Here is a 111,735-nt window from a genome sequence, read left to right on the forward strand (position 1 = left end):
AACAGCCCTCGCCGATCTCTCCACCACCCAGATCGGCCAGCTCACCGCGACACAGGTCAAGGGCCTCACAACCACACAGCTCAACGCCATCGGCGCCGCCTTCCTCGACGCCATCGACGCCGCCGCTCTGTCCACCACGCAGATCGCCGGACTCGACGCCACTGCCGTCGGCAATCTCACCACGACGCAGGTCGCCGCCCTCTCCGCCGCCCAGCTCGGAGCCCTCTCCACCGCCGGCTTCGACGCCCTGACATCCACAGACGTCCAGAGCCTCTCCACCACCCAGCTCGCTGGCCTCACCGCCACGCAGATCGGCAAGCTCACCACAACAGCCCTCGCCGATCTCTCCACCACCCAGATCGGCCAGCTCACCGCGACACAGATACGCGGCCTCACCACCGCTCAGCTCAACGCGCTCGATGTGGCTCTGTTCGGCGCCATCGACGCCGCGAGCCTCTCCACGAGCCAGGTCGCCGGCCTCAATGCGACCGCCGTCGGCAATCTCACCACGACGCAGATCGCCGCCCTCTCCGCCGCCCAGCTCGGAGCCCTCTCCACCGCCGGCTTCGACGCCCTGACATCCACAGACGTCCAGAGCCTCTCCACCACCCAGCTCGCCGGCCTCACCGCCACGCAGATCGGCAAGCTCACCACAACAGCCCTCGCCGATCTCTCCACCACCCAGATCGGCCAGCTCACCGCGACACAGATACGCGGCCTCACCACCGCTCAGCTCAACGCGCTCGATGTGGCTCTGTTCGGCGCCATCGACGCCGCGAGCCTCTCCACGAGCCAGGTCGCCGGCCTCAATGCGACCGCCGTCGGCAATCTCACCACGACGCAGATCGCCGCCCTCTCCGCCGCCCAGCTCGGAGCCCTCTCCACCGCCGGCTTCGACGCCCTGACATCCACAGACGTCCAGAGCCTCTCCACCACCCAGCTCGCCGGCCTCACCGCCACGCAGATCGGCAAGCTCACCACAACAGCCCTCGCCGATCTCTCCACCACCCAGATCGGCCAGCTCACCGCGACACAGATACGCGGCCTCACCACCGCTCAGCTCAACGCGCTCGATGTGGCTCTGTTCGGCGCCATCGACGCCGCGAGCCTCTCCACGAGCCAGGTCGCCGGCCTCAATGCGACCGCCGTCGGCAATCTCACCACGACGCAGATCGCCGCCCTCTCCGCCGCCCAGCTCGGAGCCCTCTCCACCGCCGGCTTCGACGCCCTGACATCCACAGACGTCCAGAGCCTCTCCACCACCCAGCTCGCCGGCCTCACCGCCACGCAGATCGGCAAGCTCACCACAACAGCCCTCGCCGATCTCTCCACCACCCAGATCGGCCAGCTCACCGCGACACAGGTCAAGGGCCTCACAACCACACAGCTCAACGCCATCGGCGCCGCCTTCCTCGACGCCATCGACGCCGCCGCTCTGTCCACCACGCAGGTCGCCGGCCTCGACGCCACCGCCGTCGGCAATCTCACCACGACGCAGATCGCCGCCCTCTCCGCCGCCCAGCTCGGAGCCCTCTCCACCGCCGGCTTCGACGCCCTGACATCCACAGACGTCCAGAGCCTCTCCACCACCCAGCTCGCCGGCCTCACCGCCACGCAGATCGGCAAGCTCACCACAACAGCCCTCGCCGATCTCTCCACCACCCAGATCGGCCAGCTCACCGCGACACAGGTCAAGGGCCTCACAACCACACAGCTCAACGCCATCGGCGCCGCCTTCCTCGACGCCATCGACGCCGCCGCTCTGTCCACCACGCAGGTCGCCGGCCTCGACGCCACCGCCGTCGGCAATCTCACCACGACGCAGATCGCCGCCCTCTCCGCCGCCCAGCTCGGAGCCCTCTCCACCGCCGGCTTCGACGCCCTGACATCCACAGACGTCCAGAGCCTCTCCACCACCCAGCTCGCCGGCCTCACCGCCACGCAGATCGGCAAGCTCACAACCACAGCCCTCGCCGATCTCTCCACCACCCAGATCGGCCAGCTCACCGCGACACAGGTCAAGGGCCTCACAACCACACAGCTCAACGCCATCGGCGCCGCCTTCCTCGACGCCATCGACGCCGCCGCTCTGTCCACCACGCAGATCGCCGGCCTCGACGCCACCGCCGTCGGCAATCTCACCACGACGCAGGTCGCCGCCCTCTCCGCCGCCCAGCTCGGAGCCCTCTCCACCGCCGGCTTCGACGCCCTGACATCCACAGACGTCCAGAGCCTCTCCACCACTCAGCTCGCCGGCCTCACCGCCACGCAGATCGGCAAGCTCACCACAACAGCCCTCGCCGATCTCTCCACCACCCAGATCGGCCAGCTCACCGCGACACAGATACGCGGCCTCACCACCGCTCAGCTCAACGCGCTCGATGTGGCTCTGTTCGGCGCCATCGACGCCGCGAGCCTCTCCACGAGCCAGGTCGCCGGCCTCAATGCGACCGCCGTCGGCAATCTCACCACGACGCAGATCGCCGCCCTCTCCGCCGCCCAGCTCGGAGCCCTCTCCACCGCCGGCTTCGACGCCCTGACATCCACAGACGTCCAGAGCCTCTCCACCACTCAGCTCGCCGGCCTCACCGCCACGCAGATCGGCAAGCTCACAACCGCAGCCCTCGCCGATCTCTCCACCACCCAGATCGGCCAGCTCACCGCGACACAGGTCAAGGGCCTCACAACCACACAGCTCAACGCCATCGGCGCCGCCTTCCTCGACGCCATCGACGCCGCCGCTCTGTCCACCACGCAGATCGCCGGACTCGACGCCACTGCCGTCGGCAATCTCACCACGACGCAGGTCGCCGCCCTCTCCGCCGCCCAGCTCGGAGCCCTCTCCACCGCCGGCTTCGACGCCCTGACATCCACAGACGTCCAGAGCCTCTCCACCACCCAGCTCGCTGGCCTCACCGCCACGCAGATCGGCAAGCTCACCACAACAGCCCTCGCCGATCTCTCCACCACCCAGATCGGCCAGCTCACCGCGACACAGGTCAAGGGCCTCACAACCACACAGCTCAACGCCATCGGCGCCGCCTTCCTCGACGCCATCGACGCCGCCGCTCTGTCCACCACGCAGGTCGCCGGCCTCGACGCCACCGCCGTCGGCAATCTCACCACGACGCAGATCGCCGCCCTCTCCGCCGCCCAGCTCGGAGCCCTCTCCACCGCCGGCTTCGACGCCCTGACATCCACAGACGTCCAGAGCCTCTCCACCACCCAGCTCGCCGGCCTCACCGCCACGCAGATCGGCAAGCTCACCACAACAGCCCTCGCCGATCTCTCCACCACCCAGATCGGCCAGCTCACCGCGACACAGATACGCGGCCTCACCACCGCTCAGCTCAACGCGCTCGATGTGGCTCTGTTCGGCGCCATCGACGCCGCGAGCCTCTCCACGAGCCAGGTCGCCGGCCTCAATGCGACCGCCGTCGGCAATCTCACCACGACGCAGATCGCCGCCCTCTCCGCCGCCCAGCTCGGAGCCCTCTCCACCGCCGGCTTCGACGCCCTGACATCCACAGACGTCCAGAGCCTCTCCACCACTCAGCTCGCCGGCCTCACCGCCACGCAGATCGGCAAGCTCACAACCGCAGCCCTCGCCGATCTCTCCACCACCCAGATCGGCCAGCTCACCGCGACACAGGTCAAGGGCCTCACAACCACACAGCTCAACGCCATCGGCGCCGCCTTCCTCGACGCCATCGACGCCGCCGCTCTGTCCACCACGCAGATCGCCGGACTCGACGCCACTGCCGTCGGCAATCTCACCACGACGCAGGTCGCCGCCCTCTCCGCCGCCCAGCTCGGAGCCCTCTCCACCGCCGGCTTCGACGCCCTGACATCCACAGACGTCCAGAGCCTCTCCACCACCCAGCTCGCTGGCCTCACCGCCACGCAGATCGGCAAGCTCACCACAACAGCCCTCGCCGATCTCTCCACCACCCAGATCGGCCAGCTCACCGCGACACAGATACGCGGCCTCACCACCGCTCAGCTCAACGCGCTCGATGTGGCTCTGTTCGGCGCCATCGACGCCGCGAGCCTCTCCACGAGCCAGGTCGCCGGCCTCAATGCGACCGCCGTCGGCAATCTCACCACGACGCAGATCGCCGCCCTCTCCGCCGCCCAGCTCGGAGCCCTCTCCACCGCCGGCTTCGACGCCCTGACATCCACAGACGTCCAGAGCCTCTCCACCACCCAGCTCGCCGGCCTCACCGCCACGCAGATCGGCAAGCTCACCACAACAGCCCTCGCCGATCTCTCCACCACCCAGATCGGCCAGCTCACCGCGACACAGGTCAAGGGCCTCACAACCACACAGCTCAACGCCATCGGCGCCGCCTTCCTCGACGCCATCGACGCCGCCGCTCTGTCCACCACGCAGGTCGCCGGCCTCGACGCCACCGCCGTCGGCAATCTCACCACGACGCAGGTCGCCGCCCTCTCCGCCGCCCAGCTCGGAGCCCTCTCCACCGCCGGCTTCGACGCCCTGACATCCACAGACGTCCAGAGCCTCTCCACCACCCAGCTCGCCGGCCTCACCGCCACGCAGATCGGCAAGCTCACCACAACAGCCCTCGCCGATCTCTCCACCACCCAGATCGGCCAGCTCACCGCGACACAGGTCAAGGGCCTCACAACCACACAGCTCAACGCCATCGGCGCCGCCTTCCTCGACGCCATCGACGCCACCGCTCTGTCCACCACCCAGATCGCCGGCCTCGACGCCACCGCCGTGGGCGATCTAACGTCCACTCAGATCGCGGCTCTCTCGGCCGCGCAGATCGCCGCGATCGCTTCGAGCTCCATCAATTCGCTGACGACCACCGAGTTCGGCGCGCTCACCTCGACGCAGGCGGCCGCTCTGACGAGCGCACAGATCGCCGGGCTGACGACGACGAACTTCTCGTCGCTGTCGACCGGCAGCCTCTCCGCGCTCACCACCACGGCGATCGCCGGCCTGACGACGGCCGACATCGAAGCGCTGACCACCACCCAGGGCTCCGCATTCACGACAGCCCAGATTCAGGCAATGTCCGTGGCGCAAGTTGTGGCGCTCGTCACTCTCCTCGGCTGATGACGGAAGAGCGGCGAGCCGCGTGGCGACACGCGTTTCGAAAGATCGGCGTCGCGGCCCAGCGCGGCCGCACGCCGTCAGCCTCGCCGAATGGACGTCGACATGCCCAATCAGCAGAACGAATCGGAGCCCGCGCTCGCACTGTTCAAAGCGTCTCTGGAGAAGGCCGCCTCGCAGACGCTGCCGCTCGTGGAGCTGTTCGAGGCGGCCGCCCGGCTGAAGGCGGCCCGCCAGGACCGTCCTGTCGTCGAGCTCTACAAGACCTGGATCGCCTATAATTCCGACAGCCCCCTGATCTACGCCGCCTATTTCAACTATGCCTCGGCGCTCGCCGACACCGGCGACCGCCCCGGCGCGATCAATGCGCTGCGCGAGGCGCTGCGCGTGAAGCCCGACTTCCATCCGGCCCACATCAATCTCGGCCGCCTGCTCGAGGACAGCGGCCTCGCCGGCAAAGGCGTCGCGCAATGGATGACGCTCGTCGAGCAGCTCGCATCCGTCACCGGCGATTCCGTCGCCCACAAGCTCAGCGCGCTGCAGCAGATCGGCCGCGTGCTCGAGGGCCACGAGAAGGACGAATCGGCGGAGGACGCGCTCCGCCAGAGCCTCGAGATCGATCCGCGCCAGACGGAAGTCGTGCAGCACTGGATCGCGTTGCGCCAGCGCCAATGCGAATGGCCCGTCCTCACGACCTCGGAGCGCGTCTCCCGCGCACATCTCCTCGACGGCATCTCGTCGCTGTCGCTCGCCAATCTCTCCGACGATCCGATGTTCCAGCTGGCCAAGGCCTATCGCTACAACAAGCGCGCCATCGGCCGCATCCCGCCTTTGCCGCGCGAGGAGACGCCGCGCCGACGTCCTGGCGAGCGGCTCAGAATCGGCTATGTCTCATCGGATCTCCGCGAGCATGCGGTCGGCTTCGCGATGACCGACGTCATGGAGACGCATGACCGCGCCCATTTCGAGATCTACGCCTATTACTGCGGCGTCGCCCGCAATGATCCGACGCGCGAGCGCATCACGGCGGCGGTCGACCGCTGGACCGAAATCAACGGCATGAGCGATGAAGCAGCCGCGCGGAGAATCGCCGAGGACGGCGTGCATATTCTCGTCGATCTCAACGGCTACACCAAGGACGCGCGCACCAAGGTGTTCGCCATGCGGCCGGCACCGGTCGTCGTGAACTGGTTCGGCTTTCCCGGAACCATGGGCACGCCCTATCACCATTATGTGATCGCCGATTCCGTGATCGTCCCGAAGGAAGCGGAGATTTATTATTCCGAAAAGGTCCTGCGCCTGCCCTGCTATCAGCCCAACGACCGCAAGCGCGTCGTGGCGTCGGAGCGGCCCTCGCGCAAAGACGCAGGACTTCCCGAGGACGCATTCGTCTTCTGCTCGCTGAACGGCATGCAGAAGCTCACGGCGCTCACTTTCGATCGGTGGATGACGATCCTCTCCGGCGTTCCCGACAGCGTGCTCTGGCTGCTCACCGGGGCGGAGGCGACGAACGAACGCTTGCGCCGCGCCGCAGCGGAGCGCGGCGTCGCGCCGGAGCGCATCGTCTTCGCGCAGAAGATGCCCAATCCGCGCCATCTCGCGCGCTATCCGCTGGCCGATCTCTTCCTGGACAATTTCCCCTATGGCGCTCACACGACGGCCGCCGACTCGCTCTGGATGGGCGTGCCGATCCTCACCTTCGCCGGCCGCAGCTTCGCCTCGCGCGTGTGCGCGAGCCTCGTGCAGGCGGCGGGCGTCGGCGACCTCGTGTGCGCGAACGCCGACGACTATGTCGCACACGCCATCGAGCTCGGCCGGGACCGGCGGCGGCTCACGGCCATTCGCGACAAGCTCGTCGGCGGGCGCGAGCGCTCGGCGCTGTTCGACACGCCGTCGCTGGTCGGCCATCTCGAAGATCTCTATCGGGAGATGTGGCGCGACTATGAGGCCGGCGACCTGCCGCAGCCCGACCTGCGCAATCTCGACGTCTATCACGAGATCGGACTCGAGCTCGATCACGAGCGGCTCGAGCTGCTCGACGACGACGCCTATCGCGCGCTTTATCGCGACAAGCTCGCGCAATGGGACAGGGCCGAGCCGATCCTGCAAGACGATCGCTTCTGGCGGGAACGCTGAATCGCCCTCGAGCCGCCGGCCGATTCCCGCTTCGCGCCGCGAGCGGGAGAAGGGAAACGTGAGCTTTCTGAGGATACCGCGAGACGGATGCGCGCATCCCTTCTCCCACTCGGGGGAGAAAATGGCCCCGCGAAGCGGAGGACGGGGCTGTCGCCGTCCCGTCCCTGCAATCTCAGTGATTCACGCGCGTTTGCCCATCGCTGCGATTCGCCTTCGTATCGAGCGCGGCGTCGGCCTCATTCGACCCGGCTTCGCCGGGCCGCCATCTCCCGCAGAGCGGGAGATGGGGAACGCGGACTGATCCGAGGGCGCGTGGAAAGTTCTATGACTCCGCCACGCTCACTCCGCGAGAATGCGCTTCAGCAGCTCGATGACCTCGGCGAGGTTCTTGTCCTTGGCGGCGAGTTCCTCGACCTTGCGCACGGCGTGCAGCACCGTCGTGTGGTCGCGTCCGCCGAAGCGGCGCCCGATCTCGGGCAGGGAGCGCAGCGTCAGCACTTTCGACAGATACATGGCGATCTGCCGCGGGCGCACGACATTGGCGGTGCGGCGCGAGGAGAGAATATCGGCGCGCGAGATGTTGTAATGGCTGGCGACGAGCTTTTGAATGTCGTCGATCTTCACGCGCTTCGGCTCGTGGCTGCGCACGAGATCGCGAATGGCGGTCTCCGCCGTCTCGACGCAGAGCGGCGCGCCGTTCAGCGTCGAATGGGCGAGCAGGCGGTTCACCGCGCCTTCGAGATCGCGGCCATTGGTCACGATCGTCTTCGCGACATAGGAGATCACCGCCGGCGGCACGTGGAAGTTCGGCTGCGCCTCCTGCGCCGCCGAGATGCGCGCCTCGAGAATTTTGACGCGCAGCTCCTCGTCGAGCGGGCCGATGTCGACGCACAGCCCGCCCTTGAAACGCGACAGCACGCGCTCGTCCAAGGTCTCGAGATCGGACGGCGGACGATCAGCCGCCACGACGACCTGCTTGCCGTCGTCGATCAGCGCATTCAGCGTGTGGCAGAACTCCTGCTGGATCGACTTGCCTTGCAGGAACTGAACATCGTCGATGATCAGCACGTCGATATTGCGCAGCTTCTCCTTGAACGCCATGGAGGTCTGCGCATTCAGCGCCGATACGAAACCGCTCATGAACTTTTCGGCGGTGAGATAGATGACGCGGCGCTTGTTGTCATTGGCGGCGCGCGCCACCGCCTGCAGCAGATGCGTCTTGCCGAGGCCGACGGCGGCATGCGTGTAGAGCGGATTGAACAGCGGATGATCGCCGGCGCGCGCGTCCGCCACGCGGCAAGCCGCGGCGTAAGCGAGCTGATTGGAAGGCCCGACCAGGAAGGTCGAGAAGGACAGGCGCCTGTCGAGCGGCGAACCGTTGAAACTGTCGATGTCGACACGCGGCGCCGCACGCCCCGCGGTCCTCACATGCGGCTCGGCCTTCTCGACGGTCGGCGACGCCACGAGAGGCTCCGCGGGCGCCTTCTCGGCCGGCTGAGGGACGGCGGACTCCACGTCGCGCGGGCGCGCCCGGCGCGAGGGCGAACGCACGTCGATGACGACGCGGTCCGTTCCCGCGAATTCGGCGCAGAGCCGCGCCTTGATGCGGTCGGCGTAATGCGACTGTATCCAGCTCTTCAGAAATTTGGTCGGCACGGTGAGGAGGATCGCGCCGTCCGCCGCCGTCTCGAGCTCGAGCCGCGCGAACCACGAATTATAGACGGCGTCGCCGAGCTCGGCGCGCAGCCGGCCACGCACCCGCTCCCACTTCTGTCGATCGGCGCTCGACAATTCGTGGGAAGCCGGTTGATGATCGCTTTGTTCGGGCATGATTCTCTTTCGCGCAGAAGACGAGCCGAGCAACGAGGGCGCCGCAGCGGCGCCCAAGCGGAGGGCCGGACAGACCGAATGGATTTGATCGCTACGCCGTCACGATACGCGGGGCGACGGCCGCGGCGCCGATCACTGGCTGAAGTCGTATGGTCGCGCGCGTGCTGCGGGTCGACTTCGTGACGCCGTCGCGCTGCGCCTCACATTATCGTTCAGCATCGTGTCGGCCCGCCGCCCCAAAGCCATCACATCACCCCCGAGTCCACGAAAAGCCGAGCCCTTCGCGGTCCTGACAGTCTTCCAATTACTGATACGCAGACAGAAAATGCACCGAGCGGTGTTTCAGCCGATGCATTCGCGGCATGGTGGACGCGGTTGCGGAGCGCTGCTCGATCCTGTCGTCGAGTCTGGGGTCTTCACCCAGTCGCCCGCATGAGCTCTCTGTCGTTCACATTCGCAAGGCCTGTCGCAATTCCATCCCACAGTCTTGAAACTACACGCCTCCATTTCGCAGCGCAATCATCCTCGAGCCACAGTGCGCGCGCTTCTCGGCGCACAGGCGCCTCCCTTTCCGACAACGCCCAACCTTCGCCCGGATAAAGGCATGATTCGCCGCCGAGAAAAAACAGGCGCCCGGCGCCGATCGCAGCGGCGGCATTCGGTCGGGGACCCGCTGCCGAATGGTCGACACGAATGTCAAGCGGGCAGAGGCCGGCGCAAGGTCCCGGCCTTGATCGCACTATATTGATTTTGAATAGTCTTCTCTGCGCGCAAGAAAAACGTGTGATAAATTTCTGGCGCTACGCGGGATGGCGCCGCGGCGCCCTACGCGCCGGTACGCGAAAAAGCGAAAGCCCGGCGGAGCCGGGCTTTCGACTTGACGACGACGGCGATGTCGGGGTGTTTCGTCAGGCGGAGAGCGCCTTCACGCGCGCCGTCAAGCGCGACACTTTGCGCGACGCCGTGTTCTTGTGAATGACGCCCTTCTGGACCGCGCGCATCACGATCGGCGCGACGCTCTGCAAAACCGCGGCGGCGGCCGCGGCGTCGCCGCTGGCGATCGCCTCCTCGACCTTGCGAACCTGCGTGCGCAGCTGGCTGCGGCGCGAACGATTGACCGCCGTGCGACGGGCGATCTTGCGAACGGCCTTCTTGGCCGAGCTGGTGTTGGCCATCTGTCTTCCCTCGAGGACGATGCGGAGCGGCGGCGCCGCCAAAGAAAAGCGGCCGCGAAGCCGCGGCCGATGTCCGCGCCTTATAAGCGCGCGGGCGCTCCCGCGTCAATGCCGCTCATTTGTGCGCGAAGCGCGGCGGGCGCTTCTCGATGAAGGCGCTCATGCCCTCCTTCTGATCCTCCGTAGCGAACAGGGAATAGAACAGGCGCCGCTCGAAGCGCACGCCTTCTGACAGAGACGTCTCGAAAGAGCGCTCGACGGCCTCCTTGGCCATCAGCACGGCGGGCAGAGACATGGAGGCGATCGTCTGCGCCGCCTTCAGCGCCTCCTCGAGCAGGCGGTCGGCGGGGACGACGCGCGCCGCGAGCCCGCAGCGCTCGGCCTCCTCCGCGCCCATCATGCGGCCTGTCAGCACCATTTCCATGGCCTTGGACTTGCCGACCGCGCGCACCAGCCGTTGCGTGCCGCCCGAGCCCGGAATGACGCCGAGCTTGATCTCGGGCTGGCCGAATTTGGCGGTATCGGCGGCGAGAATGAAGTCGCACATCATGGCGAGCTCGCAGCCGCCGCCGAGCGCAAAGCCCGCGACAGCGGCCACGATCGGCTTGCGAGCGCGAGCCAGGCCGTCCCAGCGGGAAAGGAAATCGTCGAGATAGGCGCCGGCGGCGGTCTTGTCGCGCAGCTCCTTCACATCGGCGCCAGCCGCGAAGACCTCCGCCGAGCCGGTCAGCACCATGCAGCCGATCCCCGCATCCGCCTCGAAATGCGCCAGCGCCTCGGCGAGTTCGCCGATGAGACGCGCGTTCAGCGCATTGAGGGCGCGCGGGCGGTTCAATCGCAGCAGCGCGACCCGGCCATGCGTCTCCGTCTCGATCGTCTCGTAATTCACGGCCGGCCCTCCATTGCTTCAGATGTCGAAATCGCCTTCGGCGGCCTCCGCTTCGCCGAAGCCTTCGCCGAGCGCCGCCGCGTGTAATTCGTCGAGTGTGATCTCGTCGAGCCGCGCCAGAGCGAGACGTTCCGCCTCCGCGAAAATCGGATCCACCACGCGCGAGAGGAGAAGCGGGTTGTCGCCCCCGTTCGCCTCCTCCTCCGCACGCAGGGCGACGCGCACGATCTCGCCGACATAGAGTCGGCGCCTTTCCTTGGCCAGCTCGTAGCCGCCGGACGGCCCGCGCACGCTCTTCAAGATCCCGGCCCGCACCATGGTCTGCAACATGCCCTCGAGATGACGCGGCGGCAGATCGTGTCGCGCCGCCAACGCCCGCGACGACACCGGCCGCACGCGCGAATGCAGCGCGACGTCGAGCGCCGCCATCAAGGCGAGGCGCGCGGACCGCGGCAGCAGGCTCATTGCGCCTCGCTCCGCCCCGTCCCCGTCGAGCCGAAGCCTCCGGAGCCGCGCTCCGTCTCGTCGAGGGCGGCGGCCTCGACGAGCTCGACGCGCGCGCATGCCGCGATCACCATCTGAGCGATTCGCATGCCACGAACGATCTCGAACGGATGCGTTCCCAGATTGACCAGAAGCGCCTTCACCTCGCCGCGGTAGTCCGCGTCGATCGTGCCCGGCGCGTTCAGAACAGTGACGCCGTAGTCGAGGGCGAGGCCGGAGCGCGGCCGCACCTGCGCCTCGAAGCCCTCGGGCAGCATGAGCGCGATGCCGGTCGGCACCAGATCGCGGGCGCCGGGCTCGAGCACGAGCTTTTGTCCCGGCGCGAGCGCGGCGAGGAGATCGAGCCCGGCCGCGCCGGCGCTGGCGTAGGCCGGGGCCGGCAGGCCTTCGCCATGAGGAAGCCGGCGCAATGCGATCTTCATCGGGCGGGCTCCCTTGCGCGGAGACGCGCGGCGAGGCGCGCGACGAGCCGCGCCGCCACTTCCGATTTGTCGAGGCGCGGCCAGGACTCGACTCCCTCCGGTCCGACGAGATGCACCTCGTTGGCGTCGCCTCCGAAGACGGCGGCGGCAGCGCTCACGTCATTGGCGACGACGAGGTCGCAGCCCTTGCGGGCGAGCTTTTCCTCGGCGTTGGCGATGACGTCGCGCGTCTCCGCCGCAAAGCCCACGACGAGGGCGGGACGACCGCTTTCACGACGCGCGACGCGCGCCAATATGTCCGGATTCTCTTGGAGAACGAGCGTCGGCGGCGCGCCGCCCGGCTGCTTTTTGATTTTGTCCGGCGCCGACTCGACTCGCCAGTCGGCGACGGCGGCCGCGCCGATGAAGAGATCGGCGGGCAGCGCGCTCTCGACGGCGGCGAGCATGTCTCGCGCGGTCTCCACATGGCGCGTCTCGACGCCCGGCGGATCGTCGATCTCGACCGGGCCGCTGACGAGGGTCACCCGCGCGCCGGCGCGCGCCGCCGCTGCGGCGATGGCATGGCCCTGCTTGCCCGAAGAGCGGTTGGAAATGTAGCGCGCCGGATCGATCGGCTCGCGCGTGGGCCCGGAAGTGACGACGACATGCCGGCCGGCGAGAGGCAGGCTCGCGCCGCTCTGCAGCGCCGTCTCGATCGCCGCGAGAATCGCGAGCGGTTCGCTCATGCGGCCCGGACCGTATTCGCCGCAGGCCATCTCGCCCTCGTCCGGCCCGATGAAGAGGACGCCGTCGGCGCCGAGCCGCGCGACATTGCGCCGCGTCGCAGGATGCCGCCACATGCGGACATTCATCGCGGGCGCCACGAGAACGCGCTTGTCGGTCGCGAGCAGGAGCGTCGTCGCGAGATCGTCGGCGAGGCCCTGCGCCATGCGCCCGAGAAGATGCGCCGTCGCCGGCGCGACGACCACGAGATCGGCCTCGCGCGAGAGGCGGATGTGACCCATCTCCTGCTCGTCCGTCAGTGAGAACAGGTCCTCGAAGACCCTCTCGCCGGAGAGGGTCGCGAAGGAGAGCGGCGTGACGAAGCGCGCCGCCGCCGCAGTCAGAGCGACTCGGACGCGCGCCCCCCGCTCGCGCAGCCGGCGCAGGAGCTCGAGCGACTTGTACGCGGCGACGCCGCCGCCGACGACGAGCAGCACGGTCCGTCCGGCGAGGCTCTGCTCTTGTACGAAAAGGGTCACCGACGGCTCCGCTCGCATGGGCGTTCCGAAGAATACTCTTTTTCCGCCTCGCGCGAAAAGACCGCCCGCCGGATCAGCCGGCCTGAGCGGCCCGCTTCAGCATCGCCTCGACCTTGGTCTCCAATTCGTCGAGCGTGAAGGGCTTGCGCAGGATCTCGACATTGGGCTCGGCCTGCAAGCCGTCCAGCGATTTGCTGGCGTAGCCCGTGATGAGCAGGATAGGCATGCCGCGCCTTCCGGCGCACGCCGCCTCGGCCAGCCGGCGGCCGCTCACGCCGGGCAGGCCGACATCGGTGATGAGCAGGTCGAACGGCTCGTCCGACTGTACGATCTTCAGTCCCTCCGAGCCGTCCTCGGCCTGGACGACCGCGCAGCCGATGCCCTCGAGGGTCGAGGCGATCTGCATGCGCACCTCGATCTGGTCCTCGACCAGCAACGCCTTTCGCCCTCGCCCGCACGCGTGTTGGGCCGCCGCGGGGCGCGAGTCCTCCTCCGGCGCGAGCAGCGGCCGTTCCTCGCCCGGCAGGTAGAGGCGGACGCTGGTTCCTTCGCCGGGAGAGCTGTCGATGCGCACGAAGCCGCCCGACTGCCGCGCGAAACCGTAGATCTGCGAAAGCCCGAGCCCTGTTCCCTTGCCGGTCGGCTTGGTGGTGAAAAAAGGCTCGAAGGCGTGGCGCAGAACCTCCGGCTCCATGCCGACGCCCGTGTCGGTCACCTCGATCTCGACATAGTCCGCAGGCCCCCTGCCCGGGTCGGCCGAGTCCAGCATCTCCCTGCGGTCCGCCGTGGCGATGCGCAGCGAGCCGCCTTTCGGCATCGCGTCCCGCGCATTGACCGCGAGATTGAGCAGCGCGCTCTCGAGCTGAGACGGATCGCAGACGACGCTCCAGCAACCATGGCCCGGCTGCAGATCGAGCCTTATGTCCGGCCCGAGCGTCCGTCGCAGCATCTCCTCGAGGCCGAGGATCAGCCTGTCGGGCTCGATGACCTTCGGCGCCAGCGCCTGCCGCCTCGAGAAAGCGAGCATTCGGTTGATGAGGCGCGAGGCCGTCGCCGAGGCCTTGCGTATGGCTGCGATCGAAGGCGCGATGTCATTGCCGCGCCCGCGCGCCACCTGCCGCTCGATCACGCCGAGCGAGCCGGTGACGACCTGCAGCACATTGTTGAAATCGTGGGCGATGCCGCCGGTCAGCCGCCCGATCGCCTCGAGCTTCTGCGCATGGGCGAGGCGCTCCTCGCTCTCGAGCAGGGCGGCGTTGGCCTCGCGCAGCTGTCGAGCCGAAGGCAGGGACAGAAAATTCGGCAAGGTCCACCACATGGCGACCGCCGTGGCGAGAGAGGCGAGCGCCGTCGCCGCCTTGACGCCGCCTTGCAGGCCATAAATCGGAGACCATAGGGTCACGACGTCGAGCCAATGGGTGGCGCCGCAGAGCAGAATAAAAGCGGCGAACAGCCAGAGCATGGGCCGGAAGACGAGATCGCCGCGCCGCCGCCCGATGACGGCGAGCGCCAGCGGGATCGAGAAATAGGCGAGGCCGATCGCGGCGTCGGAGACCGCATAGAGCCAGACGAGCCCGGGCTCCCACAGCAGGCAATAACCGTGCGGCGCGAGATCGGACGCGCCGAAGAGCCACTCGCTGAGCTTGGCGAACATGTCGAGGTGTCCTCCTCCTCGGAAAAATTGCGGGCCGGCATCGAAAGGCAACGCCCTGCCATCGATTCGCCGGACAGCGGCCGCGGCCGCGCCTCCCGAGCGCCGTCTCGCGATTTGGCGCCGCATGACACGGACGATCTCGCGCTTCGATCGGACGAAACGCCGCTGCGGCGCCTCGCCGCGGGCGCTTTCCTTGTTGTCAGCCGCGCGGGAGCGGCTAATGTGCGCGCCCATGACCGAGAAGAGAGAAGCCGTGATCGGCGTCGTCACCGCCTCCGACCGCGCCAGCGCCGGCGTTTACCGAGACGAGAGCGGCCCCGCCATCGCCGCCTATCTGCAGAAAGTCCTGACGAGCCCCTTCCGCATCGAGCGGCGCATCATCCCGGACGGCTTCGAAAGCGTGCGCGACACGCTGATCGACCTCGCCGACAATGTCGGCTGCGACCTCGTCGTCACCACCGGCGGCACCGGGCCCGCGCCGCGCGATCTGACGCCCGAGGCGACGCTCGCCGCCGCGCCGCGCGAGTTGCCCGGCTTCGGCGAGCTGATGCGCAAGGTCTCGCTGGCGCAGACGCCGACCGCCATCCTGTCGCGCCAGACAGCCGCCCATCGGGGCAAGTGTCTCGTCATCAACCTGCCCGGCAAGCCGGCGGCGATCGAGCTGTGCCTCGACGCGGTGATGCCCGCCGTCCCCTATTGCCTCGACCTGATCGGAGCAGCCTATATAGAAACCAATCCGGCGCTCGTCGCGGCGTTCCGTCCCAAGGGCAAGTGACCGCGGTCCAGCTCGGAGCAGAGTTCGAAGCGAAAGCGGGTCGGGCGCGGCTTCGCCCCGCCGATCGCATCCGAGTCGAAGGCTATCGCATCCGAGTCGAAGGCTCGAGCAGTCCATTCGGGCCGGCTTCTCTTCGGCCCGCAGGGACTGTATAGAACGCTGCCGAGCCGCCCTTAGGGGCGGCGCCGGCCCAATTCGTCCGATTGTCTCGGGGAGCAGGATCATGAGCGAGATGCGGCTGGTCGTCGCCGGCGCCGCCGGCCGCATGGGCCGAATGCTGATCGCGGCCATCGGCGATTCGCTCGGCGTGACGCTCACCGGCGCGCTCGAATATCCCGGCTCTCCCCACATCGGCGACGACGCCGGCGTGCTGATCGGGCGCCCGGCCAGCGGGGTGGCTCTCTCCGCCGACCCCTCCTCCGTTCTGTCGCAGGCAGATGCGCTCATCGATTTCTCGAGCCCCGCGGCGACGGTCGCGCTCGCGGCGCAGGCCGCGCAGAGTGGCGTCGCCCATGTCATCGGCACCACGGGCCTCTCGCGCGAGGATCTCGCCGCCATCGCGGCGGCGGCCGAAAGAACCGTAGTCGTGCGCTCCGGCAATATGAGCCTCGGCGTCAATCTGCTCGCCGTCCTCGTCGAACGCGCCGCCGAAGCGCTCGGCCCGGCCTGGGACGCCGAGATCGTCGAGATGCACCACAAGATGAAGGTCGACGCGCCATCGGGCACGGCTCTGCTGCTCGGCGAGGCCGCCGCGCGGGGACGGGGCGTCGAGCTTTCCGAGCACAGCGCGCGGACCCGCGACGGCGTCACGGGTCCGCGGCGGGCCGGCGACATCGGCTTCGCCTCGCTGCGCGGCGGCACCGTCGTCGGCGACCATATGGTGATCTTCGCCGGCGGCGGCGAACGCCTCGAGCTGGCGCATCGCGCCGAGGATCGCGGCATTTTCGCGCGCGGCGCCGTCGCCGCCGCGCTCTGGACCCGGGGCCGCGCCGCCGGCCTCTATTCGATGGCCGATGTGCTCGGCCTCGGCGACGCTCGCGTCTGACGCGCCGCGGACGCAAGCCTCGAGGGACAACGCCCCCATGGATCGCATTCTCGTCCTCCTTCGCCATGGCGAAAGCGAATGGAACGCGAAAAACCTGTTCACCGGCTGGAAGAATCCGGACCTGACCGCCAAAGGCGTCGAAGAGGCGCGCCGCGCCGGCTACGAGCTCAAGCGGCTCGACCTGCGCTTCAACATCGGCTTCACCTCGCTGCTGCTGCGCGCCCAGCGCACGCTCGATTTCGTGTTCCAGGAACTCGGCCAGAAGGATGTGCCGATCATCCGCAGCCGCGCCCTGAACGAGCGCCATTACGGCGACCTCTCCGGCCTCAACAAAGACGAGGCGCGCCAGCAATGGGGCGATGAGCAGGTGAGGCTGTGGCGGCGCTCCTATGACGTGGCGCCGCCCGGCGGCGAAAGCCTCAAGGACACGGTCGCGCGCGTGCTGCCGTTTTATTGTCAGGAGATCCTGCCGCGCGCGATGCGCGGCGAGCGCGTGCTCGTCGCGGCGCACGGCAACTCGCTACGCGCGCTCGCCATGGTGCTCGACCGGCTCACGCCCGATTCTGTGCCCGCGCTCGAGATCGCGACCGGCGTGCCGATCGTCTACCGGCTCAACTCCGACTCGACCGTCGCGATCAAAGACGTGCTGAACCGGTGAGCCCGCCGCCGCGGGAAAGGCGCGCATGGAAATCGAGCCGGGAGTCCATCTCCATCGATCCTATCTCGACGAGGCGGCGCAGACCGCCCTGCTGCGCGAGATCGAGCATGCGATCGCGCGGGCGCCGCTGTTCACGCCGACGATGCCGCGCAACGGCAAGCCTTTCTCCGTCCGGATGACCAATTGCGGACCGCTCGGCTGGGTGAGCGACAAGACGGGCGGCTATCGCTACGAGCCACGCCATCCTGTGACCCGTGAGCCATGGCCGCCGATTCCGGAGGCGCTGCTCGCGGCTTGGCGCGCGCTCGCCGGCTATGCGCATCCGCCGCAAGCGTGCCTCGTCAATTTCTACGATCCTTCGGCGCGCATGGGCCTGCATCAGGATCGCGACGAAGCCGATCTTTCGGCGCCGATCCTGTCGGTCTCGCTCGGCGCCGACTGCCGCTTTCGCCTCGGCGGGCCGAAGCGCGGCGATCCCTCGCGCGCCTTCGCGCTCTCCTCCGGCGACGCGATGACGCTCGGCGGCGAGGGACGGCTGCGCTTCCACGGCGTCGACAGAATCCTGCCCGAGATCGCGCCGCGCTTCGACTCGCCGCTCTTGGCCGGCGGCGGGCGCATCAATCTGACATTGCGCCGCGTCGACTGACATGTTTTCAGCGCCTGTTCAGACTGCGGAGCATATTGTCTGAAAAAGCGCTCCGATATAGGTTCCCCGCCGCGGGATGAACGATCGGCGCATGGCGGAACCATCGCCGGGCGAACCAAGACAGTCGGTCCGGAGGGGACGACGCTTCGAGGAAAGGGACGAGGATGAAATCGATTTCCATGCTGACGCTCGCTGCGGGCGTCGCTTTCGCCATGACGGCCGGCCCGGCTCTCGCCGCCGGCGATCCCGCGGCGGGCGAGAAGGTGTTCAACAAGTGCAAGGCCTGCCATCAGGTCGGCGAGACCGCCAAGAACGCCGTCGCGCCCGAGCTCAACGGCATCGACGGCCGCAAGTCCGCTTCCGTCGAGGGCTACAACTACTCGGAGCCGTTCAAGGCGCTCGGCATCACCTGGGACGAGGCGCAGTTCAAGGAGTTCATCGCGAACCCGAAGGCAAAGATCCCCGGCACCAAGATGATCTTCCCCGGCCTGAAGTCGGAAACGGAGCAGGAAAACGTGTGGGCCTATCTCAGCCAGTTCGGCGCGGACGGCAAGAAGAAGTAAGGCGGATTTCGATCGATCGGACGGAAGCGGCCCTCCGCGGGCCGCTTTTTCTTTGGCCTTTGCGCCCGCGCGGTTCGGGACTAAATGGCGCGAGGCGCTTTGCCGAAGAGACGAAAGTGACGCGAAAGCCAGACGAGGTTCCCGCCGAGCTGATGCGCGATCTCGCGACGCTGCCGGTGTTCTATGCGCTCGAGGGACGCCGCGTCGTCGTCGTGGGCGGCTCCGAGGCGGCGGCATGGAAGGCCGATCTCGCGGCGGCGGCGGGCGCTCGGGCGCATGTCTTCGCGCCATCCCCTTCGCCGCGGCTGAAAGCCGTCGCCGCCGCGCGCTCGCATTTGACTCTCTTCGAGCGAGCCTGGCGCGCGGACGATCTCGACGGCGCGACGCTGGCGCTCGGCGCGATCGAGGACGACGCCGAGGCCGAGCGCTTCCGTGACGCGGCGAAGGCGCGCGGCGTGCCGCTCAATCTCGTCGACCGGCCCACGCTGAGCGATTTCTCGATCGGCGCCATCGTCAATCGCTCGCCGCTCGTCGTCGGCGTGTCGACCGGCGGCGCCGCGCCGGCCTTCGCGCAAGCGCTGCGCGCACGTCTCGAGACGCTGATCCCGGCGAGCTTCGCCGCCTGGGCGAGGGCCGCACGCGACTGGCGCCCGCATGTGCTCGCCTCCGGGCTCGACTTTCTCGCGCGTCGCGACTTCTGGCGACGCTTCACGCGCGAAGCCTTCGCGCGCATCGAGCAGGCGCCGAGCGTTTCCGATCGGGAGACGCTGCTCGACGAGGCGCGCCGCTCCGCCGCCATGCCGACGCGCGGCCGCGTGACGCTGGTCGGCGCGGGGCCGGGCGACCCGGAGCTCTTGACGCTCAAGGGACTGCGCGCGCTCGCGAGCGCGGATGTCGTGCTGTTCGACGATCTCGTGCCCGCGGCCCTGCTCGATCTCGCGCGCCGCGAGGCGACGCGCATCAATGTCGGCAAGCGCGGCTATGCGCCCTCCGTCGCGCAGGACGAGATCAGCGCCCTGCTCGTCGCGCTCGGCAAGGAAGGCAAGAATGTCGTGCGTCTCAAGGGCGGCGATCCGATGATCTTCGGCCGCGCCAATGAAGAAATCCGCGCGATCCGCGCGGCCGGACTCGACGTCGACGTCATTCCCGGCGTCACGGCGGCGCTAGCAGCCGCCGCCGCGCTCGAAGTGTCGCTCACCAGCCGCGACACGGCGCGCCGCGTGCAATTCGTGACGGCGCATACGAGCGACGGCAAGTTTCCCGAGGACATCGATTGGCGCGCGCTCGCGGACAAGCGCGCAACGACGGCCGTCTATATGGGCAATCGCACGCTGCCGGAACTTTCGCAGCGCCTCGTCGCCGAAGGCATGGATCCGGCGACGCCGGCCTTTCTCGTCGAACGTGCGAGCACGCCGCAGCAACGCGTCATCGCGGCGACGATCGCCGATCTTCCCGAAAAGACGGCGCAGGAGACTCTCGTCGGTCCGTGCCTCGTGCTGATCGGCGCGACGCTCGCCGGCGGATGAGAACATGCGTCATCGCGAGCGAAGCGATCCAGAGCCGTGGGGCGGCTCCTGAATTGCTTCGTCGCTGCGCTCCTCGCAACGACGCCGGAGTCCGTCGGCTCGGCGTCAATATTTGCAGGAGAGCGTCGCCGAGATCGATCGCGGCTCGCCGCGGTAGAACAAGCCGCCGGAGGTGAAATTCGGCCGATCGGTCAGATTGGAGGCGCTCACGTCGAGGCTCCAATGATCGTCGAAACGATAGCCGAGCGACGCGCCGAGGGTTTGCTGAGGCGAGAGCGTGAAGCCGCGAACATTGGGCAGAGTCGCCTCGGTGCGGCTCGCGTAATAATAGCTCGCGCCGAGCGAGAGCCCGCGCAGATCGCCCGCCTCGAACGTATAGCTCAGATCGAAATTATAGACGCGGCGCGGCGCGCCGAGCAGATCGCTGCCGGCCTGCGACGGCGTGTTCGAATCCAACGTCACCTGGGCGTGGAGAAAAGTGGCGGCGGCCGAGGCCTTCAATCCGGGCAGCGGCTCGACCGAGACACCGGCCTCGACGCCGTGGCTGTGCTGCCGGCCCGTGACGAGAGCATAGAATCCGCCGGGATTGGCCGGATCGGTGATCGCGACATGATCGCGCGTCACATCGAACAGGGCGACCTCGAAACTCGCTTTCAACTCCGCAAACTCGCGCCCGAAGCCGATCTCGTATTGCGTATCCTGCTGCGGCGGCGGCGCGTCTCCGCTCTTCATCCGAACCGATATGTTGGGAATGAGCGAGCGCCCGAAGGCGGCGAAGACACGCGTGTCGTCGGAGGGACGAAACAACAGGCCCGCGCGGGGACTGAAATAGCCGGCGATTCCCTTGCTGAGGCTCGTGGTCGGCTGGCCCGCCATCACGCCGAAGGGATCGAGCATGGTCTCGCGCTGCGCGAGCAGATCATAGCGTCCGCCGAGGAGAATGCGCCATTGCGGCGAGAGATCGATCAGGTCCTGCGCATAGACCGATTGGCTCCAGGCGCGCGCCGCGCCATTGGTCCAGAAGGCGTTGCGGAAATCCACGCCGAGCGGATAGACCGGCGCGCCGATATCGATCGGCGGCAGGGGATCGCGCGCGACCGTCTCATTGTGGCCGACGAAATAATCCCAGTGCTCCAACCCGAGGAACACGGAATGCTCGAGCGGACCGGTCGTGAACCGCCCCTCGAGGCGCAGCTGCGCGTCGAAATTTCGCGAGGCGAAATGCGAGCGCGCCGGCTGCCCGAGCGTCACCGCGCGCCGACCGTCGTAGCCCCAGTTCAAGAACCAGCCGTAATCGTTCCCGGAGAGCATATAGTCGACGAGCGTCGTCAGCTTCCAATCCCTGTCGAACGCATGCTCATAGGTCAGCGCGATTTCGGCGATGTGAGGCGTCTCGTGCTCGTTGACCGGCGCGCCGGCATAGAACTCGCGCGGAACCCGCAGAAAAATCGGCGCCGCCGGCACGCCGTCGCGATAGACGAGGTTCGTCGCCTGATATTCGGAACGAAGCGTCAGCCTGTCGCCATTGTCGAGCAGGAGCGTCGCGGCGGGCGCGACGTCGAAGCCGCGCGAACGCACGAAGTGGACGAAGCTCTCGCGCGTCTGTGCGAAGCCGGTGACGCGGAACAGCAGATTTTCGGCGAAATCCGACGGCGCGTCGAGATCGAAGGTCAGGCGGCGCACGCCGAAGGAGCCGAGCGTCGCCGACGCATGCGCGAAGCCCTTGCCCATCGGCTTCTTGCGGATGTAGTTCGCCGCGCCGCCATAGCCGCCGAGCGCCTTGCCGAACAGCATGGCGCTCGGCCCCTTGTAGAATTCGACATGGTCGACGGTGGTGAGATTGACGTCACTCGACATGAAGCCGTGCGCGGCGCCGTCGAAGAGCGTGAGGCCGCTCGGAAATCCGCGCATCACGAAGCCGGGCGAATAGCCGGAATCGCTGGTCGACGAATTCACGAACACGCCCGACTGATCCTTGCCGAGAGTCTGCGCGCGCGGCGCTCTGTCATTGTCCTTCGACTCGCGGCGTTCGCCGTCTCGTTCGAGGCCCGGCCCGATCTCTTCCATCGACGCGGCCTCCTCGGACAGCGCCGGCGTCGCCAGCGCGAGCGCCGACAGAAGGACGATGTGTCTATTCGGACGAAGGCGCCCACGATCGAGCGATGCGCCCTGGATGAGATCGGAGCGCGAGCCGGCGGCTCTGCGACGAAGACGCCTGGAAAAAATCACGACGCTCACCAACGACAACACATAAGGACAAATGTCACGCGAACCTCGCAAGAGCGCGGCGCGGATGACGACGCCGAACATTGCGATCGGCTGTGGCTTCTTAACACTCGCGTCGCGCCCGCCGCAATCGGCCGTGTTCGAGTTGCGCCAACCCTGTCGTCAATCTATCACGAAGATCACACGAAACCGACGTGACGTCGACGCGCCGCATCGTCATCGCCGATCATGCGCCGCAGGCGCCCCATGTAGCCGTGAGACTCACATCGGCGCATGCCGAAGCGGGAACCCTCGACTGTCCCTCCTCTCGCGTCGGAACGGCCTCGGAGAGCGGCGTTCGAGAAAACGAGTCTGCTCAGCGCAGCGCTTCGTGCAGCGCTTCGAGAAAGGCTTCGCCGTAATGCGACAGCTTGTGATCGCCGACGCCTTGCACGGCGCGCATCTCGGCGAGAGTCGCGGGCCGGCGCGACGCCATTTCGATGAGCGTCCGATCGGGAAAAATCATATAGGCGGGCAGGCCCAGTCCCCGAGCGAGCTCGAGGCGCTTGCGCTTCAACGCCGCGAGCACGCGATCGTCCGGCGCGTCGAGCGTCTCGCCGCGCGAGGCGTCGCTGCGCCGCCCGCGCGCCGCCAGCGCGTCGCGGCGCAGCGCGATCTGCGCGTGGCCGAACAATATGTCCTCGCCCTTGGGCGTCAGCGCGAAGCCGCCGTGCTCGGTGCTCACGAGCGCGCGCGCGGCGAATAATTGGCGAATGATCGCGTTCCACTCGTGCTTCGAGCGATCCTTGCCGACGCCGAAGGTCTTGATGCGCTCGTGGCCATTGCGTCGCACGGCCTCGCTCGCCGCGCCGGTCAGAACGTCTGCGAGATAATTGGCGCCGAAACGCTGTCCCGTGCGCGCCGCCGCCGACAGCGCCTTCTGCGCGTCGATCGTTCCGTCATAGATCTGCACGCGTCCGAGGCAGATGTCGCAGCGTCCGCAAGGCGCGCTCTCCTCGTCGAAATAGGCGAGCAGCGTCTGGCGCCGGCAGACCGGCGTCTCGCACAGCATGGCGAGCGCGGAGAAGCGGTCGTGCTCGATGCGCTTGCGTTCGTCGCTCACCTCCTTCTGATCGATCTGCCGGCGCCGGAAGGCCATGTCGTCGAGGCCATAGAGCGTGAGCGTGTCGGCGGGCAGTCCGTCGCGCCCGGCGCGGCCGATCTCCTGATAATAGGATTCGACGCTCGACGGCATGTCGGCATGGGCGACGAAGCGCACGTCGGGCTTGTTGACGCCCATGCCGAAGGCGATCGTCGCGACGGCGACGATTCCGTCCTCCTGCAGGAAGCGGTCCTGATTGCGGTTGCGCACCGCCTGATCGAGCCGGGCGTGATAGCAGATCGTCTCGTGCCCCTGCTCGGCGAAAAAGGCCGCGAGCTTCTCGGTCGCGTCGCGCGAGGAGCAATAGACGATGCCGCTCTCGCCGCGATGCGTGTCGAGAAAGCGCTGCAGCTGGCGTCGCGGCTGATCCTTGGCGGCGAATTCGAGCGCGAGATTGGGCCGGTCGAAACTATGCAGGAAGACCCGCGGACTCGTCTTGAACAAACGCCTGGCGATATCGTCGCGCGTCGCTCTGTCGGCGGTGGCGGTGAGGCCGACGACCTGGGCGCCGAGCGTCTCGGCGGCGGCGCCCAGCTCGCGATATTCGGGACGGAAGTCGTGGCCCCATTCGGAGACGCAATGAGCTTCGTCTATGGCGAGGCGAGTCGCGCCCGCGCGCGCGAGCTCGGCGAGAACGCCCGGCGCGAGCAGCCGCTCCGGCGAGACGAACAAGAGACGCAATGCGCCGGCGCGCAGCGTGCGGCGCGCCTCCTCGTTCTCCTGCGCGTCGTTCATCGAATTGAGCGTCGCGGCGGCGACGCCGAAGGCGCGCATCTGCCGCACCTGGTCGCGCATCAAGGCGATGAGCGGCGAGACCACGACGGTGAGCCGCTCGTCGACGAGGGCGGGCAGCTGATAGCACATGGATTTGCCGCTGCCGGTCGGCATGATGGCGAGCACGCCCTCGCCGGCCAGTACGGCGGCGATGATCTCCGCCTGTCCGGGCCGAAAATCCTCATAGCCGAAAACGGATTTGAGCAGCGCGCGCGCTTTTTGCGGAAGCTGTGGCATGCGAGCGGAGTAGCACGCGGTCGCGCCGCGCGCGAGCGAGGCCGAGACGCCGCCCGTCGGCTCGGGCTCCCTTTGGGTCGGCTCGAGCGATCGAGCCCCGGCGTCACTCCCGCCGCAGAGGAGCTATTCGCTCGAGCGCCGTGATGGAGAGGAAGCCGCCGAGCCAGGAGCCGATCGCGGCGAACAGCACATAGGCCCAATTCGACGTGTAGCTGATCACGGCGAATGCGGAGAGCAGGTACCAGACGCTGCTCCAATTGGCCGCCGCGACGCGCTTTCGCGCCGAGACCGACGCATTGAACATCACATAGGCCGCGTCGGTGACCGCCGTCGACAGAATGACGCCCGCGGCGATCAGCGGATCGATCGAGGGAAGGTCCATGGCTTCTCCAGACGGCGAGCGAATATAGCGTTCGAGGGAACTGCGGCGTCGCCTCTCACGCCGTCTCGCTGGACCACCGCCGCGAGCGGAACGCGGCGGCGATCGCCTCGGCGCGCGCCTCGGAGGTCGAGGATGCGCCGAGCGGCGCACACGCCTCCAGCGCCGCGGCGAGCAGCGCCGCCTTGGGATAGATCTTGTCCCTTTCCCCATGCCCGCGGAAATCGCAGGCGCAGACCATCATCAGCCGGTCGAAGCGCTCGCGCGCGTCAAAGGCGCCGAGCCGCTCCAGCATCAGGGCGACGGGACCCGCGCGCACCTCGGAGACGCGATGCACGCGCTCGCATTCGGCGAGCGCCAGCAGCGCCAGCTCACGGCAATCCGCCGGCGCGCCGAAGCGCGCCGCGATCCCCTCCACGCGCGGCGCGCCGCGCTCGATGTGCTTGTAATGCACGGGCAGATGCTCGGGCGGCGAATCCGACTTGCCGACGTTCATGGTCAACAGAGCGAAACGCACGGAGAGCGGCGCGCCGATCGCGGCGGCTTCGTCCAGCGCGGCGAGAAGATGCTCGCCGAGATCGACCTCCCCCTGCCCTTCCGAAATCTGCGGCACGCCGAACAGCGCGTCGACCTCCGGCAGGATCCGCTCCAGCGCGCCGCAGCCGCGCAGAATTCTCAGCATTCCGGCCGGCGTGCGGCCCATGAGCCCCGGCTCCAGCTCCGCCCAGACGTCCGCCTCGGCGACGCCTTCGAGGCTGCCCCCCTCGATCTGCTGCGCCATGAGGCTCGGCACGTCGTCGCCGGCGGCGTCCGCCGCATCGGCGAGCAGGACGGCCATGCGCAAAACGGCGAGGCCGGGATGGGTCTGCCCGAAATCGGGCGTCGGAAACGAAGCGTCTGACATTGCGAGACCGAAGTTGTCATGTTTTTCCGCACAGAGCAAACGGCGGGCCGCGCGGGTGATGGGCCCCCGAGCGGACATTCGGGGGAAGCCCGGAGTCTGGGAAGAAAACGAAGCGCGGGTTTCGCACAGATCTTTTGTAATACCCAACCCATTGAAAATATGGGTATCGAGCAACCGTGCAAAAGTCTCGACTTATGCACGCTCCGGCGTCGCCAGCATGTCGAGCACGGGACATGACGGGGCAGGGTCGTCCGAACAACGGGCGATCGTCTCGGCGAGAATATGCTCGAGTTTGGTGAGGTCGGCGAGTTTCGCCCGCACCTCGTCGAGGTGCGTCCGTGCAATCTCTCTCACTTCGGCGCAAGAAACGCGGGACGGTTCGGCGAGAGCGAGCAGGGCGCGGATGTCCTCGATGCCGAATCCGAGCTCGCGGGCGCGGCGGATGAAGGCGAGCCTTCGGATATGCGCCGCTTCATAAGCGCGACGTCCGCTCGCCGTCCGTGGGGGCGGCAGCATGAGGCCGATGCGCTCGTAATAGCGCACGGTCTCCAGATTGACCCCAGCTGCCGACGCGAGCCGTCCAATCGTCAAAGGCTGCATGGTTTTTTCTCTTGCACCCGTAGTCGCTACAGGGCGCAGGATAGCGCGACCATCGACGAAAGGCGAGCCATGACCATCAATGCCGCGCGAGAGACGACGCCAATCGTCGCATCTCCTTCCGCCAACCCCTCCGCTCCAAAATGGTTTGCCGCCTCGGGACTCGTCGCCGGTCTCGGCGCGGTCGTCGCTTCCTCGTGCTGCGTCATTCCCCTCGGTCTCGCCGCGCTGGGCGCAGGCGCGAGTGTTCTCGGCGGCCTCGAGAGGATCGCCGAATGGCGCGTCCCGTTTCTGGCGGTTGGCGCCTCGACGATTGTCGCGGGATGGGGCGCATGGTGGTGGAAACGTCCGGCTCCTTGCGCCTCCGCTTCGGCCTGTGCGTCGCCGCGGCGTTCACGCGCAACGCTCGGGCTGCTCCTGTGCGCCTCGCTCACTATGGCGCTGGCGGCGAGCTGGGGCTACATCGACCCCATGCTGCTGAAACTCCTGACGGGGCGGTGAATGCAAATCATCTCGACGATAACCTGCCCCTCTTGCGGCTATCGAGCGGCTGAGACCATGCCCACGGATGCCTGCCAGTTCTTCTATGAGTGCGGAGGCTGCGGGGCTTTGCTCAAACCAAAGGCGGGGGACTGTTGCGTTTTCTGCTCCTATGGCGACACGCCATGCCCGCCGATTCAGGAAGCAGAAGAAGAAGGCCGCGCCGCCGGATGCTGCTCCGGCCGTTGAGGTCTGCGCGTTCGCTAAGCGGCGAATATGGAACGTCGTGGGAATGGGCCGCTCATGGCGCATAGTGGAAATTCGAACTGAGCCGCGCGGCGATCCGGCTCAGCGCGCCAAGCCGCGGATGCGGGAGGCGAGCTCGTCCTGATCATAGGGCTTGGCGAGGAAGGGCGCGTCGGCGAGCGGGCCTGGCAATTGTCCCTGCAGATAGCCCGACAGAACGAAGAACGGCACATGACGCGCGCGCAACGCGTCGGCGACGCCGACGCTGCTGACGCCGCGCAGATTGGCGTCGAGGATCACCCCGTCGATCCGCGCGTCTTCGATCAGCGACATCGCCTCGTCGACCGAGCTCGCCATGCCGCCGATCTCATAGCCGACCTCCTCGACGACCCAGCACAGATCGGCCGCGATCGCCGGCTCGTCCTCGATCACCAGAATGCGGATCGACTCGTCTTCGTTCATCTCGAGGCTTCTCCCTGGGGCGGCTCGATCACATTTTCAGGCGGCGCGCGCACCGTCCATGCGATCCCGGCCGGCGCATAGTCGAGGGTCACCTGCCCGCCGAGCGAATGCTTGACCATCTGCAGAATGACCATATGGCCGAAGCCATGGCGCCTCGGCGGAACGACGGCCGGCCCGCCGCTCTCGCGCCAGCTCATCTCGAAGCGCGGCCCGCCGCCCTCGTCGGCGGCGACCCCGAAGGCGATGCGCACCTCGCCGACATCCGTCGACAGCGCGCCATATTTGCCGGCGTTGGTCGCGAGCTCGTGCAGCGCCATGCCGATCGTCTGGCCGGCGGACGGCTTGACGATCGTCCGCGGCCCTTCGATGCGGATGCGCGAGCCGAACAGATCGCGGAAATGGGCGAGCTGCGATCTCGCCAACGCCTCGAGGTCGACGCCGCGCCACTCGTTCTGCACCAGCAGATCGTGGCTCGCGCCGAGCGCGGCGATGCGGTGGTCGAAGCGCTGGGCGAAGGCCGCGGGCGAATCCCGGCGCGCGGTCTGGCGCGCGACGGCGCGCACCACGGTGAGCAGGTTCTTGGCGCGATGGGTCACCTCGCGCATCAAGAGCTCGACGCGCTCCTCGGCCTTCTTGCGCTCGGTGATGTCCTGGATGGTGCTGCGCAGGCCGACGATCTCGCCGCTCTCCTCGCGCACCGCTTCGCCGCGGATGGTGACGAAGATGCCGGCCCCGTCCACGCGACGCGCCGGCAGGTCCAGCTCGAAACCCTCGCCGGAACGCAGAGTGCGGCGCGCCGCCGCCTCGAGCCGTTCCCAGTCGGCGGGCGCGTAGAGCAGGCCCTTCTGTTCGGCGAAGCTCGGCGGCGGCCGTTTCGGATCGAGCCCGAAGATCTGGGCGAGATAGGGCGAGGCGCGGCCGCTGTCGCGGCGCCGGCCGCTCCAGCGCCAGCTGCCGATGCGGCCGAGACGCTGCGCCTCGCGCAGCTCCGCCTCGGTGCGCCGCAACGCCTCCTCGCGCGAGCGAGTGGCCTCGGCGCGGGCGCGCTCGTCCGCATAGGCGCGGGCGTCGACCATCGCCGAGCCGATCTTGGCTGCGACGCGGTCGAGGAAATAGGCGTAGGCGGCGTCGAGCCGCTTGCAGGCGCTGACGCCGGCGATCAAGGCCGCGGCGGCGCGATTTTGTCCCGGCAGGACGACGGGGAACAGCACCGCCTCGTCGGGCGCGGAAGCGCAGGCGCCGCGCGGCAGCACGCCATAGCGCGCGTCCAGCGTGCGCATGGCGACGCGCCCCGGCCGCAAGCCCGCGACGTCGGCGAGGCCCCAGATGTCGCCGCGAAACGGATCGGGATCGCCGAGCCTCAGCCGCGCGGGGAAGGCGCGCGCGCCGGGCGGCGCGCCGGTGGAGGCCATCAGCGTCGCCTCGCCCGGCGGCTCGTCGAGCCGGTAGATCGCGGAAAAGGGAATGTCGGCGTCATTGACGGCGAGCACGCTCGCCGCGACGCGGCATGCCTGCGTCTCGTCCACCGCCCTGCTCACGGCGACGAGATCGCGCAACGTCCGCAGCCGCCGCTCGCCGATCACCCGTTCGGTGGTCTCGACGACCGGGCAGAAGACGCCGCCGACCGAGCCGTCGTCGTCGAAGATGGGTCCGTAGGAAAAACTGAAATAGGCCTCGTCGCGGCGACCGTTGCGTATCGGATCGAGCTGCAGATCCTCCGAACGGGTCGGCCGCCCGTCCGCCAGCACGCCCTGCAGCATGGGGCCGATCACGTCCCAGATTTCCGGCCACACCTCGCGCGCGGGCCGGCCGAGCGCGCGCGGATGTTTGTCGGCGAGAAAGACGTGATAAGCGTCATTATAGAAAAGGCGCAGCTCCTCGCCCCAGAAGATAGCGATCGGAAATGCGCTGTTGAGGCACACTTCGAGCATCACGCGCAACCGCTTCGACCAGCGGCGGGAGTCGCCGAGCGGCGTCGCGGACCAATCCGTTGCGGCGATCAGTGCGGCCGTTTCGCCCTCGCCGAGGAAGGACCGTTCGGACGGCCTCGCGGCGGCCTCGATCTCGGTTGCTGTCACCAGTGTTCGATTCCGAATACGCCCCCTCGCCGCCTATATCGAAATCGGCGGCGGCCGATTCAAGCACTCGCGCCTGCGACGCCCCGCTGGCCCTTCGTCGCGGGCTGGTGTAGGCAGTCGCTGCGATCGAGGGAGACCATGAGCGAAGCCGAGGAGAAAAAGGGCTTGTTCGCGCGCCTGTTCGGGAGCGGCGCGGGCGCCCCGACGACGGGGGCGCCCGAGGAGCCCGGACGCAAGCGCTCCTGGTGGGAGCGGCTGACCGGGGGGCTCGCGCGATCGTCGCAGGCGATCGTCCAGGGCATTTCCGACCTCTTCGGCAAGCGCAAACTGGACGCTCTGACCCTCGAGGAGCTCGAGGACGTGCTGGTGCGCGCCGACCTCGGCCTCGCGGCCGCCCAGCGCATATCCGCGACGGTCGGCAAGGCGCGCTACGAAAAATCGATCGGGCCGGACGAGGTGCGGGCGATCCTCGCCGAGGAGGTCGAGCGCGTGCTGACGCCGGTCGCGCGCCCCTTCGCGCTCGACGAGAGCAAGAAGCCGTTCATCGTCCTGGTCGTCGGCGTCAACGGCTCCGGCAAGACGACGACCATCGCCAAGCTAGCCGCGAAATGGACAGCCGAAGGGCGCAAGGTGATGCTCGCCGCCGGCGACACTTTCCGCGCCGCCGCAGTAGAGCAACTCCGCTTCTGGGGCGAACGGCTCGATGTGGCGGTGTGCTATGCGCCCGAAGGGGCGGACGCAGCCGGCCTCGCCTTCGACGCGATCAAATCGGCGCGCGAGCGCGGCTCCGACATTCTGCTGATGGACACCGCCGGCCGCCTGCAGAACCGCGCCGAGCTCATGGCCGAGCTCGCCAAGATCGTGCGCGTGATGAAGAAGGCCGAGCCTGAGGCGCCGCATGCCGTGCTTCTCGTGCTCGACGCGACGGTCGGGCAGAACGCCGTCGCCCAGGTCGACGTCTTCGGCAAGACCGCCGGCGTCACCGGCCTCGTGATGACCAAGCTCGACGGAACGGCGCGCGGCGGCATTCTCGTCGCCATCGCGGAAAAATACGGCCTGCCGATCCACTTCATCGGCGTCGGCGAAGGAGCGGAGGACCTCGAGCCCTTCACCGCGCGCGATTTCGCCCGCGCCATCGCCGGGCTCGAGCCGGACGGCGGCGAAGAGAAAACGGAAACCACCCCATGATCGACGAAACGAGCGCCGGCCTCGCGCCGCGCAAGAAGCGCCTCGCGCCGGGATTGAAGCTGGCGCTGGAGATGGGGCCGCTCGTCCTGTTCTTCCTCGCCAATCAGAAGTTCGGCATTTTCTACGCGACCGCCGCGCTGATGGCCGCGGTGGTCGTCTCGCTCGCCGTCTCTTATTCGATCACGCGGCATCTGCCGGCGATGCCGGTGGTGACGGCGATCTTCGTGCTGATCTTCGGTTCGCTGACCTTCTTCCTGCAGGACGAGAGCTTCATCAAGCTGAAGGTCACCATTCTCTACGCCCTGTTCGGCTCCGCGCTGCTCGGCGCGCTCTGGTTCGACAAGCTGCTGCTGCCGGCCGTCTTCGATTCCGCCTTTCACCTCGACGACGCCGGCTGGCGCAAGCTCACTTGGCGCTGGAGCTTCTTCTTTTTCTTCCTCGCCGGTCTCAACGAGGTCGTTCGGCGCAGCGTCGGCACCGACGTGTGGGTGAATTTCAAAGTGTTCGGCATATTGCCGCTCACCCTGCTGTTCGCCTTCGCGCAAATTCCGCTGATGCTGCGGCACGAGTTGCGCGACGCGAACGCCGAGGATCCGGATAGCCACTTCTGACCGCCCGCGCCGTGCGACGATCGAGCGCCGACCCGCGTCCCTGAATTTTCAGCGAGCCGGCTCTCCCTTCGTTCGACTGTCACAATAAGGCCCTATCAAGTCGCGCCTGTCGAATATCTTGTATCGACTGGGGCTATTGGGGGCTTTAGAATGAAAAACAGCAGCTGGCTTTTGGCGGCGGTCGGCATCGCGTCGGCCCTGCCGGCTTTTGCGTCCGACCGTTTCAACAAGCAGAGCGGGACGGTCGGCGCGACGACGGCCGAGACCGTGGGATCTGGACCCCTGCGGCACATCTACCGTGTCGCGGGCGTGCGTGACGACGGCCAGGCGCAGAATCAGGGCGTGGCGACCTCGTTTCACTGTACAAGCCGGAGCGCCGTTCCGGAAAGCATCTCCTTCCGGATCTACAATCACGACGGCGCCACCGTCCGCATCGCGACCTATACGATCGGCGCCCTGCAGACCTTCACGGCCTCGACGCACGCGACCGCCCAGTTCTCCGAGGACGCGCTCCTTTCCCAAGGCGTGTATGTCGACCAAGGGTCGGCCGTGATCGCCGCGACGACCGCCAATGTGCATTGCTCGGCGATGATCGCGAGCGCTGCGAGCGCCGAGCCGGTCGGCATCGCGCTTCATCTGGTCCGGCTCAGCCTTCAGCCCGGAACCGTCGAATAGGACCGGGCGCAACCGAAAGCGTTCGCGGCGCATAGCCGCGGCGCATCAGAAAAGGCGATGGCGGTCGGAAGCGTCTTCGACCGCCGTCTCCGACTACACGCTCCCGGCCGATGGCTCGACCATCAGGATCGTGTAGGGGATGTCGAAATAATCGGGGACCGGGCAGCGAACCGCCGCCTCTCCGCCGAGCAGGACCGCCGGGATCCAGGCCGCGCCCAGTCCGGCCTTCACCTGAGCCAGCAGCGCCTCGGCCGAGGCGCTCTCGCAGACCGGCCGCTCCCGGATCCGAATTCGATGAGCGTCGAGCATGGCGGCGATCCGCGCGCCATATTGCGTGCCGGGCGTGTAGAGCATCAGCGGGCCGACGAGCCGGTCATCCGCCAGCGCCACCGGCGCCTTCGAGCCACGGCTCTGCGCCAGGATCAGACGATCTTCGCCGATCGCGCGCGTCGCGAGGCCGGCGAGCGCCTCGGTGTCGCCGAAATGCGGCGTGAGCGCCAGATCGGCGTGCCTGCGGCGGACCGCCTCGAGGCAGCCGGACACGGAGGCGACGATCAGTGAATAATTGCGCAGCCCGCACTCGATCAGCCAGGGCGACAGCACCGTCGCGGCGAGCGTATTGGTGGTGTAGACGCGCAGCGATTTCTCGAGATGGCTCGACACCGCGAGGACCGCGCGGCGGGCGTCGAATATGTCGTCGCGCAGCCGATGCGCGCGAGAGAGAAACTCCTCGCCGGCGGGCGTGAGCGCCACCGGCCGCCGCTCGCGATCGAACAGAGGCGCGCCGAGCCAGTCCTCCAGCCGCTGCATCCGCCGGCTATAGGCCGATTGCGTCGTGCAGCGGGCCTGCGCGGCCCGGGTGAAGTTGCGCGTCTCGCAGAGGGCGAGGAAATCGTCGATCCATTGCAGCTCCATGATGCGCAAATTGCATCGTGGAATCGGAAACGACAATTGGACTCCCCCGCATCCGGCGAGAAATATCCCGCCACGGGCGGAAAGTCGGAGAGCGCGATGAGCGAGCGGGCGATCTTGAAGAAGGCGGAGGGCGTCGGCTGCGCCGCCGAGCTCGGCCCGCTGCCCAGGAGCGTGCGCCTGCTCGGCGCGCCCCGCGCCGACAGCGACGGGCTCTGTGAGTTCGAGGTGGTGAGCGGCAACGCGGCCTATCGCGAGGGCGAGCGCTTTTATCTGACGCCGGCCAAGGCGCAGAAGGCCTATCCTGCCGCCTCGCTGTCCTGACTGTGCGCGACCGCACTGCGGAACGGATAGATCGGAGCGACGAGACGATGGTCGGCCGCCCGCGCCGGCGCAATCGCTCGCGCCGCGAGGCCGCCGCCCCTCTCACGCTCCGCCTACGCCATGTCGAAAATCTGCTTCCTCGGGAAAGTCGCCGCCGCGGCGACGCTGTATCTGCTGGCCATGCCGGCTCCGGCGGCCGCCGAACGCGCCGACGACGTCGCGGCGCCCGGCGTCGCCGTCGCCGCCCCGCCGCTGCTTCTCTCACGCACGGATCGCGGCGGCGGCGGGACGCGCGCCCTCTCCGTAGATCTCACCGGTGGAAAGGGGAGGCGCGCCGACAGAGATACGAAGAGAGGCGCGCCGCCCGCGCCGGCGGGACAGGCTCGCCAGTAACGTTCGAGCAACCTCCTTGCGCCATAGTTCGCTCGTCTCGCGGATGTTGCGACCGAGTTCGCAAGCGTCGAATGTATCGTGTGCCGGAGAGTGGAAATGAAATCGCGAGATGCCTTGATCCGCCTGAAGCGCTTTCAGGCGGAGGAGTGCCGCCGCCGGGTGGCGCAGCTACAGACGATGATCGCTGAATTTTCCCGCATGACCGGCGATCTCGATCGGGAGATCGCGCATGAGGAGCAGCGGGCGAACATCAGCGATCCCAATCATTTCGCCTATCCGACTTATGCCCGCGCCGCGCGCGCGCGGCGCGACAATCTCATGCGCTCGGTCGCCGACCTGCGCAGCCAGCTCGCCGAGGCGGAAGATCATCTGAAGGACGCATCCGAAGAGCTCGCCAAGGCGCAGAGCCAGGAGGCGCGGGACCGCATGCTGGACGTCGTGCCCGACCGACACGGCCAAGACCGGCGCGAAGCCGCTCGCCGCGTCTGAAGCGTCGCCACACGTCCGCGCGCATCACGGTTGCCGTCGTCGCCGCGCCACGCGAGCGCTCGCACGCCCATGCTCCCGTTGACGGGACTTGCGGTTGTGCCGGCGCCGTGCGACTGAGAGCCGCGTCCCCGCGGGGGGACGTCTCGCCTCTGAAAGCGTCAAAGCGTCGCCGCATGAAAAAAATCCTGGAATATGTCTGGCCCGTCGTCGGCCTGCTGGCCGTCGTCGGATCTTTCTACCTGCTCTACGGGGAGTTTCGCGGCGAGGCGGTCGGACAAGAGGTCTGGGCGGATCTGAAGGCGATCCCACCCACGCACTGGGCCGCAGCCGCGGGCTGCTCGCTTCTCGCCTATGCCGCGCTCGCCTGGTACGACCGCATCGCGCTGCTGCACCTCGGCGTGAAGCACATCTCCTGGCTGTTCATCTCCTTATGCTCCTTCACCACTTACGCGCTGTCGCACAATATCGGCGCCTCCGTCTTCTCGGGCGCGGTGGTGCGCTATCGCGCCTATTCGACGAAGGGCCTCACCGCCGGACAAGTGGCCGTTCTCGTCGTGCTCTGCTCCTACACGTTCGGGCTCGGCACCGTGCTGCTCGCCGGCCTGCTGCTCACCTTTCAGCCGAGCCTGCTGAGCCGCCTGTCCGGCATGCTGCCGGATGTGCTGACCCACGAGCACACGGCGCTGGTCGTCGGCCTCTCCGCCCTCGGCGCGGTCGCGCTCTATGTCGTCGGCTCGCTGATGCACTTCAAGCCGATCACCATCGGTAAGCTGCGCTTTCTCTATCCGCGGCCCGAGGTGATGATCCGCCAGATGTTCGCGGCGCCGATGGAGCTGATCGGCGCGGCCGGAATCATCTATTTCGCTCTGCCGGCCGGAAGCGACATGCCCTATCTCGTGGTGCTCGGCACTTTTCTCCTATCCTTCTCGGCCGCCCTCGTCTCGCACGCGCCGGGGGGGCTCGGCGTGTTCGAGCTGGTGTTCATCAAGGCGATGCCGGACGTGCCGCGGCTCAATGTGCTGTCGGCCCTGCTCGTGTTCCGTCTGCTCTATCTGATCGTGCCGCTGATGTGCGCCCTCGTCGTCGTGGTGCTGTTCGAGCGCAGACGCCTCGCCGAAGCGCTGCGCAACCGCGGCTGAGGGGACTGGAATACACGAAGAGCCGGCTCCGCCCCTTCTCGGCGGACCGGCTCTTTTCCGTATTCGTCGTCATCCCTTTCGCGTCAGACGCGATATTGCTGCAGGCGCGTCGTCCGCAATCCGGCGAGACCGTGCTGGTCGATCGACATCTGCCAGCTCAGGAACTCGTCGACCGTCAGCGTGTAGCGGCTGCACGCCTCCTCGAGGGAGAGCAGCCCGCCCCGCACCGCCGCGACGACTTCCGCCTTGCGGCGGATCACCCAGCGCTTGGTCGTTGGCGGCGGCAGATCGGCGATCGTCAGGGGGCTCCCGTCCGGCCCGATCACATATTTGACACGCGGACGATGCGTCTCGGTCATTTTGCTACTCGCATACTCTCGACCATACTCGACTAGCCGATCTATAGGCGCGCCGATTTAATATTTGCCTAAGCGAAACTCCTGTGTTTGCCGCCAATTATGCTTAGGATTTTACGGATATGGGCGCCGCCGCCCGGAACGCTTTCCGCTCGAACGCAATCGTTCGAGCGGACAGAATTCGCACTGAATGAAAAACTAGACAGTTGCCGACCCGGTGGGATCGGCGAACGTCTAGCGCTCCGACACTTTTTCGACCTTCACCCGGGCGAGGCCGGCCGAGCGAAAGCCGAGGCTCTCGGCCGCATGGACCGACACGTCGATGACTCGCCCGCGCACGAAGGGGCCGCGATCATTGATGGTGACGATCACCGATCGATCATTGGCGATATTGGTCACGCGCACCTTGGAGCCGAAAGGGAGCGTGCGATGCGCCGCCGTCATATGGCCCACGCGCGCCCCGCTCGCCGTGCGCCCGCCATAGCCGTAGTAGGACGCCTTGCCGGTAAAGGACTGCCCGAACGCTGCGCTCGTCGAACCGGAAACAACCGCCAAGCCGATGATGAAATGCTTCACTCACTCTCCTCCTCGCGCCCGTCGCAACGCCTCGAGCGTCGCCGTGGTCAGGTAGACCCGCGCTAAGGACAAGATGTGATCGAATAGTGGCGGCCGAGTCCGTCGATCAGACGATCGAATTTGCGCTGCAGCGCGACAAATGACGCCAACAAATATTTGCGGCTAATCTATACTATTGGCTCGAGTAGCGACGGACGCATTTTGCAATATTCAGACACCTCGATTACTTTATGTGATAAAAATGCAACATTCAGGGAGAATCGGCGCCTTCGCTGTGCGACAGGCGCCGTTTCGCTCATTTTTCGCCGCCGGCGGCGGCGCCCCGATCGAGCGCGAAGCGCCCGGGCCCCGCGGCGGCGAAATAGAGAAAGACGACCAGATAGAGGAACGCCAGCTCGCCCTGGTTGTGGATCGGCAGCGGCGCCTTGCCGGCATGGGCGACCCCATAGGCGACGGCCATCTCTATCGCGAGGATGAAGGCGACCGGACGCGTGAACAGCCCGACGAGCAGCAGCAGGCCGCCGACCAATTCTATGATCCCGGCCGCGCCGAGCAGCGAGAACAGCCGGAGCCCGTCGAACATGGCGACATGGGGAACGCCGAACAGCTTGGCGGTCCCGTGCTGCAGGAACAGGACGGCCGCAACGATGCGCAGCACGCCTCGGAAACTCGGCGCCAGCTCGGACGCCCGCCGGCTCCAGTCCATGAATAGCACTCCCTCAGAGGATGGAGGCGATCTCGTCGAAGGCGAAGCGCGGGCCGCGCGGATAGAGCTTGGCCGGATCGCCATAGCCTATATTGATCAGGAAATTGGATTTCACATTCCCCTCGGGGAAGAATTCCGCGTCGACCTTGGCGTTGTCGAAGCCGCTCATCGGCCCGACGTCGAGCCCGGCCGCGCGCAGGGCCAGGATGAGATAGCCGCCCTGCAGAGTGGCGTTGCGGAACGCCGTAATCTCGATCAGCGGCTGATTGCCGGCGAACCAGGAGCGCGCGTCGGTCGCCGGATAGAGGCGCGGCAAATGCTCGTAGAAGGCGAGGTCGTGGGCGACGATCGCGGTTGCGGGCGCGGCCATGGTCTTGGCGAGATTGCCCGGCGCGAGCGCCGGCGCGAGACGCTCCTTGGCCTCCTTCGATCGGACGAAGACGAAGCGCGCAGGCAGGCAATTGGCGCTGGTCGGCCCCCACAGCGCCAGCGTGACCGCCTGCCGCAGCAGCGCGTCGGGAACCTCCCGGTCGAGCCAGCCATTGTGCGTGCGCGCCTGCGTGAACAGCTGCGCCAGCGCGGTTTCGTCGAGACTATCGTGCGGCTCTCCCGTCATCCCTGCCTCCGTCGTTCACCGCGGGGAAAACGCTCGCCCGCGTCAAATGTCCCGGCCCGTCATCTCCTGCTCGAGACGCTGCTCGGCCCGGCGCCATTCCTCCCGGCGCGGATGGAGGGCGAGGGCGCGGCGATAGGCGTCGAGCGCGCGCGTCGGCTCTCCGGCGCGCTCACGCAGAACGCCAAGGGCGCCCAATGCGTCGAAGCGGCGCGGATCGAGCCGCACGGCGGCGTCGAGATCGCCCTCGGCGCCTTCGGCGTCGCCGAGGGAGAGCCGCATCTCGGCGCGGGCGACCAGCGCCTGCGGCCAGGCAGGCTCCAGCCTGACGATATGGTCGAGGAGATCGAGGGCCAATCGATTTTGGCCGGCGCGGGCCGCCAGGGCGGCGCGCCCGATCAACAGATCCGCGGTCGCCGAGCCGGAGCGCGCCCAGATGCGGCCGATCGCCTGCACGAGAGCTTCGGCCTCTTCCTCGCTGCGCGCTTCGGAGAGGCGAGCGAACAAGGAATCGATCCCGTTCGGGCGCGGCGCGGCTTCGCCGATTTCGGGAGACGGAGCCGCAAGCGGCGGCGCCGCATGCGAGGGGCCGAACACGGTCGCGCCCGGCGGCAACGGGATCGGAACCCGGCCGAGGCCGGGAATGTCGAGATAATGCTCGTGCGTCTCCGCCGCGAATGCGACCGGCGGAGCCGCGCAGACCAGACAGAGCGACAGCGAGATGGCAGGGATCGCCTTGCGCATGAACGCGAGTTTAGCCCACTCCCCGCTCATGAGAAAGGCCGCCCGTGGGCGGCCTTTCCATTTCGGTGCGGGATCAGAGCGCCTTCAGCCGATCCGCCGCGGATTTGCCGGTGCGGCGATCCTGGGTCAGCTCATAGTCGACCTTCTGCCCTTCGCGCAGATCGCGAAGTCCGGCGCGCTCCACCGCGCTGATATGGACGAACACGTCCTTGCCGTTGTCGTCGGGCTGGATGAAGCCATAGCCCTTTTGCGCGTTGAACCACTTCACGGTTCCAGTCGCCATTCACGTCTCTCCCATTGGAGAAGAGGCCCGCAAGCGTGCAGGCCGGGTCGATCGATATTTGGGAGAGGTCGTCAGCGGCTTCGTCTCCGAAGCGCGGCCAAGTCGTCAGGCCGAAAAATCGATGAGGCGAATATAGAAACGCGTCCGGCGCCTGGCAACGATGGACCCGCCCTCCGCGCGTACGCATTTTCCACAGGAGAAAGATTCTGCTTACCCTTTCGATCGAGTCGCCCCGCAATTCATGCGGCGTTCAGAACGAGGGCGGCAATCTTAACCTCGGATTCACGGACGATCGGTCGAATGATCGGCAAATCCTCGTGAACGGCGGATTTCGGCGACGCGACGCGCGCCGCCGGCGGACAGCAGGACCCAAGGGAATGATCGACCTCGTGCGGCAAATGATCGACGAACACGGAGGCCTGCCGGCGCCGGCGCGGACGCTGTCGGCGAATGCGGATCTCTATGAGATCGGCCTCACCTCCTTCGCCGCGGTCCAGATCATGCTGGCGCTCGAGGAGGCGCTCGGCCTGCAATTCCCCGAGCGCATGGTGCGTCGCCAGACCTTCGCGACGATCGACTCCATCGTGTCGAGCCTGCGCCAGCTCGAGCGCAAGGCCGCCTGAGTTCACAGCTGGGCGCCCGACGGGCAATAGCGCGCCGTCGGATCGGCGGCGGCGAGGAGACCGGCGGCCGGCCATTCCCGGTCGACGTGAAAGGCGAGCAGACCGGGAAGGACGGGCGGCGACGATTCCATCCAGCGCCGGACGGCGATCGCGCTGCGCCCCTCTTCCGGCCCGCCGCGCGCGACGATGCGGCCTTTGGCGTATTCCAGGCCGGAGACCGGGAGGAGATTGTCGAGGCCGCATTGCGCGAACAAGGGCTCTTCGCGCGACGGCGCGGCGGCGGCGCGCTGCACGGAGACGAAGATCGCGAACAGCGCAAAAGCGATCAAGCCGAGAAACAGCGCGCCGATTTGGCGCGCGCCGAATGCCGAACGCGACATGACGAACCTCCATGCGGCCGCCCTTCGCGACCTCGCCGGTCAGATGGCGCGATGCGCCCGCATCGCCAGCGACGGCGCGGCGAATTCCGACCATGGCTAATGTTTCGTGAGGCCGGCGTCATGAGCCGCGCAAGGCTGCGCCGTCTGTGCGCGGACGCACGCCGGCGCCGACCGGCGTGCGATCAGAGGTTCGGCTCGGAGCCCTTTCCTCGCATCGTTCGCGTATTGCGGCTCGATGGCGATGGGAGCGGCGATCGCCGGCGCGGCCGAACATGTGTCGTATCGAGTCGACCAGTTCTGATCCTCAGCCGGCGAGCTCCTTGAGCCCGCGCCGGATCAGCGCGCCGGCGTCGGCGCCCTCGCCGAGCGCCTTCAGGCTCGCAGCGACCGCCGCGGACGCCTGCGGCCGGCCGTAGCCGAGATTGACCAGCGCCGATATGGCGTCCCGCGCCGCCTGGGGCGCGCTCGCCTCGGCCTCGCCCGCGAGACGCGCGACCGCGGGATCGATGGCCGCGAAGGCCGGCGCCTTGTCCTTCAGTTCTGCGACGATGCGGGCGGCGAGCTTGGGACCGACGCCCGAGGCGCGCGCCACCATCGCCCTGTCCTGCCCGGCGATGGCCGCGGCGAGCTCGCCGGGACCGAGAATGGAGAGAATGGCGAGGGCGACCTTGGCGCCGACGCCCTGCACCGTTTGCAGCAGGCGGAACCAGTCGCGCTCGGCGTCGGCGGAGAAGCCGAACAGGCGGATCGAATCCTCGCGCACCTGCGTCTCGATGGCGAGCGCCGCGGCCTCTCCCGCCGGGGGCAGCTTCTGGAGCGTGCGCGTCGAGCAATGCACGACATAGCCGACGCCCTGCACGTCGAGGATCACGAAATCCTCGCCATAGGAATCGACGACGCCTCTGAGCTTGCCGATCATCGCGCCCGCTCCATTCGCGCGCGGTTCGAATGCGAGCCGGAAGGCTCGGGCGAAAGCTGTCAGATCTTGCGTCCGATCGACAGAAATTTCTCCGCCCGGGCGTCGACGATCTGCGCCCGCGACAGATTGCCGAGTCCCGCCAGCGCATGGTCGATCGCCTCGCCGACCGCGGTCACCGCGGCCTGCGGATCGCGATGCGCGCCGCCCGGCGGCTCGGCGACGATGACGTCGATGATGCCGAATTTGAGCAGGTCCTGGGCGGTGATCTTCATGCTGGTCGCCGCATCCTGCGCCTTGGTGGCGTCGCGCCACAGGATCGAGGCCGAGGCCTCGGGCGAGGCCACCGTATAGACGGCGTGCTCCAGCATCAGCACCTTGTTGCAGGTGGCGATGGCGACGGCGCCGCCCGAGCCGCCCTCGCCGACCACCACGGCGACGTTGGGGACGCCGAGCGACAACGAAACCTCCGTCGAGCGGGCGATCGCCTCCGCCTGGCCGCGCTCTTCGGCGTCTATGCCCGGAAAGGCGCCGGCGGTGTCGACGAGCGAGACGACCGGCAGGCCGAAGCGGTCGGCGAGCTCCATCAGCCGCGCCGCCTTGCGATAGCCCTCCGGCCGCGCCATGCCGAAATTATGCGCGAGCCGGCTCGTCGTGTCGGAGCCCTTCTCCTGTCCCATGACGCAGACCGGCTCGCCGCGAAAGCGCGCGAAACCGCCGACGACCGCCGCGTCCTCGCCGAAGGCGCGGTCGCCGGCGAGCGGGGTGAACTCCTCGAACAAGAGCCGCACGTAATCGGAGAAATGCGGCCGCTGCGGATGGCGCGCGACCTGAATCTTCTGCCAGGGGGTCAGAGTTGCGTAGAGATCGGCGAGCGCCTTGGCCGCCTTGCCCTCGAGCTTGGCGAGCTCCTCGCCGATCGACACCCCGTCGCCCTTGGAGGCCAGAGCGCGCAGCTCCTCGACCTTGGTCTCGAGCTCGGCGACGGGTTTTTCGAAGTCGAGATAGAAACGCATGAGGCGGGCGGACACGGAGATTGCGGCGAAGAGCCTGGCGGCGAGGCGCGGAAACTGGCCGCATCGGAGCCGGAAGTCAAGAACGCGGACGGCGCGGCCGAAACCCCGATTTTCTTCTTGCGCGATACCGGCCGTCGCGACCATGAGGGAACGGACGGAAGAGCGAGCTTCCGTGTCGCGCCGGATCGGGAAAGTTGCAGGACGTCTCCGCCACCGAACTGCTGCAAGCCGGAAAACCGAGCCGCACGGCGCTCTGGGTCGCCCGGCTTCGCGCCGTCCATCAGCTCATCGACGAGCCGATCGTTCTCGAGGACTCTTTCGCCCTGCCGATCCTCGGGCGCGAGGCCGAGGCCGAGCTGCGGCATGATCCGTTCCAGCTCGACGATCCGCTGTCGCGGAGCACCCGCGCCACCGTCGTTCTGCGGAGCAAATTTGCGGAAGAGGAAGTGGACCGCGCCGTCGCGGCGGGCGTCTCGCAATATGTCGTGCTCGGCGCCGGGCTCGACACATTCGCCCTGCGCAATCCCCATAGGGGTCTTCGCGTCTTCGAGGTCGACCATCCCGCGACGCAGAGCTGGAAACGGCGGCTCCTCGCCGAGGCGGGCCTCGCGCCGCCGGACGGACTCGCCTTCGCGCCGGTCGATTTCGAACGGCAGACCCTGGCGCAGGGGCTCGCCGACGCGGGATTCCGCGCCGATCTTCCGGCCTGCGTCTCTTGGCTCGGCGTCGCCGTCTATCTGACGGAAGAAGCGGTGATGGAAACGCTCGCCTTCGTCGCCTCCCTGCCGCGCGGCAGCGCGATCGTCTTCGATTTCCGTCCGCCGCCGACCCTCCTCGATCCGGTCGCGCAGGCGACCGCCGAGACGATGCGCCGCAACGCCGCCGACATGGGCGAACCCTGGCGTTCCGCCTTCGACCCTGCCGCGTTGCGCGAGCGGCTGCGCGCGCTCGGCTTCACGCAGGTCGAGACATTCGAGCCCGAAGAGCTGAACGCGCGATATTTCGGCCGCCGCGAGAACGGCCTCCACGCCTTCGTGCGGCTGGCGCGCGGGCGCGTCTAGCTCCGCCGCCGGCTCGGCTCGAGGTTGATCCTTAACCATCTGTCTGAGACAAAGCGGCAGACGCCGCGCCGGACGATTCGCGCCGAGCGGCCAAGGCCTCGCTCGGAGAAGGTCGCCTCGTTTTTCGGAGAAGGCTACATGGCCTCGGCTTGCACCGCCGGACTCGACACCGGCTTCATCGAGCTCGGCTACGCCAAGGTCGCGGCGCTCGGCGTCGTGCAGGGCATAACCGAGCTGCTGCCCATCTCCTCCACCGCGCATATGCGCATCGTGCCGGCGCTGCTCGGCTGGAAGGACCCGGGCTCGGCCTTCTCCGCGGCGATGCAGCTCGCCGCCCTCGCCGCCGTGGTGAGCTATTTCTGGGGCGACATCCGCAGCCTCGCCGTCGGTTCGACGCGCGCGCTGCTGCGGCGCGATTTTCGCGACTGGAGTTTTCGATTCGTGGTCTGGATCGCGCTGGCGACCGTCCCGATCGGTCTCGCCGGCATCGCGCTGTCCCACACGCTCAACACTTGCGGATCGCCTCTGCGCAGCCTGCCGGTGATCGGCATCTCCTGCCTGGTGATGGCGGCGCTCCTCGCCATCGCCGAGCTCTATTGCAACCACTCGCGCACCATCGACCATGTGAGCCTCAAGGACGCGCTGATCGTGGGCTTCGCCCAGGTGGGCGCGCTCATTCCGGGCGTTTCCCGCTCCGGCTCGACGCTCACGGCGGCCCTCTTCCTGGATCTGAAGCGCGAGCAGGCGGCGCAGTTCTCGTTCCTGCTCGGCCTGCCGGCGATCACCCTCGCGGGGCTGAAGGAGCTCTACGAACTGCACAAGGCCCATCTCGACGCGCATGGCTGGTCGGTGCTCGCCGTCGGCCTCGTCGTCGCCTCCATTTCCGCCTTCGCGGCGATCTGGGGGCTCCTGCGCGTGCTCGAGCGATTCTCTGCTTGGCCCTTCGTCGCTTACCGGGCCTTCATCGGAATCGTGCTGCTCGTCGGCGCGTCGACGGGCCTGCTCGCTTGAGCGGCCCGGCGGCGGCTCCGCTCCCGCCTGCGCCGAACGGCGCGCCCCGCGGTCATCTTTCATTTTTGTTCGCTTTGTCGGCGCCGGACACTTGCCGAACAGGGGCCTCGGGACCTAACATCGCCCCATGGTCAAGATCGCCTCCTCCATTCGTCATGCCGGCCCCGGCGACGCCGAGGCGATTACCTATGTGCATGATCTCTCATGGCGCGACGCCTATCGCGGCGTCATTCCCGGGGGCGAGCTCGAGCGCATGATCGCCCGCCGCGGCCCGCAATGGTGGGCGCGGGCCATCGTGCGCGGCAGCGGCATTCTGGTGCTGGAATTCGGCCGCTCGATCGTCGGCTATGTCACCTATGGGCGCAACCGCGTCCCATCCATGCCTTATTCCGGCGAGATTTTCGAAATCTACCTGTTGCCGGAATATCAAGGCCTCGGCTTCGGCCGCGAGCTGTTCGCCGCCGCCCGGCAGGAGCTCGCCGAGCACGGCTATCTTTCCACCGTCGTCTGGGCGCTGGCGGACAACGACAAGGCGCTCGGCTTCTATCGCCGGCTCGGCGGCCTGCCGATCCGGCAGGCGGAGGAGCGCTTCGGCGACGATATGCTGACGCGCGTCGCCTTCGGCTTCGTCTCCGCGCCCGTCCGCTGAATTCCCCTCACAGGAGCTTCCTGCATGCGTCTCGACGCCATACAAATCGGCGTGAATCCCCCTTTCGAAGTCAATGTGGTCATCGAGGTGCCGCTCGGCGGCGAGCCGATCAAATATGAGCTGGACAAGGCGTCGGGAACTCTGGTCGTCGACCGTTTCCTCTACACGTCCATGCGCTATCCGGGCAATTACGGCTTCATCCCGCACACCCTGTCGGAGGACGGAGACCCGTGCGACGTGCTGGTCGCCAATACGCGGCCGATCGCGCCGGGCGCCGTGATCGCCGTGCGGCCGATCGGCGTGCTCTATATGCGCGACGAAGCGGGCGGCGACGAAAAGATCATCGCCGTGCCGGCGCCCAAGCTCACCAAGCGCTACGAGAAGGTGGAAAACTACACCGACCTGCCGGAGATCACGACCCGGCAGATCGAGCATTTCTTCGCCCATTACAAGGATCTCGAGCCCGGCAAATGGGTCGAGTCGACCGGCTGGGGCGACGCCGACGCCGCGCGGAAGATCATCTCGGAGGCGATCGAACGAGGGAAAAAGGAGTGAGGGGCGAATAGCGAGTGGCGAGGAGAACTATTCGCTACTCGCTATTCGTTCATCTCGGCGCCGGCGGCGTGCGCGACACGCCGCCCCTGCGGAACGCCTCGGGCCGATCCTTCTTCGGCACGCGGCCATTTTCCGAGGCGGCGTAGAGATGAAGGGACTGGACGAGGTCATCGACATCTTTTTCGGCGTCGAAATCGCCGAGCACAATGGTCCATTTCCCCGGGGAGGCCATGGCCAGCGTGCAGGGCCTGGTGCAGACGCCGAGACATTCGACGGTCTCGACCGAGATGATCTCCCGATCCTGCGGCGTGAGCCGCGCCTCGAGCCGCTCGACGAGCTGCTGGCCGGGACGCACCTCGGGCTCGTCCTTCTGACGGCAGACGGTGCAAATATAGACGGTCATTTTGTTCGGCATGAATCCCACCTCGAACGGGCGGCTCGGCCGGCCCTGAGCATCGAGGCGGTCTTACACGCAGATCGAGAACGGCTCAACGCGACGCCGCGGAGCGAACCAGAGAGGCGACGCGCTCGGCCCAGACGGACGCCGGCTCGCCCGCCGTCACGCGCATGGCGTAGGCCTCCGGCGGCGCGAACAGGCGGTTGGTGTCGGGAAAGCGCCCTTCGCTGATCCGGTCGACCCAGACGACCGTCGCCGCGCCGAAGGCCGCGCGCGTCTGCGGCGTCGGACAGACGAAATCGGCGATGGCGATCCCGCCCGCCTCGACGACCTTGTCGCAGAGCCAGCCCATGCGGCGGGCGTGCTCGATGCGGTCCTCGAGCGAGAAGCCCAGATCCTTGTTGAGATTGGCGCGAACCTCGTCGGCGTTGAACAGCACCGCGCGCAGCAAAGGCGCGAGCGCGCGGGCGAGAGTGGTCTTTCCGGCGCCGGGAAGGCCCATGATCAAAATTTTCCGATGAGCGTGGCCGGTCATTCTCACAGGATCGCCGCGGGAGGAGGATCGAGAGCGGAGAGCATTAGGCCAAATCCCGGCCCGCGCCAAATCCGCCCCGGCGTTGCCCGCGCCGGAACCGCCTCCGCTCCCCTCCATCGTTTCACGCGTCGGTCGTCTGGAGCGCCGGCGCCGGCGCGTCCGACGCGCGCTTCACCCGCGCCTTGCGCTTTTTCCACCAGATGTAGACGCCGGTGCCCGACAGCGTGGCGATGACGACGCCGAGGACCGAGACGAAGATGCGGTAGGGCAGGCCGAAGACATTGGCCGTGTGCAGCGCGGCGAGCCAGCTGGTGATCGTATTGCCGAGGCGCCGCCCGCTCGGCAGCTCGACGCGGAGGAACGCGCCCGTATAGGCGTCGAAAACGACGCTCGTCGCTCCATGTCTATCGCCGATGTCGAGCGACGAGCGCACGCGATATTGGAAGACGCCTTTCTCGCGCATCAGATAGAAGGCCTCGAGAGCCTCCACGGTGAAATCATGCGCGCGGGCCTGCTCCTCCGTCAGCCGGGCGCCGATCGCCTGCGCCTCCTCCCAGGCGAGCGACTGCTTGCCCGGCGCAGACTCGATCTCGAGCTCCTCGGCCCAGGCCGACTGCTCGTAATCGAACAAGAGGCTCATGGCGCGCGTGTAGAAGCCGTTCAAGTTCCAATAGACGCTGGACCAGGCGAAGATCAGCAGCGCGATCCACATCCACAGGCCGCTGGCGCGATGCAGATCGAAATTGATGCGGTAGAACGAACCGCGCAGCTTGACGAGCCAAGCCGGCTTCCAGCGCGAGAGCCAGCCGCGGGCGTTCGCGCGGCTCGGCAGCGGCAGGGTGAGATAGAAGCCGACGAAGCAGTCGATCGTCCAGGCGAGCGCGATCAAGCCGAGCACCCACGCGCCGATCGTGCCGGCCGCCAGCTGGTAATGCAGGCGGTAGACGAAAGGCATGATGGCGGCCGATGTCGTCGGCAGGTCGCCCCATTTGGTGCGGCCGAGCTCCGCTCCGGTGACGCGGTCGAGAACCAGATCGTCATAGTCGAGCGCCGGACCGCCCGGCCGCGGCTCGACGCCGATATGGGCGACGCCTTCCTCGCCGAGATAGGCGGTGTCGATGAGCGCGTCGGGCGCCAGCGCCTCGGCGCGCCGCATGAGCGTCGCCGGATCGAGCTCCACGCCCGGATGGCGGCCCGGATGCAGCTCCGGAGCGAGCCAGTGCTCGAGCTCGGGCAGAAAGGCGAGCAGGCTGCCGGTCAGTCCGACGATGATGAGAAAGCCCGCCATGGTCAAACCGACCCAGCGATGCAGCGATACAAAAAATCCGCGTGTCATGAATGGCCTCCACTTCCGCATCCCAGGCGAGCGCGGGGCGCGCGCATATGCCTCGATCCGCCGCGCCGCGCGCCTTCCGGGCCGTCCGCTCGGCCCGCCGCCTGTGCGGCCAGCGTATGACGCCGGTCACGAAAAGCAAAGACCGGACGAGGCGGCGACCGACGCCGATGCTCGGCCGGTCCAGCCGAACGCCTATCCCGAATGCAAGTGTCGACGTACGCGGTCCTCTAGAAGCGATAGATCACCGAGCCGATGACCGTGCGGCGCGGCCCCAGAAACAGAAGGCGGTCTGGCAGCCGCGATATCGGATGTCGGCGAGATTGCGCCCATTCACCTGGAGCCGCAGGCCTTCGAGGGCCGGATCGATCCGGGAGAGGTCGTATTGGAGATTGGCGTCGATATAGGTCGTCGGGCCGGCCTTGAAGGCCAGCGTGTTCGCATCGTCGCCGAACGTTCTGCTCGCATGACGCACGCCGAAGCCGGCGCCGAAACCCGCCATTACATGGCCGGGCTGGAACGCATAGCCGATCCACGCCTTGACCGTTGCGCGCGGAACGCCCGAAACTCTGTTGCCGCGAATATCGGATTGCGCGCCCGCGAATCTCAGGTCGAGATCGGCGTAGGCGAAAGACAGGTCCCAGCCCGGCCCGACGCTCGCGACGCCCTCGATCTCGAAGCCGCGCGAGCGCACCGCGCCCGTCTGCTCCTGAAAATTCGGATTGAAAGAGGCAGGCTGCAGAATGCCCGATTCCCGAATGTCGAACCATGACGCCGTGATCAGAGCGTTCCAGCCGGGCGGCTGGAATTTGACGCCGAATTCCTTCTGCTCGCTGCTCTGGGGCCGGAAGGCCGACCCATCCGGCCCCGTCCCCAGCAACGGAACGAAACCCGTCGCATAATTGGCGAAGGGCGCGACGCCGAACGGCCCGAGATAGACGCCGCCCACGCGCCAGGTGGAGGCCTTGTCGCTCTGCTGCGTCTGCGAAGAGGCGACGGGCGAGGTGAAGTCGCCGGCGTCCGAAGTATCCGTCTTCGTATGCACCCCAGTCCTGGCGCCCGCCCGCCGTCAGCACGACGGGGCCGAGCTTCGCCTGTTCCTGCACATAGATGGCGAGCTGCTCCTGCCTCTGCGCCACATTGTAGGAATAGGCGGGCGAAACGATTCCCACCGCCCCGTAGGACGGCTCGGGGTAGAGAAGCAGGTCCGGCACGAAATCGAAGCGGTAGCTGTATTTGTCGTCGTTCTGCGCATAGGTCCATTCGAGACCGGCTGCCGCCGTGTGCTCGACGAAGCCGGTCGAGAATTTTGCCTCGATCCGATTGTCGAGGCCGACCGTGTTCAAATGATCGACGACGCGCCCCGCTAGGCGACTCATGACTCCCGCCGCGAAGTCGACATCGAGCGGATCCACCCAGCGTCCGTCGGCGACCAGATTGACGTAGCGCGCATTCTGCTTGAACGTGACGCGCTCGTCGAACCTGTGCACGAATTCATAGCCGATGCGGCGTTGATTCTAATCGTAATTGGCGAAGTTCGGATCGCTCGTGTAGAAGCGTGAGAGCACGCCGTCGACATAGTTCTGATAGAAGAACGGCGCCGCGTCGGTGCGGTTGAACAGATATTCGCCGAAGACGGTCAGAGAGGTGGAATCGTCCGGGCGCCAGGCGGAAGGCCGGCGCGATGGCGTAGCGTTGATCCAGGCCGCTCGGCAGCCAGTCCTAGCCGTCGCGGAACACGCCGGTCAGCCGATAGGAGAAGACGCCCCGCTCGTCGATCGGACCGCCGAGATCGATATTGCCCTGGTAGCGATTCCATTCGCCGATCTGCAGCTGAACCTCGCGCAACGGCGTCAGCGTCGGCCGCTTGCTCTGAAGGTCGATGATGCCGCCGGGAGAGCTTATTCCATAGAGCGCGCCGCTCGGCCCCTTGATGACGGCGACCGATTCGAGACCATAGGGCTCGTGCCGGAAAATGCCGAAAGGCGCAGCCGGCTGACGCAGGCCGTCACGATAAAGTCCCGTGTAGGTCATGTCGAAACCGCGCAGCTTGAACACCTCGAAGCGCGGCTGATAGCCGAAATCGTCCGCGATCACCCCCGACGTATATTCGAGCGCCTGGGTGACGCTCTGGACATTGCGGTCGTCGAGTTGCTTGCGCGTCACCATCGAGATCGACTGCGGAATTTCGATGATCGGCGTCGCGGTCTTCGTTCCGGCCGTCGTCGCGAGCGGGACATATCCGTCGACGACCGTCGCGGCGTCGCGATCCGCGGATTTCGTCTTGTCCGCACGCGTGTCATGTCCGATGTCGATCGTCGGCAGGGCTTCCTGCGCATGCGCGCCAGATGCCGCGAGAAGGCCGACCACGATCGCCGACGCCGCAGAACGACAAGTCATCCGAACACGAATACGAACCATGATGCGAGCCCTCCCAAGTCTTGCCCACATCGTCATCCGACTCGTTTAAGCTTGATCGGCATCACCTGCAATAATACAAACGCCTTGTTGCAATACATCCAATTCTAGACAGGCGAGATGACGCCGTCCTGCTCGCCATGACGAGGCGCAGATGAACCCCTGTACGATCAAATCCTTTGGATTTCGTGTCGGATCATGCTCGCCGGTGGCGCGGCGCGGCGTCGCGACCGTCGAAAATTCGGGTCGGTTCAAATCTTCATCCGCTCTGGCCCCGTCTTCGCATGTCGCACCTCGTCCGAACCCGACGGCGCGACAAGAGCGGTGCGAGCCCGAAGGCTCGCTTTCGCAGCGAGGATGAGAAATGACCGAGGGGCAGGGATTTCGTAGGATCGACGTCGCCGCCGCGCGCGGCGTCCTGAGCGGCGGCGACACGCTCGTCCTCGACGTGCGCGACCCTGCGTCTTTCGCGCGCGGGCACATAGCCGGCGCCGAGAATGCGACACAGGACGATCTCTCTTATTATCTCTTCGAGACTCCCAAAGAGACGCCGGTGCTCGTCTGCTGCTATCATGGCAATTCGAGCCAAGCCTACGCGAAAATTTTCGCCGATATGGGCTTTTCGCAGGTCTACAGCCTCGACGGCGGCTATGAGGCCTGGGCGGCGGCCGAGCGCGCCGCCGCGTCGGCGCCCGCGCTCGGCGCGGCGCTGACCGCCTTCCTGGTCGAGAACGGCTTTCCGCCGGACGATGTGAACGCCAAAGACAAAACCGGGGCGACGCCGCTGATGGCGGCCGCGCGCCTCGCGCCGCCGCAACTCGTGAAGGAGCTCCTCGCCGCCGGCGCCGATCTCCATGCGGTCAACGCCGACGGCAATCAGGCGCTCTGGCTCGCCTGCGTCGGCGAGAGTGTGGAGAACATCCGCATCCTGATCGAAGCGGGAATCGACATCGGCCATGTCAATCTCACCGGCGCGACGGCGCTGATGTTCTCGGCCTCCTCCGGCCGCGCGAAGGCCGTCGCCGCTCTGCTCGCCGCGGGCGCCGATCCGCAGCAGGACACCGATCTCGGCCTCACGGCGCTCGACATGGCCGCGACCAAGGAATGCCTGGACCTGATGCGCGAGGCCGCGCGGCGCCGGAAAGCGCAGAGCTGACGGCTCCGCCGCGGATACTTGCGCTCTGGTCCCCACATTGCCATAAGAGCCGCCGGCCTCAACCCAGTCGGCGCTTCGCTCATGACCAGCTTTCCCCAACGCGTCTTCTCCGGCGTGCAATCCACCGGCAATCTGCACCTCGGCAATTATCTCGGCGCGATCGTGAAATTCGTCGAGCTGCAGCAGAGCTTCGATTGCCTCTATTGCGTCGTCGATCTGCACGCCATCACCGTGCCGCAGGACCCGCTGAAGCTGAAGGCCAACACGCGCGAGATCGCCGCCGCCTTCATCGCCTGCGGCATCGATCCGAAGAAGAACATCGTGTTCAATCAGAGCCAGGTGGCCGAGCACGCCGAGCTCGCCTGGGTGCTCAACTGCGTCGCCCGCATCGGCTGGCTCAACCGCATGACGCAGTTCAAGGACAAGGCCGGCAAGGATCGCGAGAACGCCTCCATGGGCCTGCTCGACTATCCGGTGCTGATGGCCGCCGATATTCTCATTTATCGCGCCACCCATGTGCCGGTCGGCGACGATCAGAAGCAGCATCTCGAGCTCTCCCGCGACATCGCGCAGAAGTTCAACAACGACTTTTTCGAATCGATCGCGCGCAACGGCTTCGGCGAGGCCTTCTTCCCGCTGCCCGAGCCGCTGATCTCCGGCCCGGCCACGCGGGTGATGAGCCTGCGCGACGGCGCGAAGAAAATGTCGAAGTCGGACGCTTCGGATTATTCGCGCATAAATCTCGCCGACGACGCCGATCAGATCGCGCAGAAGATCAGGAAGGCCAAGACCGATCCCGACGCTCTGCCGTCGGAGGAGAAAGGCCTCGAGGGACGGCCCGAGGCGGATAATCTCGTCGGCATTTTCGCGGCGCTGTCGCAGCGCGCCAAGGCCGATGTGCTGGGCGAATTCGGCGGCGCCAATTTCTCGACCTTCAAGAACGCCCTCGTCGATCTCGCGGTCACGAAGCTCTCGCCGATCACCGCCGAGATGCGCCGCCTCTCGGCCGACGAGGCCTATGTCGACGGCGTGCTGCGCGACGGCGCCGACCGGGCGCGAGAATTGGCGCGCGCCAATATGGACGCCGTAAAGGATATCGTCGGCTTCCTGCGCTGAGACGCGACGATGGCGATCACGCCCGACAGCCCGGCTGGACAAGCGAACAAGAGTCCCGACGCGCGTCTCCTTCTCCGGCTCTGCGGGAGAAGGCGGCCCCGCGAAGCGGGGTCGGACGAGGGCGTCGCGACATCGTCGCATCGGATCGAACGTCGACGATATCTGGCGAGATCGCCACTCTCACGCGAACCCGACCACCCTCATCCGATCCGGCTTCGCCGGGCCGCCTTCTCCCGCTCCGCGGGAGCAGGACGCGCCCCTACGATCAACATGGGGCTCGCAGCAGCGATCCTGCTCGCGATCGGCGAGCCGTGCTCGGCCGGCTGCGAGGTCATCCTCGCCGAGACCGACATTGCAGGCGTGCGGCTCGACGACGAGGCGAGCGCCGAGCGCGTTCTCGGCGCGCTCGACAAGCTTCCCCTGGCCGGCGACGATATGCCGACCCTGCTGCTCTTCAACCGCGAGAAGAACGAGATGGCTGTGCTCACGCAATATCCCGGCGCGGTGCGCGGCGCGTTCGGCGTGATCGAGGTGCGCTCCGCGGTCGGCGCCTCGCGGCGCCCCGGCAAGACGCTCGACGCCGAACATCTCGCGAGCGAGCGCGGCGTGCGGCTCGGCGTCTCGCAGGAGTTCGTCATCGATCTGCTCGGACTCTGCTTCACGCAGAAGAAGACCAAAGGCGGACGCATGACCATCCGCTACGAGACCGACGACCCGAACCATCCCTTTTTGAAGCGTGTCGGCATGCCGAATTATTTTGCGGAATATACCTTTCGCCACGATCGGCTCGTCGCCTTCCGCTACGGCTCCGACTATCCCTGAAGCGCCGCCGGCCGCGGCCCGCCGCAGGCCCAATCGATGAGCTCGATCGTATGGAGGATCGGAAGGGAGGTCCCCTGCCCGATCTGGATCATGCAGCCGAGATTGCCGGCGGCGACCGCTTCCGGCGCGAGCCCTTCGATATTGGCGACCTTGCGCACGCGCAATTGCGTCGAGAGCTCCGCCTGCAGCAGATTATAGGTTCCCGCCGATCCACAGCAGATATGGCCTTCGGGCACGGGAACGACGTCGAAGCCGGCGCGGCGCAACAGCTCCATCGGCAGATCCGTGATCTTCTGCCCGTGTTGCAGCGAGCACGCCGAATGATAGGCGATCCGCAGCGCGCCGACGTCGATCGCAGGCGCAAAGCCGAGATCGGCGACGACTTCCGTGACGTCGCGCGCCAATGACGCGACGCGCGCCGCCGGTTCGGCGAGCGGATCGTCGCGGAACAAGTGGCCGTAATCCTTCACGCTCGTCCCGCAGCCGGATGTGTCGACGACGATATGATCGAGTCCGCCCGTTTCGATCTCGCGCGTCCAGGCTTCGATGTTGCGGCGCGCGAGCGCGTGCGATTCGTCGACATGGCCGAGATGATGCGGCAGCGCGCCGCAACATCCGGCGCCCTCCGCCACGACGACCTCTGCGCCGAGCCGCGTGAGCAGGCGCACGGCCGATTCATTGATGCGCGTGTCGAGCACGGTTTGCGCGCAGCCACTGAGCAGAGCGACGCGCATCCGCCGCGGCGCGCCGGCGGAAAACACCTGCGGCCGATCGACCGGCGACGGCGCCGGAACGCGCGCCGGCGCCATTTCGACGAGAGCGGAGAGACGCTTCGGCAGAAAGCGCGCGAAGGGACGCGCGAGCGCGGCGGCGCGCAGCGATGAGCGGAACATCGCCGGCCGCGTGAGCGTGAAAGCGAGCGCGGCGCGCAGGAGACGATCGAAGAGCGGACGTGTGTAGGTCTTCTCGATATGCGCCCGCGCATGATCGACGAGATGCATGTAATGCACGCTCGATGGACAGGTCGTCATGCAGGAGAGGCAGGAGAGGCAGCGATCGATGTGCCGCACCGTGCGCGCGTCGGCCGGACGGTCGTTCTCCAGCATCTCCTTGATGAGATAAATGCGTCCGCGCGGACTGTCGAGCTCGTCGCCGGTCACGAGATAGGTCGGGCAGGTCGCGGTACAGAAGCCGCAATGCACGCAGGCGCGCAGAATCTTCTCCGATTGCGCCATGTCGGAATCGGCGAGGAGCTCGGGTGAGAAATGCGTCTGCATCGTCGCCGTCTCAAAATTCCGCGCGCATGCGGCCGCGCTCCAGAATATGGCGCGGATCGAACGCTTCTTTCACACGCCGCGTGAGCGCGGCGAGCGGCGCCGGCTGCGGATGAAACACTTCGACCGCGGCGCGCGTCGCGGCGTCGGCGCGAATGAGCGTGGCATGGCCGCCGAGCCGATCGACGATCATGCGAATGGCGCCCGCATGCGCGTCGGGCCCAGCCTCGAGCCGCAGCCAGACGAGGCCGCCGGCCCAATCATAGACATGCGCGAGCAGCGGCGCGCCCGCGCGCCGCAACGCCGCGACGAAAGCGAAACCGTCGGTGGGCGCGAGCGAGACGCGCCAGACGACTCCCTCCCCTTCCGCAATGGGCTCCGCGTCGCGCAGGCGCCGCCAGAAGGCGCGGCTTTGCTCCTCTTCCAGCGTGTCGACCGTAGCGAGCAGAGCGACGAGATCGTCGCGCCGCTTCGCCACGGAAATCCACGGTCCCTCGAGGCGCAGCGCGGCGACATTTTCGCTCGGGTCGAAGGCGAGGCTCGATGCTTCATAGGGCGAGCCCGACGCCTCGCGCAGCGCTGCGAGTCCCTTCTCCTCGCCGAGGCCGGCGAGCAGCAGCGTCTCTTCCGTCTCGGCCCGCGGCAGAACCTTCAGCGTCACCTCGGTCAGCGCGGCGAGAGTCCCATAGGAGCCGGCGACGAGCTTGGAGAGGTCATAGCCGGTGACGTTCTTCATCACGCGGCCGCCGGACTTCACGATCTCGCCGCGGCCGGTGACGCAGCGAAAGCCGAGCAGATGATCGCGCGCCGCGCCCGCCTTGATGCGGCGCGGCCCGGAGGCGTTGACGGCGACGACGCCGCCGATGGTGGCGTCATCGCGGGCGCCGCCGAGCAGCGCCGCGTGATCCATCGGCTCGAAGGCCAATTGCTGACGATGTGAATCGATGAGAGCGACGATTTCGCGCAATGGCGTGCCGGCGCGTGCGGTGAGCACCAGCTCATCGGGCTCGTAGAGCGTCACGCCCGAGAGCGCGGCGAGCGAGAGAATGCGCTCGCGCGGCGCCGCTCGACCGAGCGCGGCCTTGGAGCCATGCCCTTCGATCGCGAGAGGCGCATCCGCCGCGAGCGCGTCGCGGATCGCGTCGACGACATCGGATTCGTCTCGGGGGCTCAGCCGCATTTGGAAGGCTCGCGCCCCTTCTCCCGCTCGCGGGAGAAGGTGGCCCCGCGAAGCGGGGTCGGATGAGGGCTCCTTCCGCGACAGCGATCGATGTCGATTTTTCCCCTTGGACAAGTCCCGAGCGCCGACGAACCGCAGCGGCCCTCGTCCGACCCGGCTCCGCCGGGCCACCTTCTCCCGCGAGGGGGAGAAGGAGTTGCGCACGACGGGGATTGGAAATGAACGATCACCTCAAAACCTCGGCAGATCGGGAAAGGGCAGCCGCCCGCCCTGCACATGCATCGCGCCCAGCTCGGCGCAGCGATGCAGCGTCGGAAACACCTTTCCGGGATTGAGCCGGTGCTGCGGATCGAAGGCGCATTTGACGCGCTGCTGCTGCGCGAGATCGGTCTCGTCGAACATCTCGCCCATCAGATCGCGCTTCTCGACGCCGACGCCATGCTCGCCGGTGAGCACGCCGCCGACCTCGACGCAGAGCCGCAATATGTCGGCGCCGAGCCGCTCGGCCCGCTCTATGTCGCCCTCTTTCGACGCGTCATAGAGAATGAGCGGATGGAGATTGCCGTCGCCGGCATGGAACACATTGGCGACGCGCAGGCCGCAGGCCTTCGCCAGCTCGTCCATGCGCGTCAGCACGTCGGGCAGGCGGCGGCGCGGAATCGTGCCGTCCATGCAGAGATAATCGGGACCGATACGGCTCACCGCCGGAAACGCGTTCTTGCGCCCGGCCCAGAAGCGCAGCCGCTCCGCCTCGCTCTGCGAGACGCGAATCTCCGTCGCTCCTTCCGCTTTCGCGATCGCCTCCACCTGCGCGACCAGATGATCGACCTCGGCGGGCGTTCCGTCGAGCTCGACGATCACGATGGCGCCGGCGTCCTGCGGATAGCCGCAGGGCTGGAAATCCTCGACCGCGCGAAGGGTCGCCTGGTCCATCATCTCGAGCCCGCCGGGAATGATCCCGCGCGCGATGATCGCGCCGACGCAGCGCGCGCCGGCCTCGACCGTCGGAAACGGCAGCAGCAGGCCGCGCGCGGCTTGCGGCTTCTGCAGCAGCCGCACGGTGACCTCGGTCACGACGCCGAGCAGTCCTTCGGAGCCGGTCATCAGCCCCAGGAGGTCATACATCTCGCTGTCGAGATGCTTGCCGCCGAGCCGCACGATCTCGCCGCCCATCAGCACGATCTCGAGGCCCAGGATGTTGTTCGTCGTGAGGCCGTATTTCAGGCAATGCACGCCGCCGGCGTTCTCGCCGACATTGCCGCCGATCGTGCAGGCGATCTGCGAGGAGGGATCGGGCGCGTAATAGAAGCCGGCGTGCTCCACGGCGCGGGTAATGGCGAGATTCTGCACGCCCGGCTGCACGCGGGCGCAACGGTTCTCGAAATCGATCTCGAGAATGCGATCGAATTTCGACATTCCGAGCAGAATGCCGTCTTCGAGCGGCAGCGCGCCGCCCGAGAGCGAGGTGCCGGCGCCGCGCGGCACGACCTTGACATTCATCTCGGCCGCGAGCGCCATGATGCGCGAAACCTGCTCGACCGTCTCGGGCAGAGCCACGACGAGCGGCAGCGTCCGATACATGGCCAGGGCGTCGCATTCATAGGCCCGCCGGGCCGTCTCGTCGGCGACGACGCTCGCCGGCGGCAGGATCGCGCGCAGCCGCGCGACGATCTCGTCGCGGCGCGAGAGGATCGCGGGCTCCGGCGGCGGCATTGTGAGTGGCATGGGGTCTCGCTCGAGGACGCGCTCGGCGCGGTGGCCGGCTTGCCGCGCCGGCCGTTTCATGGTCCTCCCTATGCGAGCCGGCGCGGGCGTGCAAGCCTCGCCGTGGAGCCCGATCCACACGGGCGAGGAGCGGACGCCATGCAGACCAAATTCACGCTCACTCTCGCCGACGCCAGGCGGATCGCCGACGCCGCCGAGGCGGAGGCCCGCAGGAACGGCTGGAACGTGGTCGTCGCCATCGTCGACGACGGCGGCCATCTCGTCCTTCTGCAACGTCTCGACGGGACGCAGGCCGCCTCGAGCGAGATCGCGACGGCCAAGGCGCGAACGGCCGCGCTGTTCAAACGGCCGACCAAGGCGCTCGAGGAGGTCGTCGCCTCCGGCCGCACGGCCATGCTGAGCCTTCCCGGGATCACGCCCGTCGAAGGCGGCGCGCCCATCCTCTATCGCGGAGAGGTGGTCGGCGCGATCGGCGTCTCCGGCGTGCAATCCTTCCAGGACGGCATTATCGCCGCCGCCGGCGCCGCCGTCGCGGAAGACGGCTGAAGGCGGTGGGGCCCGTCCTTCGAGCCGCCCGCCGCGCCGGAGGGGCCGGACATCGCACGGCCGCGGGACGGACTCCGAGCCGCCGTATCCGCGCCCTATTCGAAGCCGGTTCCGCCGAGCGCGACGCAAGCGGCGGCGACGCGCTGCGGATCGCAGTCTTCCGCGTCCGCGAAAGCGAGCAGCAGCGATTCGTCGGCGCAGACATGCTCGAGCAGCGCGCGCAGAAAGCCGTCGTCGCCCGCGAGCGCGCGAATCTCGCCCGGATCCGCGCCGGTGAGCGCCAGGAAGCGCTCCATGCGTTCCGCGTCCTGCGACAAAAAAATCAACGACTGCAAAGCCATGGATCGCGCATCGGCAATCGAGGGGCGCATCGCCCGCTTTTCGCCACCTCCGCGGTGTGTAGTCTTTCCGATTTTCATTTCATCAATCTTCCTCTGCTAACCAGAAGACGATCTCGTCTTCGAGCCGTTCCGCCCGCATATGCTGCGGCGGCGGGGGCCGAGGAAGACGCGTCCGAGGCGGCCTCGCGCCGGCGGAAGACGCGACATGAAGAAGAGCCGAGAGTCGAGCGCCCATGCAGAAGACCGTCCTCATCGTCGAGGATAACGAACTCAATATGAAGCTCTTCAACGATCTTCTCGAAGCGAATGGGCATGCGACCCTGCAGACGAAGAGCGGCGTGGAGGCGATCGCGCTCGCGCGCCGCCATTCTCCGGATCTGATCCTGATGGACATCCAGCTGCCGGAGGTGTCCGGCCTCGAGGTGACGCGCTGGCTCAAGGACGACGAGGAGCTGCGCTCCATTCCGATCATCGCCATCACCGCCTTCGCGATGAAGGGCGACGAGGAGAAGATTCGCCAGGGCGGCTGCGAGGCCTATCTCTCCAAACCCATTTCTGTGGCGCGTTTTCTCGAGACCGTGAACGCATTTCTCGCGGATAGATGAGAGGCCCTCGGCCATGACCGCACGCATTCTGATCGTCGACGACCTCGCCCCCAACATCAAATTGCTGGAGGCCCGTCTCACGGCCGAATATTTCGACGTGCTCTCCGCGACCAACGGGCCGGACGCGCTGCGATTGTGCCGCGAGGACCGGTGCGACATCGTGCTGCTCGACGTGATGATGCCGGGCATGGACGGCTTCGAGGTGTGCAGCCGGCTCAAGGCCGATCCGGCGACGGCGCATCTGCCGGTGATCATGGTGACGGCGCTCGACCAGCCGGCCGATCGCGTCCGCGGGCTCGAGGCCGGCGCCGACGACTTTCTGACCAAGCCCGTCGACGAGGTGGCCCTGCTCGCCCGCGTGCGCTCGCTCGCGCGCCTCAAGATGATGCTCGACGAATTGCGCGCCCGCGCCGTGACCTCCGCGAGCCTCGGCCTCGTCGAGTTGACCCGCTCGTCCTTCGACGCCGGCGAGAACGGCCGCATCCTGCTCATCGAGGATCGCGCCGGTTCGGCGGAGCGCATCGTCTCCGCTCTGCGCGGACTGCATGATGTGACCATCGAGGCCAATCCGCAGGAAGCCTTGTTCCGCGCGGCGGAAGGCGGCTTCGACATGGCGGCGATCAGCCTCGACCTCGCCGATTTCGACGCTCTGCGTCTCGCGAGCCAGATGCGCTCGCTCGAACGCACGCGCGCCCTGCCCATCCTGATCATCGCCGATCTGGACGATCGCACGCGCATTCTTCGCAGTCTCGATCTCGGCGTCAACGACTATATCGTCCGCCCGGTCGACCCCAATGAGCTGATCGCGCGCGTGCGCAGCCAGCTGCGCCGCAAGCGCTACGCCGACAGCCTGCGCTCCGACGTGCAGGCGGCGATCGAACTCGCCGCCGTCGATCCGCTCACCGGCCTCAACAACCGGCGCTATCTCGAGACGCATCTCGCCTCGCTCCTCGATCATGCCGCGCATCAGGGCCGGGCGCTGACGCTGATGATCCTCGACATCGATCATTTCAAGGCGGTCAACGACACTTACGGTCACGACGCGGGCGACGAGGTGCTGAAGAACTTCGCCCGTCGCATGCGCCGCGTGGTGCGCAGCGCCGATCTCATCTGCCGGCTCGGGGGCGAGGAATTCGTCATCGTGATGCCGGACACGCCGCTCGCCATCGCCACCCGCGTCGCCGAGCGCGTGCGCGCCACTATCCAGTCCGAGCCTTTTTCCATCGACGCCGCCGGCCGCGCCATTCCGGTGACCGCCTCCATCGGCATCGCCGAGCGCGGCCGGGAGGCCAATCCCGACGCGCTGCTGCGCCGCGCCGACAAGGCGCTCTACGAATCGAAGAGCGCCGGCCGCAATCGGGTGACCGCCGCGGCGGCGTGAAGGGAAGCAGCGAGTAGTGAGTAGAGTTCTACTGCGTCAAAAGAAGCCGCGACTACAGGGCGGCGTCATTGCGAGGAGCGAGCGGAGCGAAGCAATGACGAGTAGGCAGCCGTGAGTGGGGAACTCCTGTCGCCTACCGCCTAACGAAACGCCCGTCGCCTCCCCCTCCCCCAAACGTCCTAGACAAAAAAACCTGCCCGAGAGACGCTCGGGCAGGGAGAGTTGGGAGCCCCACTCGGAGGAGAGCATCCGAGTGAAGAGGAGACGCCGCGGCCCGGAGGCCGCCGCGGATGCCTGGAAAGCCGAGACGAGCTCTCGAGGAAGAGCGCCGGCGGGCGTGAGAGGGCAGGAAGGAGCCATCACCGGCGCGCCATCGAGGAGCGAAGCGCTCTGACGAGAAGCCTCGGATACATGACGCTCACCGCGTCATAGATCGCTTTGGTTCGGGGAAAGTCGCATGCGACCGGCCCGCGCTCGTCAAAGAAAGGTCAGACGAGATTCGCGGGAGGCGCGCGTGGCGATAAAGGCCGCAATTCCGGTGTGGCGCCGGCAACGTCTCTGCGGAATTCGGACCAGTGCGTCGTGACCGGACGCTCCCGCCGCAGCACGGTGACGGTGGCGGCGGCGCCGTCGATCTCGATCGCCGAGCTGCAGTGAATGACGCAGCAGGGACACACGTGCCGCCGCTCGACCGGAGAAGAGCCCGAGGGGCCGTCGCCGCCGTCCGACGTGACGCAGGCCACTCCGAGCGGCCCGTCGGCGACGCTCGCCATCGCCGAGCCGACGAAGCCGAGAGACAGCGTCTGCAGAACGAGGAGGAACGCCGCGACCACATTCACGGCCGCTCGTCCGATGCTCGTCTGTCTCTGGGCTGCTGCTCTCACGTCCGCACACTCTGAGCTACAGGGGCACGCTATGAGAGGGGGGCGGAAGGGTCAAGAGCCGCCGGGCGACGATCATGCGGCAAGTTGTCGCGCGATCTTATCGATATCCCTCTTCCGCCAGCACCTGCCGCACCGCCGGCCGCGTCTTCATCAGCTCGTAATGGGCGCGGCAATGAGCGGGCAGCTCCATGCCGATCTTGTCCGCCCAGAATTCGACATAGAACAGACCGGCGTCGGCGATCGAGAAGCTCCCGGCCACATAGGATTGTCCATCGAGCTCGCGATTCACCTTGTCGAAGGCCTCGGCGACGATCTCGCGCCCCTGCGCCTTGGTCGCCTCGATGGCGCCCGCCGCCGCGTAGCGCTCCGGCGTGAAGACGCGGCGGAAACCCTCGCCATGGATGTAGCGGGTCGCGAAGGCGAGCGCGTCCAGCGCACGGCTCTTGGCTTCCGGGTCCTCCGGCAGCAGCTTGCGGCGCGGATATGTCTCGGCGAGCCATGTCGCGATGGCGACAAAATCGGTGAGCGCGACGCCGTCGTCGCGCACCAGCGTCGGAATCGTGCCATGCGGATTGATGGCGAGATATTCCGGCTTCAGATGGTCGCCGCGCGGCAGATTGAGCACATAGGCCTCGAAGACGAGGCCGATCTCCTCGAGCAGGATGTGGATGCCCGTCGAGCAGGACCCCGGCGTCATATAGAATTTCATCGCGCGCCTCCCGGCGGCGCGAAGCAAGCCCTGCGCCAAGACAGGGCTCACGCCTTCGTGGTCTTCAGCCCATAGGTCAAAAAGCGCTCGATCTCGCGGGCGATCTCCTCCTCGGCCAGGATCGCCGGCTCGCCGGCGAGGCGCGCGAGATAATAGACCCGCGCCAGAGTCTCGAGCTCCACCGCGCGCCACATCGCGCGATCGAGGCTGTCGGCGGTGACGATCATCCCGTGATTGCCGAGCAGCACGCCATGCGCGCGGCCGATGCCCGCAACGGCGAGGTCGGAGAGCGCCTGCGTGCCGAAAGGGGCGTAATCCGTGCAGCGGATGCGCGAGGTCCCGAACACGCCGATCATATAATGCACGGCGGGAATGTCGCGCCGCAGCGCGGCGAGAACGGTCGCATAGGTCGAATGCGTGTGCACGACCGCATTCACATCCTCTCGCGCGCGCAGAATGTCGCGGTGCATGCGCCATTCGCTCGACGGCGCGATTTCGCCCTCATAGCGGCCGTCGTCGAGGAAAACCAGCGGGATCATGTCCGGCGTCAGCGCGTCATAGGGAACACCGCTCGGCGTGATCCGCATCGCCGCGCCTTCGCGAATCGACAGATTGCCCGAGGTTCCCTGATTGATGCCGAGCGCGTTCATCTCCCGCGCCGCGGCGATGAGCGCTGCGCGATCATCCGATCCGGCCACCCTCGCCTCCTCCTTTGCGCGCCTCTTGCCGAGGCGCTCGCGAGCCCCTACATCCGCAGGACTCTTTTCAGGCCGAGGCTCGGATGACTCTGGAACAAGATACGAAGCCGGCGGGCTGGCATGCGACCACCATCGTCCTGGTGAAAAAGGGCGGCAGAACGGTCATCGCCGGCGACGGACAAGTGAGCCTCGGACAAACGATCGTCAAGGCCAATGCGAAGAAGGTGCGCCGCCTCGGCAAGGGCGATGTGATCGCCGGTTTCGCGGGCGCCACGGCCGACGCCTTCACTCTGTTCGAGCGGCTCGAGGGCAAGCTCGAGCAATATCCGGGACAATTGACCAGGGCTTGCGTCGAGCTCGCCAAGGACTGGCGCATGGACCGCTATCTGCGCCGGCTCGAGGCGATGATGCTGGTCGCCGACCGCGAGGTGGGCCTGACCCTCACCGGCGCCGGCGACGTGCTGGAGCCGCAGGCGTTCGAGCACGGCGCCGTGGCGGCGATCGGCTCGGGCGGCAATTACGCGCTCGCCGCGGCGCGCGCGCTCATCGATACGCCGCTCGAGGCCGAGCCGATCGCGCGCCGCGCGATGGAGATCGCCGCGGAAATCTGCGTCTACACCAACACCAACATCGTGGTCGAAACGATCTGATCGCGCCCGCCGCCCGAGGACTTTGAACATGGCCGATTTTTCGCCGCGCGAGATCGTCTCCGAGCTCGACCGCTACATCGTCGGGCAGAAGGACGCCAAGCGCGCCGTCGCCATCGCTCTGCGCAACCGCTGGCGGCGCCTGCGGCTCGAAGGGCCGATGCGCGAGGAGGTTCTGCCGAAGAACATATTGATGATCGGTCCGACCGGCTGCGGCAAGACCGAGATCGCGCGCCGACTCGCCCGGCTCGCCAACGCTCCCTTTCTGAAGGTGGAGGCGACCAAATTCACCGAGGTCGGCTATGTCGGCCGCGACGTCGAGCAGATCGTGCGCGACCTCGTCGAGGTGGCGATCCTGCTGGTGAAGGACAAGCGCCGCAAGGGCGTCGAGGCCAAGGCGCAGCTCGCCGCCGAGGAGCGCGTGCTCGACGCCCTCGTCGGCCCCGCCGCTTCGCCCGCGACGCGCGATTCCTTCCGCAGGAAGCTGCGCGCCGGCGAGCTGGACGAGAAAGAGATCGAGATCGAGATCACGCAGTCGGGGCCGCAGGTTCCGATGTTCGAACTGCCGAACATGCCGGGCGCGAGCGTCTCGGCCTTTTCGATCGGCGACATTTTCGGCAAGGCGTTTCAGGGTCGCGCCAAGCGCCGCAAGATGCAGGTGAAGGACGCCCATGCGCCGCTGATGGCCGAGGAGAGCGAAAAGCTCATCGACCAGGAGGAGAGCGTGCGCGAGGCGATCGCCGAGGTCGAGAACAACGGCATCGTCTTCATCGACGAGATGGACAAGATCTGCGCGCGCGAAGGACGGGGCGGAGCGGATGTCTCGCGCGAGGGCGTGCAGCGCGATCTGCTGCCGCTGATCGAGGGCACGACGGTCGCGACCAAGCACGGACCGGTGAAAACGGACCATGTGCTGTTCATCGCCTCGGGCGCCTTTCATGTGGCCAAGCCCTCGGACCTGCTGCCGGAGCTGCAGGGCCGGCTGCCGATCCGGGTGGAGCTCGCCTCGCTCGACGAGGAGGACTTCCGCCGCATCCTCACCGAGACCGAGGCCTGCCTGACGAAGCAATATGTGGCGCTGATGGCGACCGAGGGGGTCATGCTCGAATTCTCGCCCTCGGCGGTGGACGCCATCGCCCGGGTCGCGGTGCAGGTGAACTCCTCGGTCGAAAACATCGGCGCGCGTCGCCTGCAGACGGTGATGGAGCGGGTGCTGGACGATGTGAGCTTCTCGGCGTCCGACCGCGCCGGCGAGACGGTGACGATCGACGGCGACTATGTGGAGAAGCACATCGGCGATCTGGCCAAGAACAGGGATTTGAGCCGTTTCATCCTGTGAGCCGAGATGAGGCCGACGACGGGCTTGCGGCGCGCGTCGGGCTGAACTATACAGCCGACGCGCCGGCGGCGACGAGTCGCCGGAACGCCCCGCCCTTTCCCGAGAGGGCGGCGAAAGAACAGTGGGGCCATAGCTCAGTTGGGAGAGCGCTTCAATGGCATTGAAGAGGTCGTCGGTTCGATTCCGTCTGGCTCCACCAAAGCAATCAAACGGTTAGATCTCGATTTTCGGACGAAGACGGCGACGAAAATCGCCGAGCCGGCGGATACTGGCGGCATGTCGGCTTTTCCGCCGAGCCGCCTACAGCGGAACATCGAGCGATCGTGCTCGAAACCAATTGGCGAGTGCGTCCTCCGTCACATTTCCCGACGCGAGTTTCTTCGAACATTCGAGCGTCGCCGGCCAGAACGCCGCCGTCTCCGAGACCGGCGACGGCTCACACGTCCAGATTCGCGACATTGAGCGCATTCTCCTGGATGAACTCGCGGCGCGGCTCCACCACATCGCCCATCAGCTTGACGAAAATATCCTCGGCCTCGGCGGCCTCCTTCACCTTCACCTGCAGGAGCGAACGCACCTCGCGGTCGAGCGTCGTCTCCCACAATTGCTCGGCGTTCATCTCGCCCAGGCCCTTGTAGCGCTGGATCGTGAGACCCTTGCGGCCGAGCGCGGCGGTCGCGTCATAGAGCGCGAGCGGACCGGAGAGCGGCGTCTCGTCGCCGCGCCGCACCAGGGCCGCGGCGCCGGCGAAGATGTCGCGCAGGCCCGCCGCGCGCTCGTGCAGCTTGCGCGCTTCGCTCGAGGCGAGCAGCGCGGCGTCGAGCGTGACCGCCTGCGCCACGCCGCGCAAGGTGCGGCGGAAGACATAGCCGCCCTCGCGCAATTCGCCGCTCCAGCCGCGCTCGGTCTCCTCGGCGATGACGTCGAGCCGCTTCGCCACCGTCTCTGCGAGCGCCTGCGCCTGCGCCTCGTCCGGCGGCGGCGGCGCCAGCGCGCCGGCGATCGCCGTCTGCTCCGCCACGCTGCGATCGTAGCGCGAATGCAGGCTGGTCATGATCTGGCGGAAGGCGCGCGCATCCTCGAGCGAGCCGCGCAAATCTTTGCCGGCGCGCTCCTCGCCATTGCCGCAGCGAAGCACGGCGCCGTCCAGCACCGAGTCGATCAGATAATCCTCGAGCGCGCGCTCGTCCTTCAAATATTGCGTCGATTTGCTCTTGGTCACCTTGTAGAGCGGCGCCTGAGCGATGAACACATGGCCGCGCTCGATCAGCTCCGGCATCTGCCGGTAGAAGAACGTCAGGATCAGCGTGCGGATATGGGCGCCGTCGACGTCGGCGTCCGTCATGATGATGATCTTGTGATAGCGCAGCTTGTCGGCGTTGAACTCGTCGCGGCCGATGCCGGTGCCGAGCGCGGTGATCAGCGTGCCGATCTGCTCGGACGACAGCATCTTGTCGAAGCGCGCGCGCTCGACGTTGAGAATCTTCCCGCGCAGCGGCAGGACGGCCTGGAACTCGCGATTGCGGCCCTGCTTGGCCGTGCCGCCGGCCGAATCGCCCTCGACGATGAACAGCTCCGATTTGGCGGGATCGCGCTCCTGGCAATCGGCGAGCTTGCCGGGAAGATTGGCGACGTCGAGCGCGCCCTTGCGGCGCGTCAGCTCGCGCGCCTTGCGCGCCGCCTCGCGCGCGACCGCCGCCTCCACCACTTTGGAGACGATGGTCTTGGCCTCCTGCGGATGCTCCTCGAGCCATTGGTCGAGCAGTTCGCCGACGACATTCTCGACCGCCGGACGCACTTCCGAGGAGACGAGCTTGTCCTTCGTCTGCGAGGAGAATTTGGGGTCCGGCACTTTCACCGAGACGACGCAAGTCAAGCCTTCGCGACAATCGTCGCCGGTCAGATCGACCTTCTCGCGCTTGGTGAGGCCGGAGCGCTCGGCATAGCCGGTGATCTGCCGCGTCAGCGCGGCGCGAAAGCCGGCGAGATGCGTGCCGCCGTCGCGCTGGGGAATGTTGTTGGTGAAGACCAGCACATTCTCGTGATAGGAGTCGTTCCACCACAGGGCGACGTCGACATGGATGTGCTCGCGCTGGCCGCGCACGAGGATCGGCTGGGCGATCAGCGGCGTCTTGGCGCGGTCGAGATAGCGCACGAAAGCCTCGAGCCCGCCTTCGTAATAGAGTTCCTCGCGCTTCTGCTCGGCGTGACGCGCGTCGGTGAGAACGATGCGCACGCCCGAGTTCAGGAAGGCGAGCTCACGCAGGCGATGCTCGATCGTCGCATAGTCGAACTCGACCATGGTGAAGGTCGCCGGCGAGGGCAGGAAGGTCACCTGCGTGCCGCGTTTCGACTTGCCCTCCTCGATCGGCGCATCGCCGACGACGGCGAGCGGCGCCACGGCGTCGCCATTGTGGAACTCCATGAAATGCTCGCGCCCGTCCTGCCAGATGCGCAGCTTCAGCCAGACGGACAGCGCATTGACGACCGAGACGCCGACGCCGTGCAGGCCGCCGGAGACCTTGTAGGAGTTCTGGTCGAATTTGCCGCCGGCGTGCAGTTGGGTCATGATGACCTCGGCGGCCGAGACTCCTTCCTCCTTGTGGATGCCGGTCGGAACGCCGCGGCCATTGTCGGTCACGGTGCAGGAGCCGTCGGCGTCGAGCGTCACCGTGACCAGGGTGGCATGGCCGGCGAGCGCCTCGTCGATGGCGTTGTCGACGACCTCATAGACCATGTGATGGAGGCCGGTTCCGTCGTCGGTGTCGCCGATATACATGCCGGGACGCTTGCGGACGGCGTCGAGGCCGCGCAGCACCTTGATCGAATCCGCGCCGTATTCGGCCGGAGTCGCAGCTTCTTCGGCGTCATTGCTCATATTTTTCGGGGGCTCCTGGGGCGGGGCGATTCTCGGGCGCTGATTTTACCGCGAAATCGGCGCAAGATGCACGAAAAACCGGCGCTGGAGCCCGGACGGACCGGAGCCGCGGGAGCGCCCGCCTCACCAATAACGCTCTGTTCAGGCGAAAGGCGGCCGTATATGAAAGACCGCCATGAAATCCGGCCCGCTGCCGGCCGAGAAGAGTTCCCCGAGGAGCCCGACGTTGACCGAACTGAAAGACCTCTACGACATCGGCGAAATTCCGCCTCTCGGCCACGTGCCCGCCAAGATGCACGCCTGGGTCGTCCGCAAGGAGCGGCACGGGCCGCCGGAGGAGGCGATGCAGCTCGAGGTCGTGCCGACGTGGGAGCTCGACAGCCATGACGTGCTGGTCCTGGTGATGGCCGCCGGGGTCAATTACAACGGCGTCTGGGCCGCGCTCGGCCAGCCGGTGTCGACGCTCGACGTCCACAAGCTCCCCTACCACATCGCCGGCTCCGACGCCTCCGGCATCGTCTGGGCGGTCGGCTCCAAGGTCAAGCGCTGGAAGGTCGGCGACGAAGTGGTCGTCCACTGCAATCAGGACGACGGGGACGACGAGGAATGCAATGGCGGCGATCCGATGTTCTCCTCTTCCCAGCGCATCTGGGGCTATGAGACGCCGGACGGCTCCTTCGCCCAATTCTGCCGCGTGCAGGACCGCCAGCTCATGGAGCGGCCCAAGCACCTCACCTGGGAGGAGTCGGCCTGCTACACGCTGACGCTCGCCACCGCCTATCGCATGCTGTTCGGCCATGAGCCGCATCGTCTGAAGCCGAGCGACAATGTGCTCATTTGGGGGGCCTCGGGCGGCCTCGGCGTGTTCGGCGTGCAGCTCTGCGCGGCGGCGGGCGCCAACGCCATCGGCGTCATCTCCGACGAGAGCAAGCGCGACTATGTGCTCTCGCTCGGCGCCAAGGGCGTCATCAACCGCAAGGATTTCAAGGGCTGCTGGGGCCAGCTGCCCAAGGTGAACTCGCCCGAGTTCAACGACTGGTCCAAGGCCGCGCGCAATTTCGGCAAGGCGATCTGGGACATCACCGGCAAGAAGGACGTCGACATCGTCTTCGAGCATCCGGGCGAGCAGACCTTTCCCCTCTCCTGCCTGGTCGTGAAGCGCGGCGGCATGGTGGTGTTCTGCGCCGGCACGACGGGCTTCAACCTGACTTTCGACGCGCGCTATGTCTGGATGCGCCAGAAGCGCATCCAGGGCTCGCATTTCGCGCATCTGAAGCAGGCGGCGGCGGCCAACCGCTTCGTCATCGACCGCCGCGTCGACCCGTGCATGTCGGAAGTCTTCCCGTGGGCGAAGATTCCACACGCGCACACCAAGATGTGGAAGAACGAGCACGCCCCCGGCAATATGGCGGTGCTGGTCAACGCCCCGGTCGCCGGCCTGCGCACGCTCGAGGATGTGATCGAGGCGGGACGGAAGTGAATCTCGCGCCGTAACGCATTCAGGCGTTCGCCGCGGAGCGGATCGGCAATCGCTCCAGGACCTTCTCCAGCATGGTCGGATCGTCCATGACGCGGGCGAGCAGCACGCCGCCTTCGAGGGCGGCGAGAATCGCCTCGGCCGCGCCGCCCTCCTCGCCCAGCGCGGCGCGCAGCCAGGAGAGCGTCTCGGCGAAGAAACGGCGCGCCTCGGCGCCGACCTCGGGCGGCAGCGCGCCGACTTCCGCCGCCATCATGCCGAACAAGCACATGCGCTTCTTCTCGGCCACTGTGCGGCGGAACATCGCGCCGAGCAGGCCGAGGGCCTCCGCCGGAGCGCGCGACGCCGGATCGCCGAGCTCGGCGAGGCAGAGATCGGCGTAGCGCCGCGCCACGGCGGCGGCGAGCGCGGCTTTGGTCGGGAAGAAATAATGGACGCTGGCGCTCTTGACGCCGACATCGGCGGCGATGTCGCGGAAACTCACGCCATTATAGCCATAGCGGCACAGACGCTCCTCCGCGCTGTCGAGAATCTTCTCGGCCGTCCCCTCCCCGCGTCGCGCCGTCGCCATTTCGTCTCGTCCCTCTCGCCGACGCGAATACAGCGCCATTGACAGGCTTCCCGTCAATGACGCATGGTCGACCTATCGTACGATAGGTCGACCATGCGTGAGGAGGAACGTCCATGTACGACATGAAAAATCTGAAGCGGCTTCGCGAGATCGGCGAAGCGGCTCCGGCCGCCTGGGAGGCCTATCGCAAATTCGACGAGGCGGCGCTGGCCGACGGCGCGATTCCGAAGAAATACAAGGAGCTGATCGCGCTGGCCGTGGCCATGACGACGCAATGCGCCTATTGCCTCGAGGTGCATCGCAAGCACGCGCTCGCCGCCGGCGCGACCGAGGCGGAGCTGGCCGAGGCGATCTTCGTCGCCGCAGCGCTGCGCGCCGGCGCGGCGGTCACGCATGGGACGCATGTCGTGACGGACTGACGCGAAGCGTCTCCCCCGACGACGCGTCATCGCGAGCGGCGCAAGGCGATCCGACGCTGCGAGACGGCCAGATGTCCGCGTGCTTCGAGACGGCTCCTGCGGAGCCCTCCTCGGCATGAGGAAACCGTCACCGATCGCCCGCGTATGGTTCAGCCCGCCGCCTTCAACGCCTGATCGAGGTCGGCGAGAATATCGTCGATATGCTCGATGCCGATCGCAAGACGCACATAGCCGGGCGTCACGCCGGTCGCGAGCTGCGCTTCGGGCGAGAGCTGCGAATGGGTGGTCGTCGCCGGGTGAATGGCGAGGCTGCGCGCGTCGCCGATATTGGCGACATGATAGAAGAGCTTCAGCGCGTCGATGAAGCGGCGGCCCGCCTCGAGCCCGCCGGCGAGCTCGAAGCCGACGAGCGCGCCATATTTGCCCTTCAGATATTTGTCCGCCCGCTCGCGTTCGGCCCCTCGCTGGCGCGAGGGATGGATCACCTTCACGACCTCGGAACGCTGCGCCAGGAAGTCGGCGACCGCCTGGGCGTTCGACACATGCCGCTCGATGCGCAGCGGAAGAGTCTCGATCCCCAGCAGCGTCAGGAAAGCGTTGAAGGGCGAAGGCGCGGAGCCGAGATCGCGCAGCAGGGTCGTGCGCGCCTTGATGATATAGGCGACGGGCCCGAGCGGCTTCACCGCCTCCACCCAGACCGCGCCGTGATAGCTCGGGTCCGGCGTGTTGAGCGCCGGCTGGCGATCCGGAAACTTCTCCCAGTCGAAATTGCCGCCGTCGACGATCGCGCCGCCGATCGAGGTCCCATGGCCGCCGATATATTTGGTCGTCGAATAGACGACGATCGCCGCGCCATGCTCGAAGGGTTTTACGAGCAGCGGCGCGGCGGTGTTGTCGGCGATGAGCGGAACGCCATATTCGCGGCCGATCGCCGCCACTTCCGCGATCGGGAAGACGACGAGCTTCGGGTTCGGCAGCGTCTCGGCGTAATAGGCGCGGGTGTGCGCGTCTGTCGCGCGTCGAAAATTCTCCGGATCGCCCGGATCGACGAAGCGGACGTCGAGCCCCTGCTCCTTCAGCGTATTGGCGAAGAGATTCCAGGTGCCGCCATAGAGATCGGTGGAGGCGACGACATTATCGCCGGCGCGCGCGATGTTCTGCAGCGCGAAGGCCGAGGCCGCCTGGCCGGAGGAGAGGGCGAGCGCCGCGACGCCGCCCTCGAGCGCGGCGAGGCGCTCCTCGAGGATCGCCGTCGTCGGATTGCCGATGCGCGTGTAGATATTGCCGAGCTCCTTCAGCGCGAAGAGATTTGCCGCGTGTTCCGAGTCCCGGAACTGATAGGAGGTCGTCTGATAGATCGGGGGCGCGACGGCGCCCGTGGTCGGGTCCGCACGCCAGCCGGCGTGGAGGGCCAGGGTCTCCGGATGCTTGCTGTCCAAGGGCATTTCATTCTCCCACTTCTCGCCGCTTCGCGCCGGCGTCGGATTAAAACGGATTATTATTCTACTGGCAATGTAGGGTTTCGCATTCGGCGGCGGCCGCGCCGTCCCCATGCGACCGACCGTCGCGCCTCCCGCGCAGCGCCGCCGATTGGAATTGAAACGATTCTTGCTTGTCCCGAGGTCGCAATGAAGCAAGGCGGCGCCTCTCCGCCGGCGCCGCGAGGGGATCGCATTCGGAGAGACTTCCATGGCCTACAAGATCATCGCGTCGCAATGCACCGTCTGCGGCGCCTGCGAGTTCGACTGCCCCACCGCCGCCATTCGCATGAAGGGCGACACCTATATCATCGACCCGAAGAAATGCACGGAATGCGACGGCGGCACGCCTCATTGCGCCGAGGTTTGTCCGGTTCCCGACACTTGCGTCCCGGCGTGAGGCGCGCCCTTTCTTTCGGGGGTTGAGGGAATCGCACGTCTCTCGCCCTGGCCCGGCCTCGTCCGATGGCGGGTGGGTCGGACGGCCATCGCCATAGCCCGGCGCTTGCGACGGCCGTTCTTTCACAACGCCCTCGGGCTCCGCCCGCTGAATGTCTCGATCTTGATCGAGGCTTCACCCGCGAGTTAAGCTCGGAATACGGTCGCCTCCGGCCCGCGGCGAAATTATGGGATCGGGCGCGCCGGCGCGCCGCTCTCCCGCGGCGGATCGTCGAGGAGGCCACAATGAACGTCATCATCCGCGACATTTTCGGAACGGACCGCGCAGTTCGTCGCGCGGCCGCCTATCGAATCGTCTGGCGCTGGCATTTCTATGCCGGCTTCTTCTGCCTGCCCTTCGTCTTCGTGCTGTCGATCACCGGCGCGATCTATCTGTTCAAGCCGCAGATCGACGCTCGGCTCGACCGTCCGTACGACCATCTGGCGCTGGCGAACGAACCGAAGCCCCTGGACGAGCAGGTCGCCGCCGCGCAAGCGGCGATGCCGGGCGCGCGCCTCACCGGGATCGAGCTGCGCGCCGATCCTCGAGACGCCGCCCGTGTCGCATTCTCGAAAAACGTCGCCGCCGCGCCCGCGGAAGAATTCGTGAACTTCCGCGTGATGGTGCGGCCCGACACGCTCGAGATCCTGGCGATCGAGGACGAAAGATTTCGCCCCTCCGCGATCGTCGGCGACATTCATGGCGACATGCTGCTCGGCGCGCCCGGGCACATAGCGATGGAGCTCGCCGGCGCCTGGGCGATCGTCATGATCGTCACCGGCCTCTACCTCTGGTGGCCGCGCGATTCGCAGAGCCTCGCCGGCGTCCTCTATCCCCGCCTTTCATCAGGCCGGCGCCTGTTCTGGCGCGATCTGCACGCCGTCACGGGCGTCTGGATCTCTTTCTTCGCCTTGTTTCTGCTGCTCACGGCCCTCCCCTGGACGACTGTCTGGGGCAAGAGCTTCCGCTATGTCCGCAGCATCGGCGAGCAGGCGTTCGTCAAGCAGGACTGGACCACCGGCCCGGACGAGAAGCAGGCGCAGCGCAAGGAAGGATTCCGGCAGGCGGCGCCGGCGCCGAGCGCCGATCCGCACGCCGGCCATCACGGACGCGGCGGCGCGTCGGCGCCCGCCGGCCACACGCCGCTCGGCTTCGACAAAGCGGCGGCCGCCGCTTCCGGTCTCGGCCTCGCCGAGCCGGCGACCATCGCGCCGCCCTCGCCGGGCAAGCCCAATTGGGTGGTGAAGTCGACGACGCAAAACCGCCCCCTGCGCCGAACCGTCGAGCTCGATCCGGCCAGCTTCGAAAAGCTGCGGGAGACCGGCTTCGCCGACGCTTCGCTCATCGACCGTGTGTTCGCGGTCGGCATCGCCGCCCATGAGGGCCAGCTGTTCGGCTGGGTCAACCAGCTGCTGGGGCTGCTGACGGCGATCGGCTATCTCGTGCTGGTCGCCTCCTCGGTCGTGATGTGGTGGCGTCGACGCCCGCAGGGCGCGCTGGGCGCCCCGCCGGCGCCGTCGTCCGAGCCGCGGCTCGCGCCGCTCGCGCTCGGCCTCGTCGTCGCGCTGGCTCTCTTCCTGCCGACGCTCGGCCTGTCGCTGCTGCTCGTTCTGGCGTTGGAGCAGATCATCCGCCGCTTCCTTCCCGGCGCGGGCGGATGGCTCGGGCTGCGCCCGATCTGACCGCAGGCCGCGACGACCCGGCAAATCCTAGCGCGAGACCCGGCTTTTCTCGCGCACGATCTTGCCCTGCAGTTGGAAGCGAGACAGGATGCGCCCGCGCCGGAGCTCGCCGCTCCGGCGCCCTCACACCGGAAGAAACGGCGCATCATGAAGTTCTTCGTTCCAATGTCCTTACCGGCGGCTCTCGCCGCCGCGACGGCCGCTTTCGCCGCCGGAAGCGACGGCTCGCTTCTCGCCGACGCCAGACAGGTCTTCCAGCCCCTGCCCGCGTCGCCGAGCGCGGCCAGCGAGCAGGCCGCGCTCGGCCGCCGGCTGTTCTTCGAAAATCGCGTGTCGGCCGACGGCAATGTGAGTTGCTCGCATTGCCATCTGCCGGGACTGCAGGGCGCCGATGGACTGCCGAAGTCCTTCGGCGTGTTCGGCAAGGCCAATCCCCGCAATGCGCCGACGATTTTCAATGCGGCGCTGCAATTCAAGGCGCATTGGCGCGGCGACCGCGAGACGATCGAGGAGCAGGCGGAAAAATCGCCGACCGGCGCGGCGACCTTCGGCAATCCCGATTTCGCGACGGTGATCGCCAAGCTGAAATCGATCCCGGGCTATGCGGAGCTCTTCGCCAAGGCCTTTCCGGGCGAGGCCGATCCCGTGACGCAGAAGAACTGGGGCAAGGCGATCGGCGTATTCGAGCGCACCCTGCCCCGGCCGACGCGCTTCGACGCTTTTCTGAAAGGAGACGAGAAGGCGCTGACGACGGCCGAGCAGGCGGGACTGCGCAAATTCATCGCCGTCGGCTGCGCCGGCTGTCACGACGGCGTCGGCCTCGGCGGAACGAGCTTCGCCAAATTCGGCGTCGTCACGGATTATTGGAAGGAGACCGGCGTCGAGACGCCGGACAAGGGCCGCGCCGACGTGACCAAGAACGACGCGGATCTCTATGTCTTCAAAGTCCCGAGCCTGCGCAATGTCGCCGAGACGGGGCCCTATTTCCACGACGGTTCGGTCGCGGAGCTGCCGCGCGCTGTGCGCGTCATGGGCAAGACGCAATTGGGCGTCGATCTCTCCGACGAGGAGATCGCCTCCATCGTCGCCTTCCTCGGCGCTCTGACGCAGCCCGCGCCGGCCGATTATTCGGCGCCCGAACCGCTGCCCGACGCCGCCGAGAAATGAAACGAGGGGGCGGCCCCCGGGCGGGGCCGCCGCCTCGATCGCATCAGCTCTCCTCGTCGGTGTCGATGTCCCCGTCGATGAGGCCCGAGACGTCGTCGTCCTCCTCCTCCTCGTTCTCGAGAAAGGTGTCGTCCTCCTCGACGGCGTCGTCGATCTCGACGTCCTCGTCCACATCGATCGCATCGGCCTTCGACTCGTTCGCCTCGACCTCGTCGAGCGACACGATCTCGGCGCCTTCCTTCTCTCCTTCCGTCGTTTCCTCCTCCGCCGAGGCGCGGCTCGCGATACGCGTCGACGCCACATGGAAAATCGCTCCGCACTTGGGGCAGACGACCGGATCCTTGTTCAGATCGAAGAATTTGACGCCACAAGACTGACATTGGCGCTTGGCGCCGAGTTCGGGTTTGGCCACGGTCCTTGCTTCCTCGATGTAGAGCGCCATGGGAACGCCCGGTGGAGACGGGCGCTCGGGTTAGTGTGCGCCTCTGCGGCTGTCAAATGAGAAATGCGCCTGCGGCGTGTCAAGCCGATCGCCGGCGCCGGCGGTGAAAAAGCCTTTGTCCACACGAGGAATCGCTCATCCGCCGGATCGGGAAAAGGACCGGCCGCGCACCGCTCCACTTCACCCATTGCCAAGCGCGGCGCGACTTGGCATATCGGACAGATCGCGGGTGTAGCTCAATGGTAGAGCAGCAGCCTTCCAAGCTGAATACGAGGGTTCGATTCCCTTCACCCGCTCCAGCTCACTGGATAATTTGTCCACGATTTCAATGACATTGTTGTCATTCCGGCTCCTGACGCGGCGCTGTTGAGCGAAAATTCCCGACATTTCGTCCAACACAGCTCGCGCTCCATGCCTGATCTCCTCACCTGCCGCGGCTCTGTTTGGCGCTTCGTCCGACGCGTTCCGGCCGAGTTCGCGGCCTTCGGCCGTCGCAGCTGCGAGCTCGGCTTCCCCCATGCGTCCAACGCCAACTGACCGCCTTGCCGATCGAACGCATCCTTGAGCGACTGGAAGAGCTGGTCACAAAGGGAAGCGGTTCAGGACACCGCCGCCCGCGCCGCGCCTCTCGGAGCCGAAAAACCGGCAGCCTTTCCCCTGTCACGGCTCTTCGAGGAATACGAAGCCGCTACGAGGGATGAAATCTACGATTTGTCCTCGGATCAACCGCGGATTTGGCGCAACGGCCCCATCCGTTCCGTCGGTCGATACCTCGGATTGCCGAGCGTCAGCCATGACGCTGTAATTCCGTAACAAGATTGTAGAATTCACGGTTGGCCGCCCGACAATCCGTCAGCGCGTCATCATATCGGACGGTCACGTCGACATAACGTTTCCAATCTTCATACCGGCAGATGACGGGAGCATGCTTCAAGCGGTAGAGTTTCGACATGTTGGGAACGGCAAGCACGCGCCGACCGAGAAGTGTCGCCCAATAGGCGCCGTGATATGAATTCGTGACGACGACGTGGGCCGATCCCAAGAAGGCGATTACAGCATCTATATCGTTGCCATTGTTGGACATTCGAGGAAATCCCTCGATCGGAATCGGGATTCGCTTGTGCTCGTAGATGCAAATCTCTCTGGTGATCTCGTAATCGCGATCGAAGTGAGGCAGCATGCAACTCGCACAAGGCGCCCAGCGATATTCCGCGCCGAAATCCCGCACACCGACCAAATCAAAAGCGCTCAAGTACGCTGGCAACGGACCGGCGTACGGCGTTACGAAACCGCCCGCTCGATCGACAATCTGGGATTCTCCCACTCCCCACGCTACTAGGCTCTTCAGCCTGCGTCGGCATGCCGTGAGCCGTTCCATGTGGCGATGAAACGTCGCGGCGAGCAGACCGCCTCCACCAACGACGACGTGGCGATGGAGTCGGTCCGGCGCAAAGTCCAGGATGTCGGCGTCTCGATCGTTTTCGAATTTGAAGTGCCGATGGGGCGGGCAATGCCAATCCCCGACATTGGTGATGTCGGCTCGGAAGATGTGGCCAATCGTCATGCGACAGGCGCCTCGCGCGAGAAATCGTACAGTCGCTCTTTCGCTCCGACAGGAACGATGGCGCGCAACGCGAGCCCAGCTTCACAAGCAAGCCCCACCAGATCCGCCGATCGGAGGTCGTTGAACCAGCCATGAGCACGCCGATCTCGCCCCGAGTCGAGATCGGCTGGATTGTAGCTGACGATCAGACGCGGCCATCGAGCGCCGAGAATGATCATCAATTTGCGGGGGTCGTGGACGTATTCGAGGACACCCAGCATTGTCGCGATGTCCGCGGCGACCTTTGGAAGCTCGCCCCTATTGAGGTCGCAAGGCAAGGTGCGCGCGTCGCGCATCACGATGTCGGCCGGCACATAACTGACGCCGGCGACGAGTTCAGCCTCGAGATCCATTCGCCCGCAGCCGAGATCGAGCACGCGAGCCGGAGCCTCGATCAATCGTGCGGCCAGGCGTGCGCGCGATGACCATTTCTGCTGCAGGTTTGCCGGGTCAGCCCATCGAACCAGGTCGGACGCGCCGTCGCGCATCATCGTGAGCGTCGATGTTCGGCGCTGCTCTGGCGGAATCGATCGATATGACTGAAGCGTGGCTTCGCCTGCGGGTGGATCGTTGATGCCGAGCATTGCTTCGATCTTCTCGACGCGGGAGCGTCGGCTTTCCAAGCGCAGGAAGCCCTTGCCCCTGATACGCCTTTCGGGCAACTCCCGGCTGGCCTGAAGATGCTCGATGATCGGTACGACGGGAGGATTGTATTTCTTGTCGAACACACAGCACAATTCGATCGGCAGATATTGGATTCTGGGTCCGGAGGCGGGGCTCGCGAGGCGCGCCATCACGACATTATGGAGACTATGCTGATCCCAAGCATTCGGGTCAAGGTCCTGTTCGGCGAGCCAAGCCTCCAGAAACCGAACGGCTCCCTCCGTATCGTTGAGGAGCAGGGTTCCGCTGATGACATTCGCGCCGTGATGCGCCGAAACGGCGACGTCGCCGTCATATCCCCGAAGGTAGGGCCACGGGTCGGCGTGCGCCACCGCGTCCACGTCGATATAGAGCAGAGGCCCTCGCAGGCGCTTACGCTCTTCGAGCAGAAAGGCGGGCTTCCGCCTCACGGCGGTGAGCCAGTCGGCTCCGTCCATATCGATCGCGGTCAGGCGCAACGGAATATTCAGGCGGGCGATCGATGCGGCCATCCGCTGAGCCTCGGCCTCGTAGCGGGTGCCTGCAGTGTAATAGCCGACGATCGTGCCGGGCTTGTCGTCGAATGCAGCTGGAACAGTTGCGGCGAGAGTGTCGAACCAATCGCGATCCGCCGCGTAGCCCCAGCGCGCGAGATCATCGAACAGCGCCGGCGCCAGCCGGAACTGTCTCACGACCCGTTCGGCATGCTCGGGGCGGCTCCAAGCTGGCGTCGAACCCCGGCGCAAATACGGGTAGAGCGCGGAGAGGCGATCAGAAAATCGCCCCGACATCGGCAGCTTCGTCGACTGGGCGAGCCGCGCTTGAATCGCGTCCGGATCGGCTATCAAATCCTCATAGCGCACGACATCGACTCGCTTGCCGTATTTGGCGGCGTGGCGGATCAGCGCGTTGACATGAAGGACGCCGGGACTGGTGTATGTCGGGAGCCCCTCATCGCCGATGTAGATCGACCGGTCGTAGCCATATGCATACTCGCCGGCCGCCGCTGCGGTCCGAACCGTCAGCAAATCTCGCGGGTCTCGCATCAATAGGATGCAATGTACGGTCCGCTGGTTCTCCTCCCGCGCCAGGATAGATTTCAGCGCAGAAACGTCGCTGTTCCAACTCGTGACGACGAAAGGCTCACCGCGTTCCATCAGCGTGAGACCCGAAACGCCTCTAGCGCAGATTATCGGCGTAGTCGCGGACGCCCAGATTAGATCGATGAGCGGGTCGCACTCGCTGTGAAAGTGCCCACAGATGACCACATGGGTCGAAACATCGGCTGCCGACATGCCCTGAATCCGCGCTCCTTTGCCGATGCCGGTCAGCCGGCACTGGAGCCATAATATTTACGCATCGACCTATCCTCAACCGTGAACAACTGCCCGGACAGTCGTGGAGCTATGGCCGAAAGCGCGTGATGACGGCGTGAAAAGAGCAGCCTTTCGCGCGCGAGGCGCTGGAACGCTCCGGCGCCGACGGCCTCACGATCGTGGTGACCAGAGCAAGGTCAACACGCTCGTCAGATGGTCATGGTCTCGTTGCGCGTCGGCGAGCGGGCGGCTGCGCTGCAAGCAGGGCCTGCTCGTCTTTCAGAACGGAGGCGAGACGACGTGGCGGCGGACCATGGTGTGCGCTGGCGCATAGAGGCGATGTTCTCTGATTACGAGAGCGCGGCTTCAATCTCGAGGCCAACCACATCGAGAGAACCGATCGTCTCGACGGGCTCGTGCTGGCGTCGAGCTTCGCGCTCTACTGGGCCGTTTCCGCCGCATGTGGGATGTCCGAAAAACACGAGCGTCGACGCACGCAGCCTGATCTCTTGGTTCAAGCGCGGCCTGTGAAATATTTCGGCTCAGCCGCGAGACGATGCAGTAAATTCGTACGGCTCATTACGATACATTCTCTTAACTGCGAATTTACGAAGGTCGCATCAGCCTGACCTCGTTCTCTCTCTTTTGGAGTAACCGCTCATGTTACGATTTCTTAACGCTTTATGCATCCTGTCCCTTGTGGCTTTCTTCGGACTGCAACGGGGACAAGCGGGATCTTTGCCCGCACGACCCCAATGCTGGTCGGAGGTCGACGGCATGGATCACCGCAAATTCGAGCTCGCCGCGCTCCGCTCCCCAGCGAGATCCGTCGCCGGCGCCCCGGTCGATCCCGAAAGATCGCGCTCGTCCATTCCGCCTCCCGCGAATTGGGCGCCTCCGGTCGAAATCGCGGCAAAGATTGCGGCCGGTCGAAGCCCCTCCGCAGGCGCCCTCGTTTGGCTGCCGCCGTCGGAAATCGCATCGGCGCCTTCGGCGCAGTGGGCCGTTCCGGCGGAAATCGCCGCCGAAGCTCCTGTCATCGAGCACCGATCCGCCGTCGGCGAAAGCGCCCTCACTTGGCGGCCGCCGGCGGAGATCGCATCCGCGGGAACGATCGTCGACGTCATGCCGGTCGGCCGCATCGATCGCCCGTCGCCCGCACCGGCTCCCGCCGCTTGGGCTCCTCCCGCGGAGATCGCGGCCAAGGTTTCGGCGCTGGAACGCGGGACCGCAGTCGGCGCCGGCCCGCTCATTTGGCAGCCGCCGATGGAGATCGCGTCCACGAGAATCGTCTCCAGCCGTCGGGCCGATCGAACAGGACAACGTGTTTGACGTCCTGCGCATCGATGGAGCCGCGTCGGCGTTGCCGACAGCCTGAATGACCACGCGAACACAGCGTCCCTGCGCCCTCGACCAATATAAAACATTCCTCGATCGGCCTTCTTCCGCGAGCTCACATCTCTTCCCTTTGCCGCAGCCGGGGAGAAAACGAGAGCGGAGAGGCCGATCGATCTCCAGTCCGGCTCTCGTCTTCGAACAAGGACGCGACGAAGCCGCGGCATCACGAAAGACGTCGTCGGCGTCGCGTCCGGGAGCGCCTTCCGAGCGGATGGACAGTGGGCCGTCACTTCTGGCATTCGCGGCAGAAGAAAGTGGATCGCCCGCTCTGGGCGATCCGCGCGACATGTCCCCGGCAGCCGGGCGTCGGGCACGGCGCGTCCTCGCGGTCGTAGACGCGGAAGGAGTGCTGGAAATAGCCGAGCGAGCCGTCCGTCTGGCGGTGGTCGCGCAGGCTCGACCCGCCCGCCTCGATCGCCTCGCGCAGCACCTCGCGAATGGCGCCGACGAGATCGGCTAATCTACGCTTGGGCCGCCCTCTGGCGTCGACCAGCCCGCCCGCCGCGCGCAGCGGCGAGAGATGCGCGCGGTGCAGCGCCTCGCAGACATAAATATTGCCGAGGCCGGCGATGATCCTCTGGTCGAGCAGCGTCGCCTTCAACGGCGCCTTGCGGCCGGCGAGCGCGCCGGCCAGCCGCTCGGGCGTCAGCTCCGGCCCCAGAGGCTCGACGCCGAGGCCCGCGAACAAGGAGTGCGCCGGCAGATCGACGTGCGGTTCGAGCAGCATGAAGCCGAAGCGGCGCGGATCATTATAGGTGACGCACGCCCCGCTCGCGAACCGGAGCACGACATGATCGTGCGCCTCTTTCGCGCCGCGCGCGCGATGAAACAGGCCCTCGGGATCGTCGGCGTCGATGCGGAAGGAGCCGCTCATGCCCAAATGCATGACGAGCCCCATCCCATCGTCCAGCTCGCCGACGAGATATTTGGCTCGCCGGCGCAGCGCCAGGACGCGCCGGTTCGCCAGCCGCGCCGCGAAGCCCTGCGGAAAGGGAAAGCGCAGATCGCCCCTTCGCAACTCGACCCGCTCGATCGCCGATCCGGTGAAGACGGGCTCGAGACCGCGCCGCACCGTCTCGACCTCTGGCAGTTCCGGCATGAGATGGCTCGAACGACTCGTGCTGAGAGATTGAGCGAAATCGCGAAACGATTGCATCGGACGAGCGGCGCGGATTGTCAATCCGACGTCTCCATTCGCCGTTCCCGGCGGCGATCGAACCAGCTTTGCAACCAAGCATTAAGGTGAATGCTTCTAATTCGGCCGAACTCTGGCTGGGCTTTGCGGCCCGGTCGTGGAGCGAGAGCCGCCGGCGAAATGGCGCGCCAGTCGTGGAGTTCAGTTCGATGAGAGTTATCCGTCTTTCCGCCTTGCTCGCATCCGCTCTCGCCTCCATGGCGAGCGCCGCCGACCTGCCGCGCCGCAGCGTCCCGATGGACGATTATTATTCGCCGCCGCCGGCCTTCGCCTGGCAGGGATTTTATCTCGGGATCAACGGCGGCTATGGCTTCGGCGCGTTCCAGAACGGAGGCGCCGCCGTGCTCGGCGAGCCCGACGGCTGGCTGGTCGGCGCGACCGGCGGCTTCAATTATACGTTCGGCCCGAACTTCCTCATCGGCCTCGAGGGCGATTTCGACTTCAGCGGCGGCAAGGGCGGCGGCTCGCCCATCGCCGGCGTCGCCGGCGGCAGCGGCGTCGACAATATCATGACGCTGCGCCCGCGCGCCGGCGTGACCTTCGACAGCGCGCTGCTGTTCCTCACCGGCGGCTTCGCCGGCGTCGTGACCACGGCGACGATCGGCAACATCTACAACGGCTTCTATGGCCAGCAGTCGAAATTCCTGCCGGGCTGGGCGCTCGGCGCCGGCATAGAATACGGCCTCGCGCCCAATCTCTCCGCCAAGGCGGAATATTTGTTCACCTCGGTCGGCGGCGAGCGCTACTTCGAGTTCACGCCGAACGCGGTGCGCTCGACGCTCGATACGTCGCTGATCCGCGGCGGGTTCAACTATCACTTCTGAGAACGTTCGCGCGCCGCGTCGGCTGCGGCGTGCGAGGAGCCTATTGCAGCGACGTGTTCCCGAATGTTCCGACGGCGCCGTTGCCGACGACGGCGCTGGTCGTGAATGACTGCACGACGCCGAGATTGGCCTGGCTGGCCGCCCGTCCCGTTCGCCGTCAGGTCCGAGCGCGTGAAGCGGAGCGCCGCGCCGGAGCCGGACGCCGAGACGCCCATGACGTTGTCGAAGGCCGCGCGGCGCCCTCGACGAGGACCACGGCCGCGGCGCCGTTCGAGACGGCGGCGACGCCGGTCGTCGCATTGGCGGAGACGACACTGTCGCGCACGAGCCCCTTCACGGAGCCCGTGGTCGCCGAGGCGTCGAAGAGAACGCCCTCCGCTCCGCCGCCGCTCACAGCCATGCCGCTGAGCATCACATTCGCGCTCGCGCCCCCCGCCGGCTCGACGCGAACGCCGACGCCCGGATTTTCGGCGATGATCGTATCGATCGCCTGCAGCCTCGTCGTCGCGCCGGGGACGCTCGGGACGACATTGATCCCCGCGACGTGAAAGCCGCGGATCGTGGATTTTCCGATCGCCACCGACCGCGCCTGCAGAACGCGGACGCCGCTGAAGCTCGTCGTCACTCCGCGGATGTGCAGACCGCTCGGCAGAATGTCGTCGGTCGCCGCGGCGCTGACCGTAATTGCGTCATTGTTGACGACGAGCACTTCCGCCCGCACATCGTCGCACACGATGGAGAGCGATTTCTGGATCGAGAAGAATGCGCCGAACGGACCCGAATCGACGCAATTGATCTCGCCTCCCGCCGCCGTCTTTCCGATCGCGGCCGCGAACGTCTTGCAGGGCGCGGGCGGCTGCAGGGCTTCGTGTCGTCGCCTGCGCCCGATACGAAGGTCCGCGTCGCCTGAGCCTGCGCGCCCTGCGGCGCGAAGGCGAGCAGCGCCGCGATCGCTATGCGGCCGGCAATGAAACTCGAATTATCATGACGATAAGTCCTCATCTTCGATCGCGCACCGCCTACTTCAGCAGCGTCGTGCCGAATGATCCGTTGCCGCCATTGCCGATGACGGGGTTGTTCGCGTAGCTCTGTGTGATTCCCGAATTCGTCTGCGCGGCGCCGACGCCATTGGCCGACAGATTCGTGCTGCCGAAGCTGACGATCGAACCGCTGCCATTGGTGGCGAGGCCGGTCGCATTGTCGAAGACGGAGCTGCGGTCGAGCAGAGCATGCGCGGCGGCGCCGGAGGCCACGGCGCTCACGCCGTTTGCGGCGTTGCCGGCGATCACGCTGTCGACGATCACGCTCTTCACGACCCCCGTCGTCCCCGTCGAATCGAGCTTGACGCCATCGACCCCGCTCCCGCTGACATTCACCCGGTCGAGCAGAAGGCGGCAGCTTGCGTTGGACGTCGGCTTGACGATGATTCCGGAGCCCGGATTGTCATAGAGCAGAGTGTCGACCACCTCGACCTTCACGAAGCTTCCCGCGGCGCTCGGCGCGACATTGACGCCGGCAGTGGAAAAGCCGCGCACCTTCGACTTGGCGATCCGCACGGATTTCGCCTGAAGAATATTCACGCCACTGACCGCTCCATTGAATCCGAGGAGGTCGAGGCCGCTCAGAAACACGGTGTCGGACGACGCGGCGTTGACGACGATTCCGTTGCTGTTCGAGGCAAGAACGCCCGCCTCCACGCCGTCGCAGACGATGGCGATCGATTTGGTGATCGTCACCGCTCCATAGGCGCCATTGTCGACGCAATTGATCTCGCCGCCGGCCGCGGTCTTTCCGATCGCGCCCGCGAAAGTCTTGCAGGGCGCGGTACGGCTGCAGGGGTTGACGTCGTCGCCGACGCCGGACACCCAGGTGCGCGACTGCGCCCGCGCATGGTTCGGAGCGACCAGGAACAAAGCTGCGGCCGCAGCCGCGACCAGCCAGAAAATGCGAATTGTCATAACGAAAATCCTCCGCTTGTGTTCATGCCTCGAAGACGGACGCATCAAACTACGGGACGAAGATCATACCTGTGCTCGGCCGCACGAGGCGGTCTTCGCCGAGGCCGGGCCCGAAGGCTGTCGCCGCATGGGCCGAACAACATGACGATCGTCCACGCGATCCAGTGGAGCGGCCGCTCACTTAGCTTATTCTATTGTATTCGCTATAGTCGAACCTCGGTCGACTCGCCTGCAGTCGACCAGAAAGAGAAGATTTCATATTCGATCGCAGGAGCAAAGCATTTCCGCCGTCAGGCCTGCGGCGCCGCGCGCATCGGCCACGGCTCGGGCCGCGCCGTCGCGGACGGCGGTTGCGGGCTCCCGCTCCTTGGGATAGTTCATCGCTGGTCTGGAGCGCTTTCCACTCGAACGGAATCGTTCGAGCGGCCAGATTTCGCTCGATACGCAAAGCTAGATCCGTTTCCGATCCCAACCGGTCGAAGCGGGTCTAAAGAAAAAACGCCCGAAAAGAGAGCCGCCATGCCGCCGTTCCGCTCCCGCACCACCACCCATGGACGCAATATGGCGGGCGCCCGCGGCCTCTGGCGCGCGACCGGCATGAAGGACGACGACTTCGGCAAGCCGATCATCGCCGTCGCCAATTCCTTCACCCAATTCGTGCCCGGCCATGTGCATTTGAAGGATCTCGGCCAGCTCGTCGCGCGCGAGATCGAGAAGGCCGGCGGCGTCGCCAAGGAGTTCGACACGATCGCCGTCGACGACGGCATCGCCATGGGCCATGACGGCATGCTCTATTCGCTGCCCTCGCGCGAGATCATCGCCGACAGCGTCGAATATATGTGCAACGCCCATTGCGCCGACGCGCTCGTCTGCATCTCCAATTGCGACAAGATCACCCCCGGCATGCTGATGGCCGCGCTGCGGCTGAATATTCCGAGCGTCTTCGTCTCCGGCGGGCCGATGGAGGCCGGCAAGGTCGTGCTCTCCGGCAAAGCCCATGCGCTCGATCTCGTCGACGCCATGGTCGCGGCCGGCGACGATCGCGTGAGCGATTCCGACGTCGCGACGATCGAGCGCTCGGCCTGCCCGACCTGCGGCTCCTGCTCCGGCATGTTCACCGCCAATTCGATGAACTGCCTCGCCGAGGCGCTGGGCTTCGCTCTGCCCGGCAATGGCACGACGCTGGCGACGCATGCCGATCGCGAGCGCCTGTTCGTCGAGGCCGGACATCTCGTCGTCGACCTCGCGCGCCGCTGGTACGAGCAGGACGACTTGAGCGTGCTGCCGCGCTCGATCGCGACATTCGAGTCCTTCGAGAACGCCATGACGCTCGACATCGCCATGGGCGGCTCGACCAACACCGTGCTGCATATTCTCGCCGCGGCCCATGAAGCGGAGGTTCCCTTCACCATGGCCGACATCGACCGCCTGTCGCGGCGCGTGCCGGTTCTGTGCAAGGTGGCGCCCTCCGTCGCGGACGTGCATCTCGAGGATGTGCATCGCGCCGGCGGCATCTACGCCATTCTGGGCGAGCTGGCGCGGGCCGGCCTGCTGCATACCGATCTGCCGACCGTGCACAGCCGCACGCTAGGCGAGGCGCTGGCGCGCTTCGACGTGCGCGTCTCCAACAGCGAGAGCGTTTCGACCTTCTTCCGCGCGGCGCCCGGCGGCGTGCCGACGCAGACCGCGTTCAGCCAGAACCGCCGCTTCGACGCGCTCGATCTCGATCGCGAGAAAGGCGTCGTGCGCGAGGCGGCGCACGCCTTCTCCAAGGACGGCGGCCTCGCCGTGCTGACCGGCAATCTGGCGCAGGACGGCTGCATCGTGAAGACGGCGGGCGTCGACGAGTCCATCTTGAAATTCGCCGGCCCGGCGCGCGTGTTCGAGAGCCAGGACGCCGCGGTCGGCGCGATCCTCGATAACAAGATCGTCGCGGGCGATGTGGTGGTGATCCGCTATGAGGGGCCGCGCGGCGGGCCGGGCATGCAGGAGATGCTCTATCCGACGAGCTATCTGAAATCGAAGGGCCTCGGCAAGGCTTGCGCGCTCATCACCGACGGCCGCTTCTCCGGCGGCACCTCCGGCCTTTCCATCGGCCATGTCTCGCCGGAAGCGGCCGAGGGCGGCCTCATCGGCCTGGTGAAGGAAGGCGACAGAATCGAGATCGACATTCCGGCGCGCGCCATCCGCCTCGCCGTCTCGGACGAGGAGATCGCGCTCCGCCGCGCGGCGGAGGAGGCGCGCGGCAAGGACGCCTGGAAGCCCGCCGCCCGCGCCCGCAAGGTCTCGAAAGCGCTGCGCGCCTATGCGGCGATGACGACGAGCGCCGCACGCGGCGCCGTGCGCGAGGTCCCCGAGGAGTGAAGAGGCCGCTCAGCAAGCGCACTGCTGTCGGGGAAAGCTCCAGCGACCGCAATTGGACGACGCCGCCACGGCGATCTCACAAGCACGGGCGTGAACCCTCTCCCAAAGGGAGAGGGTGGCCGCGGAGCGGCCGGGTGAGGGGCTTCCCAGACCTCGCTTCGCGAGGCCGCCTTCTCCCTTAGGGAGAAGGAGTCGCGCCCGATCGTGGCTGGTATCGGTTCGCTCGAGCGGGGCGGAGGCGACGCCCCACCTCGCTCAGCGCGGAAGCACGGCCCAATAATCGAGATCGAGCAGCACAGCCGGATGCGGCTTGCCGTCGGGGCCGGTGAGCGGGAAATCGGCGGGGGGATGGTCCTTCGTCGCGACGAGGCGCAGACGCAGCGCGCCGATGTCCGAACGGCCGGGAATCTCCGCCTTGTCCAGCACCTCCGACCATGCGAACACCGTGCCGCCGGCGAACAGCGGATTGACATGCCGCCCGCCGTTGACCGCCGCGATGTGGAAAGCGTTCTCGAGACCGTTGAAGGACAGCGCGCGGGCCAGCGAGATCACATGGCCGCCATAGATGATGCGCTTTCCGAACCGGCCCTGCGCCTCGTAATATTGGTTGAAATGCACCTTGGAATTGTTCTGGTAGAGGCGCGTCGCGATCTGGTGCTCGGCCTCCTCCACGGTCATTCCGTCGATATGGTCGATCTTCTCGCCGACTTCATAATCGCCCCAGAAATAGGGCGATCCGGCCAGATCCTTGTCATAGGCGGCGACGTCGATTCGCGGAACCGCCTTGCCGAGATCGGCCGGCGCGACGCTCTTCGGCAGACTCGGCGTGACCTCCGGGCCGGCCGGCGCATTCTTGTCCCGCTTCTTCACCATCACCCAGCGGGCGTAGTCGAGCACGGTCTCGCCATGCTGATTCTTGCCGGTCGAGCGCACATAGACGACCCCGGTCTCCTTGTTGGAGTTCTCCTTGAGGCCGATGACCTCGGAGGTCGCCGTCAGCGTGTCGCCGGGATAGACGGGCGCGAGGAATTTGAAGTCCGCATAGCCGAGATTGGCGATGGCGTTCAGCGAGACGTCCGGCACGGTTTTCCCGAGCACGAAATGGAAGACGAGAATGTCGTCGATCGGCGCCTCGCGATAGCCGATCCGCTGCGCAAAGGCCGAGGACGACTGCACGGCGAAGCGCGGCAGATAGAGCGCCGTATAGAGCGCGACGTCGCCCGTCGTCACCGTGCGCGGGGCGGCGTGGCGAATCACCTGCCCCAGCGAAAAATCCTCGAAGAAGTTTCCGACCTTCGACTTGCTCATGCCTCAACCATCGTTTGTCGCGCCGGATTTCTCCAGCGCCGCGACCAGGGAAGCGGGATCGCCCGCAATGAACAGCTTCTTGAGCCGCGCCGTATGGCCGGCGGCGATCTGCACCGATCGCCGTGGCGCTCCGAGCGCCTGCGCGATCAGTTCGACCAGCGCCTCGTTGGCGCGCCCGTCCTCCGGCGCCGCCCGCACCCGCGCCTTCAGCACGGCGCGGCCGTCGGCGAGCGTCTCGACGCCTGCGAGCGCGTCGCGCCCGCCCTTGGGCGTGAGGCGGACCCAGAGGGCCACGCCCTCCCCTTCGACGCTCCAGGCTTTCGGATCGTCCATATCACCCCGAGACGAGCGCGCCGGCGATCAGATTGCGCAGGAATTGCAGCGCGAGCAGCAGGATGATCGGCGAAATGTCCAATCCGCCGAGGCTCGGCAGCACATTGCGAATCGGCCGCAGCACCGGCTCGGTCAGCGCGTTGAGCGCGTTCCACAGCGAATAGACGACCTGGGAACGTGTGTTCACCACATCGAAGGCGATGAGCCAGGACATGATCGCCATGGCGATGACCACCCACCAATAGAGATCGAGGATCGTGAAGAGGAGATTGATTACGGCATATTGCATTTGACGTGTTCCACCGATCGAGCTGGCGAATGTCTAACCTTCCTGCTCCGCCGCCGCAATCCCCGGGATGGGCGAGGCCGGCCGGCCCTGCGCCGCCGGCTGGCGTTCGCCGGCAGCCTGTCCTAATCTTTCTGAAAACAGCGGAGCGGCCGGATGGAGCAGAACGCCGACATAACCGCCGCCGTGCTCGTCATCGGCGACGAAATCCTCTCTGGCCGCACCCAGGACCAGAACTCCCATTACATCGCACGCTATCTGGCCGAGATCGGCGTCGACCTGCGCGAGATCCGCGTCGTGCCGGATGTCGAGGAGGAGATCGTCGCCGCGCTGAACGCGCTGCGGCGCCGCCACACCTATGTCTTCACCACCGGCGGCATCGGCCCCACTCACGACGACATCACCGCCGACGCCGTCGCCAAGGCCTTCGGCGTCGAGATCGGCGAGGACGAGCGCGCCCTCGCCATGCTCCTCGAGCGCATCCCGCTCGAGCAGCTCAACCCCGCCCGGCGGCGCATGGCGCGCATTCCCGCCGGAGCGACGCTGATCGAGAACGCCATCTCCAAGGCCCCCGGCTTCATGATCGGCAATGTCGTCGTGATGGCGGGCGTGCCGGTCATCATGCAGGCCATGCTGGACGCGGCGGCCGGGCATATCGTCAAAGGCGCCAAGGTGCTGGTCGCGACGATCGACGCCCACGACATTCCGGAGGGACGCTACGCCGCCGAGCTCGAGGCGATCGCCAAGGCGCACGAGAAAGTAACCGTGGGGTCCTATCCCTCCTTCTCCAGCGCCGGCGTGCGCAATCAGATCGTGCTGCGCAGCCGCGACGCCGCCGAGCTCGAGAAGGCGACGCAGGAGGCGCGGTCGCTGATCGCGCGCCTTTCCGGCGAGCGGACATTGATCTGAGGGGGCAAGAGTTGACGCCGACAGACGAAAAGTCCTTCCCCGTCTCCTGGGACGCCTTTCACCGCGACGCGCGCGCGCTCGCCTGGCGCCTGTCCGCGATCGGCGGCTTTTCGGCGATCGTCGCCGTCACGCGCGGCGGGCTGGTCCCCGCGGGCGTCGTCGCCCGCGAGCTCGGTGTCCGCGTCATCGACACGATCTGCGTCGCGAGCTACCAGGAGGAGAACCAGCGCGGCGACGTCGTCGTGCTGAAACCCTTGTCGGAGACGATCCTCTCGCGCCCGAGCGAGGAGGTGCTGATCATCGACGATCTCGTCGACACCGGCGCGACCGCCAAGGTCGTGCGCGCGCTGCTGCCCAAGGCCCATTTCGCCACCGTCTACGCCAAGCCGCAGGGACGGCCGATGGTCGACACTTTCGTCACCGAGGTCTCTCAGGACACCTGGATCTTCTTTCCCTGGGACACCGGGCTCTCGTTTCAGGCGCCGATCTCGAAGCGAGGCTCCTGACCTTTTTTGCGAGATTTCATGCGCGACATACGATCTCCCGGCGCCGCCCTCCGCGTCGAGGCGCTTCCGACGGCGCTCGCCGGCCTCGTGGTTCTCGTTCAGGCCTATCTGATTTTCGTCCATGTCCCCTGGCGTGACGAAGCCCAGGCCTATCTTCTGGCGACGCAGCCGCGCCTGTCCGATCTCTTCGCTTCGCTGCATTACGAGGGCCATCCGGCCCTCTGGCATCTGCTGGCGCGCGGAGCCGCCTTCGTCGCGCCCTCGCTCTTCGCGCTGAAGCTCGTCCAGCTGCCGATCGCGCTCGGCTCCGCCTGGATCGTCTGGTTTCACGCGCCCTTCAGGCCCTGGCTTCGGCTCGCGCTGCTGACGAGCTATTTTCTCCTGTTCGAATATGGAGTGATCGCGCGCTCCTATGGGCTCGGGGCCCTTCTTCTGTTCGCCTTTCTGGCGCTACGCGCGAGCTTCTGGCGCTGGGCGATCCTCGCGCTGATGGCCAATGTCTCGGTGCATCTCCTGCTGCTGTCGGCGGTCCTCGTCGCGACGCCTTTCCTCGGCGAGCCGTGCAGCCGCTGGCCCAAGATCGACGCGCGTTTTTCGGTCGGCGTCGCCCTATGGACGGCGGGCTGCGTCGCGGCGCTCGCGACCATGTGGCCGGCGCCCGATGCGCGACCGGCGATGTCGCTGCTTCCGACCGTGCCGATGAATGTGATGATGGCGCTGCATTGGGCCTCGGCGTCGGTTCTGCCGGGCTTGCGTCAGTGGGGAATCGGCCTCTATGCCCCGGCGAGTCTGTGGCTCGGCGCGGCCGTCGCCGTCCTCGGCGTGGCGGCGCTCGCGGCGCGACCGCGCTCGGCGGCGATCTGGCTCGGATTTTATTGCCTCGTCATGTCCCTTTCGACGCTGGTCTATCCCGCCTATGGCCGGCATGTCGGCCTATGGACGCTGCTGCTCGTCGCGCTTCTCTGGATCGCCGCGGAAGACCATGGCGTGAAGCCCAACGTCCTCGCCCGCGCCTGGATCGGCGTTCTCTCCTTCGCCGGTCTGATCTTCTCGGCAGGAGCGCTCGCCCTGCCCTTCTCCTCCGGCGATATGGCGGCGCAATGGCTGAAATCCAACGGTCTCGATCGGCGGATGATCTGCGCCTATCCGGGATGGAACGGCATCGACCTCTCGGCGCGGCTCGGCGCGCCCTATTTCAATCTGCAGACCGGCCGCGCGACGCGCTTCGAGACCTGGAACTATCGCGCCGAGCCGCGCGAGGACGCGCGAGAGCTGGCGGCGCGGGCGCGCGAGGCGGCGAAGACGCTCGGCCCCGACCTCGTCGTCTATTCAGAAGCGGACAGCAATGTCCTGGCCGAGCTCGGCGCGACGCCTCTCGTCTCGTTCCCGCGAGCGCACGATGGCGAACGCAAGGCGATCTACAGGCTCACCATAGGAAGCGACGGCGCCTTCTAGCCGACGCCCTTCGTCAGGAATTTGCGGGCTCCCGCCTGCGCGTCCTTGTGCTCGAAGCGCCGTCCCTCGCCCGTTTTGCCTGCGCCCTTGGGCTGCCAGCCGGGCACCAGCTGATGCTTGCCGGGGCCGATCAGATCGGCGCGGCCCATCGCTTTCAGCGCCTCGCGCAGCAGCGGCCAGTTTTCCGGATCGTGATAGCGCAGGAAAGCCTTGTGCAGGCGGCGCTGGCGCAGCCCTTTCACCGCATCCACCCGCTCCGACGCGCCGCGCCGCACCGGCTTCAGCGGATCGAAGCCCGAATGATACATGGCCGTCGACAGCGCCATCGGCGACGGCAAAAAGGTCTGGACCTGATCGGCGCGATATTTGTTGCGTTTCAGCCACAGCGCGAGATTCATCATGTCTTCGTCGGTCGTGCCCGGATGCGCGGCGATGAAATAGGGGATGAGGTAATATTCCTTCTTCGCCGCCCGCGCCGCAGCGTCGAACAATTGCTTGAAGCGGTCGTAAGAGCCGATGCCCGGCTTCATCATCTTCGACAGCGGCCCGCTCTCGGTGTGCTCCGGCGCGATCTTCAGATAGCCGCCGACATGATGCTCCACCAGCTCACGAATATAGGCCGGGCTCTTCACCGCGAGATCATAGCGCACGCCCGAGGCCACCATCACCTTCTTGACGCCCGGAATCGCGCGCGCCTTGCGATAGAGCCGGATCAAGGCGTCATGGCTCGTGTCGAGATTCTTGCAGATGTCGGGATAGACGCAGGAGGGCCGCCGGCACAGCGCCTCCGTCTCTTTGTCGCGGCATGCCAGGCGATACATGTTCGCGGTCGGCCCGCCGATGTCGGAGATGATGCCGGTGAAGCCTTCCGTCTTGTCGCGGATGATCTCGATCTCGCGCAGGATCGACTCTTCTGAGCGCGATTGGATGATGCGGCCCTCGTGCTCGGTGATCGAGCAGAAGGAGCAGCCGCCGAAGCAGCCGCGCATGATCGTCACCGAATGGCGGATCATCTCCCAGGCCGGAATCTTCGCGCCTTGGTAAGACGGATGCGGCGCGCGCGCGAAGGGCAGGTCATAGACGCCGTCCATTTCCGTCGTGGTCAGCGGAATGGGCGGCGCGGTCAGCCATACGTCCTTGTCGCCATGGCGCTGCGTCAGCGGGCGCGCATTGCCGGGATTGCTCTCCTTGTGCAGCACGCGCGACGCGCGCGCATAGGCCTCCGGATCGCGCGCGACATGCTCGTGAGAGGGGAGACGGATGACGACATCGCGCAGCGCCCGCGAGCGGCCTTCGTCGGGACTGTCGAGATCCTCGGCCGAAGCTTCGCTCCAGCCTTCGGGCGTCGCATCGCGCAGCAGAGCGAGCCCGCGAATATCGGACAAGTCCTGATCGAGCCCGCGCTTGGCGATGCGATGCGCGACCTCGACCAGCGCGCGTTCGGCATTGCCGTAGAGCAGCAGATCGGCCTTTGCGTCGAGCAGGATCGAACGACGCACCTTGTCCGACCAATAATCATAATGCGCGATGCGTCGCAGCGAGGCCTCGATCCCGCCGAGCACGATCGGCGCGTCCGAAAACGCCTCGCGGCAGCGCTGCGCATAGACGATGACGGCGCGATCCGGCCGTCTGCCGCCCTCGCCGCCGGGCGTATAAGAATCATTGTGGCGCAGGCGACGGTCCGACGTATAGCGGTTGACCATCGAATCCATATTACCGCTGGTGACGCCGAAGAACAGATTGGGCTTGCCGAGCGCCCCGAATGCGGAGGCGTCGCGCCAATCGGGCTGCGCGATGATCCCCACGCGAAACCCTTGCGCCTCGAGCAGCCGGCCGACGATCGCCATGCCGAAGCTCGGATGATCGATATAAGCGTCGCCCGTCACCAGGACGATGTCGCAAGAATCCCAGCCGAGCGCCTCCATCTCCGCCCGCGACATGGGCAGAAAGGGCGCGACGCCGAACCGATGAGCCCAGTACTTCCGATAGGCGAACAGAGGCTTGGCGTCTTGCGGAGGAGCGATCGAGGAGGCCATGGGCGTACTACGCGGGTTTTCCGCGGGCCGTCAATCACAGAACGCGTTCGGAGCTGGAACGCTCCGAGGCGGCGGCGCGACGCTCAGCTCGTCATTTTCCGCAGGCGCACCGCCTCCGGCGCCGCCCGGGAGCGCGGGACCGGAAAAAGGTTTCGCCGCAGAAAGGCGTCGATCGACCTCGGAGCGCTGACCAGATAGCCCTGAATTTCGTCGCAGCCGAAGCGGCGCAGCATGCGCAGCTGCTCCTTCGTCTCGACGCCCTCCGCCGTCGTCTTGGCTCCGAGATCGCGGGCGAGAGCGACGATCGTCCGGACGATCGCCGCCGTCTCGGGCCGGTCCACGATTTCCTGCACGAAGGAACGGTCGATCTTGATGCGATCGATCGGAAAGACGCGCAGATGCGACAGAGCCGAGCAGCCCGTGCCGAAGTCGTCCAGGGCGATGGACACGCCCATTCTCCTGATGTCTTCGAGGCAGGCCAGAGTCGCGGCGTTCTCGATCAGAAGCGACGATTCGGTGATCTCGAGCTCCAGCCGCAGCGGCGACAATCCCGCCGACGCGATCGCCTTTGCGACATCGAGCGCGAAGCCCGGCTTCTCGAGCTGCGTTGGCGAGAGATTGACGCAGATGCGCGTGGCGGGCGGCAAGCATGTCGCGAGGGAGCAGGACTCCCGCAGCACCCAATCGCCGATCTCGTTCATCAGTCCCGCCTTTTCCGCGACGGGGAGGAATTGCACGGGCGAACGGAGCCCGTCACGCGGATGCCGCCAGCGAATGAGCGCTTCGAAGCCGCACACATGCCCCATGGCGAGATCGACGATCGGCTGGAAATGCAGATCGAACTCATGGCCGGCGATGGCCTGCTTCAACTCGAGCCTGATCAACCGATCGGCGGCGACGCGGGCCTCGATCTCGCCGTCGAAGAAACGCAAACGGCCGCGACCGTTCGCTTTGGCTTCGTACATGGCGATGTCCGCTTTCTTCATCAATGTCGCGAGGTCGAGGCCGTCGTCGGGCGCGAAGGCTATCCCGATGCTGGCGCCGATCGCCATCGCGGCATCCTCGAGCTCGAAGGGCTCGGCAATGGCGTCGGTCAGCCGCAGGGCGAACTCTCGAGCTTCGGCTCTCGACGCCACGTCGGCCTGCACGATCACGAATTCATCGCCTCCGACGCGCGCAAAAAAATCGTCGGACTTCAATCGCGCCGAGATGCGCTCGGCCGCCATCTTCAGCAGAAGATCTCCGGCGCGATGACCAAAGGCGTCGTTTATCTCTTTGAAGTAGTCGAGATCGATGCAATGGAGAGCGACGCTCGTCCCCTTCGAGACCGCCGCCGCTACGATTTGCTCCGCCTTTTGCTCGAAGCCGACGCGATTGGCCGCGCCCGTGAGCGAGTCGTAGAAGGCGAGCCGGTGGATGCGGGCGTTCCGCTCTTCCTTCTCCAGCGCGATGGCGCAGAGATGCACGCAAGCGTCGACGATCGTCCGCTCGAGCCCGCTCGCTCCCCGGCATGTCGGAAAATAGAAGGCGAATGTGCCGATCACTCGGCCGTCGGAGCCGTGGATCGGCGATGACCAGCAAGCACGCAGGCCGAGCGGCAGAACCAGCTCCGTGAACCCCATCCAGCGAGGATCCGCGGCGATGTCGGCGCTTTCGACCGGCTCGCCGAAATAGGCGCAGGAACCGCAGGAGCCGACGTCGGGACCGATCGCCAGACCGTCGATCGCGGCCGAATAATGGTGCGGAAGACTCGGAGCCGCGAGTGTGTGCAGCAAACCGTTCCGATCGACGGACAGAACGGAGCAGACGACCCCCGGAGCGAGGAGCTCCGCGTGACGGCACAGCTTGTCCATGGCCGCGCCGATCGGCTCTCCTCGCGCCAGACTCTCGAGCACGCTGTGCTGTAGACCATGCAGACACTCGGTCGCTTTCGAGCAGGCGCCAGAATCGAATTCGAGCATTCGTCCAAGTCCTCGACGACCCGTCAACGCTGCGCAGCGAGCTCGATCGACGCTTCGGCGTCGGTCGCGGCGAGGCGCATGGCGTCGCGCGACCCGATGTCGAGCTCGCAAGCAATCGGCTTTCCCGCGGAGCCGTTGCCAACAGCGTCGGCTCGACGAGCGCCGAGATAGACTCATATCTCATGTCTCATTATATTTTGATTAAAGTCGCTCAAAGCCCCCGCGCCCACGCCGGCCGCAACGGCGCGGATTCGGGGGAAGCGATGGCCGCGCGCAGCTCCTGCAGCAGCCGCGGCTTGTCCGCGCCGAGCGTCCCTTTGAGGATCAGCCAGTTCGACGCATGATCACTGCGAAAGACCGTGCGTTTCAGTTCGAGCGCGGAGAGGAACAGCTCCATCTCCTCCATGAGGCCGAGCACGCTCTGAGGTTCGAACTCGCCGAATTTTTCGCGAAAGCGCGTCTCGCCTCTCGGAAAACTCACCACCAGAGTGGCCAGAAACTCCGGCTGGGCGGCATTGATCAGCGCGGCGGAGTTCAGCGCATGTCGCCGCGACAGGATGCGGCCCCCGAGCCCGTTGAGGATCATCACCGAGCGCTTGATCCCCGCTTCGCCGAGCTTCTCCAAAGCCTCGCGCATCGTCTCGAAGGTCTCGCCCTTGTCGACGCGCGCGAGAACCTCGTCGTCGCCGGATTCGGCGCCGACATAGACGAGCGAGAGGCCGAGCGCCGCGAGTTCGCGCAATTCATCGACCGACTTCTTGCGCAGATTGCGCGGCAGACAATAGCTCGATACGCGCCGCACGCCCGGCAGATCGCGGCGGATCGCCGTGAGGATCGTCGCGAGGCGGCGCGTCGAGAGCGTCATGGCGTCGCCGTCGGCGAGGAAGACACGCTTCACGCTCTCGCCATAATGCGCGCCGCAGCGCCGCAGGCTCTCCATGACCTCGGCCTCGTCGCGCGGACGAAAGCGCTTCTGCGGATCTGTGTACATTTCGCAGAAGCCGCAGCGGTTCCAGGAGCAGCCGTCGGTCACCGGCAGGATGAGCGAATCCGCTTCGCTCGGCGGACGAAAGACCGGTTCGACATAGCGGATGGGAGGGAGGGTCATGGGCGCGCCTCTCGGCTCGGAACGGACGGTCCACTTAGCGCCGATCTCGACGCGCGTCTCCCCGCCGCAGTCATCGCGAAAACCAGCGCCCATCCCTCGAACCGCGGCGGCCCTCTTCGCGGGGCCGCCTTCCCGCTCGTGGGAGAAGGACGGGCGCAGCGAGATTCTAGATAATTTTCAATGGATTTTCAGAAATGGGCGCTCTGCGCGGCCGGGGAGAGGGAGGACGAAACGCGCCCCATATTCCGCTAGGCGGCGCGGCCTTCGGCTGATAAATATCGACCATGATCCTGCGCCGCAGCATTCGAATTATGGGCCCGGACCGCGCTAGAGCTCGAGGCTCGCGCGGCCGCCGGGGTTTTTAGCGCCACATCGCGCGTTTCCGCCTCCCCTTCCGCCATTCGCCGCGCCGACCCGCACGTCCGCGCTCCGCTCCCGGTTGCCGACGCCATGAACGATCAGAAAAACGATCAAGACAAAGGCCCCGACTATTCCAAGAGCCTCTATCTCCCGCGGACGGATTTTCCGATGCGCGCGGGCCTGCCCCAGCGCGAGCCGGAAATCCTCGCCCGCTGGGAAGAGATCGATCTCTACGGCAAGCTGCGCGAGGCGGCGAAGGGCCTGCCGAAATTCGTGCTGCACGACGGGCCGCCCTACGCCAACGGCAATATCCATATCGGCCATGCGCTGAACAAGATCCTCAAGGACCTCGTGACCCGCAGCCGCCAGATGGCCGGCAAGGATTCGAATTACGTGCCGGGCTGGGACTGCCACGGCCTGCCGATCGAATGGAAGATCGAGGAGGAGAATTATCGGGCCAAAGGCAAGAAGAAGCCGGACTTCGCCGATCCGGCCGCGATCGTCGCCTTCCGCCAGGAGTGCCGCGCCTACGCCGCGCATTGGCTCTCCGTGCAGCGCGAGGAGTTCAAGCGCCTCGGCGTCGCCGGCGACTGGGCCAATCCCTATGCGACGATGAATTTCCCGGCCGAGGCGCAGATCGCCCGCGAGCTGATGAAATTCGCCGCGAACGGCCTGCTCTATCGCGGCTCGAAGCCGGTGATGTGGAGCGTCGTCGAGAAGACCGCGCTCGCGGAAGCGGAGGTCGAATACGAGGACCATGTGAGCGACACGGTGCATGTCGCCTTCCCGGTGAAGGACGGTCCCGGCGCGGTCGTCGTCTGGACGACGACGCCCTGGACGCTGCCCGGCAATCGCGCGATCTCTTTTTCGCACAAGATCGCCTATGGCCTCTATCGCGTGACCGCGGCGCCGGACGACAATTGGGCGAAGGTCGGCGCGACTTATGTCCTCGCCGACAAGCTCGCCGCAGACGTGTTCAAATCCGCGAAGGTCGAAGGCTTCGAGCGTCTGCGCGACGCGCCCGCGGCGGAGCTCGCGGGCTTCGTCGCCACGCATCCGCTCGCCCGTCTCGGCTATGAGTTCGCTGTTCCGCTGCTCGACGGCGACCATGTCACCGACGACACGGGCACGGGCTTCGTCCATACGGCGCCGGGCCATGGCCGCGAAGACTTCGACATCTGGATGGCGAGCGGGCGCCTGCTCGCCGAGCGCGGAATCGATGCGCGCATCCCTTACACGGTCGACGCCGACGGCTTCTACACCGACGACGCGCCGGGCTTTCCCGGCAAGCGCGTGCTGACGGAGAAGGGCGAGAAGGGCGACGCCAATGACGCCGTCATTCAGGCGCTGATCGCGGCCGGCAATCTCGTCGCGCGCGGGCGGCTGAAGCATCAATATCCGCATTCGTGGCGCTCGAAGAAGCCGGTCATCTTCCGCAACACGCCGCAATGGTTCATCGCGCTCGACAAGAAGTTCTCGCAGTCGAACCCTGTGAGCGCCGTCTCGAAGGGCAAGGGTTCGCCCCGCGGCCCATCCTTCGAGACGCCGGCTGCGCCGGTTCCTCGGGATGAGGGCGTTGGAGCGAACGCGCCCACTTTGCGCTCGATCGCGCTCGATGAAATCTCCCGCACGCAATGGGTTCCGGCGGCGGGCGAGAATCGCATCCGCGGCATGATCGCCAATCGTCCGGATTGGGTCGTATCGCGTCAGCGCGCCTGGGGCGTGCCGATCGCCGTCTTCGTGAAGAAGGGCGGCCACGACATTCTCGTCGACGAGCGCGTGAACGCGCGCATCGTCGAAGCCTTCGAGACGGAAGGCGCAGACGCCTGGTACGAAGAAGGGGCGGCGAAGCGTTTCCTCGCGCCCGACTACGACCCGGCCGCTTACGAGAAGATCGACGACGTGCTCGACGTCTGGTTCGACTCGGGCTCGACGCACGCCTTCACGCTCGAGGACCCGGTGCATTTCCCCGGCCTCGCCGGCATTCGCCGCAAGCGCGACGGCGGCGAGGACGAGGTGCTCTATCTCGAGGGCTCGGACCAGCATCGCGGCTGGTTCCATTCATCGCTGCTCGAATCCTGCGGCACGCGCGGGCGCGCGCCTTACGACATCGTGCTCACCCATGGCTTCACGCTCGACGAGCAGGGCCACAAGATGTCGAAGTCGAAAGGCAATGTCGTCGCGCCGCAGAAGGTGATCGCAGACGCGGGCGCCGATATTCTGCGCCTGTGGGTGGCGAGCGTCGATTACAGCGACGATCAGCGCATCGGCCCGGAAATCCTGAAGAGCGTCACCGACAACTATCGCAAGCTGCGCAACACCATCCGTTGGATGCTCGGCACGCTCGCGCATTATCGCGCGGAGGAGAAAATCGCCCACGCCGACCTGCCGGAGCTCGAGCGGCTCGTGCTGCATCGCCTGTCGGAACTCGGCGAGGAGGTCGGCGACGCTTACGCCGCCTTCGACTACAAGAAAGTGGTCGCGCTGCTGACGCCGTTCCTGACGAGCGACCTGTCGGCTTTCTATTTCGACATTCGCAAGGATGCGCTCTATTGCGATCCGCCATCGAGCGCCAAGCGCAAGGCGGCGCTGACCGTGGTGGAGGAGCTGTTCCGCGCCGTGACCGCATGGCTCGCGCCGATCCTCGCCTTCACCGCGGAGGAGGCGTGGCTGTCGCGCTATGCAGACGCCGTCTCCGTGCATCTCGAGATCTTTCCCGAGCCGCCCGCCGCCTGGCGCGACGCCGCGCTCGCCGAAAAATGGGAGAAGCTGCGCGCGATCCGCTCGGTCGTCACCGGCGCGCTGGAGATCGAGCGCGCGCAAAAGCGCATCGGCTCCTCGCTCGAGGCGGCGCCGATCGTCCATGTGACGGACGCCGATCTGCGCGCGGCGCTCGCGGGCGTGGATTTCGCAGAGGTCTGCATCGTGTCGGATATCGCGCTTCGTTCGGACGAAGGCCCGGCCGACGCCTTCCGCCTGCCCGATGTCGCCGGCGTCGCCGTGGTCCCGCGCCGCGCCGAGGGCGTCAAATGCGCGCGTTCATGGAAATATTTCGATCCGGCGACGGCCGAGCCCGACTATCCCGGCGTCACGCCCCGCGACGCGCAGGCGCTGCGGGAGCTGGCGGCGGCGGGAAAATGGCCGGCGTGATCGGCTCGGCGCCCTTCCCGGCCCTCCCCCCTCCCGCGGGAGAGGAAGGGGATTCGGCGCTTCATCGAAGGTTCGCGCAACGCCCGCCGCCGGATTCAAGGGAGCCGGCGGAAGGGATTGCCCGAGGCGCCGGTGAGATAAGAGATCGCGGCGAGCGCCAGCACGACCGGAAGCAGCACCAGAAAGGCGCTGGTCAGAAAGATGAAGCCGAGCGCCAGAATCACCGCGAAGGCCAGGGCCAGCAGCAGGCTGCCGAAAGGCCCGACCTTGATGACTTTCACGCCCCGAGTCCCGCCGATCCAGATTCGCGAGCGTGTTCCCGAGCGTGGCGGGGGCGGCAGAATCTCGATCTCGGGCGTCGGCTCCTCGGCCGAGGGCGGCAGATGTTTCGACATGACGCGTCTCCGGGACGGGCGGGCCAGCCCCGAACATAAGCGCTCCCACGCCTTTTCGCCATGGCGCCGGCGCCGCAGAAGGGCGGCCCGCGGCGAGGCTTGCCTGCGCCTTGCGGGCGTGACCGCGAGCGGCGTCCGGTCGCGCGTTTACGTCTTTTTAAGCTCTGGACAAACCTCCCCGGCCAGATTCGAATGGCGTTGATTCGGAGTGGGATGCGCCGCGTTTTCTCTCCTCTTCGCCAAACTGCCGGGGACGACCGATGTCGCGCTCATACGCGGCCGATGCGACGACTCACGCCGAAACGCCGAGGCGGGCGCGCTTCCGCGGCGCCGGCGGCGCGCGCGCAGGCCGCTTGCCGCGGCCGCGCGCCGCCCTGGCGGCGGCCGGATTCTGCGTTCTCGCGCTCGGCGCGCTGCTCGCCGTTCTCGCGGAAGCCTCCTACGAGCAGGCGCTGACCGAAGCGGCCGCCGATCTCGCGATTTTCGCCCGCGCCACGGCCGGCGACGTCGAGGCGGAACTGCGCGCCGGCGCGGCGCCGACGCCGCCCGACTATGCGACCGCGCGCGGCCGGCGCGTCGCCGTCTCGGACGCGAGCGGCCGCGTCGTCGCGGCGACGGCGCCGCTGCCGACCGGCAGCGCCCTCGCCGATCTGCTCGGCCCTCATCCACTGCTGACCGAATTCGCCGAAAAGGCCGGCGTCATGCGGATCACGCTTTCCGACGGCGCCCGCGCTCTGGCGACGGTGCGCAATCTCGGCGGCGGCGGCCAGGTCGCCGTGATTCACCCCTTCGAGGCCGTCCTTGCCGATTGGCGCGGCTCGACGATCCGCTGCGCCGCGGTCGCGGCCTGCTCCGCCGCCGTCACCGCGGCGGCAGGGCTGGCGCTGCGCCGGCAGACGCGCCGCGCCGCCCTCGCCGAGCGCGCCCATGCCGCGATGCGCCGGCGCGTCGACGCCGCGCTCGGCAGCGGACGCTGCGGCCTCTGGGAGTTCGACCTCGCCCGCGGGCGCATCCATTGGTCCGACTCCATGTTCGAATTGCTCGGCCTTCCGGTCGAGCGCCGGCCCATGTCCCTCGGCGAGATCGCGCTTCGCCTGCATGCGCAGGACGGCGACCTCGCCGATATGGTCGAAGCGGCCGCCGCCTCGCACGGCGCCTTCGACCATCAGTTCCGTATCGCCGACGCCTCCGGCGAATGGATATGGCTGCGGATGCGCGCCGAGCTGATCGAAGAGGAGGGCGGCGCCGGCTCGCGTCTCGTCGGCATCGCCGTCGACGTCACCGAGCACCGCGCGCTCGCCGAGGGCGCCGCCGCCGCCGACATGCGGCTGCGCGACGCCATCGAGACCATTTCCGAAGCCTTCGTATTGTGGGATGCGCATAATCGCCTCGTCGTCTGCAATTCGAAATTCCTCGGTCTGCACGGCCTCGCCGCCGATGTCGCGACGCCCGGCGCGAGCTATGCGCGCATCATGTCGAGCGCCGCTCCGCTCGCACAGAGCGAGATCGTCGGCGATGCGGCGCCCTCGGCGAGCGAGCGCACCTATGAGGCGCGGCTCGCCGACGGCCGCTGGCTGCAGATCAACGAGCGCCGCACCAAGGACGGCGGCTACGTCTCGGTCGGCGCCGACATCACCGCGCTGAAGCGCAATCAGGAGAAGCTGATCGATTCCGAGCGCCGCCTCACCGCCAGCGTCGCCGATCTGATCCGCTCGCGGCAGACTCTGGAGACGCAGGCGCAGCAGCTCGCCACGCTCGCCGAGCAATATCATCTGCAGAAAGGCGAGGCGGAGGCGGCCAATCTCGCCAAGTCGCAATTCCTCGCCAATATGAGCCACGAGCTGCGCACGCCGCTCAACGCCATCATCGGCTTTTCGGAGATGATGCAGGCGCAGGTGTTCGGCGCGCTCGGCTCGCCGAAATATGTGGAGTATTGCAGCCATATCCATCAGAGCGGCCGCTATCTGCTCGACGTGCTGACGGATATTCTCGACATGTCGCGGCTCGAGGCCGGACGCGTGCGGCTCGAGGAGAGCGAGATCGATCTCTCCGGCGCCGCCCGGGCGACGGCGGAGAGATCCCGACGCGCCGCCGAAGCGAAGGGAATCGAGCTGATCGTCGACGCGGGCGAGGAGTTGCGCTGCTGCGGCGATCACGACGCGATCGTCAAGGCGATCGGCGTTCTGGTATCGAACAGCCTGAAATTCACCGGCGCGGGCGGATGCGTGCGACTGCGCGCGCGCCGCTCCTATCGCGCCATGCTGATTTTCGTCGAGGACACGGGCTGCGGCATCGACGCTGCGGCGATCCCGAAGCTCGGCCGCCCCTTCGAGCAGCCGACGGCGGTGATGGAGAACGGCATGAAGGGCTCGGGGCTCGGTCTCGCCATCGCGCGCTCGCTGCTGGCGCTGCACGGCGGCGCGCTGCGAATCCGCTCGCGCGTCGGCGTCGGCACCATCGCCATGCTGAGCATTCCGGCGAAGGCTCGCGCCATCCCGTCGCGCCCTCCTTTGCGCACGTCGCTGGAAAAGGCGGCCCCACGAAGCGGCGTCGGATGAAGGCCGCCGTGGTGCATGGCGGCGCATGAGAGCTCAGAATGGCGACGATCTCGTTGCTCTTCTTGTCGACCGCCTCTTGACCGAGCACGAGGCGCTGGCGCGAGGCCCAGGCGGAGACCAGATGCAGCGGCGAGCCGTCCTTGCCATGCGCGCGGCGCGAGGTCTTGCCGTCGATCGCCACAATGTCGGGCTCCTTCTCGCGCAGGCTCTCGACCCGATTGGTGAAGCATTCGGCAAAGAGCGAGGCCGGCAGGGCGTTCATCACGTCGTTGAGCGCGTCATGGGAGGGGACGCCCTTCGCGAAGGGCAGGAGACGCCGCAGAAAGTCGAGCTTTTGCCTGGCCCAGCGCTCGATCTCGCAGAAATCCTCGGCCCCGGCCATCGTCCCGCACAGGACGATCAGCAGGATTTCCGGCAACGGGTAGACGACCTTCCACGCTTGGCGCGGGTCCTCGAGGGCGGAAAAATGGTCGAGAAGACTGGTCTTGGACATCGAAGGCCTCAGTGAGTCGAGGCCCTCTATGAATCACGGCAATTCCCGCGCCGAAACTCCCCTCCAGTTCGAGCGATTGCCCTGCTGCGAGCGTTCGGCGTTTGCCGGTCCGGCCACGCTGCGCTATCAGAACCGTCGATGCGGACGTGGCGGAATTGGTAGACGCAAGGGACTTAAAATCTTCTCGTGTCTGCGAAAAAGCGCAGCGTTTTCATGCCCTTGTGGCCGCGTCAGCTCCCGGAGGCCCGAGATGGGCCCGACGCGCGCGGCTCGCATGAGTCGCGGGCATGGGCTATTGGGCTGGGGGATCGGATGGCCGCTTGCCGGAACCGGTAGACGGAAGGCACTTAAAATGCCTCGGGCATCGCCCGTGTGGGTTCGAGTCCCACAGCGGCCACCAGCTTTTCGCGAGGCTCGCAGCGCAGTTCTTCGACTATCAGGCCAACGGTCGCGGTAACACCACACCATCCTCCGTCGCGACTTCGCATCCCCAAACCACGAGCACTCGCCAGCCAAGGGCGCGAAGCGCCGCGTCCTTCTCCGCATCACGCCTTACGTTTTGAACCGCCCCGGGTTTGCCGGAGGCCGTTTTGTTTGAGCCACGCCGCCATGGCGTGCTCTTTGATCTGCGCATAGTAGCGCGCTTCGGCTTCGGCCGGGGGGATGTTTCCGATCGGCTCCAGCAGTCTCTTGTTGTTGAACCAGTCCACCCATTCGAGCGTGGCGAACTCGACCTGCTCGAGGCTGCGCCACGGTCCGCATCGCCAGATCACCTCGGCCTTGTAGAGCCCGTTGATCGTTTCGGCGAGCGCATTGTCGTAAGAGTCGCCGACGCTGCCGACGGCCGGCTCGACGCCAGCGTCGGCGAGGCGCTCCGTGTATTTTATAGAGACATATTGCACGCCTCGGTCCGAGTGATGCACGAGACCGCCGCGAACAGGCCGGCGATCATGCAGCGCCTGTTCGAGCGCGTCGAACACGAAGGGCGTCTTCGCCGAACGCGAGACACGCCAGCCGACGATCCGCCGAGCAAAGACATCGATGACGAAGGCCACATAGACAAAGCCCTGCCAGGTCGCGACATAGGTGAAGTCCGCCACCCACAGCCGGTTCGGCCGATCCGCCGCAAACTGCCGGTTCACCTTGTCTTGCGGGCAAAGCGTCTTCTTGTCGCTCACCGTCGTCTTGATCGCCTTGCCGCGCACGACGCCCTGCAAGCCCATGCGCCGCATCAGCCGCTCCACCGTGCAGCGCGCGACATCCTCGCCCTCGCGCCGCAATTGCCGCCACACCTTTCGGGCGCCGTAGACCGAAAAATTCTCCGCGAAAACGCGGCGGATCTTCTCGGTGAGCCCGGCGTCGCGCCGCGCCCGCACTGAGCGCTTCGAGGGATCACGCCGCTGCGCCGCATGCGCCCGATAGCTGGACGGGGCGATCGGCAAGACCTCGCAGATCGGCTCGACCCCGTAGCTGTCGCGGTTCTCGTCGATGAAGGCGATCATGGCTTCGACCGGCGGTCGAGCTCCGCCTGGGCAAAATAGGCCGACGCCTTGCGCAAAATCTCGTTGGCCTGCCGGAGTTCGCGGTTCTCCCGCTCCAGCGCCTTTAAGCGCGCCCCTTCGTCGGTCGTCAGACCGGCGCGCGATCCGGCGTCGCGCTCCCCTTGCCGGACCCACTGCGCAGCGTCTCCCCGGTGCAGCCGAACTTCGAGGCGATCGAGTTCAGCGCCGCTCATTCCGACGGATATTCGCCGCGATGCTCCTGAACCATCCGCACCGCCCGTTCGCGGACCTCAGATGAAAATTTGTTCGTCGTCTTCTTTGCTTCCATGACCCCAGTCTCTCAAGAGTTGGGGCCTCCGGCATACCCGGGGCGGTTCATTCGCACGCGGCATTCGTCGTCGCGGAAGACCATGTCCATGACCCAATGCAGGCTGTTCTCGATCGTCCAATGGTCGCGGATCATCGGGCCGACTACATCGGCGGGGAGCATCAGCGAGGTGATGTAGAATCTCGTTTCCTGCGTGTCTCGCCGTCGATCTCACGCCGGCTCTCGACCATGACCACGCCTTCGAGGACCACGCCTTCGAGCCCCGGCCAATCGTGTCTCTCTTTCAGCCAACCGATGTCGTGGAACGCCGTATAGCGACGCGTTTCGATGCGGCCGTGCTCGCCGTCGAGCGTTTCGTGACGGCTGACCGTGGCGTCCTCGAATCCATTGGCTTTCTGCTCGGCGGCGAACAGCTTCACGTCTTCGTGGAGCGTTCCCTGATTGCCTTTGAGCGCTATGATGTAATCGGCCTTCTTGTCCTTGATCTTCTTGGCGATGGCGCGCTGACAGCCCATGGCGTCGATGGTCACGACGGCGCCTTCGATGGCCATCATGTCCAAGAGCGCGGGAATGGCGACGATCTCGTTGGATTTTTCCGCCACGGCGACCTGCCCCATGACGAGACGTTGCCTGGCGGCGAAGGCGGAGACCATGTGGATCGGCTCCTTCGCACCCTTCTTCTGATAGGACCGGCGCGAGGTCTTGCCGTCGATGGCGATGACATCGGCGGGCGCCTTGGTCAGCGCGGCGGTCCAGGCGACAAAGCAGCGCTGGAACGCCTCGGCGTCGAGCGTGGCGAAGATGTCGCCGAGGTGATCATGCGCCGGCGTGCCGTTTTTGAAAGGCCGGAAGCGACGCAAAAGATCGAGCTTCTTCTCGCCGAACTGCGCGATGTCGGTGAAGGCCTCCGCCCCGGCCAGCACGGCGAGCAGGCACAAGAGCAAGATCTCGTCGAGCGGATACATCACCTTGCCGGGCTGCCGTTCGTCCGGCATGTCGTTGAAATAGTGCAGGAGCACCGTCGTCTCGGCCAAAGCCGCGCAATCCGACCCGCTCTCGTCCATCGACCTGACCTCCTGCCCGAACCACAGGAGGTCGACTGATTCAGCACGAAAGCGATCTGTCACCTACTTCTTCACCCGATCGCCCTGGGTCTGCGGCGGCCCGGCCTTGATCGCGCACGCGGACGCGTGCTATCTGGCGTAGCCCCGGCGAAGGCGCGCCTTCGCCAGCCTCCGGAGAGGTGGCTGAGTGGTTGAAAGCACCGCACTCGAAATGCGGCATACGGGCAACTGTATCGGGGGTTCGAATCCCTCCCTCTCCGCCAGACGATCAATAAAATCAACTATTTAGGCGTAATTTTTGGCCGAGACATAGCTGGCGCCATAACTCAGGCAGAGAACTGATTCCGCCCCCGCCGGCCATTCGTCCCGACCTTGGTCCTCTCCCGGTTCGCTTTGCAGTTGGCGAGGCGATGTTTACGCCGGCAGGCGGCGCAGAGCTTGGCAGAGGCCTTCTTCGCGCCCACAATCGGCGCCCGGCACTCGACGCAGATCAGCGCGGCGCGGTCCTCAGCGCGCCATCTCTTGTCCTCTTCCTGTTGTCCCGCATAGCAGCATTCCTTGCTGCAATAGATATTCATGATGCTGACAGGCTCAAAGCTCTTCTTACACCATGCGCACTTTTCTCCTGGCAAATCCTCCAGCTTCTCGGCCGCAGAGCGTCGAGCAATATTTTTGCCGGTGGAGTCTCGGCTTGAAGGCTTTTCCACAAAGCTGGCATTCCCGCGCCGGCTGCTTTTCAGTCCAGGCAGCCATGTAGATTTTGTGCTTTGCGTAGCGCTCATCCTTGTCCTGCCTCTGTTTTTGGTCGAGCTTCGCGGCCTTGGCGCAGATCGCGCCGCAATAGCGAAATTTGTTTTCTGGCAGCGGCTTGGCGCAGCGTGCGCAGCGCTCGCGCGTCTGTGGGACATGACCGTCTTGCGTGTATTCCGGCTGTCCCTGCTTCCAGTCCGGGCGCTTCGCCCCGCTGCGGGCCAGGGCTGCTTGAACGGCCTCGGCCGCCGCTGCGTCGGCTTGGCCCCAGGACCAGGATGCTTCACACAGCCGAACGCGGATCGCTGCCCGCGCCGGCCCCTCGAGGGCGAAGGCGGTCGGCTCGGCCTCGCGCATCATCCGTGAGAGCAAATCGATGATTGCCTCGCGCCGATGGCGCGGAAGCTTTTTCGCCGGCGCCAGGCGAATGGGCGCCAGCGTGACCGGGGCGCGTGGTTCGGATCGCAGCCGCAGCAGCGCGGCGGGCGTCACCATCAGCATATCGGCGCTCCTGCATCACGATTCCCAGTCGAGCCGGCGATAGGCCGCCGCCAGCGCCTCGGGCGGGAGTCCGGCCTCTTTGGCGTCCGTCATCGCCCGGACCAGCGTCGAGAGCGCGCGCGCCGCGCCGCCGGCGTCGAAGGCCTGCGTCGGGCGCAACACGTCGAGCTTGACCTCGCCCCCGAGCTTTGCGCTCGCTTCTTCCGCGATGAGCTCGGCGATCGGCTGCAGCGTCCAGGCGGCGAGGTGCCGTTGCGATTCGCGAACCATCGGCCCGGTGGTCTGGTGGTGGAAAAGGCCCGGCAACACGCCGAAGGCGCCGCAGATCGCGTTGCGCGCCGCGTCCAGCGTCTCGGTCGTCATGGCCTTGGAGATGTCGGGCGTCACGTCCTGCGGCTTCCAGTCGCTCGCCGGCGCCGGCCCGCCTGCGGCCTGGACGTTCACAGACTCACGTAGCAGCACACGCCCGCGCCGGCCGCGGAAGCCTCGCCCGAGGGTTTCGAGGTCGACATCTTGCGCCTCTGGGAAAGGGACAATCTGCGAGCCGAGCGGCGCGTTCTCATAGACATCGGACAATGCCGCCTCGATTGTCTGCAACAGGCCCGCCGTCAGCGCCGATCGCCGCAGCGGCGCCGATCCGAGCCACGGGGTCGACGTATCGGCCCCGGTGCGGATATGCAGCACTTCTGCGGCGAGCGCCGTCTCCGTTCGGCCGCCGCCGGCTTCGGATATGAAAACTCGGTAGGCGGTCGGGATTCCGTTGCGCGTCCGAAGATCCCAGTCGCGACAGGGAACGAGCCGGTCCCGGATCAGAAACACCGCCTCACCGCGCAAGGCGAGCGAGCGCCCGATCAGCGCCAGGGAACGGCGATCGATCAGCGGCGCGCCGGCGACATCGGCGAGACCGAGCCCTCCCTCCCACAAGCTCACACATGACTGCGCCGTCGCGGTCAATTCAGCGACGCCGCTGCGGCCCGAGATATAGGACTCGCGCGCCGCCATCACTTCCGCGGTGAAACCGCTCGACGCGCTGCGCTTCTCCGTCTTCTTCCAAGGCCAGCGCCATGCCATCAAGCGGCCCTCCGATAGGGGCGCAGAAGATCGCCGGCGCCGCTGCGCTCCATGGCGCGCGTAATGGCCGAGGCGTCGTAGCTCGCAGAATAGACGCCGTCGACGCTGCGCTCGCGCAAGCCAGGCTTCGCATTCGAGGTCGCCGCGGCGAGATATTCGGCGAGCCTCTTATAGGCTTCGGAGACGAGCGCGGGCGCGGCTGGCGTCGCCGGCCCGGCGGTTCCCGTGAACCGATAGGTCGCCACGCGCAGCATGTAGCCGCCCAGGGGCGAAGCGCAGAGGGTCGCATCTTCCACCCATGCGCCGGACTCCCATCGCTCGATCGAGTCGATCGTCGCGGGCGCGAGCGGCGGGAGCCAAACGCCGCCGCCTTCGGCGATCCATACGACGGCGCGTTGCGACCAGCGAAAGCCGCAATAGCCTTCCAGGCGGCCCCAGATCAGCGCCGGCGCCAGCGCCGCCGCCGCAGCGGACAGGCCGCTCGGCGAGGCGGCCGCTCGGCGAGGCGGCATAGCTCTCGGGCGCCGCCTCTGTCTGCTTGATCGTCGTCGCCAAGCTCATCTCCATCTATCGAATGCGTTCCATGCCGGAGCGCGTTTCGAGCGCGCCTCGACGCTCGTTTGCGAGTAAGCCGGCCAGCTCTGCACGATCGATATTTCGCGCAGCTCGACGGCGCGCAGCTCGCGACGATTGCCATTCCAATGCTCGCCTGTTGCCGTGAAGCCGAAAGACATGCCGCCGACATCGCCACGCTCGGCGAGCGCCAGCACGTCGCGCGCGGCCTGTGTGTCCGGCAGGTCGAGAGAAAATGCGAGACCGCGCGTATCTTCCGCCAGGCGCAGCGTTCCGCTTCGTGTCCGGCCGAGAACGCGCGTCGGATCGTGATCGACCAGGGCCAGCACATCGGCGCCGCTGGCAAGCGTCGCCTTGAACGCGCCGGCGCGAATCGTCTCGAAGAAGTCGCCGACGCGCGCCTCACTGTCGAAGGTCGCGGCGTAGCCCTCGAGGCGTCGGGGATTGCCCGACGCGCGAAGCTCGATTTGAAGCGCGCGCCGTTCCATCACTGAATCCCGGTCAGGATTTGCAGCTGTGCCGGCCGCGCAATGGTCACGTCCATCGTGGCGAGCGCCGTGAGACGCAAGCCGCCCGATGCGGCGTCGCTGTAGGGGTCGCGAATGAGATCGATCGCTCCCCATGCGCCGACGAAGATCGGCGCGACGCCGCCGGCGTTCGTCGTGAGAAGCGCTTTAGAAGCCGCCGGCGAGCCGGTCGGCGCCGCGAGCGCATTCGACGACATCACGATGTTGTTCACTGGAATCGACTTCAGCAGCCGGTCCATCTCCGACACCGCCGTCCCTTCGATCAGCGCGCCGTCCATCGCGTCCCACACCTCGGGACGGAGCAGCAGCCGCGCGTCCGCCGGTGAGCTTGCGGCATTGGCGATCAAGAACCGCTTGAGCGCGCCGCGAAACGCCGCCCATGACGCCGCCGCTGCGATCGACGTCGATGTGATGCTGTAGGAACCCACTAGCACGCCCGCCGGCTCGCCAGACGAACCGGCGCCGAGAAAGACGGCCTTGTCCATCGCCTCGCCGATGGCGCCGTTCATATCGCGCCGCACGGCCTGCTCGAGCGAGTCGCCCGTCTGCTTCATCGCCTTGCGCGTCAGCTTCATCGTGACGCCCAACGTGTTCGCGGGCGTCATCGGCCTGTCGGTCGTGGCATAGGCTGTCGGGCCACCGACGGCGCCCGTCTCGCTCGACGCCCACGCCGCCGCGACGCTCGAGGTGGTGACGGGATACTCGACATCGCCGGAGTCGATGGCGATCATGCTCGCGCCCATACGCGCGGCGGCGGATTGCGCGAACAAGCGATCGATGATCGGCGCGGTTCGCATCGGATTCGGCGTGCCGCTCGCGACCGTCTCGCCGCTGCGCTGCTCCAGCGCGGCCCACGGAATCGGAACGCCCCTATAGCCCCCGCGATTGCGCAGCTCGGACACGATCTCCGCGGTCGGACCATTGAGCATGCGGCCTTCATCCAGGTGCAGCGCGACCTGCCGAAGTTCGAAGCGCGACATGAGGTCGGCATATTCGCGCTCGCCGCGCGTCTCGAGATCGTCCTTCGCGTCGCGGCGCTCGGCATCCTCGGCGATCAGCGCGGCGCGGTAGCGCGTCTCATTGATACGATATTCCGCGTCGAGCGCAGCCATCTGTCGCGTCTCGTCTTCGCTCGGCGCGTCCTTGCCGACGACGGCCGCGAGCGCCTGTCGGATTTCCGACTGTCGGCGCGCAATCTTCACAGATTCGAGCATATCACCTTGTCCTTCTTTTCAGGCCGCGCGAGTTCAGCGACGGCTTGCTTCCACGCAGATCGCGCAGCATTAGGCGCGCGGCCCAATTCCTTGTCCGTCTCGGCTGCATGACATGCGCGGCAGAGCGTCTTCAGATTGCAGAGATCGAATGCGAGGTCGGGCCGATCGCGCACACGCTCGACGTGATGAACCTCGAGCCGATCGCGCGAGCCACATTCGACGCAGCGAAATCCGTCGCGGCGCTTCGCGAGAAATCGTGCGCGCTCCCAACGCTTGCTCGAATAGACGGCGCGGCCTGCTACACCCATGCCGCAGCCCTCGACTTCTTGGCCGCGCGCCCCGTGGCGCGAGCGCCCTCGGCGACGGCGAGCAATGTCGCCGCAGCGGCGTCGATGCGACCATTCGAGCGGCCCTTCGCCAGCTTGTGGTTGCCGGCCGGATCGACGAGCGTGATTGCGTCCGCGAAGGCCGAACGCAATAGCAAGGACTGGCGAGCTTTCACCCGTCCGTCGAAAACAGCGCGCCGGAAGCGCTCTATGTCTTCGCTGCCATCCTTCCAGCCGAAACCGCGCCACACCAGAGGCGCCCGGACGCCGGCGTGATTGATCGCCTCGGCGAGCTCGCTCTGCTTGAATCGATCCATGACGAGCGCGCCGATCGGCTGGCCTTCGATATGGCGCATCACATCCGACAGCCAGGCGGCGACTGGCACGGTCGCCTCGCCGAGCACGAACAGCTCGCCACGATTGTGCATCTCGACGTAGCGACCCGAAACGCCGTCTGTGTGGCCGCGGTCGATCAGCGAGGGCTTCGTCGGAAAATGCGCGATTGCTTCGAGCCGGCCGGTCGCCGGCCAGAAGAAAGCCGCCGCCGACATGGACGCGGAACCGCCGAGGTCGATCCCGACAATGACGGGACCTTCGCGAGGCGCGAAGAAAAGGTCATCACTTTCGCAGCTCAACCACTGGTCCGCGGTCAGCAAGACGGACCGATTTTCGTCGGCCACGCGCTGATTGAGATTGTAGAGGCGCCACGCGGTAAGCGCCGACCCGCCACGCGCGACCGCTCGGCGCGCCTGCGCCTCGAGCCATTCCAGCGATGCTCCGACGCCGAACTCCGCGCCGGGATTCGCAGCCCTGATCGCCTCGATGTCATCGGGCGCGCAGCCGTCCGGCGCACGATGCTCCTGGACGTAGGAACCGGGGAGAGGTTCATCGATCCAGCGCGAAAAAGCGTGCGCGTCGTCGCTGGCGCTTGTCGATACGAGGAACATCCGGCCACCGCGCTTGCCGACGCCAGACAATAGCGCGTGCTCGAGCGCGTCGCCTTTCTCCTTCTCCCAATGGCCGCGCTCATCGCAGATGCAGAGCGTCGGCGAAGTGCCGAGCGCCGTTCGGCCGTCCGCTGGCAGGACGCGCCCGATGTGCGGCCCCGTGTCGTCGTCGAACTCGATCTCGAGCCGTGGCGCGCGGCGGAACGTCAGGCGCTTTTGCGTCT

102 protein-coding genes, 4 tRNA genes, 3 pseudogenes and 1 other annotated feature (2 of these 110 running past the window's edge) are annotated in these 111,735 nt (G+C 66.7%); of the genes and pseudogenes, 46 read left to right on the top strand and 63 right to left on the bottom strand.

Annotated elements, in window-relative coordinates:
* On the top strand, positions 1-5,086 hold the 3' portion of the coding sequence (locus AC6IW9_RS19255; protein WP_497766279.1) for a hypothetical protein. The gene continues 4,313 nt to the left of window position 1, outside the view; only the last 5,086 of its 9,399 coding nucleotides appear in the window; its start codon lies beyond the left edge, outside the window; the stop codon is at positions 5,084-5,086.
* A gap of 102 nt (positions 5,087-5,188) precedes the next feature.
* Positions 5,189-7,219, top strand: coding sequence for an O-linked N-acetylglucosamine transferase, SPINDLY family protein (locus AC6IW9_RS19260; protein WP_497766281.1), 2,031 nt, complete (start codon positions 5,189-5,191; stop codon positions 7,217-7,219).
* A 339-nt stretch (positions 7,220-7,558) separates the two neighbouring features.
* Here AC6IW9_RS19260 and dnaA read toward each other — a convergent pair whose 3' ends face one another.
* From dnaA to AC6IW9_RS19295, 7 genes are all read right to left on the bottom strand, one after another.
* The gene (gene dnaA / locus AC6IW9_RS19265) at positions 7,559-9,049 is read right to left on the bottom strand and encodes a chromosomal replication initiator protein DnaA (RefSeq protein ID WP_497766284.1); all 1,491 of its coding nucleotides are present in this window, start codon (positions 9,047-9,049) and stop codon (positions 7,559-7,561) included.
* 908 nt (positions 9,050-9,957) lie between these two features.
* Entirely contained in the window at positions 9,958-10,224 is a 267-nt protein-coding gene (gene rpsT / locus AC6IW9_RS19270; RefSeq protein ID WP_497766287.1) for a 30S ribosomal protein S20, read from the bottom strand.
* A 115-nt stretch (positions 10,225-10,339) separates the two neighbouring features.
* Positions 10,340-11,113 (bottom strand): enoyl-CoA hydratase, encoded by a 774-nt coding sequence (locus AC6IW9_RS19275; RefSeq protein ID WP_497766289.1) that lies wholly within the window; start codon positions 11,111-11,113, stop codon positions 10,340-10,342.
* An 18-nt stretch (positions 11,114-11,131) separates the two neighbouring features.
* Positions 11,132-11,578 carry an RrF2 family transcriptional regulator gene (locus AC6IW9_RS19280; RefSeq protein WP_497766291.1) on the bottom strand — a complete coding sequence of 149 codons (447 nt, stop codon included), beginning with the start codon at positions 11,576-11,578 and terminating at the stop codon, positions 11,132-11,134.
* Complete coding sequence (dut, locus tag AC6IW9_RS19285; protein WP_497766293.1) at positions 11,575-12,039, bottom strand: dUTP diphosphatase; 465 nt, start codon at positions 12,037-12,039, stop codon at positions 11,575-11,577. The genes AC6IW9_RS19280 and dut overlap by 4 nt, the downstream gene beginning before the upstream one ends.
* Positions 12,036-13,298, bottom strand: coding sequence for a bifunctional phosphopantothenoylcysteine decarboxylase/phosphopantothenate--cysteine ligase CoaBC (coaBC, locus tag AC6IW9_RS19290; RefSeq protein ID WP_497766296.1), 1,263 nt, complete (start codon positions 13,296-13,298; stop codon positions 12,036-12,038). Before coaBC ends, dut begins: the two co-directional genes overlap by 4 nt.
* Positions 13,299-13,353: 55 nt before the next feature.
* Positions 13,354-14,934, bottom strand: coding sequence for an ATP-binding protein (locus AC6IW9_RS19295; protein ID WP_497766299.1), 1,581 nt, complete (start codon positions 14,932-14,934; stop codon positions 13,354-13,356).
* 232 nt (positions 14,935-15,166) lie between these two features.
* On the opposite strand from AC6IW9_RS19295, the gene mog reads away from it, so the two are divergent.
* The 6 genes from mog to cysG all read left to right on the top strand — a co-directional run bounded on the left by mog (position 15,167) and on the right by cysG (position 20,147).
* Entirely contained in the window at positions 15,167-15,709 is a 543-nt protein-coding gene (gene mog, locus AC6IW9_RS19300; protein WP_497766301.1) for a molybdopterin adenylyltransferase, read from the top strand.
* A gap of 223 nt (positions 15,710-15,932) precedes the next feature.
* Positions 15,933-16,754 (top strand): 4-hydroxy-tetrahydrodipicolinate reductase, encoded by an 822-nt coding sequence (gene dapB, locus AC6IW9_RS19305; protein WP_497766304.1) that lies wholly within the window; start codon positions 15,933-15,935, stop codon positions 16,752-16,754.
* A gap of 37 nt (positions 16,755-16,791) precedes the next feature.
* Positions 16,792-17,412 carry a 2,3-bisphosphoglycerate-dependent phosphoglycerate mutase gene (locus tag AC6IW9_RS19310; RefSeq protein ID WP_497766307.1) on the top strand — a complete coding sequence of 207 codons (621 nt, stop codon included), beginning with the start codon at positions 16,792-16,794 and terminating at the stop codon, positions 17,410-17,412.
* Positions 17,413-17,437: 25 nt separating this feature from the next.
* Entirely contained in the window at positions 17,438-18,058 is a 621-nt protein-coding gene (locus AC6IW9_RS19315; protein ID WP_497766309.1) for an alpha-ketoglutarate-dependent dioxygenase AlkB, read from the top strand.
* A 164-nt stretch (positions 18,059-18,222) separates the two neighbouring features.
* Entirely contained in the window at positions 18,223-18,621 is a 399-nt protein-coding gene (locus tag AC6IW9_RS19320; protein ID WP_497766312.1) for a cytochrome c-554, read from the top strand.
* 116 nt (positions 18,622-18,737) lie between these two features.
* Positions 18,738-20,147, top strand: coding sequence for a siroheme synthase CysG (cysG, locus tag AC6IW9_RS19325; RefSeq protein WP_497772564.1), 1,410 nt, complete (start codon positions 18,738-18,740; stop codon positions 20,145-20,147).
* A 105-nt stretch (positions 20,148-20,252) separates the two neighbouring features.
* Here cysG and AC6IW9_RS19330 read toward each other — a convergent pair whose 3' ends face one another.
* The 5 genes from AC6IW9_RS19330 to AC6IW9_RS19350 form a co-directional block, all read right to left on the bottom strand.
* The gene (locus AC6IW9_RS19330) at positions 20,253-22,457 is read right to left on the bottom strand and encodes a TonB-dependent receptor (protein ID WP_497766314.1); all 2,205 of its coding nucleotides are present in this window, start codon (positions 22,455-22,457) and stop codon (positions 20,253-20,255) included.
* Positions 22,458-22,728: 271 nt separating this feature from the next.
* Positions 22,729-24,525 carry a DNA helicase RecQ gene (gene recQ, locus AC6IW9_RS19335; RefSeq protein WP_497766317.1) on the bottom strand — a complete coding sequence of 599 codons (1,797 nt, stop codon included), beginning with the start codon at positions 24,523-24,525 and terminating at the stop codon, positions 22,729-22,731.
* A 103-nt stretch (positions 24,526-24,628) separates the two neighbouring features.
* Positions 24,629-24,907, bottom strand: a complete 279-nt coding sequence (locus AC6IW9_RS19340) for a hypothetical protein (protein ID WP_497766320.1) — start codon at positions 24,905-24,907, stop codon at positions 24,629-24,631.
* 55 nt (positions 24,908-24,962) lie between these two features.
* Positions 24,963-25,808, bottom strand: coding sequence for a tRNA nucleotidyltransferase (locus AC6IW9_RS19345; protein ID WP_497766322.1), 846 nt, complete (start codon positions 25,806-25,808; stop codon positions 24,963-24,965).
* 192 nt (positions 25,809-26,000) lie between these two features.
* Positions 26,001-26,408, bottom strand: a complete 408-nt coding sequence (locus tag AC6IW9_RS19350; RefSeq protein ID WP_497766325.1) for a MerR family transcriptional regulator — start codon at positions 26,406-26,408, stop codon at positions 26,001-26,003.
* A gap of 69 nt (positions 26,409-26,477) precedes the next feature.
* Here AC6IW9_RS19350 and AC6IW9_RS19355 point away from each other — a divergent pair, with 69 nt between their 5' ends.
* Both AC6IW9_RS19355 and AC6IW9_RS19360 read left to right on the top strand, forming a co-directional pair.
* A complete protein-coding gene (locus tag AC6IW9_RS19355) occupies positions 26,478-26,906 on the top strand; it encodes a mercury transporter MerT (RefSeq protein WP_497766328.1) in 429 nt (142 codons plus the stop codon).
* Positions 26,907-27,134 (top strand): GDCCVxC domain-containing (seleno)protein, encoded by a 228-nt coding sequence (locus tag AC6IW9_RS19360; RefSeq protein ID WP_497766330.1) that lies wholly within the window; start codon positions 26,907-26,909, stop codon positions 27,132-27,134.
* 99 nt (positions 27,135-27,233) lie between these two features.
* Here the strand turns inward: AC6IW9_RS19360 and AC6IW9_RS19365 are convergent, their stop codons facing one another.
* Complete coding sequence (locus AC6IW9_RS19365) at positions 27,234-27,593, bottom strand: response regulator (protein WP_497766332.1); 360 nt, start codon at positions 27,591-27,593, stop codon at positions 27,234-27,236.
* Positions 27,590-29,671 (bottom strand): PAS domain-containing HWE histidine kinase family protein, encoded by a 2,082-nt coding sequence (locus tag AC6IW9_RS19370; protein ID WP_497766335.1) that lies wholly within the window; start codon positions 29,669-29,671, stop codon positions 27,590-27,592. The genes AC6IW9_RS19365 and AC6IW9_RS19370 overlap by 4 nt, the downstream gene beginning before the upstream one ends.
* A gap of 138 nt (positions 29,672-29,809) precedes the next feature.
* Between AC6IW9_RS19370 and ftsY the strand changes: the two genes are divergently transcribed.
* The 3 genes from ftsY to AC6IW9_RS19385 all read left to right on the top strand — a co-directional run bounded on the left by ftsY (position 29,810) and on the right by AC6IW9_RS19385 (position 32,145).
* Positions 29,810-30,859 carry a signal recognition particle-docking protein FtsY gene (gene ftsY, locus AC6IW9_RS19375; protein ID WP_497766338.1) on the top strand — a complete coding sequence of 350 codons (1,050 nt, stop codon included), beginning with the start codon at positions 29,810-29,812 and terminating at the stop codon, positions 30,857-30,859.
* Positions 30,856-31,470, top strand: a complete 615-nt coding sequence (locus AC6IW9_RS19380; RefSeq protein WP_497766340.1) for a septation protein A — start codon at positions 30,856-30,858, stop codon at positions 31,468-31,470. Before ftsY ends, AC6IW9_RS19380 begins: the two co-directional genes overlap by 4 nt.
* A gap of 171 nt (positions 31,471-31,641) precedes the next feature.
* Entirely contained in the window at positions 31,642-32,145 is a 504-nt protein-coding gene (locus AC6IW9_RS19385; RefSeq protein ID WP_497766343.1) for a hypothetical protein, read from the top strand.
* A gap of 93 nt (positions 32,146-32,238) precedes the next feature.
* On the opposite strand, the gene AC6IW9_RS19390 is transcribed toward AC6IW9_RS19385, so the two are convergent.
* Positions 32,239-33,096, bottom strand: coding sequence for a LysR family transcriptional regulator (locus AC6IW9_RS19390; RefSeq protein WP_497766345.1), 858 nt, complete (start codon positions 33,094-33,096; stop codon positions 32,239-32,241).
* 60 nt (positions 33,097-33,156) lie between these two features.
* Here AC6IW9_RS19390 and AC6IW9_RS19395 point away from each other — a divergent pair, with 60 nt between their 5' ends.
* The 4 genes from AC6IW9_RS19395 (at position 33,157) to AC6IW9_RS19410 (ending at position 35,402) form a co-directional block, all read left to right on the top strand.
* Complete coding sequence (locus tag AC6IW9_RS19395) at positions 33,157-33,381, top strand: hypothetical protein (RefSeq protein ID WP_497766348.1); 225 nt, start codon at positions 33,157-33,159, stop codon at positions 33,379-33,381.
* Positions 33,382-33,501: 120 nt separating this feature from the next.
* Complete coding sequence (locus tag AC6IW9_RS19400) at positions 33,502-33,774, top strand: hypothetical protein (protein ID WP_497766351.1); 273 nt, start codon at positions 33,502-33,504, stop codon at positions 33,772-33,774.
* A 96-nt stretch (positions 33,775-33,870) separates the two neighbouring features.
* The gene (locus tag AC6IW9_RS19405) at positions 33,871-34,263 is read left to right on the top strand and encodes a flagellar export protein FliJ (protein WP_497766354.1); all 393 of its coding nucleotides are present in this window, start codon (positions 33,871-33,873) and stop codon (positions 34,261-34,263) included.
* A gap of 173 nt (positions 34,264-34,436) precedes the next feature.
* Positions 34,437-35,402, top strand: a complete 966-nt coding sequence (locus AC6IW9_RS19410; RefSeq protein ID WP_497766357.1) for a lysylphosphatidylglycerol synthase domain-containing protein — start codon at positions 34,437-34,439, stop codon at positions 35,400-35,402.
* An 83-nt stretch (positions 35,403-35,485) separates the two neighbouring features.
* Here AC6IW9_RS19410 and sciP read toward each other — a convergent pair whose 3' ends face one another.
* From sciP to AC6IW9_RS19440, 6 genes are all read right to left on the bottom strand, one after another.
* Positions 35,486-35,761, bottom strand: a complete 276-nt coding sequence (gene sciP / locus AC6IW9_RS19415) for a CtrA inhibitor SciP (protein WP_003613141.1) — start codon at positions 35,759-35,761, stop codon at positions 35,486-35,488.
* Positions 35,762-35,992: 231 nt separating this feature from the next.
* On the bottom strand, positions 35,993-36,334 hold the full coding sequence (locus AC6IW9_RS19420) for a septal ring lytic transglycosylase RlpA family protein (protein WP_497766362.1): 342 nt from the start codon (positions 36,332-36,334) through the stop codon (positions 35,993-35,995).
* A gap of 295 nt (positions 36,335-36,629) precedes the next feature.
* Positions 36,630-37,040 carry a DoxX family protein gene (locus AC6IW9_RS19425; protein ID WP_497766364.1) on the bottom strand — a complete coding sequence of 137 codons (411 nt, stop codon included), beginning with the start codon at positions 37,038-37,040 and terminating at the stop codon, positions 36,630-36,632.
* 13 nt (positions 37,041-37,053) lie between these two features.
* A complete protein-coding gene (locus AC6IW9_RS19430) occupies positions 37,054-37,656 on the bottom strand; it encodes a malonic semialdehyde reductase (RefSeq protein ID WP_497766367.1) in 603 nt (200 codons plus the stop codon).
* Positions 37,657-37,698: 42 nt separating this feature from the next.
* Positions 37,699-38,397, bottom strand: a complete 699-nt coding sequence (locus AC6IW9_RS19435; RefSeq protein ID WP_497766369.1) for a tetratricopeptide repeat protein — start codon at positions 38,395-38,397, stop codon at positions 37,699-37,701.
* 73 nt (positions 38,398-38,470) lie between these two features.
* The gene (locus AC6IW9_RS19440; RefSeq protein ID WP_497766373.1) at positions 38,471-38,680 is read right to left on the bottom strand and encodes a cold-shock protein; all 210 of its coding nucleotides are present in this window, start codon (positions 38,678-38,680) and stop codon (positions 38,471-38,473) included.
* A 377-nt stretch (positions 38,681-39,057) separates the two neighbouring features.
* Between AC6IW9_RS19440 and AC6IW9_RS19445 the strand changes: the two genes are divergently transcribed.
* Positions 39,058-39,303, top strand: a complete 246-nt coding sequence (locus tag AC6IW9_RS19445; protein WP_497766376.1) for an acyl carrier protein — start codon at positions 39,058-39,060, stop codon at positions 39,301-39,303.
* 2 nt (positions 39,304-39,305) lie between these two features.
* Here AC6IW9_RS19445 and AC6IW9_RS19450 read toward each other — a convergent pair whose 3' ends face one another.
* The 3 genes from AC6IW9_RS19450 to AC6IW9_RS19460 form a co-directional block, all read right to left on the bottom strand.
* Positions 39,306-39,683 (bottom strand): hypothetical protein, encoded by a 378-nt coding sequence (locus AC6IW9_RS19450; protein WP_497766380.1) that lies wholly within the window; start codon positions 39,681-39,683, stop codon positions 39,306-39,308.
* A gap of 304 nt (positions 39,684-39,987) precedes the next feature.
* Positions 39,988-40,602 carry a Holliday junction branch migration protein RuvA gene (gene ruvA, locus AC6IW9_RS19455; protein ID WP_497766382.1) on the bottom strand — a complete coding sequence of 205 codons (615 nt, stop codon included), beginning with the start codon at positions 40,600-40,602 and terminating at the stop codon, positions 39,988-39,990.
* Positions 40,603-40,661: 59 nt separating this feature from the next.
* Positions 40,662-41,615, bottom strand: a complete 954-nt coding sequence (locus AC6IW9_RS19460) for an acetyl-CoA carboxylase carboxyltransferase subunit alpha (protein ID WP_497772565.1) — start codon at positions 41,613-41,615, stop codon at positions 40,662-40,664.
* Positions 41,616-41,809: 194 nt separating this feature from the next.
* On the opposite strand from AC6IW9_RS19460, the gene AC6IW9_RS19465 reads away from it, so the two are divergent.
* From AC6IW9_RS19465 to ppa, 4 genes are all read left to right on the top strand, one after another.
* Positions 41,810-42,676 carry a class I SAM-dependent methyltransferase gene (locus tag AC6IW9_RS19465; RefSeq protein WP_497766386.1) on the top strand — a complete coding sequence of 289 codons (867 nt, stop codon included), beginning with the start codon at positions 41,810-41,812 and terminating at the stop codon, positions 42,674-42,676.
* Between the two features lie 138 nt (positions 42,677-42,814).
* Positions 42,815-43,687, top strand: coding sequence for an undecaprenyl-diphosphatase UppP (uppP, locus tag AC6IW9_RS19470; protein WP_497766389.1), 873 nt, complete (start codon positions 42,815-42,817; stop codon positions 43,685-43,687).
* Between the two features lie 127 nt (positions 43,688-43,814).
* Positions 43,815-44,336 (top strand): GNAT family N-acetyltransferase, encoded by a 522-nt coding sequence (locus tag AC6IW9_RS19475; RefSeq protein ID WP_497766392.1) that lies wholly within the window; start codon positions 43,815-43,817, stop codon positions 44,334-44,336.
* Positions 44,337-44,360: 24 nt separating this feature from the next.
* Positions 44,361-44,891, top strand: a complete 531-nt coding sequence (gene ppa, locus AC6IW9_RS19480) for an inorganic diphosphatase (protein ID WP_497766396.1) — start codon at positions 44,361-44,363, stop codon at positions 44,889-44,891.
* Positions 44,892-44,940: 49 nt separating this feature from the next.
* Here the strand turns inward: ppa and AC6IW9_RS19485 are convergent, their stop codons facing one another.
* The 6 genes and pseudogenes from AC6IW9_RS19485 to AC6IW9_RS19510 form a co-directional block, all read right to left on the bottom strand.
* Positions 44,941-45,306 (bottom strand): DUF1636 family protein, encoded by a 366-nt coding sequence (locus AC6IW9_RS19485; RefSeq protein WP_497766400.1) that lies wholly within the window; start codon positions 45,304-45,306, stop codon positions 44,941-44,943.
* A 73-nt stretch (positions 45,307-45,379) separates the two neighbouring features.
* A complete protein-coding gene (locus AC6IW9_RS19490) occupies positions 45,380-45,823 on the bottom strand; it encodes an adenylyl-sulfate kinase (RefSeq protein WP_497766403.1) in 444 nt (147 codons plus the stop codon).
* 121 nt (positions 45,824-45,944) lie between these two features.
* Positions 45,945-47,159, bottom strand: a complete 1,215-nt coding sequence (locus AC6IW9_RS19495; RefSeq protein ID WP_497766406.1) for a PepSY-associated TM helix domain-containing protein — start codon at positions 47,157-47,159, stop codon at positions 45,945-45,947.
* A gap of 241 nt (positions 47,160-47,400) precedes the next feature.
* Positions 47,401-48,201: a TonB-dependent siderophore receptor gene (locus tag AC6IW9_RS19500; RefSeq protein ID WP_497766409.1), complete on the bottom strand. Its 801-nt coding sequence runs from the start codon at positions 48,199-48,201 to the stop codon at positions 47,401-47,403.
* A 49-nt stretch (positions 48,202-48,250) separates the two neighbouring features.
* Positions 48,251-48,646: pseudogene (locus tag AC6IW9_RS19505) on the bottom strand (TonB-dependent siderophore receptor); the annotation flags it as partial.
* A gap of 232 nt (positions 48,647-48,878) precedes the next feature.
* Complete coding sequence (locus AC6IW9_RS19510) at positions 48,879-49,577, bottom strand: TonB-dependent receptor plug domain-containing protein (protein ID WP_497766412.1); 699 nt, start codon at positions 49,575-49,577, stop codon at positions 48,879-48,881.
* Positions 49,578-49,938: 361 nt separating this feature from the next.
* Here AC6IW9_RS19510 and AC6IW9_RS19515 point away from each other — a divergent pair, with 361 nt between their 5' ends.
* From AC6IW9_RS19515 to AC6IW9_RS19525, 3 genes are all read left to right on the top strand, one after another.
* Entirely contained in the window at positions 49,939-50,730 is a 792-nt protein-coding gene (locus tag AC6IW9_RS19515) for an ankyrin repeat domain-containing protein (protein ID WP_497766416.1), read from the top strand.
* Between the two features lie 81 nt (positions 50,731-50,811).
* Positions 50,812-51,846, top strand: a complete 1,035-nt coding sequence (gene trpS, locus AC6IW9_RS19520; RefSeq protein ID WP_497766419.1) for a tryptophan--tRNA ligase — start codon at positions 50,812-50,814, stop codon at positions 51,844-51,846.
* Between the two features lie 270 nt (positions 51,847-52,116).
* Positions 52,117-52,668, top strand: coding sequence for a hypothetical protein (locus tag AC6IW9_RS19525; protein WP_497766422.1), 552 nt, complete (start codon positions 52,117-52,119; stop codon positions 52,666-52,668).
* Here AC6IW9_RS19525 and glcF read toward each other — a convergent pair.
* From glcF to AC6IW9_RS19540, 3 genes are all read right to left on the bottom strand, one after another.
* Positions 52,659-53,945, bottom strand: coding sequence for a glycolate oxidase subunit GlcF (glcF, locus tag AC6IW9_RS19530; RefSeq protein WP_497766425.1), 1,287 nt, complete (start codon positions 53,943-53,945; stop codon positions 52,659-52,661). The genes AC6IW9_RS19525 and glcF overlap by 10 nt on opposite strands.
* A 10-nt stretch (positions 53,946-53,955) precedes the next feature.
* Complete coding sequence (gene glcE / locus AC6IW9_RS19535) at positions 53,956-55,122, bottom strand: glycolate oxidase subunit GlcE (RefSeq protein ID WP_497766428.1); 1,167 nt, start codon at positions 55,120-55,122, stop codon at positions 53,956-53,958.
* Between the two features lie 231 nt (positions 55,123-55,353).
* Positions 55,354-56,847 (bottom strand): FAD-linked oxidase C-terminal domain-containing protein, encoded by a 1,494-nt coding sequence (locus AC6IW9_RS19540; RefSeq protein ID WP_497766431.1) that lies wholly within the window; start codon positions 56,845-56,847, stop codon positions 55,354-55,356.
* A gap of 138 nt (positions 56,848-56,985) precedes the next feature.
* Here AC6IW9_RS19540 and AC6IW9_RS19545 point away from each other — a divergent pair, with 138 nt between their 5' ends.
* A complete protein-coding gene (locus AC6IW9_RS19545) occupies positions 56,986-57,393 on the top strand; it encodes a GlcG/HbpS family heme-binding protein (RefSeq protein WP_497766434.1) in 408 nt (135 codons plus the stop codon).
* 95 nt (positions 57,394-57,488) lie between these two features.
* On the opposite strand, the gene AC6IW9_RS19550 is transcribed toward AC6IW9_RS19545, so the two are convergent.
* Complete coding sequence (locus tag AC6IW9_RS19550; protein ID WP_497766437.1) at positions 57,489-57,734, bottom strand: DUF3572 family protein; 246 nt, start codon at positions 57,732-57,734, stop codon at positions 57,489-57,491.
* Between the two features lie 233 nt (positions 57,735-57,967).
* Between AC6IW9_RS19550 and AC6IW9_RS19555 the strand changes: the two genes are divergently transcribed.
* Positions 57,968-58,339 (top strand): response regulator, encoded by a 372-nt coding sequence (locus AC6IW9_RS19555; protein WP_003613091.1) that lies wholly within the window; start codon positions 57,968-57,970, stop codon positions 58,337-58,339.
* A 13-nt stretch (positions 58,340-58,352) separates the two neighbouring features.
* Positions 58,353-59,720, top strand: coding sequence for a PleD family two-component system response regulator (locus AC6IW9_RS19560; RefSeq protein WP_497766442.1), 1,368 nt, complete (start codon positions 58,353-58,355; stop codon positions 59,718-59,720).
* 488 nt (positions 59,721-60,208) lie between these two features.
* Here the strand turns inward: AC6IW9_RS19560 and AC6IW9_RS19565 are convergent, their stop codons facing one another.
* The 3 genes from AC6IW9_RS19565 to AC6IW9_RS19575 all read right to left on the bottom strand — a co-directional run bounded on the left by AC6IW9_RS19565 (position 60,209) and on the right by AC6IW9_RS19575 (position 62,011).
* The gene (locus tag AC6IW9_RS19565) at positions 60,209-60,559 is read right to left on the bottom strand and encodes a hypothetical protein (protein WP_497766445.1); all 351 of its coding nucleotides are present in this window, start codon (positions 60,557-60,559) and stop codon (positions 60,209-60,211) included.
* A 142-nt stretch (positions 60,560-60,701) separates the two neighbouring features.
* On the bottom strand, positions 60,702-61,313 hold the full coding sequence (locus tag AC6IW9_RS19570) for a glutathione S-transferase family protein (protein ID WP_497766449.1): 612 nt from the start codon (positions 61,311-61,313) through the stop codon (positions 60,702-60,704).
* Between the two features lie 47 nt (positions 61,314-61,360).
* Positions 61,361-62,011 carry a class II aldolase/adducin family protein gene (locus tag AC6IW9_RS19575; RefSeq protein ID WP_497766452.1) on the bottom strand — a complete coding sequence of 217 codons (651 nt, stop codon included), beginning with the start codon at positions 62,009-62,011 and terminating at the stop codon, positions 61,361-61,363.
* Positions 62,012-62,094: 83 nt separating this feature from the next.
* Here AC6IW9_RS19575 and hslV point away from each other — a divergent pair, with 83 nt between their 5' ends.
* The 3 genes from hslV to AC6IW9_RS19590 all read left to right on the top strand — a co-directional run bounded on the left by hslV (position 62,095) and on the right by AC6IW9_RS19590 (position 64,196).
* Positions 62,095-62,661, top strand: a complete 567-nt coding sequence (hslV, locus tag AC6IW9_RS19580; RefSeq protein ID WP_497766455.1) for an ATP-dependent protease subunit HslV — start codon at positions 62,095-62,097, stop codon at positions 62,659-62,661.
* Positions 62,662-62,689: 28 nt separating this feature from the next.
* The gene (gene hslU / locus AC6IW9_RS19585; protein ID WP_497766461.1) at positions 62,690-63,997 is read left to right on the top strand and encodes an ATP-dependent protease ATPase subunit HslU; all 1,308 of its coding nucleotides are present in this window, start codon (positions 62,690-62,692) and stop codon (positions 63,995-63,997) included.
* A 123-nt stretch (positions 63,998-64,120) separates the two neighbouring features.
* Positions 64,121-64,196, top strand: a tRNA-Ala gene (locus AC6IW9_RS19590).
* Positions 64,197-64,433: 237 nt separating this feature from the next.
* On the opposite strand, the gene gyrB is transcribed toward AC6IW9_RS19590, so the two are convergent.
* The gene (gene gyrB / locus AC6IW9_RS19595; protein ID WP_497766463.1) at positions 64,434-66,875 is read right to left on the bottom strand and encodes a DNA topoisomerase (ATP-hydrolyzing) subunit B; all 2,442 of its coding nucleotides are present in this window, start codon (positions 66,873-66,875) and stop codon (positions 64,434-64,436) included.
* Between the two features lie 226 nt (positions 66,876-67,101).
* Here gyrB and ccrA point away from each other — a divergent pair, with 226 nt between their 5' ends.
* Positions 67,102-68,355 (top strand): crotonyl-CoA carboxylase/reductase, encoded by a 1,254-nt coding sequence (gene ccrA, locus AC6IW9_RS19600; protein WP_497766466.1) that lies wholly within the window; start codon positions 67,102-67,104, stop codon positions 68,353-68,355.
* A gap of 19 nt (positions 68,356-68,374) precedes the next feature.
* On the opposite strand, the gene AC6IW9_RS19605 is transcribed toward ccrA, so the two are convergent.
* Complete coding sequence (locus AC6IW9_RS19605; protein WP_497766469.1) at positions 68,375-68,923, bottom strand: TetR/AcrR family transcriptional regulator; 549 nt, start codon at positions 68,921-68,923, stop codon at positions 68,375-68,377.
* A 113-nt stretch (positions 68,924-69,036) separates the two neighbouring features.
* On the opposite strand from AC6IW9_RS19605, the gene AC6IW9_RS19610 reads away from it, so the two are divergent.
* Complete coding sequence (locus AC6IW9_RS19610; RefSeq protein WP_497766471.1) at positions 69,037-69,342, top strand: carboxymuconolactone decarboxylase family protein; 306 nt, start codon at positions 69,037-69,039, stop codon at positions 69,340-69,342.
* Between the two features lie 149 nt (positions 69,343-69,491).
* Here AC6IW9_RS19610 and AC6IW9_RS19615 read toward each other — a convergent pair whose 3' ends face one another.
* Positions 69,492-70,787 carry an O-acetylhomoserine aminocarboxypropyltransferase/cysteine synthase family protein gene (locus AC6IW9_RS19615; protein ID WP_497766473.1) on the bottom strand — a complete coding sequence of 432 codons (1,296 nt, stop codon included), beginning with the start codon at positions 70,785-70,787 and terminating at the stop codon, positions 69,492-69,494.
* Between the two features lie 244 nt (positions 70,788-71,031).
* On the opposite strand from AC6IW9_RS19615, the gene AC6IW9_RS19620 reads away from it, so the two are divergent.
* The 3 genes from AC6IW9_RS19620 (at position 71,032) to AC6IW9_RS19630 (ending at position 74,108) form a co-directional block, all read left to right on the top strand.
* Positions 71,032-71,220, top strand: coding sequence for a 4Fe-4S dicluster domain-containing protein (locus tag AC6IW9_RS19620; protein ID WP_497766476.1), 189 nt, complete (start codon positions 71,032-71,034; stop codon positions 71,218-71,220).
* A gap of 284 nt (positions 71,221-71,504) precedes the next feature.
* A complete protein-coding gene (locus AC6IW9_RS19625) occupies positions 71,505-72,941 on the top strand; it encodes a PepSY-associated TM helix domain-containing protein (RefSeq protein WP_497766479.1) in 1,437 nt (478 codons plus the stop codon).
* Positions 72,942-73,088: 147 nt separating this feature from the next.
* On the top strand, positions 73,089-74,108 hold the full coding sequence (locus AC6IW9_RS19630) for a cytochrome-c peroxidase (RefSeq protein WP_497766481.1): 1,020 nt from the start codon (positions 73,089-73,091) through the stop codon (positions 74,106-74,108).
* A 43-nt stretch (positions 74,109-74,151) separates the two neighbouring features.
* Here the strand turns inward: AC6IW9_RS19630 and AC6IW9_RS19635 are convergent, their stop codons facing one another.
* Positions 74,152-74,520: a TIGR02300 family protein gene (locus AC6IW9_RS19635; protein ID WP_497766484.1), complete on the bottom strand. Its 369-nt coding sequence runs from the start codon at positions 74,518-74,520 to the stop codon at positions 74,152-74,154.
* A gap of 255 nt (positions 74,521-74,775) precedes the next feature.
* Between AC6IW9_RS19635 and AC6IW9_RS19640 the strand changes: the two genes are divergently transcribed.
* Positions 74,776-74,849: transfer RNA gene (locus AC6IW9_RS19640), tRNA-Gly, on the top strand.
* A gap of 488 nt (positions 74,850-75,337) precedes the next feature.
* Here the strand turns inward: AC6IW9_RS19640 and AC6IW9_RS19645 are convergent.
* The 3 genes from AC6IW9_RS19645 to mutM all read right to left on the bottom strand — a co-directional run bounded on the left by AC6IW9_RS19645 (position 75,338) and on the right by mutM (position 80,608).
* Positions 75,338-76,114: a glycosyltransferase family protein gene (locus tag AC6IW9_RS19645; protein ID WP_497766487.1), complete on the bottom strand. Its 777-nt coding sequence runs from the start codon at positions 76,112-76,114 to the stop codon at positions 75,338-75,340.
* Entirely contained in the window at positions 76,111-78,090 is a 1,980-nt protein-coding gene (locus tag AC6IW9_RS19650) for a putative nucleotide-diphospho-sugar transferase (protein WP_497766490.1), read from the bottom strand. The genes AC6IW9_RS19645 and AC6IW9_RS19650 overlap by 4 nt, the downstream gene beginning before the upstream one ends.
* 1,645 nt (positions 78,091-79,735) lie before the next feature.
* Positions 79,736-80,608 (bottom strand): bifunctional DNA-formamidopyrimidine glycosylase/DNA-(apurinic or apyrimidinic site) lyase, encoded by an 873-nt coding sequence (gene mutM, locus AC6IW9_RS19655; protein WP_497766492.1) that lies wholly within the window; start codon positions 80,606-80,608, stop codon positions 79,736-79,738.
* Between the two features lie 245 nt (positions 80,609-80,853).
* Between mutM and AC6IW9_RS19660 the strand changes: the two genes are divergently transcribed.
* A complete protein-coding gene (locus AC6IW9_RS19660; RefSeq protein ID WP_497766495.1) occupies positions 80,854-81,528 on the top strand; it encodes an outer membrane protein in 675 nt (224 codons plus the stop codon).
* A 157-nt stretch (positions 81,529-81,685) separates the two neighbouring features.
* Here AC6IW9_RS19660 and AC6IW9_RS19665 read toward each other — a convergent pair whose 3' ends face one another.
* Together AC6IW9_RS19665 and AC6IW9_RS19670 are read right to left on the bottom strand one after the other, a co-directional pair.
* A complete protein-coding gene (locus tag AC6IW9_RS19665) occupies positions 81,686-82,261 on the bottom strand; it encodes a hypothetical protein (RefSeq protein WP_497766498.1) in 576 nt (191 codons plus the stop codon).
* Between the two features lie 286 nt (positions 82,262-82,547).
* Entirely contained in the window at positions 82,548-83,486 is a 939-nt protein-coding gene (locus AC6IW9_RS19670; protein ID WP_497766500.1) for a right-handed parallel beta-helix repeat-containing protein, read from the bottom strand.
* 519 nt (positions 83,487-84,005) lie between these two features.
* On the opposite strand from AC6IW9_RS19670, the gene ilvD reads away from it, so the two are divergent.
* Positions 84,006-85,850: a dihydroxy-acid dehydratase gene (gene ilvD / locus AC6IW9_RS19675; RefSeq protein ID WP_497766502.1), complete on the top strand. Its 1,845-nt coding sequence runs from the start codon at positions 84,006-84,008 to the stop codon at positions 85,848-85,850.
* Between the two features lie 255 nt (positions 85,851-86,105).
* Here the strand turns inward: ilvD and AC6IW9_RS19680 are convergent, their stop codons facing one another.
* Genes AC6IW9_RS19680 through AC6IW9_RS19690 form a run of 3 tightly spaced genes read right to left on the bottom strand, consistent with a single transcriptional unit; the run spans position 86,106 to position 87,780 of the window.
* The gene (locus AC6IW9_RS19680; RefSeq protein WP_497766504.1) at positions 86,106-87,158 is read right to left on the bottom strand and encodes a MaoC family dehydratase; all 1,053 of its coding nucleotides are present in this window, start codon (positions 87,156-87,158) and stop codon (positions 86,106-86,108) included.
* Between the two features lie 3 nt (positions 87,159-87,161).
* Positions 87,162-87,491, bottom strand: coding sequence for a DUF167 family protein (locus AC6IW9_RS19685; protein WP_497766507.1), 330 nt, complete (start codon positions 87,489-87,491; stop codon positions 87,162-87,164).
* A gap of 1 nt (position 87,492) precedes the next feature.
* A complete protein-coding gene (locus AC6IW9_RS19690; protein WP_497766508.1) occupies positions 87,493-87,780 on the bottom strand; it encodes a YggT family protein in 288 nt (95 codons plus the stop codon).
* A gap of 153 nt (positions 87,781-87,933) precedes the next feature.
* On the opposite strand from AC6IW9_RS19690, the gene AC6IW9_RS19695 reads away from it, so the two are divergent.
* Genes AC6IW9_RS19695 through AC6IW9_RS19705 form a run of 3 tightly spaced genes read left to right on the top strand, consistent with a single transcriptional unit; the run spans position 87,934 to position 90,647 of the window.
* Complete coding sequence (locus AC6IW9_RS19695; RefSeq protein ID WP_497766510.1) at positions 87,934-88,686, top strand: competence/damage-inducible protein A; 753 nt, start codon at positions 87,934-87,936, stop codon at positions 88,684-88,686.
* An 11-nt stretch (positions 88,687-88,697) separates the two neighbouring features.
* Positions 88,698-89,192, top strand: a complete 495-nt coding sequence (gpt, locus tag AC6IW9_RS19700) for a xanthine phosphoribosyltransferase (protein ID WP_497766512.1) — start codon at positions 88,698-88,700, stop codon at positions 89,190-89,192.
* An 18-nt stretch (positions 89,193-89,210) separates the two neighbouring features.
* Positions 89,211-90,647: a hypothetical protein gene (locus AC6IW9_RS19705; RefSeq protein ID WP_497766514.1), complete on the top strand. Its 1,437-nt coding sequence runs from the start codon at positions 89,211-89,213 to the stop codon at positions 90,645-90,647.
* On the opposite strand, the gene AC6IW9_RS19710 is transcribed toward AC6IW9_RS19705, so the two are convergent.
* The 3 genes from AC6IW9_RS19710 to AC6IW9_RS19720 form a co-directional block, all read right to left on the bottom strand.
* Complete coding sequence (locus AC6IW9_RS19710) at positions 90,644-92,587, bottom strand: YgiQ family radical SAM protein (protein ID WP_497772566.1); 1,944 nt, start codon at positions 92,585-92,587, stop codon at positions 90,644-90,646. The two genes, AC6IW9_RS19705 and AC6IW9_RS19710, sit on opposite strands and share 4 nt — an antisense overlap.
* A 179-nt stretch (positions 92,588-92,766) precedes the next feature.
* A complete protein-coding gene (locus tag AC6IW9_RS19715) occupies positions 92,767-94,644 on the bottom strand; it encodes a putative bifunctional diguanylate cyclase/phosphodiesterase (RefSeq protein ID WP_497766516.1) in 1,878 nt (625 codons plus the stop codon).
* A 211-nt stretch (positions 94,645-94,855) separates the two neighbouring features.
* Positions 94,856-95,845 (bottom strand): radical SAM protein, encoded by a 990-nt coding sequence (locus tag AC6IW9_RS19720; RefSeq protein WP_497766518.1) that lies wholly within the window; start codon positions 95,843-95,845, stop codon positions 94,856-94,858.
* 357 nt (positions 95,846-96,202) lie between these two features.
* On the opposite strand from AC6IW9_RS19720, the gene ileS reads away from it, so the two are divergent.
* Positions 96,203-99,262 (top strand): isoleucine--tRNA ligase, encoded by a 3,060-nt coding sequence (gene ileS / locus AC6IW9_RS19725; RefSeq protein WP_497766520.1) that lies wholly within the window; start codon positions 96,203-96,205, stop codon positions 99,260-99,262.
* Positions 99,263-99,357: 95 nt separating this feature from the next.
* On the opposite strand, the gene AC6IW9_RS19730 is transcribed toward ileS, so the two are convergent.
* Positions 99,358-99,657: a hypothetical protein gene (locus AC6IW9_RS19730; protein WP_497766522.1), complete on the bottom strand. Its 300-nt coding sequence runs from the start codon at positions 99,655-99,657 to the stop codon at positions 99,358-99,360.
* 260 nt (positions 99,658-99,917) lie between these two features.
* Here AC6IW9_RS19730 and AC6IW9_RS19735 point away from each other — a divergent pair, with 260 nt between their 5' ends.
* On the top strand, positions 99,918-102,215 hold the full coding sequence (locus tag AC6IW9_RS19735; RefSeq protein ID WP_497766524.1) for a PAS domain-containing sensor histidine kinase: 2,298 nt from the start codon (positions 99,918-99,920) through the stop codon (positions 102,213-102,215).
* A gap of 37 nt (positions 102,216-102,252) precedes the next feature.
* Here the strand turns inward: AC6IW9_RS19735 and AC6IW9_RS19740 are convergent.
* Positions 102,253-102,708, bottom strand: a pseudogene (locus AC6IW9_RS19740) (ISAs1 family transposase); the annotation flags it as partial.
* A gap of 314 nt (positions 102,709-103,022) precedes the next feature.
* On the opposite strand from AC6IW9_RS19740, the gene AC6IW9_RS19745 reads away from it, so the two are divergent.
* A tRNA-Leu gene (locus AC6IW9_RS19745) sits at positions 103,023-103,108 on the top strand.
* Between the two features lie 145 nt (positions 103,109-103,253).
* Here the strand turns inward: AC6IW9_RS19745 and AC6IW9_RS19750 are convergent.
* Together AC6IW9_RS19750 and AC6IW9_RS19755 are read right to left on the bottom strand one after the other, a co-directional pair.
* Positions 103,254-104,433 (bottom strand): annotated as a pseudogene (locus AC6IW9_RS19750) (IS3 family transposase).
* Positions 104,136-104,252 (bottom strand) — a sequence feature (AL1L pseudoknot). Its footprint overlaps the pseudogene before it by 117 nt.
* Before the next feature lie 266 nt (positions 104,434-104,699).
* Positions 104,700-105,602 carry an ISAs1 family transposase gene (locus tag AC6IW9_RS19755; RefSeq protein ID WP_497766526.1) on the bottom strand — a complete coding sequence of 301 codons (903 nt, stop codon included), beginning with the start codon at positions 105,600-105,602 and terminating at the stop codon, positions 104,700-104,702.
* 173 nt (positions 105,603-105,775) lie between these two features.
* On the opposite strand from AC6IW9_RS19755, the gene AC6IW9_RS19760 reads away from it, so the two are divergent.
* Positions 105,776-105,865: transfer RNA gene (locus AC6IW9_RS19760), tRNA-Ser, on the top strand.
* Positions 105,866-106,205: 340 nt separating this feature from the next.
* Here the strand turns inward: AC6IW9_RS19760 and AC6IW9_RS19765 are convergent.
* From AC6IW9_RS19765 to AC6IW9_RS19795, 7 genes are all read right to left on the bottom strand, one after another.
* Positions 106,206-106,712: a hypothetical protein gene (locus tag AC6IW9_RS19765; RefSeq protein WP_497766528.1), complete on the bottom strand. Its 507-nt coding sequence runs from the start codon at positions 106,710-106,712 to the stop codon at positions 106,206-106,208.
* A gap of 156 nt (positions 106,713-106,868) precedes the next feature.
* The gene (locus AC6IW9_RS19770; RefSeq protein ID WP_497766530.1) at positions 106,869-107,924 is read right to left on the bottom strand and encodes a phage portal protein; all 1,056 of its coding nucleotides are present in this window, start codon (positions 107,922-107,924) and stop codon (positions 106,869-106,871) included.
* Positions 107,924-108,436 carry a hypothetical protein gene (locus AC6IW9_RS19775; protein WP_497766532.1) on the bottom strand — a complete coding sequence of 171 codons (513 nt, stop codon included), beginning with the start codon at positions 108,434-108,436 and terminating at the stop codon, positions 107,924-107,926. The genes AC6IW9_RS19770 and AC6IW9_RS19775 overlap by 1 nt, the downstream gene beginning before the upstream one ends.
* A 45-nt stretch (positions 108,437-108,481) precedes the next feature.
* On the bottom strand, positions 108,482-108,985 hold the full coding sequence (locus AC6IW9_RS19780; protein ID WP_497766534.1) for an HK97 family phage prohead protease: 504 nt from the start codon (positions 108,983-108,985) through the stop codon (positions 108,482-108,484).
* Positions 108,985-110,238, bottom strand: coding sequence for a phage major capsid protein (locus tag AC6IW9_RS19785; RefSeq protein WP_497766536.1), 1,254 nt, complete (start codon positions 110,236-110,238; stop codon positions 108,985-108,987). Before AC6IW9_RS19785 ends, AC6IW9_RS19780 begins: the two co-directional genes overlap by 1 nt.
* Positions 110,223-110,546: an HNH endonuclease gene (locus AC6IW9_RS19790; protein ID WP_497766538.1), complete on the bottom strand. Its 324-nt coding sequence runs from the start codon at positions 110,544-110,546 to the stop codon at positions 110,223-110,225. Before AC6IW9_RS19790 ends, AC6IW9_RS19785 begins: the two co-directional genes overlap by 16 nt.
* Positions 110,537-111,735, bottom strand: the 3' portion of a protein-coding gene (locus tag AC6IW9_RS19795) for a terminase TerL endonuclease subunit (protein WP_497766540.1). Its footprint extends 322 nt past the window's final position; only the last 1,199 of its 1,521 coding nucleotides appear in the window; its start codon lies beyond the right edge, outside the window — the gene reads right to left on this strand; the stop codon is at positions 110,537-110,539. Before AC6IW9_RS19795 ends, AC6IW9_RS19790 begins: the two co-directional genes overlap by 10 nt.

Source organism: Methylosinus sp. shoA (genome assembly GCF_059718125.1).

Bases quoted from the DNA above. Each gene is read 5' to 3' on its own strand.
- AC6IW9_RS19260 (WP_497766281.1), top strand. From the start codon at position 5,189: ATGCCCAATCAGCAGAACGAATCGGAGCCCGCGCTCGCACTGTTCAAA.
- dnaA (WP_497766284.1), bottom strand. From the start codon at position 9,049: ATGCCCGAACAAAGCGATCATCAACCGGCTTCCCACGAATTGTCGAGC.
- rpsT (WP_497766287.1), bottom strand. From the start codon at position 10,224: ATGGCCAACACCAGCTCGGCCAAGAAGGCCGTTCGCAAGATCGCCCGT.
- AC6IW9_RS19280 (WP_497766291.1), bottom strand. From the start codon at position 11,578: ATGAGCCTGCTGCCGCGGTCCGCGCGCCTCGCCTTGATGGCGGCGCTC.
- dut (WP_497766293.1), bottom strand. From the start codon at position 12,039: ATGAAGATCGCATTGCGCCGGCTTCCTCATGGCGAAGGCCTGCCGGCC.
- coaBC (WP_497766296.1), bottom strand. From the start codon at position 13,298: ATGCGAGCGGAGCCGTCGGTGACCCTTTTCGTACAAGAGCAGAGCCTC.
- AC6IW9_RS19295 (WP_497766299.1), bottom strand. From the start codon at position 14,934: ATGTTCGCCAAGCTCAGCGAGTGGCTCTTCGGCGCGTCCGATCTCGCG.
- mog (WP_497766301.1), top strand. From the start codon at position 15,167: ATGACCGAGAAGAGAGAAGCCGTGATCGGCGTCGTCACCGCCTCCGAC.
- dapB (WP_497766304.1), top strand. From the start codon at position 15,933: ATGAGCGAGATGCGGCTGGTCGTCGCCGGCGCCGCCGGCCGCATGGGC.
- AC6IW9_RS19310 (WP_497766307.1), top strand. From the start codon at position 16,792: ATGGATCGCATTCTCGTCCTCCTTCGCCATGGCGAAAGCGAATGGAAC.
- AC6IW9_RS19315 (WP_497766309.1), top strand. From the start codon at position 17,438: ATGGAAATCGAGCCGGGAGTCCATCTCCATCGATCCTATCTCGACGAG.
- AC6IW9_RS19320 (WP_497766312.1), top strand. From the start codon at position 18,223: ATGAAATCGATTTCCATGCTGACGCTCGCTGCGGGCGTCGCTTTCGCC.
- AC6IW9_RS19330 (WP_497766314.1), bottom strand. From the start codon at position 22,457: ATGTTCGGCGTCGTCATCCGCGCCGCGCTCTTGCGAGGTTCGCGTGAC.
- recQ (WP_497766317.1), bottom strand. From the start codon at position 24,525: ATGCCACAGCTTCCGCAAAAAGCGCGCGCGCTGCTCAAATCCGTTTTC.
- AC6IW9_RS19340 (WP_497766320.1), bottom strand. From the start codon at position 24,907: ATGGACCTTCCCTCGATCGATCCGCTGATCGCCGCGGGCGTCATTCTG.
- AC6IW9_RS19345 (WP_497766322.1), bottom strand. From the start codon at position 25,808: ATGTCAGACGCTTCGTTTCCGACGCCCGATTTCGGGCAGACCCATCCC.
- AC6IW9_RS19350 (WP_497766325.1), bottom strand. From the start codon at position 26,408: ATGCAGCCTTTGACGATTGGACGGCTCGCGTCGGCAGCTGGGGTCAAT.
- AC6IW9_RS19355 (WP_497766328.1), top strand. From the start codon at position 26,478: ATGACCATCAATGCCGCGCGAGAGACGACGCCAATCGTCGCATCTCCT.
- AC6IW9_RS19360 (WP_497766330.1), top strand. From the start codon at position 26,907: ATGCAAATCATCTCGACGATAACCTGCCCCTCTTGCGGCTATCGAGCG.
- AC6IW9_RS19365 (WP_497766332.1), bottom strand. From the start codon at position 27,593: ATGAACGAAGACGAGTCGATCCGCATTCTGGTGATCGAGGACGAGCCG.
- ftsY (WP_497766338.1), top strand. From the start codon at position 29,810: ATGAGCGAAGCCGAGGAGAAAAAGGGCTTGTTCGCGCGCCTGTTCGGG.
- AC6IW9_RS19380 (WP_497766340.1), top strand. From the start codon at position 30,856: ATGATCGACGAAACGAGCGCCGGCCTCGCGCCGCGCAAGAAGCGCCTC.
- AC6IW9_RS19395 (WP_497766348.1), top strand. From the start codon at position 33,157: ATGAGCGAGCGGGCGATCTTGAAGAAGGCGGAGGGCGTCGGCTGCGCC.
- AC6IW9_RS19400 (WP_497766351.1), top strand. From the start codon at position 33,502: ATGTCGAAAATCTGCTTCCTCGGGAAAGTCGCCGCCGCGGCGACGCTG.
- AC6IW9_RS19405 (WP_497766354.1), top strand. From the start codon at position 33,871: ATGAAATCGCGAGATGCCTTGATCCGCCTGAAGCGCTTTCAGGCGGAG.
- AC6IW9_RS19410 (WP_497766357.1), top strand. From the start codon at position 34,437: ATGAAAAAAATCCTGGAATATGTCTGGCCCGTCGTCGGCCTGCTGGCC.
- sciP (WP_003613141.1), bottom strand. From the start codon at position 35,761: ATGACCGAGACGCATCGTCCGCGTGTCAAATATGTGATCGGGCCGGAC.
- AC6IW9_RS19425 (WP_497766364.1), bottom strand. From the start codon at position 37,040: ATGGACTGGAGCCGGCGGGCGTCCGAGCTGGCGCCGAGTTTCCGAGGC.
- AC6IW9_RS19430 (WP_497766367.1), bottom strand. From the start codon at position 37,656: ATGACGGGAGAGCCGCACGATAGTCTCGACGAAACCGCGCTGGCGCAG.
- AC6IW9_RS19435 (WP_497766369.1), bottom strand. From the start codon at position 38,397: ATGCGCAAGGCGATCCCTGCCATCTCGCTGTCGCTCTGTCTGGTCTGC.
- AC6IW9_RS19440 (WP_497766373.1), bottom strand. From the start codon at position 38,680: ATGGCGACTGGAACCGTGAAGTGGTTCAACGCGCAAAAGGGCTATGGC.
- AC6IW9_RS19445 (WP_497766376.1), top strand. From the start codon at position 39,058: ATGATCGACCTCGTGCGGCAAATGATCGACGAACACGGAGGCCTGCCG.
- AC6IW9_RS19450 (WP_497766380.1), bottom strand. From the start codon at position 39,683: ATGTCGCGTTCGGCATTCGGCGCGCGCCAAATCGGCGCGCTGTTTCTC.
- ruvA (WP_497766382.1), bottom strand. From the start codon at position 40,602: ATGATCGGCAAGCTCAGAGGCGTCGTCGATTCCTATGGCGAGGATTTC.
- AC6IW9_RS19460 (WP_497772565.1), bottom strand. From the start codon at position 41,615: ATGCGTTTCTATCTCGACTTCGAAAAACCCGTCGCCGAGCTCGAGACC.
- uppP (WP_497766389.1), top strand. From the start codon at position 42,815: ATGGCCTCGGCTTGCACCGCCGGACTCGACACCGGCTTCATCGAGCTC.
- AC6IW9_RS19475 (WP_497766392.1), top strand. From the start codon at position 43,815: ATGGTCAAGATCGCCTCCTCCATTCGTCATGCCGGCCCCGGCGACGCC.
- ppa (WP_497766396.1), top strand. From the start codon at position 44,361: ATGCGTCTCGACGCCATACAAATCGGCGTGAATCCCCCTTTCGAAGTC.
- AC6IW9_RS19485 (WP_497766400.1), bottom strand. From the start codon at position 45,306: ATGCCGAACAAAATGACCGTCTATATTTGCACCGTCTGCCGTCAGAAG.
- AC6IW9_RS19490 (WP_497766403.1), bottom strand. From the start codon at position 45,823: ATGACCGGCCACGCTCATCGGAAAATTTTGATCATGGGCCTTCCCGGC.
- AC6IW9_RS19495 (WP_497766406.1), bottom strand. From the start codon at position 47,159: ATGACACGCGGATTTTTTGTATCGCTGCATCGCTGGGTCGGTTTGACC.
- AC6IW9_RS19510 (WP_497766412.1), bottom strand. From the start codon at position 49,577: ATGGTTCGTATTCGTGTTCGGATGACTTGTCGTTCTGCGGCGTCGGCG.
- AC6IW9_RS19515 (WP_497766416.1), top strand. From the start codon at position 49,939: ATGACCGAGGGGCAGGGATTTCGTAGGATCGACGTCGCCGCCGCGCGC.
- trpS (WP_497766419.1), top strand. From the start codon at position 50,812: ATGACCAGCTTTCCCCAACGCGTCTTCTCCGGCGTGCAATCCACCGGC.
- AC6IW9_RS19525 (WP_497766422.1), top strand. From the start codon at position 52,117: ATGGGGCTCGCAGCAGCGATCCTGCTCGCGATCGGCGAGCCGTGCTCG.
- glcF (WP_497766425.1), bottom strand. From the start codon at position 53,945: ATGCAGACGCATTTCTCACCCGAGCTCCTCGCCGATTCCGACATGGCG.
- glcE (WP_497766428.1), bottom strand. From the start codon at position 55,122: ATGCGGCTGAGCCCCCGAGACGAATCCGATGTCGTCGACGCGATCCGC.
- AC6IW9_RS19540 (WP_497766431.1), bottom strand. From the start codon at position 56,847: ATGCCACTCACAATGCCGCCGCCGGAGCCCGCGATCCTCTCGCGCCGC.
- AC6IW9_RS19545 (WP_497766434.1), top strand. From the start codon at position 56,986: ATGCAGACCAAATTCACGCTCACTCTCGCCGACGCCAGGCGGATCGCC.
- AC6IW9_RS19550 (WP_497766437.1), bottom strand. From the start codon at position 57,734: ATGGCTTTGCAGTCGTTGATTTTTTTGTCGCAGGACGCGGAACGCATG.
- AC6IW9_RS19555 (WP_003613091.1), top strand. From the start codon at position 57,968: ATGCAGAAGACCGTCCTCATCGTCGAGGATAACGAACTCAATATGAAG.
- AC6IW9_RS19560 (WP_497766442.1), top strand. From the start codon at position 58,353: ATGACCGCACGCATTCTGATCGTCGACGACCTCGCCCCCAACATCAAA.
- AC6IW9_RS19570 (WP_497766449.1), bottom strand. From the start codon at position 61,313: ATGAAATTCTATATGACGCCGGGGTCCTGCTCGACGGGCATCCACATC.
- hslV (WP_497766455.1), top strand. From the start codon at position 62,095: ATGACTCTGGAACAAGATACGAAGCCGGCGGGCTGGCATGCGACCACC.
- hslU (WP_497766461.1), top strand. From the start codon at position 62,690: ATGGCCGATTTTTCGCCGCGCGAGATCGTCTCCGAGCTCGACCGCTAC.
- gyrB (WP_497766463.1), bottom strand. From the start codon at position 66,875: ATGAGCAATGACGCCGAAGAAGCTGCGACTCCGGCCGAATACGGCGCG.
- AC6IW9_RS19605 (WP_497766469.1), bottom strand. From the start codon at position 68,923: ATGGCGACGGCGCGACGCGGGGAGGGGACGGCCGAGAAGATTCTCGAC.
- AC6IW9_RS19610 (WP_497766471.1), top strand. From the start codon at position 69,037: ATGTACGACATGAAAAATCTGAAGCGGCTTCGCGAGATCGGCGAAGCG.
- AC6IW9_RS19615 (WP_497766473.1), bottom strand. From the start codon at position 70,787: ATGCCCTTGGACAGCAAGCATCCGGAGACCCTGGCCCTCCACGCCGGC.
- AC6IW9_RS19620 (WP_497766476.1), top strand. From the start codon at position 71,032: ATGGCCTACAAGATCATCGCGTCGCAATGCACCGTCTGCGGCGCCTGC.
- AC6IW9_RS19625 (WP_497766479.1), top strand. From the start codon at position 71,505: ATGAACGTCATCATCCGCGACATTTTCGGAACGGACCGCGCAGTTCGT.
- AC6IW9_RS19630 (WP_497766481.1), top strand. From the start codon at position 73,089: ATGAAGTTCTTCGTTCCAATGTCCTTACCGGCGGCTCTCGCCGCCGCG.
- AC6IW9_RS19645 (WP_497766487.1), bottom strand. From the start codon at position 76,114: ATGACGATTGGCCACATCTTCCGAGCCGACATCACCAATGTCGGGGAT.
- AC6IW9_RS19650 (WP_497766490.1), bottom strand. From the start codon at position 78,090: ATGTCGGCAGCCGATGTTTCGACCCATGTGGTCATCTGTGGGCACTTT.
- mutM (WP_497766492.1), bottom strand. From the start codon at position 80,608: ATGCCGGAACTGCCAGAGGTCGAGACGGTGCGGCGCGGTCTCGAGCCC.
- AC6IW9_RS19660 (WP_497766495.1), top strand. From the start codon at position 80,854: ATGAGAGTTATCCGTCTTTCCGCCTTGCTCGCATCCGCTCTCGCCTCC.
- AC6IW9_RS19670 (WP_497766500.1), bottom strand. From the start codon at position 83,486: ATGACAATTCGCATTTTCTGGCTGGTCGCGGCTGCGGCCGCAGCTTTG.
- ilvD (WP_497766502.1), top strand. From the start codon at position 84,006: ATGCCGCCGTTCCGCTCCCGCACCACCACCCATGGACGCAATATGGCG.
- AC6IW9_RS19680 (WP_497766504.1), bottom strand. From the start codon at position 87,158: ATGAGCAAGTCGAAGGTCGGAAACTTCTTCGAGGATTTTTCGCTGGGG.
- AC6IW9_RS19685 (WP_497766507.1), bottom strand. From the start codon at position 87,491: ATGGACGATCCGAAAGCCTGGAGCGTCGAAGGGGAGGGCGTGGCCCTC.
- AC6IW9_RS19690 (WP_497766508.1), bottom strand. From the start codon at position 87,780: ATGCAATATGCCGTAATCAATCTCCTCTTCACGATCCTCGATCTCTAT.
- AC6IW9_RS19695 (WP_497766510.1), top strand. From the start codon at position 87,934: ATGGAGCAGAACGCCGACATAACCGCCGCCGTGCTCGTCATCGGCGAC.
- AC6IW9_RS19705 (WP_497766514.1), top strand. From the start codon at position 89,211: ATGCGCGACATACGATCTCCCGGCGCCGCCCTCCGCGTCGAGGCGCTT.
- AC6IW9_RS19710 (WP_497772566.1), bottom strand. From the start codon at position 92,587: ATGTCGCGGGCGGAGATGGAGGCGCTCGGCTGGGATTCTTGCGACATC.
- AC6IW9_RS19715 (WP_497766516.1), bottom strand. From the start codon at position 94,644: ATGCTCGAATTCGATTCTGGCGCCTGCTCGAAAGCGACCGAGTGTCTG.
- AC6IW9_RS19720 (WP_497766518.1), bottom strand. From the start codon at position 95,845: ATGGGCGCTGGTTTTCGCGATGACTGCGGCGGGGAGACGCGCGTCGAG.
- ileS (WP_497766520.1), top strand. From the start codon at position 96,203: ATGAACGATCAGAAAAACGATCAAGACAAAGGCCCCGACTATTCCAAG.
- AC6IW9_RS19730 (WP_497766522.1), bottom strand. From the start codon at position 99,657: ATGTCGAAACATCTGCCGCCCTCGGCCGAGGAGCCGACGCCCGAGATC.
- AC6IW9_RS19735 (WP_497766524.1), top strand. From the start codon at position 99,918: ATGTCGCGCTCATACGCGGCCGATGCGACGACTCACGCCGAAACGCCG.
- AC6IW9_RS19755 (WP_497766526.1), bottom strand. From the start codon at position 105,602: ATGGACGAGAGCGGGTCGGATTGCGCGGCTTTGGCCGAGACGACGGTG.
- AC6IW9_RS19765 (WP_497766528.1), bottom strand. From the start codon at position 106,712: ATGATGCGCGAGGCCGAGCCGACCGCCTTCGCCCTCGAGGGGCCGGCG.
- AC6IW9_RS19770 (WP_497766530.1), bottom strand. From the start codon at position 107,924: ATGGCATGGCGCTGGCCTTGGAAGAAGACGGAGAAGCGCAGCGCGTCG.
- AC6IW9_RS19775 (WP_497766532.1), bottom strand. From the start codon at position 108,436: ATGCCGCCTCGCCGAGCGGCCGCCTCGCCGAGCGGCCTGTCCGCTGCG.
- AC6IW9_RS19780 (WP_497766534.1), bottom strand. From the start codon at position 108,985: ATGGAACGGCGCGCGCTTCAAATCGAGCTTCGCGCGTCGGGCAATCCC.
- AC6IW9_RS19785 (WP_497766536.1), bottom strand. From the start codon at position 110,238: ATGCTCGAATCTGTGAAGATTGCGCGCCGACAGTCGGAAATCCGACAG.
- AC6IW9_RS19790 (WP_497766538.1), bottom strand. From the start codon at position 110,546: ATGGGTGTAGCAGGCCGCGCCGTCTATTCGAGCAAGCGTTGGGAGCGC.